This window comes from Thermococcus chitonophagus, from assembly GCF_002214605.1.
Classification (GTDB): Archaea; Methanobacteriota_B; Thermococci; order Thermococcales; family Thermococcaceae; genus Pyrococcus; species Pyrococcus chitonophagus.
The window spans coordinates 1,837,826-1,944,667 of record NZ_CP015193.1; the positions used below are offsets into that span (position 1 = coordinate 1,837,826).

The following is a 106,842-nucleotide window of genomic DNA, read 5'->3' on the forward strand; positions in this document are numbered from 1 at the left end:
CTGGATCATCAAACAAGTCAACTGGGCCGATAAGCTTTCCTTCTGGGCTTATCTGCCATCCTAAAGCTACCGCCCTTGGTGGTCCGTCGAACCTAGTTGGCGTTGCATACTTGAGCGGGACTGGCATTAGAGGCCCGTTGTGCGAACCCCTCATCCACCCGCTGACCAAGTGCGGGAAGGCAAATGGCTCGAGAACCTCTCCAAGAGCTGGAAGGCCGCTCTGAGCCCTAACTATTGCAACTGGGTCGTCCTTACCAACGTATTCTCCAGCCACTTCGTAGAGCTTTTCAGTTGAGACCACCGCAACGGGCTCATCCTCTGGTATTGGGTGACCCTTCTTTGGATAGACCCTCTTAATTACGTACCTGCCCTTCGCACCTATTAGCGCGAGGATATCATACATCTCCTCGGGTGAGCTCATAATAACCTTCTTATGGTCGTAGATGTCCCAGATCTCAAACCTGAACCCCATGTGCATCTTTGGATCGATTACTAGACCGGCGGTGTTGAAGGGATCAGCGAACATCCTAAATATAGGCAAGTTGAAAGCTCCAGGCTCGGTCTTGTCAAGGTGGAACGTAACTATGGGCTCGCTCTTCCTTAGCGTAATCTCCATCTCAGCAACACTTGGGCCTAATCCCCTAACATTCCCGCTGAATGCATCTTTTAAGAGATCCTGGCCTGCACCGTATAACCCTAATTCTTTAGCGACTTCGGTGGCCTTCTTAAATGCCTCCCATGCAAGGCCGTGGATCTCTGAACTGTCAACGCCCTTCTTGTGTGTCATTATCAACTGTAAATCATCTCCAGCGTACGTGACGTAGAAGTCTATTATAGTTCCTTCCTTCTGGGCCTCGCTTAGAACTTCCTTTGCCCTCTCTATCAGGGCAGGGTGAACTCTCGAGTGTCCAGGCCAGCCGCCAACGTCAGCCTTAATCACGCTTATAGTGATCTTCTCTCCCACTGCCATCGTCACCACCTCCGGTGAACAAATCCGCTTAACACTAGAATTACCTATTCTTAAAAAATTTTGCCTTTGTTAACCTTCACCACCGAAAATGACAAGTATTCACCCCAAGTTAAGCTTTATGTTTGTAAATATTTTGTTCTTTAATAGTCATTAAATTTCACGTAATTCCGGGGGAAAGTTAAAATTAGGAACCCCAAATATTTTACGGTGGTAAAAATGCTGGTTGGGATGGCCATAATGCCCCACGGAAATGAGGCAGTTTATCCGCCAGATGAGGAAACAAGGAAACTCCACGAAAACCTGAAAAAAATTGGGAGAGAGCTGAGGAATGCAGAAACCTACGTATTGATAACCCCACATAACGTAAGGATAAGTTGGGCTCTCGGAGTTATAATGGCCGAACACCTAATCCCGTGGTTGCCGTTCAACGATGTTGACGTGCCTGTAGATGATGAGTATGAGACCGACAGAGAACTAGCCCAGGAAATATTCCTGGGGGCTAGAGCCGAGTTTCCAGTCGTTGATATAAACTTCGCGACTTACAGTGGAAGGTACTCAAGGTTTCCGCTGACATGGGGGGAAATAATTCCCCTTTATTTCCTCGAGAAGAATCCACTCGTCCTAATAACCCCAGCAAAGCTCGAAAGAGATAAGCTCATAGAGTTTGGAAGATTCTTAGCAAATCTTCTCGAGAAGGCAGGTAAGAAAGTTGCGGTTATCGTGAGCGCAGACCATGGCCATGCCCACAGTGAAAAAGGCCCCTACGGCTACGCAAAAGAGTCAAAAGAGTACGACAGGAGAATAGTTGAGATGCTAAAATCCGGAAATCTCGAAGGCCTCCTGGAGTTCACCGACGATTTCATAACCAAAGCAAAGCCAGATAGCTACTGGTCCCTTCTCATGGCCCTTGGGATTTTAAGGGAGATACCTATGAAGCCCGATCTCGTGTCTTACGCTTGTCCAACATACTACGGGATGGCCTCAGCGTTATTCAGAAGGTAGGGATCTTTTCCTCCTCCGGGAACTTCCATCTTTCCGTTATCCTTCTAACTCTCTTCAGAATTTCCCTGTTTTTAGTTTCCTCAAGCCTTGTTAAGAATTCTATTAGATCGTCATAGATTCCCTTCTCAATCCTGAAGGGCACTCTATCCTTACCCCCAACGGCATAAGCGAACTTAAACGGATCAATTGGATGAGTAACAGGATCCCTCCAGCTTGGCTTAACATCATATATTAGCTCAGCAACTAAGGCTAAAGCCCTCAAAGTCCCTGGGCCAAGACCCCTAATTAAGAGGAAGCTCTCGTAATCTTCAACTGCAAGTTCCCTAGCGAATTCCAAAGCTTTAACGTTGAGTTCAATCTTCCCAAGGCTTTCATATCTTTTAATGACCCCTGCAACATCAACATCCCTGGGCTTGTAGAACACCATGTAGCCCTTTTTCATGGCCTTAATTGTCTCGACTTCCCTCGCAACCTTTTTCCCTTCCTGGGCTATCTCGATTATTGTCTTCTGTATTTCCTTGGAGTCTATATCTACGGTGTTCAGGGCGAAGTCCCTCTTAACTCCAGCCACTCCTTTATGGGGGTTTAGCAACTCTTCAGCGTTGAACCAGTGGTACCTCCTCGCCAACTTCTCCTCGGGATTCATCCCCTGCTGTACAACAGCCCAGTTTCCCTCTTCATCGAGAAAGAAGGTGTGATGATAAAGCTGGTAACCAGTTTGAAGAGCGACGGAATCTACCTTAGCGACCAGCCTAGACATCTTAACGTACTCCTCCCAGGGAAGATCGAACTTCTCCGCTATAACTTTCAGCTCATCAGGCGTCTTCCTGCTAGCCTTTCCCTTTCCCCCAGCAACCTTTATTCCTAGATCAAGCTCGTTCAGTGCCTCTTTGACTATCCCGGTGGTTACGGTCGTTGATCCTGAAGAGTCCCAGTCCATTCCGATGAGGTTATTGAAGGCCTGGAACCAAACGGGATCGGCGAACCTCTCAAGGGCACCCTTCGTCCCGTATTCATCAACCAATATCTTGAGAACAATCCTAGCTAACCTCTCCATCCTCGAAGCGAGCCAAGGGGGAACGTGGCCGGTGTGGAGTGGAAGCTCGGCTATGCCAGATCTCATCACAAAACGTTAAATCTTGAATCTTAAATTCATTTCGGGATTAAAAATGGCCAGAAGGGAGAAGATAATTGAGCTACTCTTGGAGAGGGACTACAGCGTTAGCGAGCTTGCGAGAATTCTAGGACTTAGGGGAAAGGGATCAAAGAAGGCGATCATTGAAGACCTAAAGGTCATAGCAAAGATAGCGAAGAGGGAAGGCATGATCCTCCTGATAAAGCCCGCCCAATGCAGGAAGTGCGGCTTTACATTCAAGCCAGAAATAAACATCCCCTCAAGGTGTCCAAGGTGCAAGAGCGAGTGGATAGAAGAGCCGAGGTTCAAGCTCGAGAGGAGGTGAGCCTCTCGCTTATTACCTTGAGGAGAGGAGCCAAAGCCTTTCCTATGGCCTCCTTCTTCTTTGAAAAGTCTAGAACGTCCTCACTCAAGTTTGCCTTTATTATCTCAACAGCCTCCCTCTCCGTTATTAAGCCCTTAAGCCACGCCTCCGCAATTAAGGCTTCGGCATAATCCCCCTTCGCATGCTTGTCCATTCTCCTCAGCCCCTTTGAAAGCCCTGCTAAGTCTAAAGCAATAGCTAAGGACGCGTTAGGAACCCTGTCACCAGTTGGCTTCCCCAGGAACTCCGTTAGGGCAAGAGAATAAAGGAAGTTGATAAGAGAATCTCCAAACTTCGCCAATCCCTTGTCCATTTCACTCCCCACGGAAGGCCTTCAGATAGATCTCTTTGATTTCATCTACCGTTGGCTCCACTGGGTTGAAGTTCACTAATGGATCTTCATACGCCTTTTTAGCCATCTCATCGAGCTTCTCCATGAACTCCTTTTCATCGACGATCTCGGAGAGCTTGGGAACTCCAAGCTTCTCGTTGAGCTCAATAACCTTGAAGTAAAGCTCCTCAACGTCCTTGAAGCCGAGTTCCTTCGCGAGGGAATCGTACCTTCCCGGAGCCCTCTTTATGTTGTACTCCATAACGTAAGGTAATAGGATAGCGTTAACTAACCCGTGAGGCCCTATCCATGCCGCCTTGTGGCTCATTGCATGAACTAGGCCAAGCCTTCCATTGAGAAAAGCTATACCCGCCATGGTCGCGGCGTAGTGGATCTTTTCTCTGGCCTCCCTATCCCCACTGACGCTCCTCTCCAAGTACTCAAAGACCGTCTTTGCGGCCTTAATCGCGTAGGCATCACTGAAGGGGGTTGCGACCTTTGAAACGTACGCCTCGATTGCGTGAACCAGGACATCCAATCCAGAGTTTCTGGCAACTTCCCGGGGCATCTTCTCCGGCAACCTCGGATCAAGAATTGCATAGTCTGGACAGAGCTCAGGGCTCACGAGGGTATACTTTGTATCGCCCTTCTTTATGACGCTCGCGGCTGAAACTTCGCTTCCAGCCCCGCTCGTTGACGGGATAGCTATGAGCTTAGTCTTAAGCTTTGGAATTGGGTTTACCTTTTGAAACCTGCTGAATATAGCCACATCGTCGAAGTTAAGGTCCGGAACATCATAGAAAACTTTAACGGCCTTCGCAACGTCTATAACGCTTCCACCACCGATTGCAATAAACGTTTCAGGCCCAAACTCTTTAACCTTTGGAAGTATCTCTTCCACAGCCTCTAGGGTTGGTTCAGCTGGAACGCCTATTATGGTCTCGTAAACTGCCCCGGCTTCTTCAAGGTACTTGGTAACTTCCCCCAGGAAGCCAAGCTTATCCATTGACCTTGATGAGAACACGAGAACCCTTTCGTTTTCATTCACAATCTTTTCAACGTTCTTCAGTGAGCCCTCTCCAAGAAAGAGGGTAGTTTTAAGGAAGAATCTCATGCTTACTCACCTTCAAAGCTGTCCTTTATAAAGTCCTGGGCCTCCTCGCTGAACTTGTCCATGGGAACTTCCTTTCCAAACTTATCGTAAACCTTCTTCTCGACGAAATTTATCTCGAGTACCTCATACTTCTCTTCACTCCACTCCTTCACATCCTCACCATGGTTTTTCATGTGCCTGGCAAGGCTGTCTATATCTACGTACTTTCCACAGTGCTTGCACTTGTAGAAGGGCCAGAATACGTAGTCCCTCCCGTTAACTAAGCCCTGCTTTAAGTGTTCTATCAGCCTTCCGCCAAGGTAGTCATATATATCCTCCTGCTCCAGCCCCCCATCCTTCTCAATAACCTTAAAGCCGGCCCAGACTATGTGATCTGCTATATCCTGAACCGTGGGTCTTAAGAACTTCAGGGACATTATGAAGGCTCCGTTGTTGACGTAGAAGGTTCCCTTCCCAGGGATCACTATAACATCTAGAACTCCGGGCTCCTTTTCCTGGGCTAGCTTGTCAGCTTCCTCCTTGCTACCCGCTATCCTCACCTGTAGTTTCATCCCGCTCTTCTTGTGAATTCCGATTATGGTGTTATCGTCAATGTGCCAGTGGAACTCGTCAATTGTTCGTATCTTTGCGTAAACTTTTTTCATTTTTTCATCTAAGCTCTCAAACTTCATGCTCACCCACCAGAAAAAGCTGGAATTAAAAATTAATAAAGCTTCGCGGAAAAGCTTTTAAACCGAGCCAGGAGGCTCTACTTTTCCCTTGTTAGAACCATAAGGATCATTGCTAAGGCGTTCATGGCCGCGGCATATAGGAAAGCATATGTTAGGGAGTAAGTCTGCCAAAGTATCCCAGCTATTACAGAAGCAGGGAGCACGAAGATCCCGAAGACCGTATGGTATGCCCCTATAACAGTGCCCTTCTCGAACTCCTTTGCTAGATCTGCCATATAGGCTCTTGGAATCGTATCCTCTATCGCGATGTATATCCCATAGAGCACGAAGGCTAGGGCAAGCTCTAGGGCATTCCTTGCGAATGCAAAGGCTATCGAAGCTAAAGCTGCTATTCCAAAGCCAATAGTTATGAGCTTCCTCTTCCCTATCCTGTCCGAGTATGCCCCCAGGGGATATGCCGAGAGGGCATAGATGAGATTGAAGAGAGCGTAGAAGCCCAAGCCCTGCATAACCGTTAGTCCAAGCTCCTCAGCCTTCCAGAGGGTAAAAGCATAGCTGTACCTTCCCAAGGCACCTATTGCAATTATGAGAAGGAAAAGCTGAAGGCTTCTTGATCTTAATGCTGATATTCCCTTAATCTTCTTCTTAACCTCCCCGCCCTTATCGACGACGAAGAGGAGGACTATGAGAACACCTACCAGTCCTGGGATCGCTGAGATTATGAAGATCCTCTTGTAAGCAACGACCTTCGGAAGTTGGGAAAATATTGCTAGGAGCCCTATAGCAGCTAAGGGGCCGGCAACGGCCCCCAGGGTGTCCATCATCCTGTGGAAGCCAAAAGCCTTTCCCGTTTTACCCTTCTCGCTTGATTCGGCAATTAAAGCATCCCTGGGGGCCGTCCTTATTCCCTTGCCGATCCTGTCCACTATCCTAAGGGCAACGAACTCCCACCAGCTACTTATGAACGCCAGAGAACCCTTAGCTACAGCTGAGAGCATGTAGCCCAGTGCAACGAAGGCCTTTCTCTTCCTGAACCTATCGCTGAAGTATCCAAACAGAACCTTGAACAGTGAGCTTAAGCTCTCTATAAGACCCATTATTGAACCGCTGAGAGCCTTTCCTATGCCCAGGATATCGGTGAGGTAAGTAGGAACTATGGGCATTATCATCTCGCTACTCATATCGTTGAGGAAGCTGACAATTCCTAGGAGGAAGACGTTCCAGCTTACCCCGAATATCTTCCTCTTCTTCATTCACATCCCTCCAGAAGTTCTTTGCAGAGCTCTCTAACTCTTTCACGACCCTCTTGGAGAGCCTTCACGCCCTTTTCCGTTATCTCGTATACGCGTATCCTCCTCCCCTCTCTAACCTCCCATCTGCTCCTTAGCAGTCCCTCTTTCTCCATTGAGTGAAGTAAGGGATAGATAGTCCCCGGGCTGACTCTGTAGCCGTGTCTCTCCAGCTCTTTCATTATAAAAACTCCCGTAATCCCCCCTTTTTCCGCGTGGTGGAGTATGTGCAGGATTAGAAAGTCTCGGTACTTCATATCGAATCCCGATATCGAAACTCGATATTGCCTTAAAAACGTTTCTTTATTAAGGTACCAAAACCTGAGTATGAATGGGGATGGACATGAAGATAAGGCTCGAGCACGGTGCCGGTGGAGAGCTAATGGAGGAACTGATTAGGGATGTGATACTGAAGAACATAAGGCTGAACTCCGCTGGTGGAATAGGACTTGAAGCTCTTGATGACGGAGCTACAATACCCCTAGGGGACAAGCATTTAGTGTTTACAATAGATGGACACACCGTTAAACCCCTCTTCTTCCCTGGGGGAGACATAGGTAGATTAGCTGTAAGTGGAACGGTCAACGACCTAGCCGTTATGGGGGCCAGACCATTAGCCTTAGCGAGCTCCCTGATAATTGGGGAAGGATTCGACGGAGCTGATTTAGAGAGAATTCTGAAGTCAATGAATGACACCGCGGAGGAGGTTCCCGTTCCAATAGTTACCGGAGATACTAAGGTCGTTGAAGATGAAATTGGAATATTCGTGATTACGGCCGGAATTGGAATTGCAGAGAGGCCGATAAGCGATGCTGGAGCCAGGGTTGGCGATGCCGTTCTGGTTAGCGGAACGATAGGAGATCACGGAATAGCCCTGATGAGCCACAGGGAGGGCATCTCATTCGAGACCGAGCTTAAGAGTGATGTCGCACCGATATGGGATGTAGTGGAAACGGTGGCAAAGACAATAGGCTGGGAGAACATCCACGCAATGAAAGACCCGACAAGGGGAGGGCTCAGCAACGCCCTAAACGAGATGGCGAGAAAGGCCAGCGTTGGAATTCTAGTCAGGGAGAGCGACATACCGATAAGGCCAGAAGTAAAAGCTGCAAGTGAGATGCTCGGGATAAGCCCCTACGAGGTCGCCAATGAAGGAAAGGTCGTAATGATCGTTGCCAAAGAGTACGCCGAGGACGCCCTCGAGGCCATGAGGAAGACCGAGAAAGGCAGAAATGCGGCAATCATAGGGGAGGTAATAAAAGACTATCCCGGGAAAGTCATCCTTGAAACCGGCATTGGAGGAAAGAGGTTCATGGAGCCTCCAATTGGCGATCCCGTTCCGAGAGTTTGCTGATTTCCCTGATCCTTTTATCTATCTTTACCATCTCCCTCCACTGCCTTCCGGGCCAGTAGACCTGACCGCAGTTTAGGCAGATGTAAAACTCATTGTAGATCTCGTAGACCTTCTTAGGAACTTTGTCCCTTATCTCCTCCTTATTGACCCTAACTATTGGGCCATTGCACTTTGGGCACCTTGCATTTTCGGGAAATAGTTCGTTGAACTGTATTCCCTCCCCCATCAGTTGCCTAACTTGATCCTCGAAGGAGTTGGACTCTATTAAAATAACCCCCACCCCAAGCTTCTTGGCTCTCTCAGCAAGGCCAGAGTCCCGCGTAAGTATTATCCTACCCTCTTTTTTAGCGACTTCAAGGATTTTGTCATCCTCTTTAATCCCGTACAGTGTATCGTAACCGTAGAGCCTCAGCCACCGAGCGAGCCTGCCAAGCATCATATCGGCTATGAACTTCATGCAGCATCACGTTTAGTCTTTAAAAACCTTCCAGACCAACAGGGGAAACACTAAGGTTGCATCGGCCCATATCTCCACGTAATCGGCCTTAGCTTTTATCTTTCCCCAGCTAACACCTTCGCTCGGCGGTGCACCGCTTAGAGAGCCATCCCATGGGACGGCAGTAGTTATATATATTGCATAGTCTGTTCCACCCCTGAAGAGGTTCGCGTTTATTATCGCGTGCTTCGGGAGGGAGCCCCCTAAGATTATCGACGCTGTCTCCTTGGCTGTAACGGCAAGGTTGTTCAGCTTTACGATGTCGTTGGCTATATCTATTACCAACTCCCTATCACCGCGCTCCTCCTTGAAGAAGTAGAGCATGTCCCCTATAGATCCATCAGTAATCGCCGGGCAGAATATTGGGACGTTCCTCTTGTAGGCCCAGTAAATTACGCTCTTCTCCTTCTCTTTACCTAGCTTTTCATCCATGTATCTTCCGAGCTCGTAGATGAACTCGCTGGCCGTTAAAGGTCTCCCAGCTTCGCGCTCTATCTCGAGAATGCGCTCAAAGAATGAGATCATGTACTTCTCGAACTCTATATAACGGTCGTTGGGAACGAAAATGTTACCAATCCTGTTTATGCCCTTCTCCCTCAACAGGGAATCGTCAACGTGCCAGTCACCAAGGATAAAGGGCTTAAGGGCCTTTATGAAGTCTTCCTCAATCCCTCCAGCCGTGGTTACGATAACGTCAACCTTGCCCTCTTTAACGAGCCACGCAATTATCTCGCGTAGGCCAGATGATATTATGTTCGACGTGTAGCCCAGGAAAACCCTAACCTCCTCTCCTCTGGCGCGCTTCTCCTCGACTCTCCTCCATATCTCTATCGCCTTCCCAAGGTGAGTTGCTTGAAAGCCTATCCTCTCGTAGTAGTCGAGGACTTCCTCCAAGCTATGGATATCGTCAAGCCAAGGACCCTCGATTGGAGTTCCCTCTATTTCCTCGCTCTTCTTCAGGACTATCTCTTTGGGCTTGGGCATAGGGGTTGGTATTCCCGGGCGTATTTAATAATTACCTTTAAAATTTGTTTTGGTATTTAGCTAGGGAGAGAGGATGAGCGAAATCTTAGTATCTATTCCCCAAGACTTGGCCAGAATCCTTAAGGTTAATGAAAGGGAGCTCCCAAAACTTGTGAAGGTATACCTAGCGATTAAACTCTACCGTGAGGGAATAGTTAGCCTTGGAAAAGCAGCCGAAATAGCTGGAGTTAGCAAATGGGAAATGATGGAGATTCTAGCTTCAAAAGGTATACCTCTTCAGTATAGTGAAGAGGATCTAAGGGAAGATGTGAAAACCTTGGAGAGATTACTATGAGGGTAGTCTCTAATTCAGGGCCCCTAATAGCCCTAGCTAAGATTGGAAAGTTAAAAGTTCTAAAGGAACTTTTTGGTGAGATAATAATTCCGAGAGCTGTCTGGTATGAAGTCGTTGAAAAAGGGAAAGGAAAACCGGGATCCATGGAAGTTGAAAATGCAAAGTGGATTAAGGTCGTTGATGTAAAAGATAAAATTGGCGTTGAAATTCTCAAAAAAGAAGTTGAGATTGGCGAAGCTGAAGCAATAATTTTGGCTAAGGAAATTAACGCTGATCTGCTTATCCTCGACGAGAAAATTCCAAGGATCATTGCAAAATCCCTTGGATTGAATGTAGCTGGGACTCTTGCAATTCTTTTCATTGCAAAGAAGATAGACATACTTATAAACATGCCGAGAACAAAAGGTGTCTACTTCAGCGATAAAGTCCTCAAAGAAGTAAAGAGGATGTACCAAGTTTAAGCCTTGACCATAACGGCCCAAAACCTCTTAGCGTTCTCCCTGAGCTTCCTTTCGTAGTCAGAGTACACCCTTACTTCCCCAAAGACTTCCCCTCCCAGAAGTTTAATCTCCCTGGGAGTGTATATGTTGAGCTCATCGCTGACGAAGAACGCCCTAACTTCACCGTTCGGCCTTAAAATCTGCACGAGCCTCTTGAACCTTACCTTCTGCACTCCAGGCAAAACCTCTCTCCAGTCCGTGATTATAAGCCTCTCTTCTCCATGAACCTCGTCCCACACGAAGGGACCTAGATTCCTCACCACGAACCACTGGGGAAAATCAGCTATGAACACTCCGCCCGGCCTTAGAGCTTCGTGAACTTTTCTAAACAGTATCATTAGCTTCTCCTCGTTAAAATAGGTGATGCTCGAGAAGAGCATCGTTACAGCATCGAACTCTTCCCTGAAGTTAATCTCAAGGGCATTTCCTTGAATGAACTTAACCTTGTCGGTTTTCCTGCGGGCAACTTCAAGCATCTCCTCGTGGAGGTCAATGCCGACAACGTTGTAACCCCTATTTGCAAGCTCAACTGTTGGTATTCCCGTCCCGCAGGCCAAATCTAAAACATCTCGAACTTCCCTCTTAGCGTCTTCCCTGAAGACCTCTTCAAGGAAGGCAACTTCCCTCGATATCTCCTGGGCTCTCCTCCTGTATATTGAGTCGTAATACTTGGCCAAAACCGTATAAAGCTCGTGCATGTGCATGAATAAAACTTCATCTTTAAATATCTTTGGCCTTAAAATCTGCCCGAAACATTTTGCACTCCCGTAAAAAGAGGCAGTTGGTTATACAAAAATGTTTATATATGTGTAATTCAATTATGTATTCAGGTGTCGTATTATGGAAGTTGTTAGTTTTAGGATCCCAAAGGAGCTTAAGAGGAGCATGAAGGAAGTTGACATTAACTGGAGCGAGGAGATTAGGAAGTTTATTGAGGCTAAGGTCAGGGAGTACAAAAGGAGGAAAGCATTGGAAGAAATTGATGCAATGCTCTCAAACCTTCCAAAAGCCGAAAAAGGAACTGCAAAAAATTACGTGAGGGAGGACCGTGATAGTAATTGATGCATCTTCCCTTGCCAAGTACATACTAAGGGAGGGAAACTGGGAGAAAGTTAGAGAATACCTCCTAGATGAACCCTATTCCCTAACATTAGCCTTAGCCGAAGTCTCAAATGCCATTTGGAAGCATCACACACTATACAAGAGGATTTCCAGAAAAGAAGTTGAGATAATGTTTACCGCGTTGAAAAAGCTCAGAGAGGACGTGGTGATTTTTGAACCGTTCGAGAATTATCTTGGCATGGCAATGGTCATGTCAATGAGCGAGAGGATTCCTATTTATGATGCTCTCTATTTAGCCCAGGCGAAGAGATATGGAGTTCTCCTTTTAACAAGTGATGAAAAGCAATGGGAGGTTGCGCTCAAACTTGGGGTTAAAGCTAGGTACATTGAATAACATCTTTCAAAACCTTAATGAGGATATCGTTCTCCTCAGGCCTCCTAACGGAGAACCTTACGAATTCTGGAAGGCCGAAGCTACTGCAGTCCCTAACCAAGATGCCCCTAGGCTTAACCCTCTCGACGAATTCTTTAGCGTTTCCAACCCTCATTATAAAGAAGTTAGCATCGCTTCTAACTCCCAGTTCCCTCTCCAACCGAGATTTCTCCTTCCATATTAGAGGCATTGTCCTCTTCAGGTGCTCAAACCCATCCTCCAACAGGAACTCAAGGAAGGCAACTCCCGTGGAGCCTATGCTCCAAGGCATCCTGACGCTCCTGAAGTACTCCGGGAAGCCGATGACGTAGCCCACCCTAATCCCAGGTAGCCCGTAGCTCTTTGTGAACGTCCTTAACTTTACTATGTTCTCTCCCTGGGGACTTTCGGGCTTTTTAACGAAGTCTATGAAGGCTTCATCTAGGATTAACAGAGAATTTGTATCTTCAACGGCATCAATTAAAGGCTTCAGCTCCCTAACCCTGTAAAATTTCCCATCCGGATTATTGGGGTTGCAGAAGAATACTATTGAACCTTGAGTCACAAGCTTGGCAAGCTCCCCAGGATCGTTTGGCCCCTTCACTATTCTCGCTCCAAATATCCTCGAGACCCTCTCGTACTCTTCATAGGTGTGCCTCGGAATCACAACTGTTTTACCTTTAAGGACTGGGCCCAGGAGGTACAGAGCTTCGGTTATCCCGGCCGTTACCGTTACCTCTTCCCCAGCGAGATCACTAAGCTTCCCTTCAAGCTCGTCCCAGTAAGGATACCTCCCGCTTATCTCCTTGGCCCTCTCGAACATCTCCTCCACCCACTCCGGAGGATAGGGATTCACAGAGGCCGAGAAGTCTATCAGGCCTTCCTCCCTCGCCCCGCCGTGCTTGGCCCTGAAGTTTACCGGCTCGAGCATGCTATCCCTCCTTAAATATCCTCTCAATCATCGGGTCAAAAATGTAGTACCTACCTCCCCTCTTTTCAACATAGCCAGACTTTACGAGGTTCTCTAAGAGCTTTGAAAAGTTTGAATCGTTTATATAGCCGAGCTTAAGCGTTACATAATCCTTTATATCCCTCCACCGGGAGTACCCAAGGGCTATCGCCTTGAGTATAACCTTATAGCGAGGGCTGTATGAGAAAAGCCTCGAAAGTTCGCTCTCGACTATCGCCTTAGCCTCCCTGAAGACTTCTTCCAAAGCCTTACCGTGATCTAGCCCTCTCGCCACCCTTAGGTAGCCATAGAGGGTCAGCCAGCCAACAACCCCATCAAATGTGTTAACTGCATCTTCAAGCTCTCCCTCCTTAATTCTCATGCCAGCCTCCCTGAATCCACTCTTCAAGAATTCAAGGCTTAAATCCCGGGAGAACCTGCTTAAAACCACGTCATGATGGTACCTACCGAAGAGGGGAGCTCTCGGATCCTCAAACCTAAGGAAGTCAAAGAGCATTCCAACCTCAGAGCCAGTCAAGATAAAGGTCAGATTCTCGAGGTTGTCAACCGCGTAAGCCAAAATACCATCGTAGCGGGTTGCTCCCCCAAATCTTAAGTACTGAGCCTCGTCAAACGCTATAATGAATCTTCCATACTCATTTAGGGCCTCAAGCAACTCGACTATTGAGAAATCCTTCGCAATCTCAACTCTAACGCCAGAAACTGAGAGGCCTTTAACGTTCCTCTTTAATTCCTCTAGGAGCCTCTTCCTGCCACTGAGCGATGAAAGTAGCATCCTGCCAATCACGTACCTGTTCACGGAGGAGAACTCGGAGTAGGTTTTTCTAACGTCGACCTTTATTGATGGATACTCAATTTCATTAAGCGTGACGTTCAGCAGTGAGCTCTTGCCAAGTCTCCTGGGGCCCAGGATTAAAATAAGCCTTTCTCCCATATCAACGGCCTTTATAACATCTTCCAGCTCATTTTCTCTGTCAAATAGCTCTTCCCTTTTTGTTTTTGGGTACGGGAAAAACAACAACTTGCACCCCTCAAAGTTACTTGTACCCCTGCAAGTTAATATAGGTTTCGATAAACCTAGGCTTCATACTCTAGCTCCTGTAGATCCTTTGATGGAACTTTCCCGAGTATTCCTTAGAGATATATCTTGTGGTAGTTTTGACGACTTGTCGGCCCAAACAGGAAATTTAAGGGGAAAGGGTCAAGAGAAATCTCACTAATTTCTTTGGGTATCCATTTAATTTCACTCTCCTTCCACTTTCGGTAGTCTTCATCATCCTTGAACCTTCCCCTCCACCATGGATTGAAGTGTTCAATCATGTTGGTAATTGCACTACCAATATTTTAAATTGGTAGTCCAACTACCAACTCCTTTAAAAGCAGAACAAGGAGTAACCACTCAGTCACAGCTATCCAGTAAAACCTCAGGGCCCTCTTCACGTCTTCAAGCTGAGGCTCCCTTCCAGGGAACCTGTAATAGCTAGGCTTTTCAAGCCACACCCCAAGAACAGCCGACATCACGGCTATCGGTTTATCCGAGTTTATCTTGTACTTGGCGAGCTTGTAGTGCCTTACAACCTTCCTGGGGCCAAAAGGAAGAAAGAGCAAAACCGTAATCCTCGCGGGGATGAAGTTTAGGGCATCGTCAAGTCTCGCAGAGAATTTACCGAAGTACTCGTACTTCTCGTTCCTGTAACCAATCATTGCATCGAGAGTATTCACCGCCCTGTAGATTAAGGCCCCAGGAAGGCCAAACAGGAGGTAGTAGAATAGGGGAGCAACTACAGAATCGTTCAAGTTCTCGGCGAGGCTTTCGATCGAGGCCGAGATTAAGTGAGGCCTGTCAAGGGACTTAACATCCCTACTCACGATCATGGACACTGCCTTTCTCATCTCCTTTACATCCTTGGTAATCGTCCTTGCCACGTGCTCATAGAGACTTCTTATGGCGAATGAGGACTTAAGGAGGTAAACCGCTAGGAAGTAGTTCAGGGGGTATGGGAGATACTTGGGAAGGAGCGAGAGAGCAAAGGCAAAAGCGATAACGGCTAACGCAACCAAAAATCCGGCAAAGAAGTCAAAGATAGGCCTTCTGCGCTTCCATCTTTTGTCAAGTGAACTAATTAAGTGACCAAACCACACAACCGGGTGAAGCTTGGCGGGAGGCTCACCTAGGAGCAGATCCCAGAGTAGCGCGAAGATTAAAATATCCATGATGGAGAATATATCCCACAGGTTATAAATTAAGGTGATAGTTATGAACGAGTTAGAGAAGCGCATAAAGGAGGCAATGGAGTTTGAGAGGATAATAAAGAAGATCAAAATAAACGAAGAAGAAGCTGAAGCCCTTAAGAGGGAGATAGCGAAGGCTGTAGCAAGATACTACGGAGTGATCCAAGATGAAGGAGAGAATCCTCAAGAGACTTGAAGAGAAAGGAATAACCCTACAGGCGATCATAGACACTGCCCTAGAGCTCTACATAGGAGAAGAAAAAGATAACATCAAGGAAAAGCTACACTCCCTACTCCTCGGGTACCTTGAAGATATAAACGTTCAAGCCCTCCTGCTTTCCGCAATCCTCCTTGAGGAGAACTTTGAAGTTGAGGGAGATCCCGTTAATCTCATTGCTGACGAACTAATAGGGATAAATATAGCCGAGTACATTGGGGGAAAGTTCGCCCTCTTCAACTTCTTCTACTACGACACAAGAAAACCGGGGATATTAAAGGAGCTCCCACCGTTTCTCGACGATGCGATAGGAGGTTTAATAGCTGGATGTATGACTAAGCTCTTCGAAGATAAAGCTGATAAAAATTGAACGTCACAACAAAGATTGGGTGAACAATATGGAGATACCAAAGGACATTAAAGGACTGCTGGGACCCAAGCCTGAAAAAGAAATAATGTTGCTTGCCGCAATTGAACTATATAGGGAAAGAAAGCTTAGTCTAGGAAAAGCTGCTGAATTTGCTGGTCTCACTGTTAGGGAATTCCTATATGAATTAAGAAAGAGAAAGATTCCAATTAACTACCCTGAAGAAGAGGCAGAAAAAGACGTAAAAACTGTTGAGGGTCTTGTATGATCGTTGTTTCTAATACAAGCGCGCTTATTAGACTATCAAATATAAGACATCTTGACATTTTGCAGAAACTCTTCGAGGAGATAATAATACTGCCCGCTGTAGCCGAAGAATTCGGAGAAAAACTCTCAAGCTGGGTTATTGTAAGACCAGTTTCAGACGAAAAATTCGTGAAAGTACTCTCTTACTCACTTGGAAAAGGAGAAGCAGAAGCCATTGCACTAGCCCTCGAGTTGAATGCTGATATTATCATCCTTGATGACTTAAAGGCCAGGAAGTTTGCAGAGGATCTTGGCCTCAATATCATTGGAACTGCAGGTGTAATATTACCCGCAAAAAAGAGAGGAATTATTAAACAGGTATTTCCTGTTCTAAAGGAACTGAGAGAGAAAGGATTCTGGATCTCCGACGCAATAATCAGACACATTACGAAGTCCGCTGGAGAAGAGGTAGAGTGACTATGAGAAACCTGACTCCATTCCTAACGAGGATTCCGATTAAAGGTGATTTTGAAAAGGCTAGGGAAGAGGTTTGGGCCTTTCCGCTCGTTGCAGTTATAACCTCCCTTCTGCCGACTCTAATCCTGTACTTCAAACTGCCGAGAGGAAATTTGCTTGGAGTTTTGGCCCTCTACTTCACCATTGGCTTACTTCACCTTGACGGCCTTGCGGATTGGGCCGACGGAATAATGGTCAAGGGGGATAGAGAGGGGAAGATAAAGGCGATGAAAGACGTAAATACTGGGATAGCCGGAATTTTTGCCGTAGTAGTTGTTTTGTTAGTTCAAGTGTACTCGCTTGAAGGGGCTCCATTCTACTCGATGTACCTAGGAGAGCTGAACTCAAAGTACGCGATGCTGCTAGCTTTGGCAACCAAAAAGCCCTTAGGAAGAGGACTAGGGGCGTACTTCATGGAGGGTATGAATAGAAAGAACATGGTAATTGGAACGGCCCTATACGTCCTCCTCATGATCCCCGTTTTAGCGTTATATCCCAAGGCCATAGTTTCACTCCTAGGCTTGGCTATAGGAGCCTACACCATACACATCTCCCTTAAGAACTTTGGAGGGCTTAACGGAGACTGCATAGGAGCAGTTGCCGAAATAACTCGGGCGGGAACCCTCCTGATTATAGGTACGTTTTAGCAGAAAGAGATATATCCTTCCCAAATCCACTCCAATCGATGAAAGTTAAAGAATACATAAAAGGAATTGCCCTGCTAATGCTTGCCGCGATAATAGTGGTCTTATTCTTAGTGGGTATCCTAGTCCTAATGGCCGGTATCCTTGTCCTATTAGCTTTGGTTCTGGTTTACATTAAATACAAGATGTGGAGGCTGAAAAGGAGACCACCAAAGATCCTTGAAGGGCCAGAGGACTACTATTAAAGTTCCTCAAGTATCCGCTCCATGTCAAAGTTCTTCTCAACGATTCGAGCGAACCTCTCAATTTCCTCCTCTATGCTCCACTCCCCAATTGATATCGGCTCTAAGCCTTTCTCCCTCCTTAGAAAGTTCAGGAAACGCTCTGTGAAGGTGAAGTTGTGGAATATTCCATGAAGGTAAGTTCCAAACGCCCTCTCGCCAACGGCACCTTCGGGCTCTAAAGCCTTTGCCCCGTTGACAGATGTTATTAAGGAGAAAGGTCTCTCAGAGGTGCTCCTACCAAACCTTATCTCGTAGCCCTCCACGTTCATGCCCTTAGCAGGCCCCCACAGGACTTCAGCCTTAAGGTGGTTCGTCCTCTTTACCTTCGAGAATACTGTTTCTGCGGGCAAAAGACCAATGCCCATAATAACTCCGCGCTTGGATTCAACGTTGTCAATTATCTTCTCCCCAAGCATTTGAAAGCCACCGCAGATTCCAACTACGAAGGAGCCCTCGCGGTGGGCCTCTATTATGGCATCCTCAAAACCCTCCTCCCTCAACCAGAGCAGATCCTCAACGGTGTTCTTACTCCCCGGGATTATTATCAGGTCACCCTTAATTTCCTCAGGCCTAGTTACGTAGTCAACTCCATTGGCCCAATGCAGGGGTTCAAAATCTGTGAAGTTGCTCATGTGAGGGAGCCTGATTATCTGAATGTGGAGCTCGCCCTTAACCTTCGGGAACTCAGCGAGAGAGTCCTCCTCGGGAAGGCGGTGCTCCACGTAGGGGATAACTCCCAGGGTTGGTTTCCCGTAGCGTTTCTCCAAATATTCAAAGCCCGGCTCGAGGAGTGAGGGATCTCCTCGGAACTTGTTGAAGACGAACCCTATTATCGCCTCCCTCTCCTCCGGTTTTAGGAGCTCCATTGTGCCAACTATTGACGCAAAACTGCCTCCCCGATCTATGTCCGTAACGAGGATTCCCTTTGCCTTGGCGTGGAGCATGACTCTAGTGTTCGCTATGTCATAGTCCTTGAGGTTTATCTCAACTGGACTGCCTGCCCCTTCAATTATCACGAGATCGTGCTTCTCCTTAAGCTCATCTAGAACGGCCATGGCCTTCCTGAAGAGTTCTTCCTTCTTTGAGAGCATATACTCGCGAGCGGAAACGCTCCCAATTGGCTTTCCCATGAAAACCACCTGACTCCTCATGTTCCCCTCTGGTTTGAGGAGAATGGGATTGAACTTTACGGAAGGCTTCTTTCTGCAGGCAATCGCCTGCAAATACTGGGCCCTGCTTATCTCCCCTCCCTCTATTGTTGGCGCGGAGTTGAGGCTCATGTTTTGGCTCTTGAAGGGGACAACGTCATAACCCATATTCGAGAAAATCCTGCATAGGGCAGTAGCCAAGAGAGATTTTCCAGCTCCAGATGAAGTCCCCAGGATCATTAAAGCCCTTCCCATCTGTATTCCCATAAGGTAATGCGGGTAAGGAATATAAATTCTTGGATAATTTCTCCAACGGTGGTGGTATGAAGAGCCTCTTCGTTCTAGTCCTGGGGAACACTGAGATAAGCCTAATTCCTGGGATAAGCGTTGCAGGAGCAACTCCCGAGCTGACAAAGCTTACTCCTCCGGCAGATGCTGAGTATCTCTTCTATGAAAAGCCCAGGATTATAGATGCGATACCAGTAACCCCCGAGGGGCATCCGACCCCAGCTATAATAACCAAGGCAGCAAGGGAACTTGCCAAGTTTCCAATTCTAGTGGTTAGGGGAGGAACTTACCTGCCCCCGATGCTCCCCCACGTTCACATCAGCGACAAGATTGGGAGGGACTTCAGGGAGGAGCCTGCACTCCCAGAAGTTGAGGAAATAATTGAGAGGGCCAAGTTACTTGGAGAAGAGCTGAACAAGACGAACATAGAGGAGCTGGTAATAGGGGAGTCAACTCCGGGAGGAACAACAACAGCTCAGGCCGTTCTATGGGCTCTAGGTTACGAAGCAAGAACATCTTCAGCTTCACCATCAAATCCCCAGGAACTTAAGAGGAAGGTAATAGAAGAGGGATTCAAGAGGGCAGGCGTGGAAAAAGGGAGCCTGAAAGATGACCCAATAGAGGCTATAAGGCAGTTCGGAGATCCAATGATGGCCACGGTTGTTGGATTATCGCTAGGATTCAGGAAAAACGTGGTGCTCGCCGGAGGAACCCAGATGCTGGCCGTCGCTGCCGTGTTAAAAGCCTTGGAGGAGAGTATGGACAGGTTCATGATTGCCACAACCAAGTGGATAGTTCAGGATAAAAGCGCAACCTTTGTTGAGACTGCAAGGGAGATAGGGATAATAACTTACTCGGCCGACTTAGACTTCTCGAATAGCAAGTTTAAAGGGTTACAGGATTACGAGAGGGGCTACGTGAAGGAAGGTGTTGGAGCAGGAGGAGCAACTTGGTTAGCGGTAAAGGCAGGATTTTCGCCTGAGGACGTCTCAAGAAAGGTTGAAGAACTGTACGAGAGGCTTATGAAAATGAAGGGTTAGAGTTCGCTCCACTTCTTTATGCTTTCCTCCAAAGCTTTCCTCACTGCTTTTCCAATGTTTATCCCAAGCCTAGTTGCAGTTCCGGCCCACTCAATGTCCCCTTCAAACGCGAAAACCCCGATTCCATCGCTCGTCGTCCCAGTGGCCTTATAGCCCATCGTCAAGAGGGTGTAGGTTTTTGCCTCTGTAGCTGTCATCACCGCGTTCACGAGGGCCCCAACTGTTAGTCCTTCCTCTATTACCACGGCAATATTTATGGTTCCTGGGCTCCAAGGAGGAGGTTCCTCACCAGCTATTGCCGGATTAGTTATTCCGGCCGTAATGTAAGCTGTAACACTCCCCCTCTTCGCCACCGCGAGTACCTTTTCCACGTCAGCCGCTGTCATGAAGCCAACGAAGTTCTTGAGGTTGTGCTCCTCTTCGAACTTTCTGCAGTCCTCCTTGTAGTTTCCGGAGTAGTTCTTGTGAACCATCATGAAGAAGAAGCCGTTAGCCTTGGTTAGCCCTCCCCTGTAGGGGGCGTTGCTTAGGGCTATCATTGGCTCCTTAAAGGATTTTATGAAGTGGCTGAACTTCATTAAAATTACCCCTTTATAAGATAGATCTCAAACCCCATATCCCTCAAGACAGTGAAGTCTTCGTCCATTGTTATTAACGCCAAATTATTGGCGATTGCTATGGATGCTATAAACAGATCTCGGAAGGATAAAGGCGTTCCCCTTTCCCGTAACTTTCTATGTATATAGGAAGCTACTTCGGCACATTTGCCATCAAAAGGAAGCTCAGGAAGTAATTCTAACCACATTAGTTCGTCCTTTCTGGGGAACCCTATAAGAACTTCAAATTTTGTTATAGAAGTTATGTAAAAAGTATTGTCAATAGACGATATTTTCTCGAAAATATCACTTCCTTGACCTTTTCTACCAAGCTCGAGTATTATGTTCGTATCAAGGACTGCCCCCATTTCTCAAACTCCTCCTCAATCTCTTTAAGTCTCTTCTTTGTTTCCTCATACTCCTCTTCACTGAAGATACCGCAAATATGCTTCAAAACATCTATATTTCCCTTCCTCTCTCTGAGAAGATCTCTAAGCAATTCACTAAATGATCTATTCCCCTTTATCCTAACCAGCTCTTCATACACATCATCAGATATTGTTATAGTTTTCACCACTTTACTGCACCCAGTACACTGAACACATGCATCATATTTAAACATTACCCAGCATTAATCATGAAATTCTTTTCTAAGCCTCTCTCCTCCAACCAACACAAGGTCCTGAGGGATTTTTCCGGTGAGAGCCTTATAATATCCCTTCGCATAGTTCAAAGCTCTCTCAATGACCTTCTCTCCTTTCGGGATAATGCTCAACGTACTTTCGGGCCCACTCTACCATAACATTTACGAAGCTTTCGTTCATTATCAACACTATGCAAAAAATATAAAAATCAGAGGTACCTCTCCCTAACCCACCTAATGAAGTACTCCGCATCCATCTCTTCCCCGATGGCCTTCTTAAGTAGCTCCTTCGGCGGATAAATTGAGCCCCACCTGTGTATTTTCTCCTTGAGCCAAGTCTTTATCGGCTCGAAATCTCCCTCAGCAATTTTTGTCTCAACGTCCAGATCCTTTTTCATATGGTAGTAGAGCTGTGCCGCAAGTATTGTCCCTATGCTGTAAGTGGGGAAGTAGCCTATGCTACCGTGGGCCCAGTGTATGTCCTGAAGTATTCCCTCCACGTACGTCTTTGGCCTTATCCCGAGCAACCTCTCCATCTCCTCGTTCCAGAGCTCAGGGAGATCCTTGGCCTTGACCCCCTCGTTGAGCATAATTCTCTCGAGCTTGAACCTCAGGATTATGTGGAAGTTGTAGGTGACGACGTCAGCTTCAGTCCTTATGAAGTCGGGCCTCACCATGTTGAAGTACAGGTAAACATCCTCAGGGGTGTACTTATCCATGAAGGGCAGGTTCTCCTTGAGTACTGGGTAAAGTAGCTCGACAAACTCCCTTGAGCGGCCAATTATGTTCTCCCAGAACCTGCTCTGGCTCTCGTGTATTCCTAAACTAACTCCTCCCGCGATGGGAGTGAACATGAACCTCTCGTCCTGCTGAAGCTCGTAGAGGGCATGTCCAAACTCGTGAATCGTGCTGAGGACAGTCCTCCTGAAGTCAAAGCCTTCGTACCTCGTGGTGATTCTTACATCCTTAATTCCAAACTCTGTGGTGAACGGGTGGGCTGAAACATCTATTCTAGCCCTCACGCCGAGCGGGAAGCCGAACTTCTTGAGAATCCAGAGGTTAACCTTTTCCATCCACTCCCTCTCGTACTTCTCCTTCTCTAAGGGATGCTCCCTAGGGACTTTACCTTCCTCAAGGATTCTATCAAGGAGGGGCTTGAGCTCCTTCTCGAGCTTATCAAACATCCTGATTATATCCCTCGTCCTGAGGCCTTCCTCGTATAAGTCAAGCAGGGCATCATATGGCTCCTCCTCATAGCCCAGGTAGTCAGCGGCCCTCTTTGCTAAGTCAATTATCTTGTCGAGCCAAGGCTCAAACTTGGAGAAGTCATCCTTGGCCTTGGCCTCCTCCCAGGCCTTTGTGGCCTGAGCGGTAACTTCGCTTACCTCCCTCAAGAACTCGGGTGGAAATGCCTTAATTATTCTAATTGATCTGTCGAGAACCCTGACAACTCCCCTCTCGTACTCGTTGAGCTCCTGATCCTTTGCCTTTTCCACCAACTCGAGGAAGTCCGGCCTTAGTAGGAGCTCCTGGGAGAGAACTGATAGCTCGCCCTGGGCTACAGATCTCTCCATGATGCCCTCTTTGGGCATGTTTACTTCAAGATCCCAGCCGAGAACGCTCTGCGCATGACCTATAGCCCAAATTCTTCTGTATCTAGCCAAAATCTCCTTAATTATCTCGTTCTGGAAGATACTTTCCATGATTACCACCGCTGAATTCTGAAAACCTAATTTTTATATCTCTTTCGATGGACATCTGAACGAGAGGTCATTCTCTTAAGTATCGGAAGAGGAAGTATAGCCAAGAGCATGAAACCGACCCCGCAAACTTTCCCCTTGGCAGTTGATGTTCCCAGAGTGGAATAATTGGAAGACGAATAGGAGCTCACGGGAGAAAATGTTGTCGTAGTGTTCTTCCCAATGGCTGTGCCTGTGGTCGTTTTCTCAATATAAGGAGAATTGGCTTTACAGATCGTTACGTTAACTATTTTGACCTCACTCGGAAACCAGAAGCCCTTTATAGCATTCGTGATATTGACGTAGAAGAGAGTAATGTTTCTCGTCCAATTACCTTTCCTCAGCGTGAAATAGACTGGAAATTGAGTCCAGTTGACCACCAAGGGGCGCTGATGGGAGAATATCAAGCGGCAGTACTTTGAATTTTCAACAGTGCGGTTTGGAACGATAAAGAAGTCCGCAGAAGGTGGAATCTTCATAGCCGTTTCGTTAGAAATCCGAACCCAAGTGCCGTTAATGAAAACCTGCTTAGCCTGAAACTGTCTTGGAATTTCAATCTTCCAGTAGTTAATGGTATATTTCATCCCCCTCGGAAACCCAGAGAGGTAGATATTGGCCCGCTCAATGCAGAAGTTCCTTGTGTCGAGCTTGAAAACATGGTTCAAGTTTACACCCTCCTGAGAGTCCGCGGAGTAAGCGAAAACGCTCACGTTAACGTACCAAGAACCGTTCACGTAGTCTACTGCATTGAAGTGAACCCAACTCACGTTCCTCGGCGCGTAGGGTGGAAGGGCCGAGAGCAATGCTGGGGTAAAGTTGAGGAGGTAGAGCTGAGAACCATCAAAGAGCAGGAGGTAGTTGTAACTGTCGTAAACCTCGGCCCAGCAATTGTCCATACCACAGGTTATGCCATAATTGTCAACCTCAGCATTAATTAGGGCAGTTGTTCCGTTTGAAAAGACCGAATACCTTACCTCGTAGAGAAAGCCTCCTTTGTCCACATAATATGTTGCAGAGACGGGAACGGCGAGGAAGAGGAGGACGATTAGAATTACTAGCCGGGACATTTTTATCACCTCTTCGGTTTTTCAATAGCGCGGGCTGAACCGAAACTGGCGACGGGAGTAGGTGATGGGCCCGCAAACCAATGAACCCCCTGAAGGGCAGGGTAATGACACCCAAGAGGAACCCCCGCCCCTCAGGGCGAGGAGGTCAGACTCCTGACCAGATTTTCCTTTTTATTTTCCTTTTTCAGGAGGAAGTAAACAGGAAAGACACTTGAGTTAACGATCTCAGTCGGGCCGGGAGACCATCTCAATGCTTCCTTGCTCATCGTTACCCAGGTGTCACTGACATTGGCTTGGCCCCATTTTTCAGAACTCTTCGATTGAAGTACTATTTTCCAGCCATCAATACTGTCTTTGAGTTCTCCTGTAGGGAGTTGGGGCCAGCTTATGTTCACAGGTTCGATACAGAATTTGCCCGGATTGAAGCGGTAAACGCCAGTAATCTCTGCCAGTGGAGGATAAAACGTGATGTTGATATACCAGCTTCCGTTTATGAAGCGCGCATCATGGAGCTGTAAGTCCAGAAGTGAGTAATAGTTGGGGTAGAGCGCTATGACCGCTGGTGTGAAGTTGAGAAGGTAAAGCTGGGAGCCGTCAAAGTAGAGGAGGAAACTACTGCCACCAAGAACTTCTCCAGTCGTGGCATTGTGGCAGTCTATTCCCGAGAGGGGCGGACAGTATGGCACGTACGTTAAAATATCAAGAGGGATAAGAGCGTCACTCCCGTTGGACATTACGGCGTACCTAGTCTCAAGAATTTCTCCCTGAGCGGAGGCTAGTGATGAGAGCATGAGAAGTGCAAGTATGAGAGGAAAAAGATAACCCACCAGTTTGGACATTTTTAATCACCCCTTTAGATGTTTCCCAAAACAATAAACTCGCCCTCTTCTGTACTCGGGCTTCAACTTTTGTATCATGATGTTACACGGTCCAAAAATATATGGTGCGAACTTTGTCAATAGATACTGCCATCACAGGTTACTGTTGAGATATTATAAAAGTTTATTGTATTAAAATTGCAATATTATGTTTAAATGTGCAGGGTAAAATCGATTACTCAATATCTAGTTCTTCTCATATATTGAGCAACTGTAAGGTCGTGAATCCAACAAGAGCAGGAGATAGCTAAAAATAGTTTAGGCCCTCTTCTTTAACACAGCAACAAGCACTATAAGCAGGATAAGGAACGCTCCAACCACCCAAGAATTCCAACCCCTACAACTGGAAAATTCCACAGTTCTATCCACAACGATATCTGGCATTAATTCTGAGTTTCGGTACGTTATCCTGTAAAGCGGGAAAGCTTTCAATTCTTTTCCGTCATAGAAAAATATCGACACGGGAGGCAGTTCATCGATCCTCGCTATCTTCACCCTAGATAAGTTTTCAATATCAGGGAGCACGACATAAGGGTAGCCCCAGTCCTTACTGCCCATGTAGGAAGCTGGATATATCAAAATGCCATTCTTAAGAAATACGGCCCTAAGATCCTCAACGCCGAGAATTGTGTAGTTGAGGAGTTTGTATAAAGGAATTGCATACATCCTTGAGCCGTTAGAAAATACTACGTTGCCGTCCCTAATCTCCCCAGGAACCCCTTGGATTGGCTTAAAAACTTTAGAACGATTTCCCAAGGGAAGTACACACTTCTTATTAATGTCCAATAGGTAGTAGTTAGCGTTATGCCCAATTTTAGGAGGATTCTCGCCATAGAGGTAGACGAGCTCTGAACCGTTAAAGCTTATTAGGGAATCGGTATTTGAAAGCTGTGGTAGGTAGAGGATAGAATTTCCGTCAAAGTAAAAGGTGTAGTAAGTGAAGTTAATTGGGTCTAGAGAACAATTTGAGATGTTTCTCTTGAGGCCGGGGCACTGTCCATATGCCCCTATAGCCCAAGCAACCACGATAAATGCACTGCTGTTATCCGCGGGATAAACATTTATTGATGTTATAAAGCCATCTCCCATGCTAGCCAAGGAAAAAGCTGGATAGATAATCAAAAGAATACAAGAAAAGCAGAGTATGAGTTTATTAAACATATGGCTCACCAAACTTAACGTTACAATAATTTTGCAGTTTATCAATGACTTCAAGGGCAACGCTGAAGTAGTAGGCTCTATGCTGGAATTTTCTTCCAATAACATCCTTTTGGACACTTACATAATCTCCTGCGTACTTAGTTGCCAGTGTTGGATCTGATACTCTACAGTTTTCCCAGCAAACTCCTATATTACATCTCATATTTTCAGGGCAATCCTGGTCACTATTACAGTCTATTCCCAAAACTGTCCTATCAGCCTCCATTTCGATATATAGGTCATTTTCATATAACCATTTGGGAATAGTTTTAAACTGATCATGGGAGTATGGAACTTGATAATAATTTGGTTGTGGGAAGATATAATCAAAGTACTCTTTTATACTATCCTCATTTTCTCCCAAACTTGAATTATTATCCAAATAATCAACACTACGTCCCCTAAGTGCTGGTATCCAGATAAATTCAAGGCCATGGTCTTTAATATACTCTGACATTTCTTTAATTAACTCAGCGCTAACTTTCTTTCCTTTATCATATCCATAAGTTGTCTGGATTACACTTTCAAGACTCCAATAAAAGCCCACAAAATTTTGAAGATGGAGAGTATCTAAAAAGCCATCAATCCATTTTTGCCAATAAGAATTTTGAAATCTACCTTCTGAGTCATCTCTTGGAATTTTGCTATGATACCTATAAAAGGGTATAGGAGCATAAAATTTACTGTCACCAATTTCTTTTTTAAGAATTTTGCAAGTTGCCGGCCATCCTCGTATCCATCCTTTGTAAAGTTACATTGTTTTCCTTCCCCATCTAGGGCAATAAGACAGTCAAAGCCCCTTTCCTTAAAATCTTCTGTGATTGCTTTTTTATCTCCAAGTTTCATTCTTGATTCATACGTTGTTCCGTTCCATCTAAACCACCATAAACTAAAAGTTGTCATTTTCTATTCACCTATAATTATTACCTGATAATTAATTATTACATGATAATTGAGCATATAAATGTTTTTCCATCTTATTTCAAACATAGATATTAAATTAGGGATAATAGAAAGTAGGATATTATATCCTACAGTCCTATCTCGCCCGCACCTCGATTTTCCTGCCAAGAACCAGCTCGACAGCCTTAACTGCTGCTCCACCTGTCCCAACTGCAATCCTAACTTGATCCCTGGGGACGTAAACTATTATCTTCTCTCCATCGAACTCTAAGTCGATTATATCAACCCTTAGCATCTCCCTTAACCTTTTGTACATCTCCTCCATTCCAACCACCTAATACTCTGGGATCCTTATTGGGGCCTGAAGCTCCTTCTCCGAGGACTCCAAGTTGGTTGCAAGCATTCTAATCCTCTCAACACCCTTGATCTCCTTTATGTATTCGGCCACGCTCTTGGGGACTAGATCCTCCCAGGGCTCTCCCTCAATCATCCTCCTCCTGATTTCGGTTGCTGAGAGTATGTCCTTTCTAAACATTGGCTGCACTATAACCTTGTATCCCCTCTCCCTGAAGAGCTCGGCAACTAGTGAATTTCCCGTGAAAACAACCTCAAACTTTGGAACCATCGCTTCAACATACGGAACCCATATGGAGTTGAAATTTATATCAGGTAGGGGTACGAGGTAGTACCTCTTCTTGAAGCCGGCCTCATCTAGGGCCCTGATCAACATCTCCATCCTCTCTCCCGTCGTAAAGGGATTTTTGATGGTGTGGCTTGCTTGAGCACTCCCGATTCCAATTATCACTTCATCCACTTGAGAGAAAACGAATTCCAGAGCCTTTATGTGGCCATTGTGGACGGGTTGAAATCTACCAACGAATAAACCCCTCATTTTCTCACCTCCATAGCCTAACCCTAACCTTATCCCCAACCTTTAAGTTCAGAACCTCAGCAGCCGATCCCTGATTCACTGCTATCTCCAGGTAATCATGGCTCCCAGGGAGTGCCAAAAGCTCACCCTTCTCTACTTGACCATAGGTGTCTAAGTAGGGAATCTTCAATCCAAAGTCGAGGAGCTCGACTTCTCTAGGCCTCTCATAATTTTCAAGGTTGAGTATTACATTACCAAAGTCATCCACGTATATTACGGTAAGCGTGTACACGTCACCCTTAACCTCCGGCTCTATGTTTAACCTTACGAGACTATCAGGGGAAGTTTCCTCCGCAAATTCCTCTGGTTTAATGCCCTTCTCAATTAAAGCGGCCGCTGGGCCAAATACGTCTCTACCATGAAATGTTGAGCTAATCTTCCACCCGGTAAACTTCCTGATCTTTTCAAGATCAATTTCCCAAGCCCTCCTCGGCCTTATGTGCTTCATTGGAAGTGTTGCCAAGCCGTTGTCAGGAACTACTAACCATTGTTCTCCTTCTATCACTATAGCCCTCCTCTCGGTTCCGACCCCAGGATCTATAACCCCAACATGAATGGTTCCTGGGGGAGCGTACTTTACAACCTGCTCCATTACGAATGAGCCCTCAAGTATCGAGTGTCTAGTTACGGCATGGGTAACATCGACGATCTTTGCATCTGGATTTATTCTCAGCATGGCAACCTTCATCTCCCCAACGTAAGGACTACTAAGCCCGAAGTCCGTTGTCACCGTTATCATGTCAAACACCCTTGCTACCTTTAAACTTCACAAACTTTATTAAATGTCACTCCAAAAATCATGTGGTGAAGTTATGAAATATTTAAAGCTTATTGTGGTAATCCTGATATCACTCTCATTTGGATGCCTCATAAAGCCTCCCGCCGAGGTTAAGTTTGAGCTAGATACAAATGTTATAGAGCCAGGGGGCATTTTCCATATCATAGTCACGATAAATAATACGGGAAAAGTCGGAATAGTGGGGGCAGACTTGCAGATTGAAGGGGATGATTTTGTAATAGTTCAGTCCCCAAAGTTCCCTTCACCCCTGAAGGTAGGGGAGTCAACTACACTCATATGGACCCTCAGAGGTCCTATGATCCCAGGAACGTACACCTTAAGAGCCTACTTGGATATAATAGATGAGCTTCACAGAACCTGGAAGGGCAACATATACGAAGTCACGATAAAGGTTGTCAAAGGAGGAGAAAACTCCGAAATTAACATCAGCTTACCTGGTCAAAATGTAACATACGGTGGCAAGGTAGTTGAGATGCCTCTGATTATTAAGAACAACCTTGAAGCCGAAGTTAGGATCACAGATATTGAGGTAAATTCCGGAGATTTAAAGGTTTTAAAGTTGCCAAAAACGCCAATTATTGTTCCTCCTTCCTCAACTGTTAAAGGGGTCATATCCTTAGAAACACCTCCAAAATTTGAGAAAACAAAGATATTCATAATATTAGAGTACAGCTCCAAGTATGGACGTGGGAAGAAAGTGCTGGAGAAAGATGTAACCGTACTTTGGCAACCATGGATGCTTTCAGAAGAAGAAATAATAGTTGCTTACGGAAACATCAGTAAGTGGATATTCATGAACTCCGTTGTCGATGAGTATTGGGAAAGGTTCTACGGATCAAACTCAACAATTAACAGGAGAGAGCTGAGAAACGATGTAGTGCCTTTAATAAATGGATCTAAATCTGACATAGAAGCCGCTAAAGCAATATTTAACTACATCGTTACTCACTTCACGTTTGAAGAGAGGGGCATAACAACCCTCAATCCTCAAATTATTCGGAGTTCAGCCACTATATCCCCCATCGAAGCAGACATCCTGGCGGTTGCCTACTTCAGATCAATAAACATCCCAGCTAGGCTTCTTGCAGTGTACAATGGTGTTGATTGTACCAAATACCCCTTCGTCGAGGTGTACCTCTCCGGAAGGTGGTATGTCATAGATTTCAAGCACCTATTCTTTGGCACTAGAGAGGATTACATTTCAAGTAGATGGTATCCTGCAGTGTATCAGGAAATTGGCATATTTGGAAATGAACTTGTTGCCCTGAAGCCTGATGGAAAAGAGCACAGCCACGAAGACTTAACAAGTGTGTATGTCTCGAACACAGAAAAAACCCTTATGGTCGCCCTTTACAATAAAGTCGACCCTGAGACGTATAAAAAAATAAAGAACGTGCTAGCTCTACTAGATTCAAAGAACGAAAAGATATTTGCACTCTTTCTATTTAACTCCGGGGATCCAAGAGAAGTTGAAGATTTACTAAGTAAGGTAAATGCTCAGAAACTTAGCGGAACAATAAAGGCATTTTATGAGTTCTACTACGACATAAAATGGGAGGAAGACTTTAGAGTCTACTGGGAGAAGCTACTTATGACGTATAGGTGATACCCATGATAGTCGTGCTGAGGCTCGGCCACAGACCTGAAAGAGACAAGAGGATAACTACCCACGTCGCGTTAACGGCCAGGGCCTTCGGAGCTGATGGAGTAGTTATAATAAGTGAAGAAGAGGACGAGAAGGTAAAGGAAAGCGTGGAGGATGTAGTCAGAAGATGGGGGGGTCCGTTTTTCATTGAATTTGACAGAAGCTGGAAAAAGAGGATTAAGGAGTTCAAAGGGGTTAAAGTTCACCTGACAATGTACGGGTTGCATATAGATGACGTCATTGAGGAGCTTAAAGACAAGCTAAGGGAAGGGCAAGACTTTATGGTCATAGTAGGAGCAGAGAAAGTCCCCAGGGAAGTTTACGAGCTGGCAGACTACAACGTAGCCATAGGAAATCAGCCCCACAGTGAAGTTGCAGCTTTAGCTGTCTTCCTCGATAGGCTTCTAGAGGGTCAGGGACTCAGAAAGGAATTTAAAAACGCAAAGCTGAAGATAATTCCACAGGCGAGGGGCAAGAAGGTCGTGGAGGTTAAGGGGAATGCTGAGCAGACTAAGACCGATGGCGAAGAAGTACCTAGAGGGGATAGCAAGCCCCCTGGCTAAGGCTGGGATAACACCAAACCAGCTAACGGTTATTGGACTTTTAATAACCCTGCTTTCTGCTTATGAATTCTATCTCGGCAATCAAATTCTCGCAGGCTTAATATTGATCTTTGGATCATTTGTTGATGCCCTCGACGGTTCCCTAGCAAGACTCACAGGTAAGGTTACAAAGTTCGGAGGTTTCCTAGACTCAACTCTCGACAGGATAAGCGATGCGGCAGTTTTATTTGGAATAGCCCTTGGGGGATTAGTTGACTGGAGAGTAGCTTTTCTAGCTCTTATTGGATCGTACATGGTTAGCTATACTAGATGCAGAGCAGAACTTGCCGGCTCTGGAACACTAGCCGTGGGAATAGCCGAGAGGGGAGAGCGATTAATAATACTAATGGTGACGGCCCTAATAAATAGGGTTTGGATTGGGGTGTACATGGTTGCAGTACTCGCATGGATAACGTTTATACAGAGGGTGATTGAAGCAAAGAAAAGGCTGGAATGATGAAATTTGCTACCCCTGAAAGGTGATGAGCCCTGCCGTTACTGACCGCCGAGCTCCTCCACTATCTTTAAAACCTCCCTTAGGTCAGAAATCACGAACTCGCACTCCTTCCAAAGCTCCCTCTTTTCCCCGGTCCTATCCACTAGAACTGAAAGCATGTCCAGTTGTCTAGCTCCCCCACAGTCCTTAACTGGGTTGTCTCCAACGTATATAGCCTCCTCTCCCTTGACTCCAGCCTTCTTCAAAGCAACTTCAAAGACCCTGGGATGGGGTTTAAAAAATCCTGCTTCCTCACTCGTCGTTATTGAATCGAACAGATCAAGAATGCCTAAGGCCTCGAGATGAGCTTTGAGGTAGTCATTGTCGGAGTCAGTAATTAGGCCGACATGATAACCCCCACTCTTCAATTCTTTAAGAACCTCAACAACCTCGGGATAAAGCTTACCGTAGGTTTGGTGCATCCTTAAGTGTATCTCCCAAAAGTCCTCAGGAAACTTTATTCCAAACTCCTGGGAAAGTCTCTCCATGATTTCCTCCTCTATGACCCTTATCGGCTTGAAGGGCTTCCCTGCATAGCTTGAGAAGGCTTCTCTCGTTAACTTTTCATACTTCTCTAGGAGTTCCTTCGGATCCACATCGGTTCCCCTTGCAACTTCCTCCATTATCTTGAGGTGAGTTTCAGCTTCAGCTTCATTGCTGAGTAAAGTCCCCACAAAGTCAAAGAACACTGCCTTGATCATAGCACCACCAGAAATGATAAAGAAAAGGAAGTATTTAAATCAAATGCTCCAATCCACGCCAAGCATCTGACTATAAGCATCGAGAACTTTCTTAAGGTACTCCCTTGCTGTTCCTATCTTGTCCTTCTCGAATTTCTCAGCCCACTTCTCGTTACCGAACTCCTTGCTACCCGCGGCCACGAGGTCGATAACCCTCATACTGTCCCAGAAGACTGGGGTGTAACCTGCTTTTCTGGCATAGTCTATTAGTCTCCTGAGCTGCTTCTTGGCATGCTCCTCCATATCAACGTTAACTCCATAAGCTTCCATGAACAGAGCCTTAAGGACTGGCTTCAGCCACCTTCTGTGGAACCTACACCAACCAATGTTGTCATACCAGAATTCTCCAAGAGCTGAGGAGATTATCTTGCTTGCAAGCTCCTCTGGCTCAAGGAAGACGCCAAACTCATAGAACGTCCAGTACCTTCCCTGTATCGGTAGAGGGATGTAGTTTCCAATTGCCCAGTACATGGTTGGGTTGATTTCACCATCCTCCCCAAGAGGCGTGAAGACTGCGTAGTCCTTGAATGACTCTCCGTAGTTAAGCCTGTCTTTGAACTTCTCGTCAAGGATTGCACTTGCCTTCCTCTTACCGAGACCAATGATCTTTGCTATTTCGGTCTTCGCAAAGGCAACCGCATGGGCCAATTCAGCTACAAGCTTAGCGTTAAGCTCACTCGTCTCAATGGGGTTCTGAATCAAGGCATCTTTTGTAAACTCGGGCTTGGCGCTAATTCCGACTTCTTCAGGCTTGAGCAGTCCCCTATAGACGAGCTCAAGAACCCATGCTGCAGTTCCACCGAACTCTATCGCATCAAAGCCCATAGCATCGACAGCATGGACGCTTATGTCGCTGGCGTGTAGGGCAATGCTACCGCTAAGGGGACCATTGGCTTCATAGGGCTCATACTCAACGTGGTGGCCTTTCCTGTGCTTCTTACAGACAACGGGACAGGGCTCTCCACACATAGTCCAGTTCTTGGGCTTAATAGCTTCTTCATTGAAGGGTTCCCAGTAGTGCTTCATTATGAGCTCGTGGATTTTTATCCTGTCTTCCTTCGGTATGTAGGGCATCTGCCAGTTGAGGATGGGTACTAGATCACCCTCTGCTGGATAGTTTCCACCGAAGGTACCACCAGTATTAAGCTTAGGATTGAACCTGTACTTAACTGTCGCATTGGTTATAACTTCATTGTAGGGCTTCTTATGAACTCCCTCAACGATGCTCTTTGCGTTCTTGAAGTTGCCTATGTCTTCCTTTGGAAACTCCCTCTTCCTCTTCTTTCCACCGAAGATTATCGCGACAACGTTGTGTGCCCTTAAAAGGACGCTACCTGAACCTCCTCTCGCCGCCCAGTCCTCACTACCAACCATTCTCTTTCCATTTCTCAGTGCCTGGGAGAAAATTGCTCCATAGTTACTGTTCAGAGCGGCCGGGCCAACTACGGCAATCCTGAATTCCATTCCCTTGAACTGCTCGGCGAAGTTATCAAGGAGGTACTGAGTTAAAGCATAAACACCTTCCTCGCCCTTATAGTCCTTCCATATCTCCATGACCTTTTCAAGATCCATCTCATAGAAGTCAACGCTCAAGTTTTCGCCATCGTTCTTGAGTATTATAACCACGGGCTTATCTGCCTTACCGTGGATTTCAACGAAGTCAACACCAACGTACTGGAACTGATATGCCGCACCACCCATTGCTGATGGGAAGAGCGTTCCATATAGTGGAGATCTGAAGAAGAACATCAACCTGTGGGATCCTGGAAGGGCCGAACCTGCAAAAGGCCCCCTCCCCATTATTACAATGTTCCTTGGGTCATAAGGGTCTATCTCGTACGTCTTGAGTTCATTGTGAACGTGTATTCCGTAGTCGATTATACCGTAGACGTCTTCCTTCTCGAACTCCTGGAATTCTACTTCCTTCTTTCCCACATCGAGCTTCAGAACTGAGAACTTCATGAGGCCTCCCTCCGATTATACCACTCCCAGTGACGTGATTTTAATGGAAGTGTTTAAAAGTTTTTGTGCTCAACTTTGCCAAATAGCCATACATGTGCAGCGCAAAGTAAAAGAGGGCCAAGAACCAGAGCACTATCGGGAAAAGGAGAGCTTCAATGACTTTTCCGCCCTCAAATATAATCGGAAGGAGCATTGTAAAGACTTCAAACGCTATAAAAGCTAACAGGAATATAAATTCACCTTTTGTTAAGAAAATTATCGGAAGGAGAATATCGAGGAGTGCAATGAAGTCCCCGAGGAGCAACATAGTATAGTCCCTAAGCTCGAGGTGAGCGAGATCCCCTAGAAACCACCTCTTCCTCTGCTCCCACAGCTCTCTAAGAGTTATCGGCATTCTCGTGAAAAGCTTGGCCTTTGGAGCATAAACCACCTTCCCAAACTTCTTCAAAGCTTTTGTTGTCGCGTAGTCTTCGACTTGACTATCCACAATTCCGCCTATCTTGAGCAAAGCATCCCTCCTGTATGCGGATAGGGGCCCTGGGGCCAAGGTTAGATCATCAAGCTCCCTCGCCCTCCTGTACATCGCGATCCTTAGATGCTCTATGTCCTGAACTAACGTAAGGAATGACTCAACGACGACCCTTATCTGGCCGCCAACAGCTAAAACATCCTGAGAGTAGAACCTCTCAAGCAACCTCCTTACGGCATCCTTCGCCATGAAAGAGTCAGCATCAGTAGTAACTATCACATCCCCAGTAGCGAGCTTGATACCATGATTAAGGGCCCATGCCTTCCCCCCGTGCTCAACTCTGATTACCTTGACCCTGGGATCCCTAACTGACCTAGCTTTCTCGTACGTTCTATCTTCGCTTCCATCGTCAACAACTATGACCTCCTTAACGGGGTAGTCCTGGTCAAGAACGGCCCTTATAGCTCTCTCTATGTTTTCCTCCTCATTATAAGCCGGAATCACTACGGAGACTGTAGGATTCCACTCCACAGTTTTGTAACCTCTAAGCAAACCCAGGATATAGCGGAGGAAGAAGTAGCCATCCCATATAAAAACTATCAAAAGGAGGAGAAGCTCAATCCTCAACACTTACCCCCGCCATCTCGTATATCTTCCTCGCTATCTCCTCAGCCTTCTTCTCGTCCCTAAGCTCCTTGATTATTATCTTGCCACTTGGGTAAACGCTAACCTCGTAGCCCTCAAATTCCGCAACGAGCATTATCCCAGGGATTAAGGTCTTCACCTTGTAGCCTTTGGCTTTCATTTCGTTTGCGAGCTTTGAGACGTCAAGCTTTATCTCCTTCCAGAGGTACAGCTGAACCAGAACTCCCCCCATGCTCGTGCACGGCTTCGCCACCAGCATTTCCGGCAACCCCCATGGGAAGGCTATTCCTTACCTTCTCAATCAACTTCCTCTTCTTCTCGCTCTCCACGAGGGCTATCTCCAACACTTCATCAATCCTCTCAACCGGGATTATCTTAATCTTTGCCCTCTTGTCCGAACTTAGGAAGACATCCTTCTCGTTAGCCTTGGGTATTATTACCTCCTTTATTCCAGCTTCTATTGCTGCTTCAATCTTGGGAGTTACACCACCAACCGGCAGGACTTCGCCCCTTACGCTCAGAGAACCTGTCATTGCAACGTCCTGCCTCACAGGAATTTCCTCTAAAGCTGAGATTACCGCGGTGGCAACGCTTATGCTCGCCGAATCACCTTCAACGCCCTCGTAGGTTTGCAGGAACTGGACGTGGATGTCGTAACGGCTTATATCCTCACCCTTGTACCTCTTTATTATAGCGGAAACGTTCTGGACTGCCTCCCTAGCGATCTCGCCAAGCTTTCCTGTTACTATTATCTTACCCTCCTCCTTGCTCGCAGCTGGAGCGACTATTGCCTCTATCGGAAGAACGATACCGCTCATCTCCCCAATTACGGCCAGACCATTGACCCTACCTACCTCACCGCCCTCAACCCTGATTACTTGGTACTCCTTCTTCCTCTCTATGTACCAGTCCGCGAGCTGCTTCTCGAGAGGCTTAGCGAGCTTAAGAGCCTCAAGAACATCTTCCCTAGTCACGTACTTCTTGCCCTTCCTCACCGCTATGTCACCTGCGGCCCTAACAACACCACCAAGGTCTCTGAGCCTTAAGGTGAGGTGGCCCTTCCTTCCCGCTCTCTTTTGGGCCTCCCTGATTATCTCCTCCACAGCATCCCTAGTGAAGTGCGGAATCCTCCCGTCCTTCTTGACTTCCTGGGCGACGAACTGGACTAACTTCCTTCTGTTCTCGGGAGTGTCAGGCATTGTAGTCCTCATGTAAACTTCATAACCGTAACCCCTTATCCTTGAGCGCAGAGCCGGGTGCATCTTCTCTATTGTATCGAGGTTGCCCGCGGCAACCAAGATGAAGTCGCATGGCACTGGCTCAGTTCTAACCATTGCTCCACTTGAGAGCTCGCTTTGGCCGGTAATCGGGAACTTCTTCTCCTGCATAGCGGTGAGCAGGCTCTGTTGCATCTTCAGGCTCAAGGTCGCGATCTCATCTATGAAGAGGACTCCCTTGTGGGCCCTGTGGATCATTCCGGGCTCGACCCTCTCGTGGGCTGGGGTTCCCAATCCTCCTGAGTTCTTAACGAGCAAACCATTGGCCAAGAGGTTGCCGGTCTCTGTTGTTACGTTGTATGTTTCTGAGACCTGGACTTCAATATCGACATCCTTGAAGTTATCTCGGATTGATTTTATGTATTCAAGCCCCCGAACTAGTTTCTCCGCTTTTTCTTTGTTATACATTGGCAGTAATTCTTTCAGGAATACCTCCACATTCTTTGGTTTATGGCTAATTAATAGCCTTAAGAGGACATTACCCCTCTCTGTTTTCTTCTCAGATATAGAGTTTGCCTTTATGCCCAGAACCAACAATAACAGTTTTATCTCTTCAAGGAATTTTCTCCTGTTTTCAACTAAATTGGGAGTCGTTGCTATGCTAAAAGTGAGAGTCCCCTCAAGGTATCTCTTTTTGCCATAATTATAAACACTACCGTCTGAGTCGAATAATCCTCTCAAAAATTCCCTTATGGTATCTTTTGACACCATAACAAATGGAGGAACTTTTATCTCCTGGGTTGTTTTTTTACCTACAGGAAATCCTAATGCAACGAAGAACCTTATTATCCTCCTATCCGTCGTTCTAAAGATGTAACTGGTGCCTCTAGCAGAGTCATTTTTCCTTATTTCATAGGGAAACCCCCCAAATATATCAGCGAGATCCTCCTTAATCTTGTTTAATGTATCTACATTCGAAGAGATTATCGAGAAGGTATTCATTCTAATGTCAATACTACCATCGCCAAGAGCGTATCCGTAAAGCCGTGCTATTTTTGGTAACCTGGGGTCATTTGAATATAAGGGTATCAAATCAAGCTTCTTTAACTCTTCAAGCAATTGCACGCTCTTTGGCTTCATTCCTTGGTACCACCATCTTAGGGTGCTTTCTTTTATTTTCAAGATCTTAGCAGCTCTCTTATATCCGACCTTAGGGTTCCTTTCCCTGAATTCGAGCCATAGTTTGTACTGCCTGAACTTTGTAAGCTCCTCATTACCATAAGTTCTAACTATATCCTCCTCTGTTAGAACTGGGAACTCTGTATATATAAGGGGCTCTCCTGAATAATCTCTAGCCTCGATTAGTCCTTTTTCTGAATATACCTTATGTTCGGGGGTCAAGATGACTACTTTCCCATTGTACTCCACAGGGACAACATTAAATTCTCCAATTCTCTTATTTACTGCAAGTACCTTCGTTTCTTTGAGTTTTCCATTTTCATAGGTATAGACGTAATAGTTCTTATCCCTAATGTCAACTCCTATGTACTTAACTCCATTAATCTCCAGCTCCCTAACCCTGTCTTTGTATTTACTGATTATTGAGTCCACGAAGTCCCCAATCTTCATTAATCTTATACCTTGTTCCGATTTTATCAACACTATGTCACTTACCACGAACGATTGGAAAGGATCGTGACGCACGTCGCCAAGGAGAGCGCCCGCATGGGCTCCTGTAGCGTCGACAAAGGGCGCTTTCTTCCTTCCACAGTTGTCAACCAACAGCTTTGGAACTAGAGCTTGAGTCTTGAACCTCATGTTAGCTACAGCCATTAAAGCCACGAGAATCACAAAAACTCCAAGGAGGATTGTGTTTGGATCTCCCTTACTCATGAATATTGCCATTGCGACTACGAAGAACACGAAGAACAGCAGGTAAGATTTAATGCTCTCCTGCTCCTTTGCTTGGTAGTAAGGTGTGAAGGTTATCCGCCCTCTCGGGAAATGCGGTTAATCCCAACCTATAAGGAGCGGCACTCATCTGGGCTATATTCCTGTAGGCCTCTGAGGGAAGGTGGTGGCATTCGTCAAACACTATAAGGAAGAACTTATCCCCCAGGATTTCAGCGTTTATGTAGGCTGAGTCATAAGTTGTGACCGTTATAGGCTTCAGCTCCTTTTTCTTTCCCGAGAATTCTCCAACTTCACCGAAAATGCTGAGCCTCTCCTTCCACTGCTCCAGCAGAGCAAGGGTCGGGACGACTACTAGCGTAGATAGTGACAGCCTTCTTATGATCTCCATGGCAATTATTGTCTTCCCAGAGCCCGTCGGCAGAACTATTATTCCCTTCTTCTCCTTCATCCACTTCTCGACAGCTTCAACCTGGTAATCCCTAAGCTCAAACTCAACCTCATCGTACACGGGAGAAGGAATTGCATTCTCGAAGACGTGATCCTCGAATTCAATATTTTCCTGGGTTAGAAACTCGACTATGTCTCTATACCTGTAACCTAGAGCCCTGTAGCACTTACACCTAGGATCCCACTTGGCGTGAGGTACGTAGCCTTGTCCCTCTACCCTTATCGTTCCTTTGTCGTAGTAGAGCTTCATCCTCATAACCTTTAACTAGCCCAAATTAAACTTTTAGCATGCTTCCAAAGGATCTCCTAGATGCGAGAAGGAGAAGTGGTAGGATTTACCTAAATTTCGCAACCCAGGATCACCTAAAATTGGCCAAAGCAGTCATAGTTGCCTTTAAATCAAGCATTGGTCAAAGCTATGGGGAGCTGCAGGAGAAGTTGAGCCACATGGAGAGGGCCGAAAACTATAGGAAGGTCAGGGGATTTGCTAGGATTATAGAGAGGGAGTGCAGGTTCGAAAGGCCAACCTCCCTTGATCCCCCAAAAGTTAGGAAGTTGCTTTGGGAGAGGGGGTACGTTACAAGCGAGCTTGAGAGGGCTAAGGTTCTCCACGAGGTCGCTGAAAGCTTGGGGGTCAGTATTGAGGAAGTTGAAAGGGCTATGTTCGCTGATCTTGACGAGGAGAAGGTACTAGCGGAGGTTCCCGACATCTCGCCGGAAGAGCTCATAAGGAGATACAACCTCTCCTTACTGCAAACGCTGATGTTCAACGCCCTAAGGATGACCTTTAAGATCTCATCCAACTTTAAGGAGGTCTTTAGGGCCATAAAGAGGCTCGGATTAATGTACGAGATTTACGGAGAGAAGATAGAGGTTACCGGACCGGCCTCCCTCCTAAAGCTCACGAGAAAGTATGGCACCTCGCTCGCAAAGCTGATCCCAGGAATAGTGAAGGCCGAAGAATGGTGGATTTTTGCTGAAGTGCTCGAGGATAAGAGAATTTATAGGTTCGAGCTCTCAAGCGAGGATGAAGTTTTACTGCCCAAGATGGAAGTTGAGGTGGAGTATGACTCCTCACTCGAGAGGGAGTTCGCCGGAAAGATTAAGAGGATCCTGGGGGCCAACGTAATTTACGAGCCTGGGATACTTAAGGCTGGAGACTACATTTATATTCCAGACTTCTTGATCGAGAAGAATGGGAGGAAAGTGTACATCGAGATAGCCGGCTTCTGGACGAGGGAGTACATAAGGAGAAAGCTGAAGAAGCTCAAGGAGTTGGATGAGCCTTTGATAATAATAGCAAATGATGAGCTGTTGGCAGAGAAGCTCTCCAAGGTCGGTAAGGAAGTAATACTCATGAAGAAGGGCAAGATCCCCTATAAGGAGGTCATCATGAAGATAAAGGAATATCTCAAATCTTAGGCTCCATAATTCCCCTCTTCTTCAGCTCCTCATATGCCTTCCTGAGAACTTCCCTTATCTTGTACCTCTTGTTGAGCCCACCAAGCTTCATTGCCGCCTTTCTAAGGCTGCCCTCCTTTAAGAACAGCTTCAACAGGGCAATCTCCTCAAAGCTCAGGTTATCCAAGTGCTTTAATGCGAGCTCAGCTATTTCAATCGGATTGTTGCCCTCGTAGGGATAGTCTGCTGAGAGGATTGGCTTGTCAAGTACTTTAACCATCTCAAACTCCACTATCGTTGCCGGGGAGTTAGGCTTAACGAACTTGTAGTGCTGTCTTAAGGCCTCAATTAATTCCTCCCTATTCCTGAAGCCGTCCTTCCTTGCATCTTCATCCGTTAGTTCAGCTACTGTCTTTGTTTCAACCCTAGTAATCTTGGCCTTCCCTAGGACGTATCCTCCGGCGTGAACCAAAACTTCTTCTCCTGGCCTTAGGTTTATCTTCTTGCCCAGCCTTATCGTGGCCTTCTTTCTCCCCGAGAGTATGTCATCCTTGTACCTTCCGTCGAACTTCAGGTTCTTCACTTTTTACCCCTCCCCAGGATCCTGAACTTTATTGCGAGAACTCCATAGCGGTACTCCTTCCACTTGGGGTACATGTTATGGAACCTCTTTAGGGCCCTCTCGAAGCTCGGCTCGTCGGGGAAGATCTTATCTATGGGTTCCTCTCTGAGTACCTGCCTAAAGGTTTCATAGTGCTTGACCTCTAAGACCTCAGCCGGTATTAGGTCGTTGAATATGATTTTATCCCCCTTCTTCATTCCCTTAAGCTGAGGATAGGCAACTCTAACCTCTATTCTCTTCTTTCCGGACTTTACCATCTCCAAATATTCATCCCTAAGGTAGAGGCGGTAAACTCTCATCGCGCTAAACTTTGCAAATAAAGTTAAAAATGCTATGCCAGGCCTGAGACCTTCAGGATCAACCACCAGAGAATGTCACCAAAGAAGTAGCTCGTGAGAAAGCCCAAGAATAGTGCTGGAGCGAATGGCATGGCCTTTCTAACCAGAAACTCGTTCTCAAGTTTGCCTTCTTTAACTAAAGCACTTAATTTCTCAATCTGTTCCCTAGTTAGACCCTCAACGCTAAATCCAGCGATTTCCTCACCTTCTATGCTTTCATATTTGCCCTCTTTAAGTAGCCTCGAGAGCTTATCAAAGAAGTCCCGCCTGTCTCTAATGACTTCACCATTCACCTTAACTATCCTCTCCCCCAGCACGTCACCTTCCCGGAGCTCTTCAACCCTCTTTACGTCAACGAGGACCTCCTTTCTCAAGAGCTTAACCGAGGAAAAGAGCAACTTAAACCCGTACAATGTCAAAAACAACTTAGCTAGAGGGTAGACAAAGGATGTTCCAAGGGCATAGAACCCGTAACCCACCGCCAATGCCCCCAAAATATCACCAACTAACCTGAACTTCGCGAATATCGCCAAGAGCACGAAAGTGAGAACCCACCTTATGGCAGGGTAGAGAGATATGCCCATCTTAACCTGCAGGAATACAAAGAGGATTATCGAGAAGACTATCCACAGAGCCAGCTCGACCACTAACCTTGAACCCTCCTTAAATAGAAGGAGTAGGTTTCGGACTTTGCCTTTTATTACGAGGCCAAAAAGAGCGTACACAAACAGAAGGGGAAAGATAAGGAGGAGAGAATTGAAGAGTATTGTGAGAGCATTTAGGGGAAGCAGGGCCGCATAGGGTGCGGGATATTTGGCTGAAGGAGGAGCAAACGGAAGGAGAGCAGAAAATGCAGCTAGTATCACCACATCCCCACTCGCCCAACCACCGGTGTAATAGAGGAGCATGCCAAGAAGTGCTCCAACGAAGAGACCAATGATTGGAGAGAGAGCGTGCAACACATTGCCTTCTCTCAACCCAGCTATGATGTAGTAGAGGATCCCAACCTCCACTAGGGGAATGAAGGGTCCTTTGATTTCGTATTGACAGCCTCTCCTCTTGCACCACCACTTTGACAACACTGCAACGCTCGGAAAGAAGTGCTCCTCATAAATATAGCTTGTCCTTATGTCGGTATAAGAAGTGACAAGCCCAACTAACACCCCCAGGATTAAAGGAAGCATTAGTTCACCCCCGCTGATTAAAGGTTCTCGAGCAGCTTTCTCCTCATGACCCTAGCGTACTCATCAACCGAATTGCTCAGCGTTTTTATGCTGTCCATGACTACCCTTAACACTATCGCAACTAAGATCAGGGTAGCGGCGAGCATTAGGAGGTATTCTATTGCCGTTTGAGCCCTCTTCATAACTCCTCAAATTTTATTAGGCGAACTTGAATATAAGGATTTTGGAGGTTAAAATGAGACTCATAAAGCAGGGAGCCGAGGCTAAGATTTACCTTGCAGAGTTTTCCGAGCTCTATTTTGACTATCCGCTCAAGGTCATAGTGAAGGAGAGAGTTAAGAAGAGGTACAGAATCCAAGAAATAGATGTGAAGCTGAGGAAGGAGAGAACCATAAGAGAGGCAAGAATTCTCCACAGGGCAAAGGAGTTTGGTGTCAACGTTCCCTATGTTTTTGAAGTTGACACTAAGAATATGGTAATAGTGATGGAGTACATCGAAGGAGAGAGGTTAAAGGAGCTCTTGGAGAGAATTCCACTTAAAGAGAGGCTTGAAATATGCAGGGAAATTGGCAGGCAGATAGGAAGACTGCATGAAGCTGGAATAGTTCACGGTGACTTAACTACCTCGAACATGATAATGAGGGAAAGGAAGATATACCTCATAGACTTTGGTCTCGCAGAGTTCGATGATACGCTGGAGGCCCAAGGGGTCGATCTGCACCTCCTCAAGAGGGCTATGGAGAGTACTCACTACAGATGGTTCGAAGAGGGATTTAGGGCTGTCCTAGAGGGTTACGCTGAAGTTAGAGGGGAAAAGAAAAGAAAAGAGGTTGAGGAGAAGATAAAGGAGATAGAACTAAGGGGTAGGTACAGGGAAAGAAAGTGGCTAGACTAACTCTCTAACTTGTTCCTCATGCTCTTTGCTCAGCTTGAACTTGCTAACATGCTCCATGAGGACATTAACGAGCTTCTCGAACTCCTTAACGCTCTCTCTAACTTCGTTAAGTGCTGCGGTCTGCTCTTCAGCTGCAGCGCTGACCTGCTCAGCTGCAGCCGTGGTTTCTTCAGCGCTCGCGGCAAGGTTCTCAAGGAACCTCAAACCTTCCTCAATCTTCTCTCCCTCTTGGATGACCTTCTCCTTAAGCTCAGCGGCTTTGGCTTCCATCTCCTCCATCATGTCCGCTATCTGGGTTAGGTAGGCGACACTCTCCTTAATGACCTCTGTTGAAGTTCCAACTACCTCGGCACCCTGCTGGGTTACCTCAACGCTCTCTCCAATCTTGTCAACTATTTGCTTGATCAAGTCTCTAATGTCTTCAGCGGCCTTCTTGCTCTCCTCAGCGAGCTTTCTAATTTCATCGGCAACTACTGCGAATCCCTTTCCCGCCTCTCCAGCCCTAGCAGCCTCAATTGCCGCGTTTAATGCCAGAAGGTTGGTCTGCTCAGCTATGTTGCTTATGACGTTGGTTATGTTCTCTATGTTCTTACCCATCTCCGCGACTCCCCTTACCGTTTCTTCTATCTTGGCCATCATCGTCCTTATCTCCTCTATCTGGGTCACTGCTTCCCTGCCCTTTTCTCCACCTTCTTTAGCTAGGCCTGCCATCTCCCTCATCGAGGCCTCAAACTCCTCCATTGTTGTTACGGTCTCCTTACCGATTTCATCTATGTACCTCATCGTGTCTGTCATCTTGTTTATGTTCTCCTGCTCCCTCTGCGCCTCAATGCTAACCTGGTTTATTGCCTCAGCCACCTGGTTAATTGCATCTGCGATCTGCTCAATGTTCTCCCTGATAACCTTAGTGTGGTTCTTAACATCAATGGCCGCGTTCTTGATATCAAGGATTAATTTGCTTAGAGACGTCCTAAGCTTTTCTATAGCTTGCCTAACCCTTGCAAGTTCACCTGTTGCCGCTGTATCTTCAACACTTAGATCTCCCTGGGCTATCCTCTCAATTATTGCGACGACTTCGTCTATTCTCTTCTCTAATTGCTCTTTGAACTCTTCAAGATCTCCATAAACTACCTGCGTAGTTGATTCCCTTTTATTAAGGTATATTGCCACACCTGTTCCTATTATTCCCCCCACTGCAGCTCCTACTAGATTCCCAACTGCGGCAGGAACTATCGTTAATATGAAGGGGATTACGGGAGAAACAAGGGAGACTCTCACCACTTAACACCACCTCCTTGTCAAAATTTGTGCAAAAAATTATTAGTAAGTTTTGTGTAGGTACCTATGTATGCTCGTTCTTGGTTCCATTTCTGAACCTACCTAACACCCTTAGTAATATCTCCTTCTCTTCTCCCCTCCCTTTTTTCGCAAGCCTCTCAACTATAAGCTCCGGGGTGCTCCTTCCAATTACTCCAAACTTTGGTTGCCTATTGACTATCAGATTTAAGTTTTCATCAAGCCCACTAGCCTCTATTCCGTCAACCCTCGCAAAAGGAAGCTCTTTCTTGAGATCCTCTCCCAAATGGGAAACTATTATCACGTAGAAGCCCTTTTCATGGGCTATTCTAAGCATCTCAGCTAAGATTTTAACGGCAGCCCCTGGCTCGGTTATAGCTTCGAACTCATCTATTAATATCAACTTCCTCCCTTTACCTTTTAGTGATCTAACCAAGGCTTTAAGCGAATTTTCAAAGGCACCAGCTCCGTAAACTGCCCTTTTCCTCTTGAAAAAGAAGACTTCGTCCAAGGGCTCAATCCAAGCCTCTTTAGCTGGAACTGGAAAGCCCATGTGAGCAAGTATTACTACCTGCAGGGTGAGCTCAAGTAGGGATGTTTTACCACCGCTATTTGCACCAGTTAAAACCACGATATTTGCTTCCTGAATTCCATTAAATGGGTCTTTGGCTTTACCTATAAAATAGCTCACCGGCTGTGGGTTCTCTATGAACAGGTTCCTTCCCTCAACGAACCCTATTCCGCCTTCCTCTATCCTGGGGAAGACAAAACCCCGAGAGAACTCCTTTACGGCGAGGAAGAATTCGAGCTCGTAAGCCCTCTTAATTTCCTCTTTTAACTTTGGAAGAAGGGGCAGAATTTCCTCAACTATCTCCCTAGACTTGAGGTACAGCTCGATCTTCACTTCTCTTTCAAGCTCCCTCCTTATTCCCTCCACAATGTCAGGGCTAACCTCTATGGGATACTCCCTGGGGAAGACTTCAACGTAAACTCCCAACTTCTCGCTTATCCTCTCCTCAGCCTTCCTAATCTCATCAAGTATCTCATCATTTAGGCTTGAGAACTTCGAGAGTAAAAAATCCACATCTCCAGACTTCAAGGCCTTTAAAAATTCAACGAGATCCCTACCGCTCAGCGTTAGCTTGAACTTCTCGAGTTTTTCCTCTATGGCCTCATTTAATCTCCTCTCCTCCTCGGCTATAAACTCCTCGATCCTCTCAATGGCCTCCTTCTTTCTCATGACCTCTTCGAGTGGTTCTAAGGCCTCAAGTATCTTTCCAGCTACACCCCCAGGGAAAAGTTTTGCCAAAGCCTCAAGGACATCCCGGTTCTCCCACAGGGGCATTACGTAAAGTTCGGGAGCAACGTCATAGGGCTTTAACTCCACCTCAATGCCGTAGCCAATTGTGCTTAAGACAAAGTCGTAACCTTCAACTGGCTCCGTAGAGACCATGCAGAGGCCCAGCTTTTCGGCTTCCTCAACTTCCTCCTCGCTGACTATGAGAACCCTATCGTGCAGGTAGTCTCTCCTAAACCTTATCGACCTTATCTTCCCTATGTACTCTTTAACCTCCTCACTTACATTTTCCATTCCTTTCCTCAAATACTCCTGCCTTCGCAGGATTTCTTCTTTATTAGAGGTTGGAGCAAAATCATCGAGAAGCTTTTTCGCTTCTTCATGCTTGATTTTATCGAGGATTATTTTCCTTATCGCCTTGTAGATCTCCCTTGCATCTCCCCTGAGCTTCATTGCAAGTCCCTCGGCGGAACTATAATCCCGAGCTCTGTTATTATCCCCCTTATGAACCTCCAGGGAGTCACATCAAAGAGAACGTTTCTAACTTCAAACTCACCCCTCCTGAGCGGCCTCTCCAGCAATTCCACGTCTTCAGCTTTCTGACTTGGGTGGAACTTGTAAGTTTCGGCTGCGACGTAGAAGGGAACGCCATTTTCGTGGCAAGCTAGAGCCAAGAGATAAGTGCCGGCTTTGTTAACAACGTAGCCATCTTTGGTCACCATATCCGCTCCAACCAACGCGAGCGTAGCCCTCTTGCAGAACAGGCCTATCTGTGAGTCTGTTATTATCTCGAAATCTATACCCAGGGATTCTAACTCTTCAGCCAGCTTCAGTCCTTCATAATCAGGGGCGCTCTCGGTGAGGATAACCTTAAACTCCTTCCCGCGGATTTTTGCGAGCTTAAATATCTCAAGAACCGCTGAAGACAGCGAGTGGGTAATCACCACATCCCCAGGATCGATGAGCTGAGCCCCTATAGAGGCAAGCTCCCTCTTTGCCTCCTCTATCCTCCTGAGGAACTCCTCGGCCCTTGCAATTATCTTCTCCCTGTCATTGGTTACCGGAAAGAACCTGACGAGATTATGTAGGGAAGCCATGCTGGGGTTTACCCTCACGATCTCCTCCTTAAGCTCCCTGATTGCATCCTCCAAGAGGGACTCATCGATCTCCCTCGCGAGAACGAGAAAGGCTTCGGCACCTCTCTTTGCTAGCCAGCTCGCTCCCTTTATCCTCTCTTCCATCATCTCCTTGAGTATTGAGAGAACACTATCCGGAAGCATGGCTACCAGCCTTCCATGAACCTTATCCCCTTGCCCTCCATGAACTCCACGACTTCTTTAACTTTAGCCTCGTCCTCGGCGAATATTATTATCCCAATGAACTTGCCGAAACCCTTTGGGGAGGAGTGGATCTTAACCCTAAACCTCTCAATGGCCTCATTCAGTATGGGAGCAAGCTTGCTCTCATCTGTTATCTCTGCCAGAAACTTCTTCTGGATGAACTTCCTCTCTCCTATCCTGGGGAGGACTTCCCTCTCAAGCATAGCCTTCATTTCCCTGGGCATCCCGGGGAGGACGAAAATCTTAACCCCTTCATATTCTATGTACGCTCCAGGGGCAGCTCCTTCAGTGTTCTCTAGAGGAGTGGCACCCTCCGGGAGGTAGGCCATCTTCTTTCTCGCCTCGTTAAGCGTTGGATCGTCAATTAAGCCATTCCTGTGAAGTTCTTCATAAAACTGCTTTATCCTCTCCAAGCAATCCTCGCACAGTACAAGATCTCTACCCAAGGCCTTTGCAACGGCGAGCATGGTTACGTCATCATGGGTCGGCCCTAAACCTCCAGAGATTACGAGAACTGAAGGCTTCCTGTTAAGTATCTCCCTTATAACACTCATTATTTCCCCAACATCATCACCAACAGTAGTTATCCTCCTAACCCAGTAGCCCCTCTCGGTCAGCCTTTGAGCTATATAAGCGGAGTTGCTATCAATTGTATTTCCAGTTAAAAGCTCATCACCTATCGTGAGAACCTCAGCGATCATAGCACCACCATCCTATTTTAGGCAAGAGCTTTATAATCCTTTGAGGAACCTAAGCTTATGATATTCAAGGCCAAGTTTGGGGAGCCTAAGAAGGGATGGGTAGTTATAGTGCATGGCCTAGGAGAGCACAGCGGGAGGTACGCGAAGCTCGTTGAGATGCTAGTTGAGAGGGGCTTTGCGGTATATACATTCGACTGGCCTGGGCATGGAAAGAGTTCAGGGAAGAGAGGACACACAAGTGTTGAGGAGGCAATGGAGATAATTGACGAAATTATTGAGGAGATCGGGGAAAAGCCGTTTCTATTTGGGCACAGCTTAGGCGGGCTAACTGTCATAAGGTACGCAGAAACAAGGCCCGAGAAAGTGAGGGGAGTTATAGCTTCTTCACCGGCGTTGGCAAAGAGTCCAAATACCCCAGGATTCCTAGTTGCGTTGGCGAAGTTCTTAGGTGTGGTGGCCCCAGGAATTACGTTTTCTAATGGGATCAACCCGAGCTTACTCTCAAGGAACAAAGATGCAGTGAGGAGGTACATAGAAGATCCCTTAGTTCACGACAAGATAACGGCGAAGCTTGGAAGGAGCATATTCATAAACATGGAGCTTGCCCATAAGGAGGCCAAGAAAATCAAAGTGCCAATCCTACTCTTAGTAGGAACCCAAGACGTCATAACGCCCCCCGAAGGAGCCAGAAAATTGTTTGAGAAACTTAGAGTCGAAGACAAAGATATTAGAGAATTCAAGGGAGCTTACCATGAGATATTTGAGGATCCAGAGTGGGGAGAAGAATTCCATAGGGTGATAGTGGAGTGGCTGGAGAAGCGCAGTTGATCGATACATTCCAAACGTTCCTAGGGTACTGGGATGGGACGAAGGAAGGATAGTTAAGGTACATTACCAGGTATCCTGAACTATTTGAGAAGATAACATGGGACTATGAAAAGGTATAAAATCAATTGGAGAGAATACCTCGAAATTGTGACCAGAAAGATAGAGATCGAGAAGTTAAAGGCTGCCCACAATACCCTTATGTCTTCCCTAAAGGAAGTCCTACCCAAGGCACATGCAATGTTTGATCTGACCTCCTCCCCGCCCTGAAGGGCGAGGCTTTCAAAAGAAAAATGTAAACCAGCGATTCTCTTCGGACTCGAAGCAATAGCAAATCTCAATTGGACTGAAAGAATAAAAGGCCTAATAGCTCATGAATTCGGACACTTACTTCACTGGCTAATTAGGGGAGAGAACATAGAGGAAATAGAGGACGAGCAGATAATGTGGCTCTACACTGAAGGATTCGCCCAGAGGAGTGAAGATATCCTCACTGGCAGACCATGGCACTTAGAAGAGAGGGAGTGGTTTAAGTGGTGTGAAAGGAACGAAAAAATGATAAAATCAGGAGTTCTTAAGGAGAATTAAAAATGGAGAACCTTTAAATCCATTCTTTGGCTCATGGTACCAATTATTTGGGAAGCAATTTTGGGATACTATTTAGGATATAAATTTATCTTGTGGCTTGAACGCCAGTATGAGCTAATGGAAATAGCAAGACTAGAGAAAACACGATAAAAGAGAGGATCATGGAATTTTTAACCTAGCTAAGCTAAATTATTTATACTGCCCACGGAAAACTTAAAGAGGTGGTTATAGTGGAAGAGAGAAGACATCTAAAATGTCCCCTCTGCGGGGGAACTAGCTTCAGGGTCGAGGAAGGAAAGCTCGACAGCAAGTGGGGATTTACAGCCCATAAAGTAAAGATAGTTATCTGCGAAAACTGCGGCTACGTGATGCTATTCTACAAAGGAAGGACTATATGGGACTTCGACTGAGGTGTTTTCTATGTTTTTTAACAGGGAAAAGGAGCTAGAAGAGCTTGAGAGGTTAACTAGGAATGAACCCAACTTGATAACCTTCGTCTATGGTCCAATAAACTCTGGGAAAACATCCCTAATGCTAAAATTCACGAAGAGGGTAAAAAGAGAGCATGTTCCCTTTTACATAAACCTCAGAAGATCCCCAGTTGCAAGCTACGATGACTTCCTTGAAATTTTATTCTCCATAGACTTTGAGGATAGGGTGAACGTTAGCGAGATAACATCATTAGCTGTCTCAATGGCGGGGGAGCTGTTCGGAATACCCATTCCGAGAGATATTCTTGAAAAGATAAGGAAGGAAAAGAGGCCGAAGAATGCATTTGAGTACGTTGCTAGGGTTCTTGAGGGTGTAAAAAGAAAAGGAAAGATGCCAATTTTGATTCTCGACGAACTGCAGGTGATAAAAGATCTAAAGGTCAACGGGCCTCTGATATATGAGCTCTTCAACTTCTTCATTCACCTGACTAAAGAAGTTCATCTTGCTCACGTTTTCGTAGTAACAAGCGACAGCCTCTTTATCGAAAAGGTTTACAATGAGACGATGCTCCAGGGGAGATCAAGGTACTTCTTAGTTGATGACTTCGATAAGAAAACGACGATAGAGTTTCTCACTATGAACGGCTTCACAAAAGAAGAAGGTGAGCTCGTCTGGAGTTACATCGGAGGAAAACCTGCCTTGCTCGTCGAAGCGGTAAACAACAGGGAAAAGTTGAAAGAATGGTTAGAGACAATACTGAGGCTCTCAACGTACAGAGTTAAGGCCCTATTAAAGGAGAAAGAGGAATACAGAGAAGTCCTAGAAAAGTTCATAGAGGAGGAAGAGATGCCCTTCGAAGGTTACATTGAAGAGGAAATTAGAGAGCTAATTCAGGCAAATATCCTATTCTTGGATCCATTAAAAGGGGTAATAAGGCCCCAGGGAAGGCTCGAACTTTTGGCGATAAGGGAGGCTCTCAGATAGTGTCTCTCCTGTCTATTATGTGCTCAAGCTCCGGGCCGGTCTTTATCAACCCAACTGGAACACCAACTTTCTCCTCTATCTCCTCGATGAACTCTTTAGCCTTCCTTGGGAGCTTGTCGTAGTCCGTAACACCAAATGCCTCCTTATCGTACTTGTCGAGCATTGTAACAGCAAGCATCGTTGCCCCGTTGACCCTCGCGGAGTAGCGGGCCATCTCAAAGTCAAACCAGCCCACCCTCCTCCTTCTTCCAGTAACGGTTCCGTACTCAACCAAGCCAAGCCTATCAGCTTCCTCCATGGGCATCTCCGTTGGGAAGGGGCCGGCACCAACCCTAGTAGGGAAGCTCTTGAACACTACTATAACCTCATCAACCCTCGTCGGCCCTATTCCTACATCCGCAGCTATCGAAGAGGCAGAAACATCCTTGGAGGTCACGTACGGATAGGTTCCGTAGTATAGGCTCAGGCCAAATCCCTGGGTTCCCTCCACTAAAACCAAAGCACCCTCATCAAGAGCATCATTCACCTCAGCAGCAACATCCGTTAAGTAGGGCTCGAGCTCTTTGATGTCCTTTGCCTGTTTAGCCTTCCTCATAACCCTATCGGCATTTGCGGGGCCGCAACCCGAGCCCGTGGTTCCTATCTTCCCGTGGAGGTATCCATTGCTCCTGTCGAGTTCCTTGTGCTTCGGCTCGATTATTGCACAGCGGTAGTCAATGCCAACCCTCTCCTTGACGTTGAAGTCCTTGAGATGCTCAAGCTCATGGAAGAAAACCTCAGGATCTACCAAAACTCCGGCACCAACCAAAAGCCTTGCCTTCCTCTGCATAAACCCTGTGGGAAGTTGCCTTACAGCGTATTTCTTTCCGTTTATAAAAACGCTGTGTCCAGCGTTCGTTCCAACACCGCCCCTCGCTATGATTTCAGGCTCGTCATGCAGGGCGAGGTAGGCTATTATTGAACCCTTACCCTCATCTCCCCATTGACCACCAACAACTATCATGCTTGGCATGGTTCTTACCCAACCCTAAGTCAATAACACCCTTAAAACGGTTGCGGATTTGACACTAACATTTAAATCTTGGGAGTGCGAGGAGTGGATATGCACTATAGGAGAGTTGAAATCTTAATGAAGAGAGCGGAAGTATTTTGGAGTGCAAGGAGAATATATGATGAAGCAGGAATATTATGATATCGTTGCTTTTAACTTTGAACAAGCAGTTCAGCTGAAGCTGAAGGCGATTCTACTTGAGTTCACAGGTGATGTCATCAAAACGCACTCCATTAGAACATTGCTTGATGCCCTTGGAGAAGTCTTAGGCAGAAGAGAGGAGGTCAGAAAGTTCATAAGGGAGCATAGGAATGACATAAAGGTGTTAGAAGATGCCTACGTTGAAACTAGGTACGAAGCAGTCATATATAGGGACTATGATGCGGAGGCAATAATGAAATCCGCAAAGTTAATACTTGACTTCGTTGAAGAACTGGTGAGGAAAATGGAGAACATTCAGAGGTGGCTAATAAGGAAGATGGGAAAGAGGTATCAGATGATAAAGAATTACCACAAGTTTCTTCCCCAGATAAAGGAGGCATGTATGGATATCTTTGGCGAGTGTGAAATTTACGTCTTTGGGAGTGTCGTCGAGGGAAAGTTTACAGCTGAGAGCGACGTTGACATTCTGATTGTTGTGGAGAGTGTTCCAGAGAGTTTAATGGAGAGAGCCAAGCTTAAGGTGGAAATAGAAGAGAGAGCAGGATTGCCGGAGGTCATCCCTTCGAATTCCACATAGTGGACAAAGAAGAATTTGAGTGGTATAAAGATGTCCTGAAGGTTAAGCTTAAGCCTGTGTGATCTGCAGATGAAAAAGGATGAAGAGAAAGAAGAGAGCCAAGCAAGTACGGGGGCATCTACAAGAGGAGAAAGATTTAGGAGCCTCAGTGAGCTGAGTCAATTAAACCCGCACAATTCTATAGCCAGCCGCCTTTCTCAACCTGTTCATAACGGCCAACCCCAGCCCCTTCTCCTCTACCCCTTCAGCCAAAACAACATCAACCCCAGCCCTGTCCATATGCCTTAAGGCCTTGAAAAGGTTCCTAGCTACGTCTTCAACGGTGTTCCCCAGGAAGAAGAACTCGTCAGCATTATACCTCCCAGAACCAATAACTCCAACCCTCTTACCTTTCCTCTTAAACTCCGCTATTAGCTCCCTTATCTTCTCTTCGACTTTCTCTCTGGGCCCTTCAATCACTATTACCTCGGCATTGGGAGCGTAGTGCCGGTACTTCATTCCTGGGGCCTTTGCTAAGTCCACTTTCTTTCCGTAAACGGCTGGGTGAATCCTTACCTCACCAATGACCTTCTCAATTTCCTCCAGCGGTAAACCTCCAGGCCTGAGAAGCACGGGAGGCCATTCGGTTAAATCTATGACTGTCGACTCAACACCAATCCTCGTTTCGCCACCATCTATTATACACTCTATCTTCCCGTAAAAGTCATCTACAACATGCTCAGCGGAAGTGGGACTTGGCTTACCGCTTATGTTTGCTGAAGGAGCAGCTATCGGCCTTTCGCTCAGCTCTATGAGCTTTAAGGCTATTTCATGGGCAGGCATCCTTATGGCCACGGTATCGAGGCCACCAGTCGTTACTTTTGGAACTACCTCCCTCCTAGGAAGGACAATCGTTAAGGGGCCCGGCCAGAACTTCTTTGCCAGCATCTCAGCTTCTTCGGGAACCTCTCTAGCTAGCTCATGCACCTGGGAGAAGTCCGCTATATGGACTATCAGGGGATTATCGGCAGGCCTTCCCTTGGCCTCGAATATCCTCTTCACTGCCCTCTCATTTAGGGCATCAGCGCCTAGCCCATAGACTGTCTCGGTGGGAAATGCTACAAGCTTCCCCTCCCTTATTAGTCTTGCAGCTACCTTGAGCTTCCTCTCGTCGATTTTATCCTTCATGTTTATGATGATCGTCATCTCACCACCTCCTCGTAAACCTTCTCGACTTCTCTACACGCCCTCTCAAGTGAATAAAAGGTAGAAATCCTCTTTCCAATCGTGCCCCTTTTAACTCCCTCCTTCCCCTCAAGTAGCTTACTTAAAAACTCAACTGCCTCCTCTAGGGTACTAAAGAGGTAACCGTTTTTACCGTGCCTTATCAACTCCCTTATCCCACCAACAGCTCTCCCCAAGACGGGAATGCCAAAGGAGTTTGCCTCGAGAATTACAAGGCCGAAGCCTTCCCTTCTTGAGGGGAGAACTAAGATCTTTGCCCTGCTCAAAACTTCCTCAGCCCTGACATACCCCAGGAACCTCACATTCTCTGGGGCCTTGATCCTGGATCCCTCACCGGCAATTATGAACTCTTCATTGGGGAAGTGCTCTGCGAGCCTTATGAAGTCATTTACACCTTTATACTTAGCAATCCTACCTAGGAACACGATCGCCTTTCCCTCGGATCTTCCGCTGAGGGTCGTCCAGTTGGGAACAACCTTAACTTCCCTCGCACCTAGAGCTAGGGCCTTCTTAGCCAAGTAGTGGCTAACGGCTATCACTCTATCGGCCTTGATCAGGGACTCCTTGACGAAGTACCTGCCCAACGGAAGCTTGGACATGAACTCAAGATCGCTTCCATGAGCTGTAATCACCACCGGCCTGACGCCAGAGAGGATAGCGGAGTAGCTTGTGGTTCCCACGTAGTGTGCATGAATTACGTCGTAGGCATTCTTTTCGTGTAGCCTCCTTATAACCTTCGAGGCCAGCAAAACAAAGGATACCCCCCTAAGCCCAAAGACGTTGGGGACTTTGACCGAGTAGACTTCTTCCTCACTAACGTTAACCGTCCCATATGTTAGAACGTGAACCTCATGCCTCTCCCTAAGGCACTCAACTAATTCCTTGACGTGCCTCGCAACACCTCCCCTGTGGGGGGGATAGTGGCCCACCATCAGGATTTTCACTCCAGGCACCTCAGCTTGTCCTTGATCTCAACGGGTAGTTCCTCATAAATGTCTTGGAGAGCCCTAATTAACCTGCATAATTCCTCAGCTGAAAGAACGGTAGTTTTGGGGCCGAGCTCAACTATCAAAGCCTCAAACTCCTCCGGTGATACCTCCTCAAGCTCGTCTAGATGCTCTGATTTCCTAGGAATCAAGTTTATCTCCCCTACCTGAAGGCCCCTGCTTATGTCAACCTCCCTCTCCTCGACCTCACTCGGACAGTCAAGCCTCTCGACGAATATCCTTATATCGAGGACGGGGGTTCCGTCATAAGCATCGACCCAGGAAATGTAAAGCCTATTCCCCTCAATCCTCTCTATTCTAACCGTGTATAGTGCAAAGGGATTTGGCCTCAATGGGGAGCGAGTGGCAAAGACCCCGGTTAGGGGGTTCTTCGGGTTACCGTACGGATGAACCTTCAATATCTTCCTCTTCTCTGGATTGTCGCTTTCGTGAAGCCACGCCACTACCTTTATCCAGTCCCCCTCCCTTAATCCATCCACCGCCTCCAAGAACTCGGGGAGTATCTCGATGAACACTTCACTTTCCTTTCTAATGTACCCTATTGGATAGACTGTGAACAAGCTACCACCTCCCAACTATGAAGCCCTTGTTTAACTTTTTCGAGAAACAGATGATCTTTTCAACCTCAACGAAGGGGCCTGACCTGGGTCCAAGCTCGTAAACCTCAACATCATCAGAGAGCGAATAGGAGAGAGCTCCTTCAAGGATCCTGGGAAGGGAGTCTATGATCTTAACGTAGCCGTCCCTACATTGAAGTGGCCCCTTTAAGTAGCCCAGGAAAAGCTCCCACTTCATGAGCTCTCCAGCTATCCTCCAAGGAGCCCCTGTCTTCTCAAGGATTCTCCTAGCCGAGGATACAAGATAGGGGAAAAGCCTGTCCTGAGGGCTTATGTCGGCACCTAAATTGAAGAGGGGATCTCTAAAATTCTCATACTTTGGAGATTTAGTTGCTAAAAAGAGGTAAGGCTTAACTATCCTGTTGCTCCAGATGAGTATTTCCCTTGGCCGGCCAAATCTTCTATCAAGGGAAAAACCCCTCGTAGGGTTAAGATTCTTGAGCAGGTTCAACTGCAGAAGACCCGCTCCCAGGAAGAGATTCCTATCCCTTAAAAACTCCAAAACACTCAAAAACTCCTCATAGGCCTTCTCAACTTTTTCATCTTCCTCATTGGAGAAGAAGATTAGGGATGCATCGGCCAAGCTCTTTATAACGTTGGACTGAAGCAGAAGGAGAGAGTACTCACTAACATCCCCTTCCCTTATCTCCCTAAATGTATCGATTGCCTGCTTTAAGAAGTGCTTTCCGAGATCCATCAAATGTTAATAAGAAAAGGGGGATAAGAACTTTCCTCAGATGAAGAAGTACCTCTCAAGCTCCCACTCGGTGACCCTCTTGGTGTCCTTCGGAAGGTGCTTGCTCTCAAGGTAATCCAAGTACTCCTCCCATTCTGCCTTCTTGTACTCGATGAAGTTCCTGTAAGCTCCTCCTAGGGCCTCCTTGACAACCTTGTCCTTCTCAAGCTCCCCAAGGGCCTCTCCTAGGCTGCTTGGCAAGGTGTCAATTCCAAGCTGGGCCCTCTTCTCGTCGCTCATCTCGTAAACGTTCTCCTCAACATAGGCGAATGGATCAATCTTGTTCTTGATTCCGTCAAGTCCCGCCTTCAGGATTGCTGCAAATGCAAAGTAGGGGTTGGCACTTGGGTCTGGGCACCTGTACTCAATCCTTGCTCCGTTGCCCCAGAATGCCGGAACCCTAATGAGGGCACTCCTGTTCCTGTAGCCCCAGCTTATGTACACTGGGGCCTCATAACCTGGGACGAGCCTCTTGTAGCTGTTCACGGTTGGGTTCGTGATGGCGGTTAGTGCTTTGGCGTGCTTCAGTATTCCGCCGATGAAGTGGAGGGCAGTTTCACTTAATCCCTCCTCTCCCTTGAATGCATTCTCTCCATCCTTCCAGAGGCTTATGTGGAGATGCATTCCATTGCCAGGCATTCCGTAGATCGGCTTTGGCATGAACGTGGCGTATAGCCCGTGCATTTCCGCAACAGCCTTAACAACGTACTTGAAGCTTATGATGTTGTCTGCAGTCTTCAAGGCTTCATCGTACTTGAAGTCGATCTCGTGTTGGGCTTTTCCAACCTCATGGTGGAGTACTTCCGGAGTAAGACCGAAGGCTGGCATGTACTCGGCTATCTCCCTCTTTATCTCCTTCGCCTTGTCTAGGGTTAAGATGTCAAAGTACCCTCCAACGTCCGGAATTTCAAGTTCCCATGTACCGTTCTTCTTGAAGAGGTAGAACTCGGGCTCAGGGCCTATGTATGCCTTAAAGCCCTCCTTGGCAAGCTCATCTAAGACGTTCTTGAGGACGCCCCTAGGATCTGCAGGGTAGGGCTTGTCGTCCTTGTAGATGTAACCGTATACCCTAGCGACGTTGTCCCATGGAACCTCAACGTAGGTGTTTGGGTCTGCCTTGAATATTAGATCGCTGTCCTCAATACCCTGGAACCCTGGGATTGAAGACCCATCGAAGGATATTCCGGTTTCTACTGCCTCTTCAAGCCTGCTAATTGGCACTTCCATCCCCTTAGGCACTCCGTTTATGTCGACAAATATCAACTGTACAAACTTGGGCTTCCTCTCAAACTTGTTCATGGCAGCACTAACGTTCATTTATTTCACCTCCCCTCTGAATATCTATCTAATTTTCACCTGCACTCAGTGAACGTTTATCCAATATAAGGTTTTAGTCGTGAACATTAAACAATAGACAAAATGTGCACGTTGAGATTGCACTATACAAGAAGATGTTCAAAATAGGCTGTTTAATGTCCAAATATTGACGAGTATATGATGAAAATTCCAGCGAGAAAAAGGGAGATGTAGGCAAGTAAACTTAGCTTGTAAATTCGAGAATTCCAGAAATGCTCCCGAACTATAAGGCCAACTATCATGAGCATTAGACCATATAAAGTTGAAAATATACCCACGGCCAGCTTAAGATTAACCCTCATGAGTAGGAGGATTCCAAAGACAGCCCCCGCAAATATCGTCACATGAGGAATCGTGAATGCATAATACCTCAATAGAGTTTTATCCATAGGCTACCACTCCACTATGAATGCATGAACAGTCGTTGTGGGGAGTTTCCTCCTTATCCTTGGGAGATAATACCTAGGAAGTCTCAGCACTGTTCCTTCCTCATACCCCTCTTCCATCCCAAGTACCCTCTTTATTACTCTAACCTCAACTCTTCCCCTAACTATAAAGCTCCCCCTGTCAACTGTACTTATCTCAAGCACTATTGGTAGCTTAAGCTTTTCAGCATCTTCCTCATCTAGAATCGACCTTAGAAACATGAGCTCGTCCCGCTTAAAGTAGTGATAGCTACCGTCTCTCAGCTGTATCCTAGGATCGTCCATTGAAATAAGCCTCAAAAGACTTTCTCTTCTCCTGGGTAAGTGGGAGTTAATTCTCGCTATCTCGAACTCAATTATCTTCTCAACTCTCTCCATGTTTCACTTCCTCCCCAGTGGAGATTTTCTCTTTGGCTTTTTCCTTTTTCTCCTCTTTCTCTTTGGATCATTGAACCAGCTGTATCCAGCCACAGCACCTATTACAACGACTATAACCAACACTACTATGATGCTCTTCTTAGAAGACGATGCCACAGCTGCCATGGAAGTCGAAGTTGTTGTATTGGCATATGTCACTAGGGTCTCCGAGGTAGTCGTTTTTTCAGAGGAAGTGGAGCTAACCGAACTCGAAGTTGTCGGTTGAAGTATTGACCCAATACCCTTGACTTCAACCTCCCTTCCTAGAACATCTAAGATAATAAAGTACCTGAAGTTCCCTCTCTTCGAAAGGTTTACCTGGAAATTGAACTCACCGGGAGGTAGCATAAGCGTTTCAACTCCCTTAACAACTGATCCATCGCTCCAAATTATACGATACTCGAGAGTTCCAGATAATGAAATTGTATTCGGGTTCGTAATAACTACGGTTAGTACTTTACCATTTGCTGAGGCATTGAGAGTAGGAAACCCTACAACGAGGTAGCTTCCAGAGGACTCCCCTACCTTCAGCCCTTTGTATAAAACGCTAACAGTGATATCATGCCTTCCGGGTTTTTCAGTGGGAAGTCTAAGCTTTAGAATGTTAGATCCAGGGGCCACATCATATGTCGTTGAATTTGAGAAGGAGAAATCTGGGGCATAAACTCTCAACTGCACTTCAACCGTAGAATATCTGTCCGAAGAAACTACTAAGTATGCAAAATTTTCCTCCCCTTGAAGGACATTGGTACTTTCTATCGACATATTAACGAGGGAAATACCAATCTCAACCCAGTACTGCTTAGAATACTCATACACCCCCCTCTCATATGATATTTCGTATTTTAACTCATAGACACCGGGAGGCAGGGGATCTGGAATTTTTATCTCGAATCTAATAACATTGTCCCCAGGTTCTATTTTTTGCGTAGCGACTCTCGAGACCACTACTTTGCCAGTCTGAGACAGCAACTGAGCCTTAGCGGTGACATTTATTGGGACGCTTGCCAGATTTCTAACATGAGAGTACACAACAATTGTGTCACCTGTTAAAGCGACTTTTGAATTTGGCTTCTCTTTTATGAAAGACATTGCTTCATAAAATACCAGAGGCCTACTCTTTACTTCCACGGGAACATACGCAGAGATAAGATAGAGTTGCCCAGTCTCAGTAAATCCCCACATGAACAGGTACAGTGTGTAATCTCCGGGTTCAACATTCTTGTCTACGTAGAGGGAGTATCTAATCGGCTTCTTTTCATCGGGAGACCAGAATCTTATTATCATATCTTGAAACTCTATGTCAAATCCTTCAACTTCATTTCCAGCGCTGTCAAAAAACTTAACCTGCTTTATTGAAACATATGAAAACTTTACCTTAAGACTATTAACTAGGTAAAACTCCCCCGAAGTAGTGGAGCCAGTAAGCCCTATAACTTCTCCTTCACACTTAAATTGGCCAAATTGTGCACTTACGAAAGGCATTAAAATAAGAATGATAAGTATGAGCAGAGCCCTCCTCATCACTTCCCCTCCAGATTCATATCTCAGAGATTTAGGCTAAAATAGTTTATGGACAAGAGGCGAGGAGAATGAAGTATGACGTGCTGATAATCGGAGGGGGTCCTGCAGGTAATTACCTCGCAGGGTTACTAGCAGGAAAAATGGATGTTGCAGTAATAGAGAGAAAAGGTTCATTCGGAGGAAAGGCATGTACGGGAATAATTGGAGCGGAAATGTACGAAGCTCTGGGATTACCCGAGAAGGCCGTGTTGAACGCATTTAATGGTGCATTTTTTATTTCCAAAAAAACAGTATTTGAAATAAAAAGGCGAACACCTCAAGCCTATTTGGTTGATAGAAAGACCTTGGAGAGAGAACTTGCAAAGAAAGCTATGAGAAAGGGCGCTGAATATTATCTGGCAACTAATTTTCTAGGGTTCAGGGATGGAAAGGCCATAGTTCAGCATCTTGATTCAAAGTTTGCAATTCGGGCAGACTTCTATGTGGGGGCAGATGGCATAAATAGCACTGTCGCAAGGGAAATTAACGCCAAAACAGAAGGAGAAGTCCTAAGAGGGTGGGAACTAGAAGTGTTAGGCAACTTCAGGAGAGATAAGGTCGAAGTTTGGGTCAACAAGGAAATAAACCCAGAGTTTTTCCTCTGGGTAGCTCCGATAAACGAGGAAGAAGCTAGAGTTGGAACGTTCGGCCCAATAGATTCATTAGCTAAATTCCTCAAACTCAGGAGACTAGAGGGAGGGAAAATACTTGAATTTAAAACAGGTGCTGTAATTTTAGGATGGCGGAAACCCTGGGTTAAGGAAAACGTTGCCCTTTTGGGAGATGCAGCTCTCCAGATAAAACCCACAACAGCTGGAGGGATAGTTTTTGGAGCGTATTGTGCTAGGGTTCTTGCACGGGAGATATTAAAGGGGGATATCTCAAAATACGAAAAAGAATGCTCGTGGGTCAGAAACCAGATCAGCTTTGGGTTAAGAGTCAGGAAACTGTTTGAGAAAATGTCCCAAGAGAGTATAGAGGAAGTTTTTGAAATTCTTGGAAGTGAAGAAGCAAGGGAAATCATAGAAAAAAGTGCTAGTTTTGATGATCATGTTCAGACGATAAAAGCCATTTTAAAAAGCCCAAAGCTTTTAGCCAAGCTCATTAGGATAAGCCCAATGATACTAAGAATGCTACTATAGATGGATTCCAGACTATGAATGTGCACGTGAGAGAACATGCTCTTCTTTATCTGATAAGGATTACATAAGCCTTCTTAAAGTGCTTCTCAAGCAGAATGATCAAGCTTGGAAGAGAATATTCAGAATGGCTAAAGACCTAGGATTCCAGAGGTGATTCCCATGGTAGTCAATATATACTCAATAGTGGCACACAAATTGGTGGGTCAAAGTGGGCAAAGTGGCCACTCCAGAAAGGGGCTCTCACAAAAGATGTTTTGGCAAAAAGAGGCGAAAGAAACGCTTACATATCACCCTCGATGAGGAGGTGGTCGGTGCCATGGAGAGTTTTGCTCTAAACAAGTCCAAATTCATAAACCAAACGTTGAGGTGGATTTTCTTTGGAGAAGATCCTCCAGAAGTTGTTATTGAGAGAATTCTGGTGCCCCGGCCGGGATTTGAACCCGGGGCGCGGGCTCGAAAGGCCCGCATGTTTGACCGGGCTACACCACCGGGGCAGCCCATTAGCATCTCCCCTAAAACCGATTTAAAAAGTTTTCGAATAAAAATAGATCAAAGGGTAAAGGAGAACTCCCCAACGAAGGCGGAACTTGAAATAGTATCTCCAATTCCAACGGTTGACTTTGGCTTGGCAACTATCTTAGTGGGTATGAAAGCCAGCTGGTAGCCTTCAACCTCCGCTATTCCGTCCTTCATACCGTACTCTTTCACGAGAGCCTCCTCAACCTGCTGCGCCTTTTCGTTTACCGGAACGCTTAAGGCATCCCTTATCTCCTCTAGGCTTGTAATGTTGCCCTTCATCGCCTTTGCCGCAGCAGCCAATGCGGCAAACAACAGCGCATCCCTAACATATTCTCCTCTGTACTCTGTTAGTGCGAGGTAGTAGCCATAGGTGTGGAAGTGTATCCTCTTAACCCCTGTCTCCTTGGCGAGTTTTAACATAGCCTCAGTTACAGCTATTGGGTCTACTGGATCGTGAGCTAGCAACTTCTCAGCTAACTCTTTCTCCCCCATTACCTCCATTATGGAGGAGAGTTCAACTTCATTCAAGCCAACGCTGTAGAACTTGCCTAAGATCTTTATGATTTCCTTTCTAACCAGCTCATCGGGTGTAAATGCGAACTCCAAATGGGCTGGGATGTCCTTCTCGTTAAGAACATCGAGATGAGCCTTTATTGTTTCCATAGGCTCACTATAGGTTTCCTTTGTCAGAGCCTGCAGTCCGCTGATTATTGCAAGCTGAACACTCTCTACTATTTCCCCAAAGCTCTCCTTAAACTCATCCCTTATGAAGAGTGTCGTGTTGTAGTCATCCGCAGCCCCAATGAACCTGTTCTCCCTTGGGGCTTCAAACTCAAATACCTTAAAGCCCCTGGGGAACTCATAGATAAAGTGAATACAACTCTCCTCATCTCCCTGGAATTCCTTAGGATGAACGAGCTTAACCTTGCCATCTTCAACTTTGGGGACGTATATTGGCCCATCGAGGAAGAGGCTCGCCTGTAACCTTGAAATCTGGGGGACATGAGCTATAACAGGCACGCCGTAAACTCCACCTAAGAGGTTGGCCATTATCCCTACCTGACCTCCCATCCTGAGCTCATTCCAGCCCCATCTCTTCATATAGAATCTGACAGGACAACTTTCAACAAATAGCTCCGCAGCTTTGCCCCTCCTAATGCTCCAGAGAATTGAACCGAGAAGCTGCGGGATTGAAGTGATTTTTTCTGGAAGCTCTTCGGAGTACTTTAATACTTCCTCCTTACCGACTTTCTCTATTCTCTCTTCGAGATCCTTAGAGTCTAGGTATTTTATGGCATCTATGTTTGTGTTATAGCCTAGGAGAACTCCTTTAACCTTTGGAACTGATTTTATTGCCTTCTCGATTGCATCCTTATATAAGCTCTCCCACCCTGTCATGGTGTATCACCCTGAGGGATAAGACAGTAAAAAATTTAAATCTTTGCTCGGTGTCAGGGGCCGATTAGCTCATCACAGCTCAGCTACCTACCCTTTCTTCATCCACCAAGACCGAATATTTCCCTAAGCTTTATCGATATCCATCCTATCTTAGGAATTACGAGAAGAGCTTTAGCCTCTATCGCCTGCTGGGGCACACAATCCAAAACTCCTGCGGGTGTTGGATATAAGTCTGGAATGGGATTATTATCCCCCCATGTTACGAAACACAACTCCTCCCTACCATTAACTACTATCTCCTTAATCTCCCTGACCCTATGGATTATTGGATATTTTGCTAGGGGGCTTTTATACACGACAACATCACCAATCTTAACATCTTCAGGCTTTACTCCCTCAAGAACGACAACATCCCCCCTATAGAAAACAGGTTCCATAGATCCACTAACCACAACTACCAAAGGCATGTTAGTATGAAGAACGAGCCTAAGGCCAGAGTAAAGCCCAAGGGCCACAAGGATTATTAGAGCCGTGGATATAACTTCCTTAACTGCCCCCTCCATTTTAAAGCCTCCATCAGCGTTCTAATTTTTGCAGGGATTATACCTATAGCAGTACATGTTTCAAGACTGACTCCTTTTCCGTCAGTTATGTCAAGGTGATACCTTGACATCTTAAGTATTTCCTTTGGTAAACCATGTCTTCCCAACCCTATTATCAAGAAGAAGCTTTTTCCACGGAGTGCATCCTCTGCAACTTTCAGAGCACTTATACTCTTTTCAGAGGAAGGAGAAGAGGTTGTAGCAATGGAGATCCCAAATTGAGGTGGAAAGCCCCTCCTGGGAAATTCTAAGATGTGAAATTTATTTGATTTAGAAAGCTCCAGTAAATACCTACCGCCCTCTCCTATGGTCGTAGTAGAAGCTACATTCTCCGCTATTATTTTCGGATCATCTTCATTGAAGGGAAATCCAATCAGTGCCAAATGAAAATTAAAAGCATAAGCGACAGGAGCAGCTCTAGCTATTGCCCTTATATGAGCTTCATGAAGCTTTTTTGTATCATAAGTGTTGTAAAGACCAATCGTCAGCATCACCCATTAGTTCACAAATAGAACTTAAAGCTTACCGAAGGAGAAGTATTTAATAACTAGAACTGCCAAATGAAAAGCATGGACATTAAGGAAATTGTAAATATGATAGAGAAGGGACTTATTGAAGAGGCATTACAATACCTCGATGTGCTTGAAGACATTGAAAAAGTCATTGTCCTAGCTAAAGCAAGCATGGTAACTGGAAACTTTGAGCTTATTGATGATGCTCTTTATATTCTGGAGAAGTCTATCAAAAAACCTGATGACAAGATAATTGGATATTCTGAAATAGCGATGGCTCTGGCCAAAATGGGAGATTATGAAAGCTCAACTGAGTATTTTAATAAAGCCATCGAGCTTTTAAATAAACTTGATCAGTATAGCGCCGCAGTATCTGCAATGCTCATTGGTAATCGACTAGCAAAAGCGGGTTTTTATGATTCCGCATTTGAAACATTTGAATATTCATTCGACCAGATAATAGACCTGGATATTGAAGTTTCGAGGAAAACAGACCTCATATTGAGCTTAGCAGATATAATAGAAAAAACTGGTGACGAATTGCCTTCAGATATTGCACTCAAATTTTATGAGAGGGCTTATGACATATTCGATAAGCTGAAGGTAGGTCAAAGAGCAGGTGTTCTAGAGAAGAAGATAAGGCTCGCAAAGATATTTTCATTAACTAGGGATCCAGAGATAAGGAAGCTAAGCTATGAAGGAAGATTCAAACAGGCAATTTACAAAGCCCATGAGAGGTTTAGCAGAGATAAGAGGGGTATTGTCCTTTTGGAAATGACACTTTGGGCAAAAGAAAATAACATGCCAATAAAGCATGAACTACTCGAAATGGCGCTTAAAGAGCTTGAAAATTCAAATACTGAGGACAAGGATATGAAAAGAGCAGTTGAGATTCTTACTGAACTAGACGAATTCCAGAAAGCGATTGAATTCGCAGAAAAGATAAGAGATCCAAAGGTAAGAGATGAGGCCCTTGCAAAAATAGCTGAAAAACTAGCTGAACTAGGAGAAGTCAAGGCAGTTAGGGAGATAATAATACCAAGAATAGAAAGCGAAGAGGTTAAGAGGAGGCTGTTTTCAAAGCTTTAAACATGGAGGAGAAGACAAGAGCTTCACTAATCCTCCTTAGTCTCTCGGTAATCTGGGGTTCAACGTTTCCTATAATGAAGGTAGCTGTCGCTAGCTTCCCTCCACTTACTTTCATAGCCCTAAGATTTTGGACAGCTTCAGTAATAATGTTCATTTCCCTAAGAAAGAAGTTGAAAAGACATCAAGTAATTCCTGGGTTAATTTTGGGGATAACCCTATTCCTAGGGCATGGTTTTCAGATCGTTGGACTAAAGTACACTACAGCTTCAAACTCGGCCTTTATAACTTCCCTCTACGTCGTTTTTACCCCTTTTGTCGCTTATTTAATCCTAAGGAAGGGAATAAAGGCCGAAGATTCCATTGCTCTATCTTTAGCCATCATTGGCCTTTACCTAATTTCCAACGCGAGGCTGTCCTTAAACTATGGGGATCTCCTTACAATGATAGCGGCATTAAGCTTCGCCTTCCAGATAGTTCTCGTGGAGTATTTCAGCAGGTATGGAATAGGAATAGCCTTTTGGCAGGTCTTTTGGAATGCCATGCTTTCGACGTCCTACGCTCTAATTGTTGAAGGCTTACAAATGCCAAAGGAGAGCGTTCTCCTTGCAATCCTTTACACCGGAATATTCGCCACGGCATTAGCGTTCTTCGCTCAGGTTAAGTACCAGCCCAAGGTTGAACCCTATAGAGCGGCAATACTCTACTCTGCCGAACCTGTATTCGGGCATTTATTCTCCCTTATAACCCTGGGAGAGGTTCTTTCAATAAAAGGCTACTTAGGGGCACTCCTGATAATGTCGGCAATATGGATAGAATTGTACAAAGAAAAGCTTAATAGGGATTGATGCAATTAGGTTTTGGTGATACCGTTATGAGTGGCATCGAATGGAATGAGAAGACCTTTACAAAGTTCGCATATTTAGGCGACCCCAGAACCAAAGGCAATCTAGCGGCCTACGTACTAACAAAGGCGAACCTTGAAAGCAACAAGTACGAGAGTACGATAGTAATTGAAGACCTAGAAACTGGAAAGAGAAAGTACATAGAGAACGCCTCAATGCCCAGGATCTCCCCAGATGGAAAGAGAATAGCGTTCATGAGAGCCAACGAGGAGAAAAAGAAAAGCGAAATCTGGGTTGCCGACATAGAGACCCTTACCGCAAAGAAAGTCCTCGAGGCTAAGAACGTAAAGTCAGTAGAGTGGAACGAAGATTCAAGGAGGCTCCTAGTTGTAGGGTTCAAGAGGAGGGACGATGAAGACTTCGTATTTGAGGATGACGTTCCGGTGTGGTTTGACAGGCTAGGCTTCTTTGATGGGGAGAAGACAACGTTCTGGATCTTAGATACCGAAGCAGAGGAGATAATAGAAGAGTTCGAAAAGCCCAGGTTCTCATTAGGAATATGGCATGGAAATTCGATAGTTGTCAACGTTCCGCACAGGAAGGGAATTCCACAGTACTTCAAGTTCTGGGACATATACATCTGGAAGGATGGAGAAGAGGAGAAGATATTTGAGAAGGTTTCGTTCCAAGCTGTAGACTCCGACGGCAAGAGAATTCTCCTCTACGGAAAGCCAGAGAAGAAGTACATGAGCGAGCACGACAAGCTTTACATCTACGAAGACGGCAAGGTTACCGGAATAATGGAGGAGATCGACAGGGAAGCAGGGCAGGCAAAGATTAAGGATGGAAAAGTCTACTTTACGCTGTACGAGGAGGGTAGCGTTAACCTTTACGTCTGGGATGGTGAGATTAAGGAGATAGCAAAAGGAAAGCACTGGATAATGGGGTTTGATGTTGATAAGGTAGTTGTCTATCTAAAGGAAACAGCTACAAGGCTAAGGGAGCTCTACGTCTGGGACGGAGAAGAGAGACAGCTAACGGACTACAACGGGCTGATATTCAAGAAGCTCAAAACGTACGAGCCAAAGCACTTCCGCTTTAAGTCGCTCGACCTTGAGATAGATGGATGGTACATAAAGCCGGAGATCAAGGAGGGAGAGAAGGCCCCAGTAATAGTCTTCGTCCATGGTGGACCTAAGGGGATGTACGGTTATTACTTCAAGTACGAGATGCAGTTAATGGCCAGCAAGGGCTACTACATAGTCTTCGTCAACCCGAGAGGAAGCAACGGTTACAGCGAAGACTTTGCACTGAGAGTTCTAACTAGAACTGGCCTAGAGGACTTCCAGGATATAATGAACGGGATAGAAGAGTTCTTCAAGCTTGAGCCCCAAGCCGATAGGGAGAGGGTTGGTATTACTGGAATAAGCTACGGAGGATTCATGACCAACTGGGCCCTAACCCAATCCGAGCTGTTCAAGGCGGGAATAAGCGAGAACGGCATAAGCTACTGGCTGACCAGCTATGCCTTCTCCGATATAGGCCTCTGGTTCGACAAAGAGGTTATAGGAGAAAACCCACTGGAGAACGAGAACTTTAGGAAGTTAAGCCCATTGTTCTACGCAAAGAATGTCAAAGCTCCAATACTGCTCATACACTCCCTCGAGGACTACCGCTGTCCGCTTGATCAGTCGGTGATGTTCTACCACGTGCTCAAGGACTTAGGGAAGGAAGCTTACATTGCGATATTCAAGCGCGGTCCGCACGGCCACAGCATCACAGGAAGTCCGAAGCACAGGATGAAGAGGTACAAACTATTCATTGAGTTCTTCGAGAGGAAGCTCAAGAAGTACGAGGAAGGCTTCGACGTGGAGAAGATAATGAAGGAGTAGCTCAGAGCGCGCTACATTCATCATTTTTTCAGACAGGGATGGAGCTCATCATCGCTTTAGATTATTTTGTTTCAAGAAACTCTTCAGGCCTTAAGATTTTTATTCTATGCCCATATATTTGAACTTCCTTGTTTTCATCCCTTAAATCAAGGAGGTCATTATCCAAGGTCACTATGTATTCAGCTTTGGCTTCATAAGCTATTTCTAAAAACTTGTTATCCTTCGGATCCCTACATAGAAGAACTTGCTCTTTTGGATTCACTAAGATAACAGAGCTATTCACAAAAAGATACGTCAAAATTGCGATTTCCGCATTACCTCCAAGGAGCTTCAGAATCTTATTACTGAAGAGGACGTCATACAATTCTTTCATTGCCTCGTTCGAAGAATACGCCTCAAATTTTCCAGCAAACATGTGTTTCAAGATCTTCGCCGGCGCCACTTTGGGATTCCCCAATACCGCCGAGACTATAACGCTTGTATCGACGACAACTCTCTTTCTTTTCATTTCCGGACTTCCTCCAGAATTTTAAGAACTTCTTTCTCAGAAAGTTTTGGACTTGCTTCCTCTAGTAACTCAAAGTACTTCTCAACTAATTCAGGAGTCATCTTAATCCTTACATTTGAAAGATACTCTTTCAGCGTTTCCTGAAGGGCATAGTTAACAAAGTCACTCTTGTCTTTAAAGAAGCCAAGCTCTACCAATATCTCAATAGCCTTGACGACATTTTCCGGAACTCTAACACTCATGTGTACAGTTTTTCTTGCCGATTTTTTCTTCTTAATTAAAGTCTTCATCTCCCCATCACTGTAGCACATGTGTCACACAAGTTTATATGGCTTTCGACAAAAGAATTATCAGAAGAATCCAGGCTTCCTAATCTTGATGACCTCCCTGTTCACCAAGGTTGGAGGAACTTCTCCCCTCTTGAATGCTATCAAATTCCTCGCAACCAACTCAGCCATCCCCTCTCTAGCCCCAAAGGTTGCACTTCCTATATGTGGAGTTAGAACCACGTTCTCAAGGCTGAAGAGCTCCTCATTGTAGTACGGCTCCTCCTCGTAGACGTCAAGTCCAGCCCCAGCTATCCACCCCTCCTTCAGGGCCTTTATCAATGCCCTAGTATCAACGACCTTGCCCCTAGCTACGTTCACCAGTATTGCCGTAGGCTTCATCAGCTTAAGCCTCTCCTCGTTTATCATGTACATGGTTTCCTTCGTTAAGGGAACTGCCAAGACAACAAAATCGCTCTCCCTCAAGAGTTCTTCCAAGGGTTTAAACTCTGCATTCAGTTCTTTCTCCACTTCAGGCTTCCTTGTCCTTGAGTAGTAGAGGATTCTCATTCCGAATCCTTTAGCCCTTCTCGCCACGGCCTGCCCTATCCTCCCAAAGCCTACTATTCCTATCGTTTTACCATAAACGTCGTAACCCAGGAACCATTTTGGATGCCATGCAATTCCTTTCCTCTTCCACTCTCCCGTCCTAACGAACTTATCTCCCTTGACTAAGTGCCTTGCCGTTGCCAACAGTAAAGCGAACGCTAGATCGGCCGTTGCATCGGTAAGGACATCTGGCGTGTTCGTTACATAAATTCCCCTCTTTGTGGCCTCCTCAACGTCGATGTTATCGTAGCCAACTGCGTAATTAGCGACTATCCTAAGCCTCGGGGCATTCTCGAACACTTCCCTGTCAATTTTCTCGCTTAACATCGTAACTAACGCGTCAACGTCTTTAACCCTCTCCAAGAGCACCTTCCTGGATATCTCCCTTTCTTCCTCCCATACCTCAACTTCGAACTCTTTCTCAAGCAACTTTATTCCATTCTCTGGAATCTCCCTCGTAATGAAGACCTTCGGCCTCATCCTCACCACCAAAACATTTTATTCCTGGAGGGCAAATAAATCATGATGATAGAAGATTTGTTAAAGGTAAAAGAGGCTATTGAGAGTAGAGATATTGATAAAGCACTGTACTTATCTGAAAAAATAAAGGATCAATATTGGCGTTCCTACGCCCTAAAGTGGATCTCCCAGGAGTTAGTCAAGAGCGATCCTAAAAAGGCGAGAGAGATAGCTAGTTCAATCCCAATTACCTCACTTAGGAGCGAAACCCTCCTCTATTTATCCTATGAGCTTTCGAAGATGGAGAAGTTTAAAGATGCCGTTGAGAGCGCCAAGTTAATTCCAGATTCTTACACAAAGAAGAAAGCCTTAAAGAGGATAAGCTCCGCTATAGCCGATGCTCTTAAGAGCAGGAATATTGTTGAGATAAAACTGAGCGATTTAGGATTAGATGAGGCAGACATTGAGTTACTCAAGCCCCTTCCAGAGGGAGTCAAGTATGAAAATGGAAAATTCCTAGTAGATGCAGAGATAATTAAAACTCCAGAAGAGTTTTTCAATGAAGTCGTCGAAGTGGGAGGAGAAAACGGGAACGTAAAAAGTCCAGAAATGGAAGAGTTGCCAAAGGAGAATCTTGCTCCTGAACACATTTCTGAACCTTTCAAATCTTCACTTTTAGAGTACATAGCTCTTGAGTACTTAGACAGGGGAGAAGTTGATAAAGCCGTTGAGATTTTGGAGAGGATAAAGGTAGGAGGGCCACTACCTAGGCTACTCTTTTTCCTGGGGAAGAACCATGATGTTACAAAGGTAGTTAGACCTATAGATAAGGTTCTTCTGGCTTATAGGCTACTACTCCTGCTCCCAGAAGAAGACTCTTTCCCAATGCTTAATCTCATATTTGAGGACTTAAAGTATAGAAACCCAGGAAAATTCATAAGATTACTAAAGTTTTTCTCCTTTGAACTTTTAGAAGAAGGAAAGAGGCTTAACAATTCAAAATTGATAGAAAAGTCAAGAAAGCTATTTAAGGAAGCTCAGCGCCAGAGCTCAAGCTTTTCTATGAACCTCTTGGCGTAGCGGATGTCCCTCTCAAGTTCAGCTTTCTGGAGGAGCTGCCTCTCAATTGCCCTTATGGCATCGTGCACAGCTTGAATGGCACCCCAGGTTTCTCCCTTAGCCACAAAAACTCCCCTGTCGGTAACTACCCTCATCCTTGCCTGATATAGGTGGACTCCCCTGAACTTCTCGTTGAACCTCCTTATGTAGAGGTAGATTATTCCCTCGTTGCCTAAGAGGTCAGAGTAACCGTCGACGAACCTCTTTATGTCGTTGATTATCCTCTCTCTTGTGAACTCGCTCAGGGCTGAAGCGTCACCACCTAGCTGTAAGTAGAATCTAGCCTCCTTCTCGACCATCCTTGATATTGGTAACAGGAGATCCTTAACCGTGAGCACTCCAACGACCTTGTTGTTCTCATCCACCACAATTAGACCGTCTATGTTGTTGTCCTTCATCGTTGCTACAGCCTCTCTAACGGTGGCATCTGGCAGTATAGTTATGACACCCTTTATCATTGCCTCCCTAAGCTTCATGCTAAAGGGAGGTATCTTTTCTCCGACTAGCTCTCCTGCCTGGGCCCTAAATCTTGGCTTGATGAACCTTATTATTAGGTCGTGGAGCGTTACGAGGCCCTCAAGCTTTCCTTCCTCATCAACCACTGGGATCCTTGAGATGCCATGATCTCTCATTGTAGCTAGGGCCTTTGCAACGGTGTCATCTGGGCTCAAGGTTATAACGTCCTTAGTCATGAACTCCTCTACCTTCCTCTTACCGAACTCTTCAGCGACGACCCTCTCGAGAAGGGCCATATCGCTTATTACACCCATTATCTCCGCCTTGCTTTCACCAACGGGAAGGGATCTTAAATCAGTCTCAAGCATGAGCTTAGCTGCGTGGCTTAGATCATCGTTAGGCTTAACAACGGGGGCCGGCTTATACACGTCCCTAACCTTTGCCTTAGTTGGATCCCACTTGAGGTGAGATCTTATAATCAAATCCTGGGTTAGGACGCCTTTGTACACGTTACCATCGAACACAAGAATTAGATCCGGATCCTCCTTCTCGATAATTCCAATCGCCTCAGAAAGAGGCGCGTTTATATCTATCTTGGCATACTTGTCGGTCATAACTTCCTGTACTTGTATTCCGACCATTCCTGGTCACCTCCTGACAATTATTATTTTGGTTTCTGCTCAATTTAAACCTATTGACTTCAAAGGGGTTTTAGTAAGAAAAGGTTAATAAAACTTTCGCTAGACGAGCTCCTTCCCAGTAGTTGTCATTACAAGTTTGCCGTGCTTAACTCCCTTTAGGCTTAGAAGCCTATCGGCAATCCTCTTTATTTTCTTGGCCTCTCCCTTAACAACCACTACCTCTAAGCAGTTGTGCTCATCCATGTGAACATGAAGACTTGCCACGATTTCGTCTAGATACTCGTGTTGCAGGTCAAGTAACTCTTTTACAACATCGGCCTCATCGTGGTTATAAACCATTGTTATCGTTCCTGCAACTTCCTCATTTCCAACTTCCCACTCATACCTTACTATAAAGTCTCTTATTAGATCCCTTATCGCCTCGCTCCTGTTGGCGTAGCCTTTCTCCTCGATTATCCGGTCGAACTTTTCTAAGAGCTCCTCAGGTATGGAGACTCCAAATCTAACCAAGTTCATGCAACCACCATGATAAGTTTCGATAAAGGTTAAATATTTATGCGCATTAAGGTGCCTATTACATCCTCGCTCTAATGGATAAGCAAAACAGAGGACATTTCGATGTAACCCTCAAATGAGAGCCACTCAACATGGGGAAAGAAATTAGACGCTGTAACCATTCCGACGTTATAGAATACTAAGATTTTTAGACGATTGGTGCGGGGGCGGGGATTTGAACCCCGGAACCCCTACGGGAGGGGATCTTGAGTCCCCCGCCTTTGACCAGGCTCGGCAACCCCCGCTCCATCATAGAGGGCTCACTCGGGCCTTATAAATTTTAACCATCCATAAGGATACACTCAGAAGAGCAGAAATTATATGGTAGCCCCGCGGGGATTCGAACCCCGGTCGCGGGATCCAGAGTCCCGCATGCTTGGCCGCTACACCACGGGGCTACAGCCATTTTTCTCTCGATAAGCAGGGCTTTTAAACTTTACGGTCCTATCTAGAAAGATAAAAACTGAAAGTGACTCCAAAAGGTTAATATAAGACCAAAGGGAACTTAAATGAAAGGTGAAACATTATGACATTTCCAATATTGTTCGTTTATGCCCAATCCTCTAGAACTATTCTAGGTAATGAAAGAAGAATATGGGTAATTGAATGTCTAAAACAGAATCATGGAAAAGCCGAAATTGGAAAGATAGTTGATTATATTGCAGAGTTAGAAGGGAACAACACGAGAAGACATAGAAAGAGTATATATGTGAGCCTAGTTCAAACTCACCTGCCAAAAATGGAAAGAGAGGGCATAATTAAAGTTGAGAGAGGGAACGTTGAACTCCTAAAGATCCCACAAGAGGTAGAAAGATACATGAAAACAAGAGATACACTAAATTTCTGGCCAATTATTTATGTAGTGTTCTCAGGTGCAGCCCTCATCGCTTCCCTCATTAGAAAGAGCAATGACGGCGTTATAATAGCACTTCTCCTTCTTGCTCTTGCAGTTCTTCACTGGATTAAGGCTTCGGGGCAATAGTTAACATCTTTTTCCTACGGTAACCATTGATTACTTCTTGGTTAATTTAAAACTACCTATATACTTGTTCAGGACTACAATCAGATTGGACCCATATACGGGTCCAAGAGTATTTGGAGATGGAAAAGGTGAATAAATTTGGACTTGCCATATTTGGTCTAGTGGCCGTTTTCGGCCTTGTTCTTGGGGCTGGGGCCACATTTAGCGACTACAATGCCAGCAGAAGCGTACACTGGGACATAGTAACAGATGACACGGAGCTCATTGACTTAACTCCCATACAGCCCTATTCATATATCAATCAAACTACGGGAAAACTCGTCATAGATTTCTCAACGAACAATCCAAATTACCCAGGATACGGGGACGGCATAAGCCCTGCATCAGAGTACAACTTTGATGAAGTTTTTGGAGTAAGCAACCACCTTTGGGAAGACATGGACATCGTAGTAGAAATAAAGTCAACAAACAGCCACATAGAACTATACGGGGCAGATGGTGATGTCTATTCAGCATATGATGGTGTAAAAGCATCAGCTAGCGATTCAGCAAGAGACTGGGTCTGTTTTGTAGTTCCTAACAATGCCACAGTTAAGATAGGAATTGACTTGTCAGCAAATGGTGACAGTCCAGGTGATACTTGGACCGGAGATATTGAGATTAAAGCATACAGGCTTGGCACTGAGCCTGCTTACTTGGCAGGCAAGTGCGGGCAGCCATGAAGGAGGTATGAGAAATGAATAAATTATTTGGGTTTGCCCTGTTCTTTGCAGGGCTAATGTTAGCCGTTGGCGCTGGAGCCAACTTCAGGTATTTCGAAGCAAGTAGAGATGTAAATGTCGCTATCGTAGCAGATGACAACGAGCTTATTGACTTGACTCCACTTCAGCCTTATGTATATCTGAACAATGGAAAAATGACAATTGAAATCTCATCAAACAACCCACATTACCCAGGATATGGAAGTGGCCTCAGCCCAGACAGCACGTACGTATTTGAGGAAATGTTTGAGATTAGCAACGAACTATGGGAAAATGCAGATCAAGACTATCCAATTTGTGTAGAAGTGAAGGCCAGTGATGGAGTACAGGTATTTGCAGGATCATTTGATAACCCAACAGCTGGGCCTGCTGGAAACATTAGTGTTACTGTATATCATGGAAGTCCCGTAAAAATAGGGATGATATTCAACAACTATGGAAAGAACCTTGGCAGTGAGCAATTCCAGTTGGATATTAACACCGAAGCAGGTGAATGTACTAGGTGAGGAGCCTTTGCTCCTCTTTTTAACTCTTGGTGGTTCAAGCTATGAGGGCCTCCGATATTTTAATTCTAGCAATAATCCTTGGGCTAATAGTTCCCTCGACAATTGGATTCCTAGTTGGGAGGCCCGTCTTTGTTTCATATGTATACTCTGAAAGCATGTATCCAACTCTAAAGAAATGGGACGTGTTTTTCATAAATCCATTTTCAAAAGGAGACATTGGGGATATAATAGTTTTCAACCTTTCTGGCAGATGGACCGTTCACAGAGTCTATGCCATAACTGAGAAAGGATATATAACAAAAGGAGATAATAACGTCGCAACCGACCAACAAGACGGCAAAAACGCTCCTATACCAAAAAATCAGATAATTGGAAAGGTTATAACTATTGGAGGGAGACCATTAAAGATACCTGGGCTGGGGAAGTACATTACGTCCTCAGCGACCATGGTTATAGTTGGTGCATTGGGTATACTATCGATTATATCCGATACAGGTATGAAGAGAAAGAAAAGAAAGAGAATAGTAGTAACAACAGAGCAGATTTACCTAGGGCTTGCTGGGCTCCTTACAATTACAATGATCTTCATAGGTTCAATGAGCTGGGGAGAAGTAGAGATTACATACGCCTCAACACTCGCAGGAGGACAGAGGGAGGGATGGTATCTACCAGGAAGCACAATTGAAAAGAACTTAACAATAAAGAACCCTTCAATGATTCCAATGGTCGTAATAGCTAGTGGAAAGATCATTAACACTACAACGCTTATGTTAAAAGGGCGTGAAGAAGCAACGATACCAGTAAAGATTCTTGTACCAAAAGAAACTAGGATATATACAGATAAGGTCAGCATATCCTCATACTATCCAATTCTCCCAATTTCGGTAATAGATAACCTTTACAGGATAAATCCTCGTCTGCCTCTAATAATTGAGGGTATGCTAGTATTCCTCCTCCTGCTCGCAATAGAACCACTCCTCGGGGATCCCGAGGTAGTATTTACAAGGAGATTTTGAGAATGATAAGAAAGATATTTGGTTTAGTCCTAATAGTGCTCGCCTTAACTCTCCCAACTTTTTCCACATTTAGCTACTATAGGGCCCAAAGGAAGGTAACGATTGAGATTGGAAATGACCCAATGATAAAAGTTGATTGCCTAGGAAATGGGAGTATAAAAGTAACAAACAACATGGATACAATCGTTCATTTACAGGTTACTTGCAAACACTGTAAAACAGAAATTGAAACACTATATCCTGGAGAAAACATTACAATTGAGCACTGCCACAAGTATCTTGTGGTTGCAAGCTGGGAGAATGGGGGGGCAACAATTAGGGGACACTGTTGCTGTTGTCCCCATAATAAAAGGAGATGCAGAAATTGATTAAGAAAGAACATGCCCTAGGGGCACTATTCCTGACTTTCCTCCTGCTGAGTGTGGCGGCGTATATGAAGGAGGAGAGCTATAAAGAGACAAAATTGGTGGAACAGATAGTCCAAAAAGGTGAGCTATCTCACTCAGCATACCTTACTAATGATACAGTCTATGGCAGGATAGCCAGCTTAGAATACTACCCAACAAGGATACTTGACACGATATATGCTAACTACACCTATTCCATAGACCCAAGCGAAGCCGGATCATATTACATTACCGGAATGTCCTCGTACTACGTAACAAAAGGAAAAACTAAGATTTACCTATTAAATGAGACAATATTCACAGTTAAAGGGAGATTTTCAAATGGTACATTTACCCAGGGCTTCAAAGTGAATTTGACCGAAATTAGAAACAGAAAGAGCGAGCTTGCAAAGGCGCTAGAACTTCCTAGGATATCCACCGAGGTAAAGATAATTGCAAGAATTAGAACAAAAGAGGGAGAATTTAAGCAGGAAATGCCAATTATCGAAGATACAAGTGGCCTCACGTATATAGGAGAGACGGAGCTTGAGAAAAAGAAGAACATAGTCAACACGGAGACCATTCAAAATTCGTTCCTCGGCATGAAAGTTTCAACATCACGGATTGTATTTCCATTGCTCGCATTGGCCTCAGCAGTTGCGCTTCTAATTGTGTGGAAACCGAAACCAAAAAGGAGAATTAATGCAATTGACGGGACCCCTACTGGCATAACATCTAGGGTTTTCATTGCTAATGAAGGGAGTTTAAAGAAAATTGCAAAAATTATTGGGAGTCCTATAATCCATTATACTATAGACGGAGTAGATATCTATGGCGTAATTGATGGGAATGTCATCTATGAATGGTGGGCTATGAAGACCGATGGGCCTGAATCCAAGCAATAAGGATGATTATTCCAGCTCCTATTAGTATCCCTAAGCCTAGACTTAATAAGCTAAACCTTGAGGTCGCTGTAAGGGTTTCAGTTACTATGCTGGTCTTTGAGATCGGCACAGTTTTTGTTATTTGAACTGTTTTAGTTGTTGTAATTTTCTTTGTAACAATGGAACTTGATATTGTCACAGTTCTTGTTTTGACTACCGTCTTAGTAACGGTGGACACCTGGCCACTAGACGTCAGCACTGTTACATTAAAGTTCGCCCTTCCAAGGACTTTTCCATATGCTATTAATTCACCTTTTAGAACATAAGTTCCTGGAGTCACGGCAACGAGCTTCACTACAGATGTTCCCGGCCCAACAGGTACAACAACATTACCACCAAGAACATGACCATTCGACAATAGACCCATACCATTAGGAAGGCTCAACGATAGATTTCCAAAGAATCCCTGAGGTGCTTTTATACTAACCTTAACATCAAAGGGAGACCCAGCTGGAACTTCACGTGGAGCCGTTATCGCAAAATTAACTGCAAGAGGTTTAACATTCAGCTTCGGCACATTTGATGAGAACTCCATGAATTTAAGTCCTCCACAGGCAAGGGGATACGGAATCGGAGCAACACCCTTTACTTTCCCCAAAGCCAGACTGCCCGAAGTGAGAGGAACCACAGTAAACTCAAACACTTTCTCCTTTCCAGGATCAAGAGATGGGATGTACCTCACGGCCTCATTGAGAACCCTAAATCCAGCCCCAGGAATAAACTCAACTATTCCTCCATATATTGGCCTATTCCCCACATTTCGGACGATCACTTGAACTTTAGTTGGTACCAATGCAGTAGAGCTAGATGGAGGTATCACAGTTATGTTCAGAAGTGCCAGATACCCAGGCTTTTCTTTCGGGTTGTAGAATGTAATGAAAGTTCCCTTTTCACCATCTTGATCTTCACTGACCTCTACAAGCCCAACACTTAGGCCATCGTAGATTATCGGGCTTATCCATACCTTACTAGCGTTCAAAACTCCAGACTCGAGCTCATCATAGCAGGAGTTTAAAATAGAGACATACGCCATGTCATCGGCTATTCCGTTTACTCGGAATATGTACGGGGAAATTACGTAGTCATGCCCCTCATAGACCGTAAACTCACGTGAAGGATCGTAGCTCACGCTGATTCCAAGGGCTCTGAGGTAGACCTCTATAAATATCCTGGGGTCACACATGTTGTTGACCATTATGCACCTGAACCCGATGTACTTCACTATGAAATCTCCAACTATAGCTGTATCTCCCTCCTCTATCCTGTAACTCTTCCCAGCATAGCCAACAGTAATAACGCTGTTCGTTTGATTATTCACTAACGTCATGTTTATGCTTTCTATCTCCAGCTTCATGTTTTCGTACGTTATATTATCCCCGATCTTTACTTCCCCCTTGAAAACCAACGGCCTTGGAATTATTGTTACAGTGTAATTTGCAAACGTGAAGGTAGAGGTCTTGAAGACCTTGCTCTCTCCACCATATGAGGCAACAACCTCAAATCCAGTAGGCGTAACATCGCTCACTTTTATTGTTAAGTTGCCCACCCTTACTTCTTGACCAACAAAAACAGGAGGAAACGAACCATTGACAAAAAGCTTTACTGGATCGCCTAAAAATACCCTGTAGATGGAAATATTTGCCATAGGGAGATTATAAATCGACCTTGGTATTAGTGAGTAGTACATAACTGAATTGTTAACCTCTTCAGCGACATAAATACTCCTCCCAGGATCAACGTCCAAGAAAGCCAGCGTTACGTTCCCATATGTAACCCTTTCCCCGATATCTATCCAACCAACAAATGAAGACGCCAAAGCCTGAGGAAGGAACATTAGCATTAGTAATATCACAATTGTCTTCTTCATCTCTCATCCCCCCAGTAGGTATAAGATTATCTCTCCCCCACCCAAGTGCATGAACTTAGCCATGAGCGTTTGTCCAACGTACATTCCCGCAGCAAAGACCCATAGAAGGATTACAAAGTAGTAAAGAGATCCAAGTATGTGCCCACCATCAGCAACCTTTATTGCCATAGCAGAAAGCAGTGAGTGAGCTATCATCATAACCAGCATTGAAATAGTGAGGAGCTGCATACCGCTTGGAGGAATAACGTGGATTATGTCACCGATGTACTCCGTAGGTATCTGCAACCTGCTGAAAAGGTCATTGATCGAGACGGCAACCTGGAATGAGGCAGCTAAAGAGAATGCAAACGCACCGGTAAGTCCAAGGATTATACCTATAAAATTCGACACACTTTGCTGCCTCTTCCTCCTCAGTCTCACCAGCCTCTCAAAGTTCCTACTTATAACCTTACCAACGTAATCTGGTTCAGCACCCAATCTTAGGCTCTCCCTAAATATCTCTGAGAATATTCCAATTAACCAACTGCCAGTCTCAGCAATGAAGAAGTCCCAAGCCCTCTGACTGTCTACTCTTACAGCTAATCTTCTGTAGAGGGCCCTTATATCCTCAGTTAGAGTTCCAAAGTCGTGAGCACTAAGGTACTTGAGTACGAGAAGTAGGGATGCACCACTTGCAGCAAGGGAAGATGCCAAGCTCCTTATGAAAGCCGGAAAGTTCTCATCTTTCCTGAATATCGATGCCTCCTCTTTCCTAATAACGTTCCCCACGTACATGAGAGGAGTTAACGTTAAGGCTATGACGAACGGGGTAGGAAGAGCGAACCTTGGCCTGATTACAACTAGGTATACAAGCAAAACTACCGGGATCAGGGCAACTGACATTATCAGGGCTTTCTTTATCCTCTCCTGTCTGGGTGTTTTTACCTTCATCTCAGCCCAAATTGGATCTTCGGGCATCCTGTATTTTATAACCAACAGGGTGCCAATCTCCGCGGCTAAAATCAAGAAGATAAGGTAAAGAGCCAATCTACCGATGTTCTGGCCGGTAATTAGGGGCCCTATAATTATGAACGCCGCTGCAAACACCACCGAGATTATAATTGATTCGTATATCTCCTTGAATATATCGAGATCATAGAGGGCACCTTCATAGAACGTCTGGAAGTCGTCCATAACGGTCTGTTGCTCTTGGAATAGGTAATCCTTCAGCTCAACACCACTATCCAAAGAGTACGCGAGTCTATCAAGGAAATCAGCAAAAACCCTGCTTGGAGTTCTTCTGGCTAGAAATCTAAAAGCTTCAGGCATCGAACGGTGGAGCTTGTCAACGATAATGTACACTTTTTTAAGCTCACTCGCTATTGCCCCAAGCTTTGGATCGCTCGCGAGAACCCTGAGCAGGTCACTCCTCCCAATTTCACTCGTTGAGAGTACCGCGAAATAAGTTATGAAGAACGGCAACTTTGAGTTTATGCTTATCCTCTTGGAATCAGCCATTAGATATGGATAAGCAACAACGTAGAGAGCTAGAATAATAGGAATTAAGTACATAAATAGCCTCAAACCAGTAGGGAGAGCCACAAGCCTGTTGAAGATGCTTATGGCAATAAAGATAACTGCAGAGCCAGCTAGCCCAGGTAACAATATCTTCCTAAGGTACTCCTTTGGATCAACGTCTGCCTTGACGAATATGCTGATCTTCTCCCCTGCCATGAAATTCACCTCAGTCAGAGCCTGAAGCTCAGACCCTCGATACCCCTCTGGTAGAAGGCCTTGATCTCCCTATAAACGTCCCAGTAGTTGAATATCTTCAACTCGACCATCCTCTGTATTATCCTAGCCCTAAGGAAGAGCTCATCGTAAATATCCTTGGGATCTTCGTAACCAGCTATCTCAGCTATCTTCCTCTCAAGGATGTACGAGTTGTTCATACCTCTGAAGATGTGTTTGTCACTCACAGGATCCCACTCGAAGACGTTCCTAGTTGCGACCCCACCGAGCTCCTCATAGTACCCCTCGATCTCAACAACCGTTAGAACCCTTCTCAGGAATTTACCCCTAACGTAAACGGCCTGCTGGAATATGGCTATGTTGAGATTGTCTATGAACGTTATCGGAACGTTAATTGGAGAACCCGTGAAACGCTGTATCATCTTCTTAACGTCACCGGCGTGGAAAGTACTCATCACTGGGTGACCCGTCTGCATAGCCTGGAATGCAATAGCACCCTCGGCACCTCTGATCTCACCGACTATGATGTAGTTGGGCCTTGATCTTAATGCTGCCTTAAGCAGATCGAACAACGTTACTCTACTCTCTTCAGGACCTCTCTCCCTCGTCACAAGCCTCTGCCATGTGGGATGAGGAACCTGAACTTCGGGGGTATCCTCAGCGGTGAACACTTTTGATCCGGGCTTTATGAATGGTATTATAGCATTGAGGGTTGTAGTTTTACCTGAAGCTGTCTCACCGCACACGAATATACTCATACCATACTCTATGGCTAGCCAGAGATACGCTGCAATCTCGGCACTCATGGTTCCCCAGGCAACCAGCTGGGTAATGCTCAGTGGGGTTGCGGCGAATTTTCTTATAGTAGCACTCGGACCCTTCAATGATATGTCGGGAGAGTAGATTATGTTTATACGCGATCCATCGGGAAGGGAACCATCAACTATTGGGTTCCTGTCACTTACTGGCCTTCCAATTCTCTCAGAAAGGTTCTTAAAGTAATCAGCTAGTTCAACGTTGTCCTTCCACCTTATGTTCGTTGGTAGGTGCTCGAATATCTTGTGAACTAGAGAAACGTAGTGGGCGCCTATTATGTGGATATCCTCGATGTATGGATCTCTTGCCAAAGGTTCAAGAGGGCCTATCCCAATGATGTCCCTCTTGATCAGGTAACGGAACTTCTCCATCTCCTCCTTGGTTATCGTGATCCCTTTCCTGCCTTTAACAAGAGAAAGAACAGCCTCCTCAAAAAGGGAGTCAAGAAATCTCTCAAACTCTTCCTGCTCCTCTGGAATATCTCTATTTGGGGCCAACTCAAGGATTCTATCTTTTATCATTCTGTACTTCTCTTCTTCCTCCCTCGTTTCTATCCTGGGCTCGATAACTATGTACTGCTTCTCGGTCTGGGGGTCACCATAGATGTGAATGAAGATTGGATCACCTACAGGATAGATTATATTTGGGTAGGGAATTTCCTTCATATCCCTACTTAGTTGAACGTGAAACTCCGGAACTTTACCATACTTCTTTCTAAACTGCTCAACGTACTTCTTTAGGTGAGGATTTCTCCTCATTGCATCCTCCAGTGTCTGGGAAACAGCCTCAGCCATCCTCACCACCCCCTCTCGCTTCACACTACAGCTGCAATCTCAACTACAAGTCCTACCTTAGGCTCAACCCTGAAGGGTATAATCTTCTGAAATACACCCTTTGCATTGTTGTACTTCACAATCGTTGCCGAATTCTTTAGGTCGCCACCGAAAACTCTAACGTTAAGGCGCATAAGCAACGTTGATGCCTCTTCGAGGAGAAATAACACATCCCTGGGGAGCTCCTCTGGGTTAGCGGTGAGTATGATAACCTTACCTAAACTTGAGAGCCTCTTTATGTACATGAGGAAGTTTCTAACACTCCTAACCTCCTGCTCTCTCGAAAGGACGGATGAAAAGGAGTCAATCACAACGATATCCTGTTCCCACAATCTAGGTTCACCCAATAATCTGCTTAAGAACTTCCTCTCCTCACTAACTCCACTAAGTAGAGGGTAAAGTGATACAAATACAAGCTTTTTTCTTATGAGGAAAGGGATTACATCATAGCTAATCGACATCATCTGCTTGACATATTCAACAGTTGTATATTGAGAGGAGATATAGCTTGCGGTATAACCGTTCATAAGGAACCCGTATAATAGTCTCTGGGAAAGTATGGACTTCCCTGTTCCCCTGTCACCTTCAATGAGCATTATTGTGCCAGCAGGAATGCCACCGCCAAGCCTCCTGTGAAGTTCATCGCCTTTTAAGTCAATCCTAAGGAGCTCCTCGACCAAGATGATCACCCCCAGGTTACTGATTTTAACTCTTAATCCTGAACACCAGAACTCTTCTCTTGCCGTTCTCGAGAACAATCTGAATTCTGTGGGGTACTGTTGTGTCCAATGCTGTGCCAAGTGTCACTGTAATAACTCCAACTTGGAACGGCTGAAGGCTCGTTATGGGATTGCCAGCTGTATCTGTGAATGTTAGATTTGAGGAAGGTACAAGATCTCCATCGATGAAAACCTGAACTGAATCAGGACTAAATGGGAAAGCTATCTTTCCAATGTTTTTGACATAAAACGTGTAATTATAAGGTCCAGTACCCGTGACGACAACAGCGTTTGGATCATTTATTATTGCAAATTCTATTTTGAGATCCTCTGCCACCATTGCTCCTCTTACTTTCATGCTGTTCGCTAGATCGTTTGTTACATAGGCAAGAGCTCCGGCAACACTGCCGGCTATTATGACAGCAACTATGAACATTATCAGTTCACTTGCTGGTCCGCCTGCAGCCATTCAGTTCACCTCCACTGGACACTGAGTTGAGCTTGAGTTTACGATATAGCTGGAACCATTGTAATAGTACGTGATGATCAGGAGACATCCATTATCAAAAGCTAAAGTGGCGTAATTTAAGCTCCCACTTGTATCTGCACCATTCGGTATTGTAACGGCGTAATCGTTTCCAGGAATTAGATATCCCAAATCAACTGAAGCAACATATGCCCCATTATATATGACATCCACATCTCCCGGAATTGTCTGACCTAGGAATTGAAATTTAACATCAACATCAGTAGCTGAGATATTGTAAACCGAAACTTCGCCAATCTTAAAATTTAGTTGGGAAAGCTTGAGGGAATACCAAAACTCCCTAGCCGCTTGAACCTCGTTGTAACTATTGTCCCACGCTGTATATAGTGTTCCTACTGCTATCAAAAAAGAGATGAAGATTATCGCTGCACTCGCTGAAACACTGAACCCCAATAGTAATCCCTCCGATCAGACACCGTAGAACTCATCCAAGGTCTTCTCTAGCATCTTGACTTCCCTTTCCAGCTTATCAAGGACATCCCTCGTGATCCTCAGACCCCTAAGCCTCTCAATGAACAATAGGCTTATTAGGTGATCCTGAACGGTAAGCTTCTCAGCAGGCTTCCACTCTGGATCCCTGTGGTGTGGCCTTGTTCCTCTTGCAAACCTCAGCAGTTGATTGAGGACTTTTTCGCTTATCCAGCCGATCTCATAGTAGAACTCCAGAACTTTCTCGAGGTTCTGCATGCCTACCCTGTCGATGAGGAATCCAAGCCATTTTAGTGCAATCATGATCGAAACTACGTCTTCCGGTATTTCTTCAAGCCTTGCCTTCTTGGGTTCTTCCTCGAAGAGGATGCTCGCGATGTCCTCTGGGATCTTCATTTTCTCAGCCATTCCAACACCACCCTCCTCAATCTTTTCTTCTTCAGGATGAGCGGAAACTTCAATCTCAGGTTTTTCCTCAACTTCAACTTCTTCTTCAGGCTTAACTTCCTCAACAACTTCTTCTTGTGGGATTTCTTCAATCTCAACTTCTTCCTCTTTAACTTCCTCTTCCTCAGGCTTAACTTCTTCAACAACTACCTCCTCAACCTTCTCTTCAGGCTTAACCTCCTCAACTTCAGGTTGCTCAGCCTCAGCTTCGAGTTCCTCAACCTTACCGGCAAGCTCTTCAATTTCCTCAGGCTTGACTTCTTCTCCCTTTTCGATCTTTTCTTCAAGCTCCTCAACTTTTGCTTTTGCTTCCTCAATTTTCTCGCCAGCTATCTTGGCCTCAAGCTTCTCGAGTTTCTCATGTAGTTCCTCAATTTTCTCAGTTATCTCCTTTGGAACTTTCTCCTCCTTTGGCTTCTCTTCAAGGAGCTCCTCAATCTTCTCTATCTTCTCACTGACCTCAGCAGCTTTCTCGGCAACAGCCTCAGCCTTCTTCTCATGAACGGCAAACTTCTTCTCTTCCAAGGCCTCAACAAGCCTCGCGAGTTGAGCACTCAGATCACTAAGCTTCTTACCAAGCTCATCAACCCTCTTGCTTATCTGCTCGTACTTTGCAGCCTGGCTTCCATAAGCATCAAGAACTCTCTTGACGATCTCGTCCAGTTGCTGTGGGGTTAATGAATCTTTCTTTGCCATGAGCTTTTCTCTGAGCTCCTCTATGACAACACTAGGAACCTTGCCCTTAAGTTCTGAAAGCTTTGCATTAATCTCTGCATCAGTGACATAGCCAACCTCCATTGATCACACCTCCGCAAGCACCTCGTAGAGGATCGAGTCTATATCAACACCATAACCCGCGAGCACTTTTATGTCATTCTTGACCTTGGCAAGCTCCATCTTGAGTTCGTCGATCTGCTTCTTTAACTCCTGTATCTCACTGCTTAGCGATGACTCCTGACTTAACTGTTCCTTGAAAGGATTGATTTCTTGAGATACTACTTCATAGAGCATCATGATGTCCTTTATTGTCTTATCAAGTCTCTCAATTTCCTCCCTTAGCTCCTGAATCTGCTTCTTAATGTTGTCAATACTTATCTTAACCCTCGGAAGATCGTTCTCTATCTCATTGAGTCTCTCCATAATCTGGCTGATCTGTTCATCCTGTTCCCTGTTCTCTACCCTCTCCTCAAGCTCCTCGACAGTTACTTCCTCAAAGGTTTCTTCAGCTGGTGCTTCCTTCTTTTTCTTTTTGAATAAAGATGAAAGGAACTCAAGAGCCATGGGCCTCACCCCTCACTGCAACTCGAGTATGTTCTCTGTGTAGGTGCTTGGAGTGGTGAAGTCTATTACACCTCCAGCACCATTCTCTGGAATTACCTTTCCTATGACTTTAGTTGCAGGCGGGAATCCAAAGCCATTGCTTGGCTTACCATCGTTGTCAAATGGTGTCAACCATAGCAACAGCGCAGCCTTGTCGCCCCAGCTCAAGCTTGGATGCCTAGCGTCAGCAAGTGAACCATCCCCATCCTGAACAACTGCAATTCCAAAGACCATGAGGCCCTTTTCTGCAATTGCATAATACAGGTTCTCCCACACGTCTGCCACAGAGGTAACGTTGGTCCAGTTGGTTATAGGAGTATTTCCATAGGGAACCAAGCTAGAGTTGTAAGCGAATATGTTCGGAATGTCTCCCGTGTAGTGAATGTACTCAGGCTCAAGCCCCGCACTTTTGTCTGCTGCACTTCCCTCATAATATCTGTAGACCGCCATCTGCTTGCCATTACTAAGGACAATCCTCACATGTGCTAAATCAATACCTCCACTCCCTGCGTTTGGCGCAACATAGATGACAAGCCTAGTGATATTGCTTATTCCTGGGGGGCTACCATTCACATATCCACTAATTCCCAGGACCCTTATTCCACTAGCTACCTCCTGGGTTGTTTGTCTACCTGTTGCCATTGCCTTTTGTTGGAGATAACCACTTGTAGCTATCAAAACACCCGCAGCTACTGCTGCTACTAGGACCATGGCGATGAAGACGATGAGCGTGCCGATACCAATTGCACCCTTCCTCATATCACATCACCTCACTGCAACTCTAACACATTTGTACTAAACGTTGGAGGTGTTGTAAAGTCGATAACACCTGCGGCCCCTGCATCTGGAATCACTTTTCCAATGATCTTCGTTGAAGGTCCTATCCCACGCCTGCCATCATACGTGAATATGTCAGTCTTCAGCAATAATGCAACCGTGTCTCCCCATTCTAGAGTTGGGTGATTATCTTCAATCCTAGCCCCGATGTCATTAATGACAGCTATTGCAAATGTTCCATTGGTTAGCTTGGTATTGTTCCAGACGTCTTGCACTATGTCAGACCCATTAAAGAGATCCAGGATTTTCTTCGTGTATAGGATTCCACTGTAGTTATATACCACGAGCTTAACGCCATCACTGAGGACTATCTTTACATTGCTTAGATCGATGCCCGAGCTCCCAGCATTTGGTGTAACAAAGATTGCCATCTTTACTATCGTTCCATTGCTCGGTGGTGTTGTGTTTACATATCCATATATGTTGACAATTTTTATTCCACTGGCAACCTCTTGAGTGGTCTGCCTACCAGCTGCCTGAGCTTTCTGTTGCAGGTAACCTGCTGTGCCTATGATTACTCCTGCAGCTACTGCTGCTACTAGGACCATGGCGATGAAGACGATGAGCGTGCCGATGCCTATTGCACCCTTCCTCACCCTATCACCTCCTGGAAAATTGCTATAAAAAATAAAGGATTGCTAAAGGTTGATAAGGGAAAAGGAGAGATCACTGAAGGCTAATGATTTCAGTGGTGTATGTGCTTGGGGTTGTGAAGTCTATGACACCAGGAGCACCAAACTCTGGAATGACCTTACCAGTTATGTGGGTCCTAACTGGGATACCGTTAGTGCCTCCATATAGTGCCTGGGTAACATTGACTAACAGTGCCGCAATGTCTCCCTTGTTCAAAGTGCTCCCACCGTTAAGGGCGGACTTATCGTAGTCCTGGATTATCAAAGCTACATAATGAGTTGCATTTACATTAGTCCAGTAGCTTGAGGCAAAGATGTCAGTAGTACTAGTGCCGTCGACAGTTCCTGCGAACTTTAGGTAAACTTGGCTCTCATCATTGGCAATGAGTATCTTGGTGTTCTTAAGATCAATCCCAGCACTTCCAGCGTTTGGTGTTACGTAGATGGCTATTCCGGTAATGTATTGCTTGTTGGGGTCCGTGATACCCACTACCCTCATGACTTGGATTCCGCTTGCTACCTGCTCGGTGCTCTCCCTACCAGTGCTTGAAGCCTTCTGCTGGAGGAAGCCGCTGGTGTTAATGAGCACTGCAGCAGCCACTGCAGCAACAAGCACCATAGCAATGAACACTATCAAGGTACCAATACCCACTGCCGCCTTCCTCATTCTTTTTCACCTCCTAAAATCTCCTAATCATCTAGAGCTTCACTGTAGGTTCACTATTGCTGTTGTGTATGTGCTTGGGGTTGTGAAGTCTATGACACCAGGAGCACCAAACTCTGGAACGACTTCTCCAGTTATGTGGGTCCTAACTGGGATCGCTGAGCACTGCAGCAGCCACTGCAGCAACAAGCACCATAGCAATGAACACTATCAAGGTACCAATACCCACTGCACCCTTTCTTGCCACTACCACGCACCCCCTTGGAGTTTTTTCAATAATCTCTAAAAATAGCTGGATATAAAGCGATTTTTTGCGTGTGGAAGTGCTTGTAAAAATTGAAGTACATATGTAGGTGCTTATGTAGGTGCACAACAAAAAAGAGACGGCTCAAAGCTTTTTCACAAGGAGAATAGATTTCCCATGATCCTCGAAGCTAACGTCAAAGCCTTCTCCTAATAAGTATTCTTTAATCTCAGCTTTGCTAGGATAGCCAACGAAGGAATCATTTAGGCCTTCAAAGAACTCTAGGGCCTCAACATTCCTAAATTCGTCTTTAAAGGCATCGACGATGATCAACTTTCCTCCAGAATTCAAGCTCTCCATGACCTTCTTCAAAACTTCTCTCCTGTTTGTGAGATATTCCAGGGTAAATGTCATTATAGCCACATCATATGATGTTCTTGGCTTTATCAAACCAATATCCATTTCTTTCAGCTCTACTGGAAGGTTCATCTTCTCAGCCCTTGATCTGGCTATCTCGAGCAGTGCTGGAGAGTAGTCAACGCCCAGGTACTTCCCATCCTCACCCACAAACCTTCCAAAGTATGCAGGAGATACTGAACCACATCCAAGATCTAGAACGTAGCTTCCCTCTCTTAGACCCGTTAGTCTTATCACTAGCTCCCTATATGCAGCATTAAACGATGAGGAAAGCCTCATATCCCAAAAGTCAGCATCCTTGTCGAAATCCATGAGAACGTACGGGTGATCAGGAGAAATTAGAGCAAAGTCGACCATCTTGTATATTTCTTCAAATATTGGAATCCAGTCCGGGAGCAATAGCATGTACTCATCCTTGGGGAACCTTAATTCATATGAGAAGCCATTCAGTATTAAATTCGTTGGAGTTTCCTCAATTATGCCAAGAGCCTTTAGGTGCTCTATCAACTTCTTTAGAAGGGGCTTGTTTGGAACCCTTATCTGAGATAGCAATTCAGAGTAGCTGGGCCTACTGGCAACTATCTTGAATATTCCATACTTTATGCCAAGCTGAGCCAGGTTAAGAACACTTAAGCTGATCATGTGGTTTATGTTTGTATCAATGACCTTGATAAGCTCTTCAGTCCTTCCCATGATATCACCTCACATGAACTTCCTGTAATAAGCTTGGTAGTCCTTGAGCATCTCAACAACCTTCTTTCCATACTCCGTTAGTCGGTAGTACTTGAAGCCATTATTAACGATCTCTTCAACAAGGCCCAAGTACACTAAGGAGCTTTCCCCGTTGTACCGATTCCCCAACCCCACAAGGGCACCTCTAACGTTGGATGGATCAGAACCAACAACTCTTGCTATCTCACTTAAGTACGTGGCAGAAGGATAAATCTCATACAAATACTGCAATATCCTTCTCCTGAGTTCGCTCCTGTGCAAAGACCTGAGAACATGGGGATCTATCACTGGCGGCACTGGGCATCACCGTGATTTATTGTTGGGTCATCTCTACCAATATACCATAACGACTGCAAAACTAATAAAGGTTTCGCAGGTATATTGAAAAATCTACAATTGAAAAATTTATTAGCAAGTTGTAGGATAATTGCTAGATATCCCAGGAAGTCTTAAATAGAACATTGGTGTATCTTCAATGGGAGATAACATGTTCGGGGGAAGAAAGGAGGAAAGAGCCAACTGGGCGTTTTTTCAGGAGCACTATCCCGAAGTTGTGGAAGGCCTAAAGGAATTGAGAGAATGGGAAAGTGTAAAGAGTGCATTGGCTGATTCAGAGAGGCTTGGAGACTATTCAATTTTAGCACTAGCAGCTTTAGTAGCTATGAAGAGGGAACTAAGTCAGGATATTGATGAAATTAGGGAAAAAGTGTACTCACTGTTTTCAAAGCTGGATGGTCTTAGGACAGATACAGATAATAACTTCAAGAAGATAGAAAAAGAGATAGAGGCCCTCAAAGAGGCTATAGACGAACTCGACAGGAGAACATTAGTTGTCTCAAATCTAGAAAGGGTTCTCCCAAGGATAACTGAGATAGAAGAAAGAATGATGTCGTATCCCCTAGAGGTGGCAGAGAGCATTGAAAAGAGAGTAAGAGAGAGAGTTGAAAGAAGGATTGAAGATATCGTGATGGAAAAGCTAAATGAGAAAGTAAAGGAGCTTGAGATGAAGGCAAATTCAACAACCCCAGAGGTCATCAAGGAGATAATTTCAAAATACGACTCCCTCATAAAGGAGAACATTGAGCTACGGAAAAAGCTCGAAGTTAGAGAGAAGGCTATCAAGGACTTAAGGGAGAAGCTTGCCAAGCTTCAGGAGGGAGTGAAAGAAGTTGAAGCAATAGAGAGAAAAGTAGAAGAGTATGGAAAGCTCGCTGAAGAGCTCAAGGAGATAAAGATAAGGTTGGCGAAGATTACGGGAAGTTATGATGTCAAGGAGGCACTTAGAATCATAGAGAGGAACTACATTCCAAAGTCAAAGGTTGAGGAGCTTGCAAAAACCGTGAAAGCTTTAATGAAGGAAAATGAGGACCTCAAAAAGGAGAATGAAAGGCTTAAAAAGGAACTTGAAAGGATAACTCAGGCAGTAAAAATGCTTGTAGAAGAGGGAATTATTGAGGCTGAGACCTCTCAAGAAGAGTAAGCCTTGAAAGTCCCTCCCTTACAGCCCTCATTACGAGCTCACTCGGATCCTCGAACTCCTCCAGTCTCCGGATTATAACCTTTCTGAGCTTGTCATTTAGGGTTGCTAAGTGCACTAAAGCCTCAACGGCACTTGCTCTAACAATTTCATCCCTATCATGAAGCAAACTTATTATCCTGGGGAGAAAGGGGCTAACAAATCGGAAGTTATTCTCCCCCATAGCCTCTATGAAGTTTAACGCTGCAAGTTTATCTTCCCTTCTCTTGGAGGTCAGCATTTCAGCAAAATCTCTAGCTATAACACCCATAAGCTCGGGATTAGCCCGTGCAATTTCTTCTAAAGCATAGCTAACGTTTATCTTGGTCTTAGCATCTCCTATCCTATAGTTGGCAAACAGAACGGGAATCATCGACCTTATCAACTCCGGCCGATCCTTGGCTATCTGACCAAACGCCCTTGCTATTTCTTGAGTTAATGGTATAGCCTCACTTTTCTTTATCATTGCAAACAACTTCTTGATTAGAGGCTCATATAGGTCCTGCTTGCTTTTTGCAATGACTAGGATTATGGAGAGGGCATTCTTCGCTACCGTCCAGAGGTCATCATCTAACAGTTCTATGAGCTTTTTTAGAACATCTTCCTCGTACTTTGCAAGTATAAGTATTTTATCAAGGTTCTCGCTATTGGCCAGGGACTCCCTTATGTCAAGCTCTTCCTCCACCGCCTTACACCCCTACCTCTAAACTCGAATTTCCAGGGATAAATATTTGGTGGTTAGAAAAGTTGTGGTGCGGTGGCCGGGATTTGAACCCGGGTCTCCACCTTGGCAGGGTGGCGTCCTAGGCCAGGCTAGACTACCACCGCACAAACCGTTATTTACTCACCATTAGTCAATTTATAAGAGTTTCGTTGGTGGAGAGCTTCCATGTGATTTTATAACACACAACACCAAGCTTTAACATCTAAAAATATCCTTTTTTAGTTCTGTTTTATCAAAATCTCTGTCGTTGAATTATGCTTTCACACCCTGTTCTAATAACCACGGATAGATGCAGGAGGTCTTCCAAATCTAGTTCTTATTACCTCCTTTTTTAGAAATTAATCTATGTTATCGGGATACTCCTCGACCTTTAAGCGTCTTTATTGTGAACCTCAAGCTCCACATACGATCCCTCAGTTGTCCCTATTTTCCCGCATCTCTTTCGGAATTTACACCAAAAGGAACTTCCAAAGTGGGATCACGTCCACCACAAAGGAGCCAACCTTTATTTCATCCTCTTCATCCAAGGTTACCACTTTCAAATTCCCGCACTTTAAAGCCTTTCCGGCCTTGACCAAAGCTGAAATCTCCCTCTCGTAACTCTCCTCCAAATTTAAGGTCACCTGAATCAACTCTCTAACTTTTCCAGCCTTTGTGACGACGAAGTCAACTTCCCCTCCTCCATTATAATAATACAGGTTCATCAAGGGATCGTAGTAGTGCTTCCTCCTCAGGAGCTCCATAAAAACAACGTTTTCCATGTCCCTAGCAACGTCCTTTTTCGTGAAGAGGGAAAAACCAGTATCAATAAGATACACTTTCTTTGGGGCCCTTTGGGATTCCTTTTCAGAGTAAGCAAATTTTGGAAGAAAGAAAAAGAATAACGAATCCTCAAGGGCTTTCATGTATTCAAGGACGGTGACCTTTGAAGCACTAACTTCGGACTTTACGAAGCGGTAAATGGAGGAGTATGATGCATACTTCGCATAGCTTGAGAGCAACAGTTTTATGATCATCTCAACCAGGGCAACGTTCTTTATCCCATGCCTCTCCACGACGTCCTTGGTAATCATTACGGAGATGTATTCCTCAAGTATCCTGACCTTATCCTCCATCAGAACGACCTCAGGGAACCCTCCGAACTTTAAATATTCCTCAAGGAGAGCCTTTATCTTGTGAACTTTTCTACCGTAGAAATCGCGCGGTTTAATTTCAATTCCCTTAAACCTGAGGAACTCCCTGAATGAGAGCGGGAAGAGGGTGTAAATGATTCCCCTCCCCCTAAATTGCGTGGCTATTTCCTTGGAGAACAACCTTGAGGAAGAGCCAGTTAAAGCAACCTTAAATCCCTCCTCCAATAGATACCTTACTCCAACCTCCCAATTGGTCACGTTCTGCACTTCATCAAGGAGGAAAACAATGTTCTCACCAATGTTCTCTGGATAAAGGTCAAAGTACGCATCGACTATCTTGGGAAAGTCCTTAGCGGATGTCCCAAAGAGCAGGGGATTTTCAAAGTTTAAGTAGACATGCCTTTCCTTCTCGTCAGTTATCATTGAGTAGAGGAGGTACGTTTTCCCAGAGCGCCTCGGTCCTACTATTATAGTGGCTTTCCCCTCGGTTAAGCTTGGCTTGAGTTCACGTTCAATTACCTTGGGTAGTTTTCTCTCATGAAATAATCGGATGTACCTCTTGACGTCTTCTGTATTCATGGTTCAATATTCCGAACCATTCCTTTATAAATATTGGTCTAGTTAACTGAACCAACTAAAGCGCAGACACGAAGAGTTGCCAGGGATAGAAAGCAATTCTGTCCCCGATCTCATACTTCCTTCCCACTACTATTCCCCTCTCAGCCCCAACCCTTTCCATAGTCATCTTCACTTGACATTTCTCCTCCTTCCCGAGCCCAACTTCAACGACTATCTTCTCGTTCCCCAGCTCGAGCACGAAGTCAGCAACTCCTTTGCTTGGCTCATAACTTAGCCTGCCGTTCCTCTTCCTCGCAATGAGGTAGAGGTAGAAGGCAACGACATCCCCGAGGAGGGATGCGAAGACTTGCTCCTATTTATACCCACCTTGTAGATGTAGAGCAGGGCGGACTTTATGGGAACCGTTAGGAACTTAACTTGGGCTTTTGCGGGTGACCTTGGAAATTGAACCATGAACTGGATCTTCTGAACAATGCCTGCTTTCTCGAGGGCATCGACGAGCTTTATAACCGCCCTTTAGCCAAGCCTAAGGTCTTTGCTTTACATATTCAGTTACATCATCTAAAACAGCTAATGGCACTTCTTTAGCTCGAGAATTTGAGGCATGAGCTCCGGGAGAGAGTTGCCCGTTTTAAGCCGATGATACTCCCTGAAGGTCATAGGTCATCGGAAAGAGCTTTCTATGGAAGGCCCTTCCAGCTAAGTCGAAACTCCCCTTCAGCTTTATTGCGGAAGAGCCCATTGCAATTAAGAGGAATCTCTTTTCATCATGAAGTATCTTAAGCTTCAGATCCCATTTTTTCCTCGTACTGGACTTCATCAAGCAATATTATCGCCCTTTCAGGCTTTACGATCCTTTTATACGTCTCTAAAACTCTAAAAGATTTAAACCAAGGGCTTGAAGCCGATCCAAAGACAGGTAAAGGATATGATTTTGAGACATCTTTGAGGTTACATAGAAGTAGAGCTGGGCCAGAAAAGTAGTTTTACCGACACCTCCAACACCAAGAAGCAATATGGTGTCGGATCTCCCTCTCTCGATGGTACCACTCAACCCTGGATATTACTCAACGATGCAGATCCCTCTTTTCGAGTTTGTTGTAAGGTTGGAGGAGGGACTGTTAAGTCAACAGGTATTCCCCTATAGTCATCCAGATGAACCACAAACCCACCTGTTTGGTCATTAGAATGACCAGCTTAGAGGAATTCAACTTGCAACCCCTAACCCTCAAAGAAAAGTTGTGGTGCGGTGGCCGGGATTTGAACCCGGGTCTCCACCTTGGCAGGGTGGCGTCCTAGGCCAGGCTAGACTACCACCGCACAAACCGTTATTTACTCACCATTAGTCAATTTATAAGAGTTTCGTCACTTTAAATATTCTCTGGAAGTAAATCTATCCCAAGTTTTTTGGCTCTTTTTCTCAATTTTCTATCATAGGTGGCTAAAGTTCCGAATTCCTCAGCCACCCTTAATATCATTGAATCATTATAATGCCTCAAGCTAAGACCTCCCAATTTTTCAAATGTGGGCAATAAATGCTTCCTATCATCAACTAATTTCACCCTGGGATCAAGAAGAATCCGAGAAAGAACATCTTTAGCAACTTTCGATGAAATTCCAAATTCAGCTAAGTTCCATATGAACTCATATACTACAACAACAGGAATTATTAGCTCATCAAGGCTCTCTAGAATTTTCCTAGCTTCCCTGTATCTTTCAGACCTTTTGTTTATTGAGTATATAAGGACGTTCGTGTCAATAACAGCTAAACTTCCCATTTTGAGGCCTCCGAGAGAGCTTTCCTTATGTTCTCTTCGATATCTTCTGGAGAGAAATCTCTACCGAGGTCTATACTTGGCCATTCCTTGTCTATCCTCTTAATGACTATCTCATCTCCTCTCAATTCAACTTTGAGGTATTCCCCCATCTTAATCCCCAAAGCTTTTCGAATCTCAGCTGGTATTGTAATTTGATAGTTTCTCGTGACCTTTGTTATTGGCATAGGTGATCACCATAGTATAGTAAGTATGTTGACAATTTAAGTGTTGTTCCAGAAATAAAGTTAAAAATTCATTGTAACTATGAAAAGTTGGATGGTGTTATAATTCATTGGGAGGGGTTAATGAACAGAAATACAAAAGTAATTATTGGGGTGGGCGTGGTTATCGTTGTTCTGTTGCTGTTCCTGCCAATAGTTTCCGTGACGTACACCACTACGGTGCCCCGGCAGAGAAAGTTCTTAAACCCTACGAAGTCACTGAGCAGAAGAGCAGGCTTCTTCTGCATGATAAGCCAACGGTAAAGGCAGGCACTACATTTACTACAGGGTCTACATTGACGTTTCCGACAAGAAGAACAACGTTGTAAAAGGCTATGTTGAAGAGACCGCCAGGTACGATATAAACTTTTACGTCTTTGACCAGAAGGGATTTATGGCGTGGAAAAGCGGAAATCCAGCGACTCCATATGTGGAGGCAAAGAGAGTGAAGTACTACGAATTCAGCTTCGTTCCTGATCATACGGACTACTATTTCGTCCTCGACAACGGCTATTCATGGTTCACGAACAAAGTTCCAGAGATAGAGGTAACGTGGTACTATAAGGTCACGATAACAAAGTATAGGGAGGTTACTGAAACGAGGTACGTGAAAGTCAACAAAACAGAGAGAGTAAGCATGATAGAGCTAATCCTGGGAGGCTAAAGCCATACTGTATCTTCTTCCCCGCGGTAGTTCATCTTAACCACGAGCAGCTTGAAGGGCTCATCGCTTTCATTGATTACCCAATGAACCGTTCCTGGGGCTACTAAGTAGATATCCCCAGGCTTTGCCTCGAATTCTTTCTCCCCTATTCCCAGCCTCGCGGTTCCAGAAATTATGTAGAAGAGCTCGTACTGAAACTTGTGATAGTGCTTTCCCACCTCGGCCTTAGGCTTTATCTCAACTATCTGAGCATAATTACCCTCTGGGAGTTTACCCTCAAACAATGGAACCTTAACGTAGCTTCCCCTATCAATTCTTTTCTCAAGCTCGGCCCTCATTTTTAACCACCAGCTTATTTTTCACGAAGTTAATTATCATTTCCGCGAGATATTGCCCTTTCAGCATCGTACTCATCAAAAGTCTCATGAGGAACCCTTTAAGGAGCTCATTTAGATACCTAGTGGGGATATAGTATTTATCTAGAACACCTGCCTTAAATATTTTCTTAAACTCCTCGTCGTATTTAATAGGCCCTTGCACAGATCAGAGACAGAATGCCCGAATACAACTTCTTCCCCCCATATGATATAAGTAAGATTTCAACGCTTTCTCAGCGACTTGTTAGGCTAAGAAACAGGCCAGATTGTACTTTTTCATTAAACACAAAACTTTACATCTTCAAGATTCCTCCCACCTGCCTTAACTACCTCATGGCTTCCTCCTTGGGACTTCTTCTTATAAATGACGACATCCTCCCTTAGGGCTTTCTTAATGATAAGGAGTATCTTCATAGCTTTAAACTCATCTGGAGTGTAAACGAATATATCAGCCGCAACTCCAGCGATTTCATAGTACTCATCCAACCTATCAAGGAACTTCTTATCGGTTTTCCTTGACTATTATCAAGTCAAGATCGCTTGTTTCTCTAACTTCTTCTCTTGCAAGGGAGCCAAAGAGCATGACTAACCTAACGGATTCATACTTCTGAACCCCCTTAGGATCCTATTAAAGGCCCCCTAATCATTCCTTTAAAAACGCCTCCACGAGGTTTCTTGTCTCGTTCAATGCCTCCAATGGAATTCCCTTAGGCAAACCACCTATCTCACCCTTCACATCCTTGAGGACTCCCTGTCCTGCTCCCAGGAACATTCCCTCACTCACTATCCCGAAGAAGCTCCTCGGGGGTAGTAACGCAACTGCGACCCTATTCCCTTCCTTCACGGTTAGATCGTTAGTAACGACGGTCACGGCCCTCTCCCCGATGTTCACGTTGGTAACGAGTAGCTTATCTGCATTAGGATGCTTTCCTACACTCATCACTTCGCCAACAACTATATCAACAGCAATTACGGGATCGTTGATTTTTCCAAGCTTTAACCTCCTGTCCAGCCCCAGGATCGTGTTGAGGAAGAACTTTATCTTCGCAACCTGCTCCTCGACCTTTTCCCTCTCGTCCTTACCGGCCTGGCTTATGAACTTGTGATGCCAGTCTTCTCCACCTAGGGCTTCAATTATTCCCTGGGCCTTCTCCTTGAGAGCCTTCATCTGGGGGGTGTCAACCAACTCCTGGGGATCGAGGTAGCTATACCTCATGGCCTGTATCTCAGGGATCATTTCTTTAGCGAGCTTAACCGCCTTCTTCTTGTCCCACTGTCCCCTGAACTTTGCCCCCTCTATAGTTCTCAAGAATAGCTCAACGGCCTTCTCAGCAACTAGCAACCTGTAATCCTTACTGGTGTCCCACATGATGCTCCCCTTCCCTACTTCCCTGGCTACTCTTAAAAACCTATATAAACACGTGAAGCCAACTACATATTTAGGTGTCTTCAATGGGAGCGGAAAACGGTGAAAGGATCTGGATACTGGTAACACTCGATAAATGTAGTGGTTGCAGACTTTGTGAGATAGCTTGTTCAATAGAGCATGAAGGTATGATATGGCCAGAAGCTTCACGAATAAGGATAAAGGATATATGAAATCTTAACCAGGAGTAAACATTCCACACACGTGCGTTCAATGCCCTGATTATCCCTGCGTTAACGCATGTAATTTCGGTGCCCTAAAAGTGGATGAAGTTTATCTCTTCATAAATGATGATAAGGTAGAAATTAGAGAGGCATCAAGATATTGGGGAATGGGCGGGATCGAGCTATACAAAACGCTAGTAAAAGAAGTTCATGAGGAGTTAAAGAAGAAATCTAAGCTTTGTGGTGTACCAAAGGAACCGGCCGTTATGTATATTGGAAAAGGAGGAGAGAACAGAGTTAGATTCGCTTCCATAATGAGTAAATGGGTACACGCTGCTGGATACGGAGGATTTGGAGCGGTTATGGGAAGCAAAAATCTAAAGGCAATTGTTGTAAAGGGAAACTGGCCATTACCAAAAGTCTACGATAGTGGAAAACTCAAATCTATGCTTAGGGAGATACAAAGGGAGCTCCTAACCCTAACGACTTTTAGGCAGTGGGGGACTGGAGCAGGAGGTTACAGTGTTGGTAGGGACAGATCGAGTCAGCCAATAAGGAACTGGCAAGAAGAGTACCATGAGGATGAAAGGATAAGCGTTGTGAATTTTGAACTCAAAGCATGGATAAAGAAGTATTGGGCAGATTATGGTTGCCCAGTAAACTGTATGAAGATATCGTACCTTAGGTACGGCGAGTACAAAGGAGCGATAACGGATGCCCCCGATTATGAATTAATGGCTTACATGGGGACTAACCTTGGAATTTTTGAGCCAGAAAAGATAGTTTACTTATCGTAACTTAGTAGATGAACTTGGCCTTGACGGTATAAATGCTGGAAATGTCTTAGGATTCGTTGCAGAACTTTACCAACGTGGAATCTTGACTGACAAAGATTTGGGAGTTAAGGTGGAATGGGGAGATGAAAAGGCATTTGCAAAACTCTTAAAGCTGATAGTTGAAAGAAAGGGCATTGGAAATGTCTTAGCTGAAGGTACCTACCGCGCAGCCCTTAAGATTTCCAAGGAAAAGGGAATCGACGTTACGAAGTATGCAGTTCAAGTCAAGGGGATTGGAGTAGGAGCTCACGGAATTAGGAGCAACTAGATTACACCAAGGACATAAGCTATGCCGTATCGGTTCAGGGTGGAGATCACACATCAACTGCAAGTTTACCACCGAAAAGCTACGAAGGAGAATTAATAAACGCATTCTATGACTCAGCGGTAATTTGTATGTTCACAACAAAACCAGGATTTGAAAAGATCCTTGAGTTTGGAAATGCAGTTACAGGATTGGACATTACTCCAGAGAAGTGGATTAACGAGATAGGACTAAGGATAATCCACCTCCAAAGGATACTCTTGCTGTTGGGAGGGCCAGATGTATATTGGGATCCAAGGAAAGATGATGAGAATCCATCGAGGTTCTATGAGCCCCTGCCCACTGGGCCCATGAAAGGTAGTGCGCCAAACAGAGAAGACGTTAAGAGGAAAGTCCTTGAGTACTATAGGCAAATCGGCTATGACGAATACGGAATTCCCAGGGAAGATATCTTAGAAAGACTAGGGCTAGAGGAAGCGAAACGAGAGGTCAAGAGAATAAGGAAGAGGCTTGGAGTATAGGACTACCCCTAGAAGTTCGAGCTTCCAAATCACAAAAAAGGTAACTATGGTACAGGAGGAACGACGAATATGAGAGTAACGGTAATATTATACGGAAACCATGCCCTAAAATACGGCCCCAAGATAGAGATCAAAGTTAGAGAAGGAGAAAGGGTAGGCGAAGTGCTTCGAGAACTCAAGATAGCACCAGAAGACTACCATCTATTAATAAATGAAAGAAAGGTCGATGAGAATTACCAGCTAAAAGATGGTGACACCGTTAAAGTTCTTCCGATAGTATATGGGGGAAATAGCATAACAGATCTCACAGCTTCCTTTCTTTAACTCTCTTATCCCACTCCTCAAGCATTTTATCCAAAGCCAACAGCTGATTCAGCCTTATCCTTACCTTCTTGTTCTCCCAGTCTATCGAGCCCTTAAAGTCGTTCAGCAGATCAAAGACCTTCTCGGCCTCATCCTTGGGCAGGAACTTACCGTAGAACTCCTCACCGCAGTGAGGGCATTTAAATGTAAAGTCCTCCAAAGCCTTTATGAAGTCATCCTTGCTCTTAAGGAGTTCGCTAAAGTTATCGAGGGTTAGCATTTGATCAATGATATCCCTCCAGTCAAGGGGCGCACCGCAAACCGGACACTTCGCCATGACCTCACCCTGAGGAATTTCGCGGAGAACGTTAAAAACGTTATTTGACATAGGAAATTTTAGGGTGGTGGAATGCACTACAAAGAGGTCGAAGTGCTGTTGAATAAATCCGCTGAGTTCATTGAACTTGCAGAAGTTGCACTGGCTAGGAAAAAATATGATAGCGCGGTGTTCCTAGCTGAACAGGGACTTCAGCTGTACCTTAAGGCCCTTATAGTGAAGTACGCAAATATTAAACCTAAGACGCATTCATTGAGGGAACTACTTGGATTTCTCGCCGAGGCAATAGAAGCCCAGGATAAGATAAGCGAGTTCATAAAGGAAAGCAGGAAAATTTTAAGGGAGCTAGAATCAGCATACATTCTCGCGAGGTACGAGCCCAAGGTTTATGAGAAAGACGAGGCAGAAGAGTTAGTGAAATTCGCAAAGGACGTCATTAAATTTGTGGGGGTTCTTGCAGATGAATTCGAGAGAAGAATTAGTGAAGAATATGATAAGAAAGGGGAGAGAGAGGTACATCATGATTAAAAACTATCGGAAGTATCTTCCCGCAATAGAGAGGGCATGCAGGGAGATTTTTGGAGAGTGTGAAATGTACATTTTCGGGAGCGTCCTAATGGGAAAATTTACAGCGGGAAGTGACGTTGATGTTCTGATAAAGGTCAAAGAACTTCCAGATGAAACCGATATCAGGGAGAAAATTGAAGAGCTCGCGGAACTCCCCGACGATCATCCTTTTGAGTTCCACGTAGTTGATGAGGAAGGATTTAAGTACTACAGGGACGTCCTAAAGGCAAGACTGGTTAAGATAAACTCTTCAAAAACTTCTCAATCTCCTTAACAAGGAACTTCATTGCCTCACCTAAGTTCTTCTTGCCATTAGCTCCAGCAGCCCCAGCGTGGCCTCCGCCGGAACCCTCAATTATCGGCCCAACCTTCTCCATAATTTTGCCGAGGTGAAGTCCCCTCTTAACGAGGTAATCCTTGGCCCTCGCCGAGATTCTAACCCCACCTTTATCGCTACCGACTATAGCAACGTCAGCCCCCAACTGGAGGAAGACCTTACAGGCTAGAGCCTCGTACGCAGAAACTTTTGACGTCACAACGACGAACTTTCCCACTTTGTGAATCTCCATCCTCTGGCAGGCCTTAAGAATGGCCATTCTCTTCGCCTGCTCCGTATTTTCATCGCTAACTGGAGCGACAAGCTGAGAGATTTCAGGTATTGAGAAGTCGTAGAGATTTAGTATCTCGTACACAGTCTTGAAGGTCTTAGCGTTTGCATACCTGAAGTTCGATGTATCCGAGATTATTCCGGCAAGGAGAACTTTTGCGGAATCCTCATCCCTGTACTTGAATTTTTTGAAAAGCTCCCAGACTATCTCAGCTGTAGAAGTTCTCATAGGGTCAATGACCGCTATGTCCGCGGGTATCGGATTTTCCTTCTCGACGTGATGATCAATGATAACTATTGTGGATGATGCAGGAATTTCAATTGGCTCGAGCTGCTCAAGGGATGAGGTATCAAAGATGAACACAATCCTTTCATCTATCTTGGGGTTCTTCTCTATTGGAACCCTTGAAAGTGCTATCAATCGCCTTGAATAACTAGCCACGCTCTGGGCGACACCAATCCTAACTCGAGTAAACCCCAAGGAGAGGAGAAAGTTTGAGAACGCTATCGCGGAACCCAAAGAATCAGGATCGGCGTTGTGATGACATAAAAGTATTATTTCCTCATCCCTCTCTAGGTTCTTCAGTAAATTTTTCAGCTTCCTCTCCCCTTTCATCTGATTTCCTCCTTAGATACCTCTCAACTGCCTCATAGGCCTTATCTATGGCCTCTTCAATTAAGGAATCAACGTCAACCTTGACAAATATTGGAACTTCGATAAAAACCTCTATCTCTAAGTCAAGGGTCTCACCATGGTTTATCCTTGCGGTAACCTCCATATCCCTAACTTCGCTCTTCGCGAGATGATCAAATATATAGTCAATTATAACCTCCTGGGCTATGCTACCCACTTCAATCAACTCTTCTTCACTTAACTTCGGAAGGCCTATGTGAACGACCTTCTTCATCAATACCACCAAAAATAAAGAAATCAGCCGGCAGTTGGCGGCCTTAAGGCTGCCTGGATCTTCTGGGTTAACTCCTTAACCTTCTCGTTGATCTTCTGCTCTTGCCTGTTGAGAGCGTTAAGCCTGACCTCAAGGGTTTCAACTTTCTCTTTGAGCTCTTGGAGGGCTTTATCTTTTGTAGTCTTAACTATTAGAGTTCCAACGGTCTTGTAGATGACTGCATCATCTGGCAACTTCTCTATCTCTTCCAAAGCCTTCTTTGCCTCTGTAAGGTCAGCCTGAACTTTCTGCTTCTGCTGGATTACAAGCTGAAGTTGCTGCTGATAGCTCTCAAGCTGACCGAGCATGGCCTGAACCTGGGGAGGAATGTTCTGCATTTTAACATCCCCCAGCCTATGTTAAGATTGCAACTTAAGAACCTTACCGAATTCAATGTTTATCGTCTCTGGGGACCTCCAGATGTAGGCCCCCTCACCCTTATCTATAAATGCTCTTAAACCAGCAGGAACGCCTTGGCTCTCGTATATTGCCGATTGAACGTCAGGATCGTTGTAAAGTAGTAAAGTGGGCCCAGGAATCGAGAGAACTTGATCCAATGGATACCTTGTCCCTAATATGGCAACCCTTCTCCTTGCAGGCCTCGTTAGGAGGGGCAACCCAGCATTGCCGGCCCCAGTGAAAGTTAGAACGGCAACGTCGTAAAGGCCGTAAACAACCCTCCTCTTATCTTCCATTGCCGCAGCCAGAATAAGAAAGGCCATTCCAGTTAGCGTCACGCTGTTCAACCCGCTGAGATCTATAAGCCCACTCTCAGGGATCCTAACTGGATCTCCGGAGAAGAGCATCTCGTCGAGGTCAGTATAGCCCTCCAAGATTACCTCGCTGTAGTTCTTCTTGGCCCTGACTGCATCCGCTATGGAATTAACCTTTCCGGTTACGAAGTCAGCGTAGAGCTTATCGGTCGAAGCAGAATCAAGCTCATAAATCGTCTGGACTATTGTAACGGCCGAGTATGGATCTTTTATTATGCCCATCCTCGCCATCTTCAAGGGATCCAATCCAGCGGGATTTCCCTCTTCTATTCTAAGGACACTCTCGAAGAGTCCAGTTGGGAAGTGGCCAGAGGTGTCAAAGACAACTATAGAGTAACCCTTCTCCTTGTACTGGGCTAAGAGGTATTCCATGACCTCCACGGGATCATCATCTATCCCTATCACCTTCAATGTTCTTCCATGGTAGATTGGGTCGTAGTACACAACACTATCATTTTCCAAGATCTTCACGGCAAGCTTAGAAACCTTCATGACGGTCCACCTAAAAAGTGTAATAAAAGAAAAATATACGGCTTTCGCTCAGAAGAGATCCTCGAGTTTAACATCGATCTTGTCCGGGATGAATGGAAGAACGTGCCTAGTTGTCTTAGGAGAGAACACTTCACCCTTCTTCACGAGCTCCATGACTTCCTCCTTCGTTGGGGCCTTCCTAATGAAGATGTAGTCTATCTCTCCCTTCTCCATGTCCGCCTTGGCATCTTCCTTAAGGCCGTAGTAGACAAGCTCTATCTCCCCGGCCTGATCCATCTCATCCAAAACCTTGCTTACCTTCTTCTGCTCCTCAAGCTTCCCTGGGATCGCATAGCTCTTCTCACCGACGAGGGCAAATGCTATCTCTCCTTTCTCAGCCTTTTCTTCAGCCTCAGGATCCTCAATCACCTCTAGACCCTCGGCCTTAAGCCTCTCTATTACCTTGTTAACGTCTCCCTTAAATGCAGGATACCATGTGTAGACTTTAACCCCTTCATCAAAGTAGTCCAGAATTACAGAGGGAGCCCTCTTTGCGCCGAGCTTCTGTAGACCAGCCCAGCGGTGGTGACCGTCAACTATCAAGTACTCATCAGTTCCTGGGATCTTAGCTAGAAGCATCGGCTTCCAGAATATGCCACTACCGGTAACGCTCTCTATGAAGTCCTCAAGCTCCCTCTGGACGAGCTGCTCGTGCGGCTTCATTTTGTCAAGCTCAATAAACACGTATTCAACTTTCTTAACTGGAATGTCATACTTAGGAACCTTCTCGACACCCATGACAACCACCACTATTTCAAATCTATAAAATGTATTAAAGCTTTGGGGAACATTAATTGTCATTTCGCGTACATCAGCTTAAGCCTGTAAGAGTGCCTCAGACACTCCTCACCCATCATCTTTAGGATATCCCTAACGCTACCGTTAGCCTGGGCCGAGAGCTCCAAGTATATTCTAGCTAACAGCTCCTCCGCAATTATGGCTTCCCTTATAAGCTCTTCAAGCGACGAAGGCCCATCCCTTATCTCGGGAAATACTAGCTCTCCCTTTAAGTTGAGATCAACTGTCGATAGGGTTTTCTGATGCCTAAGGCTTTCCTAGGCCAAGAGCTGGAAAATATCTATCAGGGGAGGATCTTCTTGATTTGCAAACATCTCTCCAAGCTTGTACAAATTGTAGAGCTTCCTCTCTATTGCCATCAGCTCGTCCCTCATTCTACCACCTTCAGATAATCAATTAATCTTGCGACGCTGTCTAAGACCAAATCTGGCCTTATGTTGAGCTTTTCAATATCGTTCAGGGTGTGAACTCCGGTTAGAACCATTATCGCCTTCATTCCAAACTTTTTAGCGAAAGCTATATCAGTATCAAGCCTGTCCCCAACCATCCAGATCTCCTCTACACCGAGCTTCTCCTTGACTATCTCGTACATGGGCTCATTAGGCTTGCCAATTATCAGAGGTTCTACCTCCGTGGAAGCCTTTAAAGCGGCAATTATTGAGCCTGCCCCAGGATAGATACCCTCCTCCCCTGGGAACGTTGTGTCGGGGTTCGTCCCTATGAACTTAGCCCCATTCCTTATCGCCAGGGTCGCGTACTTGAGCTTCTCATAGGTTAGCCTGGGATCGAGGCCAACGACCACGTACTTAACTTCCCTCCATCCACCCTTTCTGGCATCTTCTACCGTAACGAGACCCCAGCCAAGCTTATCCATCTCCTTAACTAAGCCCTCACCGCCAACGACGAATACCTTCCCTGGGTTAAAGTGCCTCTCCATGTAAAGCCTAGTGGCCAAGCCAGATGTAACAATTCTATCCGCGGGAACCTCTATCCCCATCTTAGCCAACTTTTCCCTGTACATTTCCGGTGTTTTCGTTGAATTGTTGGTTAAGAAGAGGAAAGGCACGTTATTTTCCTTCAAGAACTCCACTACTTCCTTGGCCCCAGGTATCGGCTTATTGCCCCTGTACAAAACCCCATCCATATCAAAGATTACCCCTATCATCCTCAACTCCCAAAGCCTCTCCTTGAGCCTACTTTTAAACATGAGCATTGCGAAATACTTTTAAGTTACCCTCCGCTAAGGTGAACAGGCATTCTAATTAAGGAGGGATCAAAATGGCGAGGAACAAGCCACTCGCGAAGAAGCTCAGGCTCGCAAAGGCCCTTAAGCAGAATAGGAGAGTCCCGGTTTGGGTTATAGTTAAAACCAACAGGAGAGTTCTCACCCATCCGAAGAGGAGATACTGGAGGAGAACAAAGCTGAAGGAGTGAGGTGAGGAAAATGCCCATCGAGGCTGGTCAAGAGGTTATATTCACCGTCCCGATTAGGAAGATCAAGAAGATAGTGCCAAGGTGGAAGAGGGCACCGAGGGCAGTGAAGTTCGTTAGGGAGTTCGTGGCAAGGCACGCAAAGGCCCAGGAAGTTATCATCGATCCGAAGGTTAACGAGAAGATATGGGAGAGGGGAATTGAGAAGCCACCAAGCAAGCTCAGGGTCAAAGTTAAGGTTGAGGAGGAAGAGAGGGAAGAGGGCAAGGTTAGGATAGCCTACGTAACCCTTGCCTGATTTCCCCTCTTTAATTTGGAGGGGAAGGGATGCACATAGAGAGACTCGATTTCGAAAACTCTCCATATTTAGGCGTATTTGGGGTAGCAACTGATAGGGTAGTGTTGGTTAGGGAAGGTCTTCAGGAAAAGAAGTTAGAGGTTATTAGGGAAGTTCTGAAAGTTCCCGTTATTGAAGCTAGCATTATGAAGTCCAGAATTATTGGGATCCTCGCGGCCGGCAACTCAAATGCGATAATTGTTCCTTGGTACATCTGGGATACCGAGCTCGAAGAGATAAAGGGAAAGTTTAAGGAATATGGAATTGATACTGAGATAGTTCCCTTCGAGACCAAATACACCGCCCTCGGAAACCTAATCTTGGCTAATGATAAGGCAGCCCTTGTCAGCACTAAGTTCTCGAGGGAAGAGGCAAAGAAGATAGGGGATATTCTGGGGGTTGAGGTTGAAAGGGGAGTTATTGCTGGTCTGCATGCGGTTGGAAGCGCCGGAGTTGTAACGAATAAGGGAGGATTAGTTCACCCCGAAGCAAGCGATGAAGAGTTGAAGTGGCTGAGCGAACTCTTCAAGGTTGATGTGTACGTTGGAACCGCAAACATGGGTGTTCCCTACGTCGGCTCATGCATGCTTGCCAATTCAAATGGCGTAGTTGTTGGTCACCTCACGAC

General features: G+C 45.3%; 131 protein-coding genes, 5 tRNA genes and 4 pseudogenes (2 of these 140 only partly in view). 45 read left to right on the forward strand and 95 right to left on the reverse strand.

What is annotated here, in order from left to right:
* A protein-coding gene (gene fbp / locus A3L04_RS10125; protein WP_068577764.1) for a fructose-1,6-bisphosphate aldolase/phosphatase crosses the window boundary here: on the reverse strand, positions 1-970 show its 5' portion. It extends 158 nt beyond the left edge of the window; the window shows 970 of its 1,128 coding nt (coding positions 1-970); it begins with the start codon at positions 968-970; its stop codon lies off the left edge, out of view.
* Between the two features lie 216 nt (positions 971-1,186).
* Between fbp and A3L04_RS10130 the strand changes: the two genes are divergently transcribed.
* Entirely contained in the window at positions 1,187-1,972 is a 786-nt protein-coding gene (locus A3L04_RS10130; protein ID WP_068577766.1) for a DODA-type extradiol aromatic ring-opening family dioxygenase, read from the forward strand.
* On the opposite strand, the gene A3L04_RS10135 is transcribed toward A3L04_RS10130, so the two are convergent.
* Positions 1,962-3,098 carry a DUF763 domain-containing protein gene (locus A3L04_RS10135; protein WP_394326718.1) on the reverse strand — a complete coding sequence of 379 codons (1,137 nt, stop codon included), beginning with the start codon at positions 3,096-3,098 and terminating at the stop codon, positions 1,962-1,964. The genes A3L04_RS10130 and A3L04_RS10135 overlap by 11 nt on opposite strands.
* A 43-nt stretch (positions 3,099-3,141) precedes the next feature.
* Between A3L04_RS10135 and A3L04_RS10140 the strand changes: the two genes are divergently transcribed.
* Positions 3,142-3,432 (forward strand): transcriptional regulator, encoded by a 291-nt coding sequence (locus A3L04_RS10140; RefSeq protein ID WP_068577768.1) that lies wholly within the window; start codon positions 3,142-3,144, stop codon positions 3,430-3,432.
* Here the strand turns inward: A3L04_RS10140 and A3L04_RS10145 are convergent.
* From A3L04_RS10145 to A3L04_RS10165, 5 genes are all read right to left on the reverse strand, one after another.
* Positions 3,413-3,784, reverse strand: a complete 372-nt coding sequence (locus A3L04_RS10145; protein WP_068577770.1) for a ribonuclease III family protein — start codon at positions 3,782-3,784, stop codon at positions 3,413-3,415. The two genes, A3L04_RS10140 and A3L04_RS10145, sit on opposite strands and share 20 nt — an antisense overlap.
* A gap of 1 nt (position 3,785) precedes the next feature.
* Entirely contained in the window at positions 3,786-4,916 is a 1,131-nt protein-coding gene (locus A3L04_RS10150) for an iron-containing alcohol dehydrogenase (protein WP_068577775.1), read from the reverse strand.
* A gap of 2 nt (positions 4,917-4,918) precedes the next feature.
* The gene (locus A3L04_RS10155; protein WP_068577777.1) at positions 4,919-5,587 is read right to left on the reverse strand and encodes a TBP-interacting protein; all 669 of its coding nucleotides are present in this window, start codon (positions 5,585-5,587) and stop codon (positions 4,919-4,921) included.
* 77 nt (positions 5,588-5,664) lie between these two features.
* Entirely contained in the window at positions 5,665-6,840 is a 1,176-nt protein-coding gene (locus A3L04_RS10160) for an MFS transporter (protein ID WP_068577779.1), read from the reverse strand.
* Positions 6,837-7,133, reverse strand: a complete 297-nt coding sequence (locus tag A3L04_RS10165; protein ID WP_068577780.1) for a PadR family transcriptional regulator — start codon at positions 7,131-7,133, stop codon at positions 6,837-6,839. The genes A3L04_RS10160 and A3L04_RS10165 overlap by 4 nt, the downstream gene beginning before the upstream one ends.
* A gap of 86 nt (positions 7,134-7,219) precedes the next feature.
* Between A3L04_RS10165 and hypE the strand changes: the two genes are divergently transcribed.
* Positions 7,220-8,230 (forward strand): hydrogenase expression/formation protein HypE, encoded by a 1,011-nt coding sequence (gene hypE, locus A3L04_RS10170; RefSeq protein ID WP_068577781.1) that lies wholly within the window; start codon positions 7,220-7,222, stop codon positions 8,228-8,230.
* On the opposite strand, the gene A3L04_RS10175 is transcribed toward hypE, so the two are convergent.
* Both A3L04_RS10175 and A3L04_RS10180 read right to left on the reverse strand, forming a co-directional pair.
* Entirely contained in the window at positions 8,187-8,687 is a 501-nt protein-coding gene (locus A3L04_RS10175; protein ID WP_068577782.1) for a DUF5615 family PIN-like protein, read from the reverse strand. The genes hypE and A3L04_RS10175 overlap by 44 nt on opposite strands.
* A 12-nt stretch (positions 8,688-8,699) precedes the next feature.
* Entirely contained in the window at positions 8,700-9,710 is a 1,011-nt protein-coding gene (locus A3L04_RS10180) for a deoxyhypusine synthase (RefSeq protein WP_068577783.1), read from the reverse strand.
* 73 nt (positions 9,711-9,783) lie between these two features.
* Here A3L04_RS10180 and A3L04_RS10185 point away from each other — a divergent pair, with 73 nt between their 5' ends.
* Complete coding sequence (locus A3L04_RS10185) at positions 9,784-10,044, forward strand: UPF0175 family protein (RefSeq protein ID WP_068577784.1); 261 nt, start codon at positions 9,784-9,786, stop codon at positions 10,042-10,044.
* The gene (locus A3L04_RS10190) at positions 10,041-10,505 is read left to right on the forward strand and encodes a nucleotide-binding protein (RefSeq protein WP_068577786.1); all 465 of its coding nucleotides are present in this window, start codon (positions 10,041-10,043) and stop codon (positions 10,503-10,505) included. Before A3L04_RS10185 ends, A3L04_RS10190 begins: the two co-directional genes overlap by 4 nt.
* Here A3L04_RS10190 and A3L04_RS10195 read toward each other — a convergent pair.
* A complete protein-coding gene (locus tag A3L04_RS10195) occupies positions 10,502-11,242 on the reverse strand; it encodes a class I SAM-dependent methyltransferase (protein WP_068579561.1) in 741 nt (246 codons plus the stop codon). The genes A3L04_RS10190 and A3L04_RS10195 overlap by 4 nt on opposite strands.
* Before the next feature lie 142 nt (positions 11,243-11,384).
* On the opposite strand from A3L04_RS10195, the gene vapB reads away from it, so the two are divergent.
* Both vapB and A3L04_RS10205 read left to right on the forward strand, forming a co-directional pair.
* Positions 11,385-11,606, forward strand: a complete 222-nt coding sequence (gene vapB, locus A3L04_RS10200) for a type II toxin-antitoxin system VapB family antitoxin (RefSeq protein ID WP_068577788.1) — start codon at positions 11,385-11,387, stop codon at positions 11,604-11,606.
* On the forward strand, positions 11,593-12,000 hold the full coding sequence (locus tag A3L04_RS10205) for a type II toxin-antitoxin system VapC family toxin (RefSeq protein ID WP_068577790.1): 408 nt from the start codon (positions 11,593-11,595) through the stop codon (positions 11,998-12,000). Before vapB ends, A3L04_RS10205 begins: the two co-directional genes overlap by 14 nt.
* Here the strand turns inward: A3L04_RS10205 and A3L04_RS10210 are convergent.
* The 4 genes from A3L04_RS10210 to cbiB all read right to left on the reverse strand — a co-directional run bounded on the left by A3L04_RS10210 (position 11,984) and on the right by cbiB (position 15,202).
* A complete protein-coding gene (locus A3L04_RS10210; RefSeq protein WP_068577792.1) occupies positions 11,984-12,949 on the reverse strand; it encodes an aminotransferase class I/II-fold pyridoxal phosphate-dependent enzyme in 966 nt (321 codons plus the stop codon). The genes A3L04_RS10205 and A3L04_RS10210 overlap by 17 nt on opposite strands.
* Position 12,950: 1 nt before the next feature.
* Positions 12,951-14,006: an AAA family ATPase gene (locus A3L04_RS10215; RefSeq protein ID WP_331711175.1), complete on the reverse strand. Its 1,056-nt coding sequence runs from the start codon at positions 14,004-14,006 to the stop codon at positions 12,951-12,953.
* Positions 14,007-14,122: 116 nt separating this feature from the next.
* Positions 14,123-14,308, reverse strand: coding sequence for an ATP-binding protein (locus A3L04_RS10220; RefSeq protein ID WP_068577796.1), 186 nt, complete (start codon positions 14,306-14,308; stop codon positions 14,123-14,125).
* A gap of 24 nt (positions 14,309-14,332) precedes the next feature.
* Positions 14,333-15,202 (reverse strand): adenosylcobinamide-phosphate synthase CbiB, encoded by an 870-nt coding sequence (gene cbiB / locus A3L04_RS10225; RefSeq protein WP_068577798.1) that lies wholly within the window; start codon positions 15,200-15,202, stop codon positions 14,333-14,335.
* A 43-nt stretch (positions 15,203-15,245) separates the two neighbouring features.
* Between cbiB and A3L04_RS11055 the strand changes: the two genes are divergently transcribed.
* The 6 genes from A3L04_RS11055 to A3L04_RS10250 are packed head-to-tail and all read left to right on the forward strand — an operon-like array spanning position 15,246 to position 17,455.
* Positions 15,246-15,416: a hypothetical protein gene (locus A3L04_RS11055; protein ID WP_157092426.1), complete on the forward strand. Its 171-nt coding sequence runs from the start codon at positions 15,246-15,248 to the stop codon at positions 15,414-15,416.
* The gene (cobZ, locus tag A3L04_RS10230) at positions 15,388-15,807 is read left to right on the forward strand and encodes an alpha-ribazole phosphatase CobZ (protein WP_068577802.1); all 420 of its coding nucleotides are present in this window, start codon (positions 15,388-15,390) and stop codon (positions 15,805-15,807) included. The genes A3L04_RS11055 and cobZ overlap by 29 nt, the downstream gene beginning before the upstream one ends.
* Positions 15,808-15,835: 28 nt before the next feature.
* Positions 15,836-16,072 carry a UPF0175 family protein gene (locus A3L04_RS10235; RefSeq protein ID WP_068577804.1) on the forward strand — a complete coding sequence of 79 codons (237 nt, stop codon included), beginning with the start codon at positions 15,836-15,838 and terminating at the stop codon, positions 16,070-16,072.
* Positions 16,069-16,527 carry a DUF3368 domain-containing protein gene (locus A3L04_RS10240; protein ID WP_068577806.1) on the forward strand — a complete coding sequence of 153 codons (459 nt, stop codon included), beginning with the start codon at positions 16,069-16,071 and terminating at the stop codon, positions 16,525-16,527. The genes A3L04_RS10235 and A3L04_RS10240 overlap by 4 nt, the downstream gene beginning before the upstream one ends.
* A gap of 2 nt (positions 16,528-16,529) precedes the next feature.
* Positions 16,530-17,213, forward strand: coding sequence for an adenosylcobinamide-GDP ribazoletransferase (cobS, locus tag A3L04_RS10245; protein ID WP_068577808.1), 684 nt, complete (start codon positions 16,530-16,532; stop codon positions 17,211-17,213).
* 38 nt (positions 17,214-17,251) lie between these two features.
* Positions 17,252-17,455: a hypothetical protein gene (locus A3L04_RS10250; protein ID WP_068577809.1), complete on the forward strand. Its 204-nt coding sequence runs from the start codon at positions 17,252-17,254 to the stop codon at positions 17,453-17,455.
* Here A3L04_RS10250 and A3L04_RS10255 read toward each other — a convergent pair.
* Positions 17,452-18,897 (reverse strand): cobyric acid synthase, encoded by a 1,446-nt coding sequence (locus A3L04_RS10255; RefSeq protein WP_068577810.1) that lies wholly within the window; start codon positions 18,895-18,897, stop codon positions 17,452-17,454. The genes A3L04_RS10250 and A3L04_RS10255 overlap by 4 nt on opposite strands.
* Before the next feature lie 68 nt (positions 18,898-18,965).
* On the opposite strand from A3L04_RS10255, the gene cobT reads away from it, so the two are divergent.
* Positions 18,966-19,970 carry a nicotinate mononucleotide-dependent phosphoribosyltransferase CobT gene (cobT, locus tag A3L04_RS10260; protein WP_068577812.1) on the forward strand — a complete coding sequence of 335 codons (1,005 nt, stop codon included), beginning with the start codon at positions 18,966-18,968 and terminating at the stop codon, positions 19,968-19,970.
* On the opposite strand, the gene A3L04_RS10265 is transcribed toward cobT, so the two are convergent.
* The 12 genes from A3L04_RS10265 to A3L04_RS10315 form a co-directional block, all read right to left on the reverse strand.
* Positions 19,967-20,548: an adenosylcobinamide amidohydrolase gene (locus A3L04_RS10265; protein ID WP_068577813.1), complete on the reverse strand. Its 582-nt coding sequence runs from the start codon at positions 20,546-20,548 to the stop codon at positions 19,967-19,969. The two genes, cobT and A3L04_RS10265, sit on opposite strands and share 4 nt — an antisense overlap.
* Positions 20,549-20,553: 5 nt before the next feature.
* On the reverse strand, positions 20,554-20,934 hold the full coding sequence (locus A3L04_RS10270; protein WP_068577815.1) for a type II toxin-antitoxin system VapC family toxin: 381 nt from the start codon (positions 20,932-20,934) through the stop codon (positions 20,554-20,556).
* Positions 20,907-21,143: an antitoxin VapB family protein gene (locus A3L04_RS10275; protein ID WP_068577817.1), complete on the reverse strand. Its 237-nt coding sequence runs from the start codon at positions 21,141-21,143 to the stop codon at positions 20,907-20,909. The genes A3L04_RS10270 and A3L04_RS10275 overlap by 28 nt, the downstream gene beginning before the upstream one ends.
* Positions 21,144-21,418: 275 nt before the next feature.
* On the reverse strand, positions 21,419-22,912 hold the full coding sequence (locus A3L04_RS10280; protein ID WP_068577819.1) for a carboxypeptidase M32: 1,494 nt from the start codon (positions 22,910-22,912) through the stop codon (positions 21,419-21,421).
* Between the two features lie 26 nt (positions 22,913-22,938).
* Positions 22,939-24,015 carry a hypothetical protein gene (locus tag A3L04_RS10285; RefSeq protein WP_068577822.1) on the reverse strand — a complete coding sequence of 359 codons (1,077 nt, stop codon included), beginning with the start codon at positions 24,013-24,015 and terminating at the stop codon, positions 22,939-22,941.
* A gap of 131 nt (positions 24,016-24,146) precedes the next feature.
* Positions 24,147-24,854 (reverse strand): hypothetical protein, encoded by a 708-nt coding sequence (locus tag A3L04_RS10290; protein ID WP_068577823.1) that lies wholly within the window; start codon positions 24,852-24,854, stop codon positions 24,147-24,149.
* A gap of 297 nt (positions 24,855-25,151) precedes the next feature.
* A complete protein-coding gene (locus tag A3L04_RS10295; protein WP_157092427.1) occupies positions 25,152-25,982 on the reverse strand; it encodes a hypothetical protein in 831 nt (276 codons plus the stop codon).
* A gap of 64 nt (positions 25,983-26,046) precedes the next feature.
* Positions 26,047-26,640, reverse strand: a complete 594-nt coding sequence (locus A3L04_RS10300) for a DUF4855 domain-containing protein (protein ID WP_068577827.1) — start codon at positions 26,638-26,640, stop codon at positions 26,047-26,049.
* Positions 26,641-26,663: 23 nt separating this feature from the next.
* Positions 26,664-26,996 (reverse strand): hypothetical protein, encoded by a 333-nt coding sequence (locus A3L04_RS11060; protein ID WP_157895700.1) that lies wholly within the window; start codon positions 26,994-26,996, stop codon positions 26,664-26,666.
* A 136-nt stretch (positions 26,997-27,132) separates the two neighbouring features.
* Positions 27,133-27,321, reverse strand: a complete 189-nt coding sequence (locus A3L04_RS10305) for a KH domain-containing protein (protein WP_068577831.1) — start codon at positions 27,319-27,321, stop codon at positions 27,133-27,135.
* A gap of 9 nt (positions 27,322-27,330) precedes the next feature.
* Positions 27,331-27,888 carry a nicotinamide-nucleotide adenylyltransferase gene (locus A3L04_RS10310; protein WP_068577833.1) on the reverse strand — a complete coding sequence of 186 codons (558 nt, stop codon included), beginning with the start codon at positions 27,886-27,888 and terminating at the stop codon, positions 27,331-27,333.
* A gap of 4 nt (positions 27,889-27,892) precedes the next feature.
* A complete protein-coding gene (locus tag A3L04_RS10315; protein WP_068577835.1) occupies positions 27,893-28,666 on the reverse strand; it encodes an SAM hydrolase/SAM-dependent halogenase family protein in 774 nt (257 codons plus the stop codon).
* Positions 28,667-28,739: 73 nt separating this feature from the next.
* Here A3L04_RS10315 and A3L04_RS10320 point away from each other — a divergent pair, with 73 nt between their 5' ends.
* The 3 genes from A3L04_RS10320 to pgsA are packed head-to-tail and all read left to right on the forward strand — an operon-like array spanning position 28,740 to position 31,430.
* Entirely contained in the window at positions 28,740-30,332 is a 1,593-nt protein-coding gene (locus A3L04_RS10320) for a transglutaminase domain-containing protein (protein WP_068577836.1), read from the forward strand.
* A gap of 5 nt (positions 30,333-30,337) precedes the next feature.
* On the forward strand, positions 30,338-30,934 hold the full coding sequence (locus tag A3L04_RS10325) for a tRNA (cytidine(56)-2'-O)-methyltransferase (RefSeq protein WP_068577838.1): 597 nt from the start codon (positions 30,338-30,340) through the stop codon (positions 30,932-30,934).
* Complete coding sequence (gene pgsA, locus A3L04_RS10330; protein ID WP_068577840.1) at positions 30,870-31,430, forward strand: archaetidylinositol phosphate synthase; 561 nt, start codon at positions 30,870-30,872, stop codon at positions 31,428-31,430. The genes A3L04_RS10325 and pgsA overlap by 65 nt, the downstream gene beginning before the upstream one ends.
* A gap of 38 nt (positions 31,431-31,468) precedes the next feature.
* Here the strand turns inward: pgsA and A3L04_RS10335 are convergent, their stop codons facing one another.
* The 6 genes from A3L04_RS10335 to A3L04_RS10360 are packed head-to-tail and all read right to left on the reverse strand — an operon-like array spanning position 31,469 to position 39,113.
* On the reverse strand, positions 31,469-32,170 hold the full coding sequence (locus tag A3L04_RS10335) for a TIGR02253 family HAD-type hydrolase (RefSeq protein WP_068577842.1): 702 nt from the start codon (positions 32,168-32,170) through the stop codon (positions 31,469-31,471).
* Between the two features lie 39 nt (positions 32,171-32,209).
* Positions 32,210-34,171: a glyceraldehyde-3-phosphate:ferredoxin oxidoreductase gene (gene gor / locus A3L04_RS10340; protein ID WP_068577844.1), complete on the reverse strand. Its 1,962-nt coding sequence runs from the start codon at positions 34,169-34,171 to the stop codon at positions 32,210-32,212.
* Positions 34,172-34,211: 40 nt separating this feature from the next.
* Positions 34,212-35,267, reverse strand: coding sequence for a glycosyltransferase (locus A3L04_RS10345; protein ID WP_068577845.1), 1,056 nt, complete (start codon positions 35,265-35,267; stop codon positions 34,212-34,214).
* On the reverse strand, positions 35,257-35,544 hold the full coding sequence (locus A3L04_RS10350) for a hypothetical protein (RefSeq protein WP_068577846.1): 288 nt from the start codon (positions 35,542-35,544) through the stop codon (positions 35,257-35,259). Before A3L04_RS10350 ends, A3L04_RS10345 begins: the two co-directional genes overlap by 11 nt.
* The gene (gene lonB, locus A3L04_RS10355) at positions 35,468-38,425 is read right to left on the reverse strand and encodes an ATP-dependent protease LonB (protein ID WP_239233764.1); all 2,958 of its coding nucleotides are present in this window, start codon (positions 38,423-38,425) and stop codon (positions 35,468-35,470) included. Before lonB ends, A3L04_RS10350 begins: the two co-directional genes overlap by 77 nt.
* A 19-nt stretch (positions 38,426-38,444) precedes the next feature.
* Entirely contained in the window at positions 38,445-39,113 is a 669-nt protein-coding gene (locus tag A3L04_RS10360; RefSeq protein WP_239233766.1) for a DEAD/DEAH box helicase family protein, read from the reverse strand.
* A gap of 38 nt (positions 39,114-39,151) precedes the next feature.
* On the opposite strand from A3L04_RS10360, the gene A3L04_RS10365 reads away from it, so the two are divergent.
* Positions 39,152-40,285: a DUF790 family protein gene (locus A3L04_RS10365; protein ID WP_068577854.1), complete on the forward strand. Its 1,134-nt coding sequence runs from the start codon at positions 39,152-39,154 to the stop codon at positions 40,283-40,285.
* Here the strand turns inward: A3L04_RS10365 and A3L04_RS10370 are convergent.
* The 4 genes from A3L04_RS10370 to A3L04_RS10385 are packed head-to-tail and all read right to left on the reverse strand — an operon-like array spanning position 40,275 to position 42,590.
* On the reverse strand, positions 40,275-40,847 hold the full coding sequence (locus A3L04_RS10370) for an ASCH domain-containing protein (RefSeq protein WP_068577856.1): 573 nt from the start codon (positions 40,845-40,847) through the stop codon (positions 40,275-40,277). The two genes, A3L04_RS10365 and A3L04_RS10370, sit on opposite strands and share 11 nt — an antisense overlap.
* Complete coding sequence (locus tag A3L04_RS10375; protein ID WP_068579564.1) at positions 40,844-41,185, reverse strand: ASCH domain-containing protein; 342 nt, start codon at positions 41,183-41,185, stop codon at positions 40,844-40,846. Before A3L04_RS10375 ends, A3L04_RS10370 begins: the two co-directional genes overlap by 4 nt.
* A 32-nt stretch (positions 41,186-41,217) precedes the next feature.
* Positions 41,218-42,408, reverse strand: coding sequence for an A24 family peptidase C-terminal domain-containing protein (locus A3L04_RS10380; protein WP_068577859.1), 1,191 nt, complete (start codon positions 42,406-42,408; stop codon positions 41,218-41,220).
* 17 nt (positions 42,409-42,425) lie between these two features.
* Positions 42,426-42,590 (reverse strand): class III signal peptide-containing protein, encoded by a 165-nt coding sequence (locus A3L04_RS10385; protein ID WP_084448880.1) that lies wholly within the window; start codon positions 42,588-42,590, stop codon positions 42,426-42,428.
* Between the two features lie 41 nt (positions 42,591-42,631).
* Here A3L04_RS10385 and A3L04_RS10390 point away from each other — a divergent pair, with 41 nt between their 5' ends.
* Entirely contained in the window at positions 42,632-43,303 is a 672-nt protein-coding gene (locus A3L04_RS10390) for a Kae1-associated kinase Bud32 (protein ID WP_084448920.1), read from the forward strand.
* On the opposite strand, the gene A3L04_RS10395 is transcribed toward A3L04_RS10390, so the two are convergent.
* The 4 genes from A3L04_RS10395 to A3L04_RS10410 all read right to left on the reverse strand — a co-directional run bounded on the left by A3L04_RS10395 (position 43,295) and on the right by A3L04_RS10410 (position 47,937).
* Positions 43,295-44,584 carry a methyl-accepting chemotaxis protein gene (locus A3L04_RS10395; RefSeq protein WP_068577862.1) on the reverse strand — a complete coding sequence of 430 codons (1,290 nt, stop codon included), beginning with the start codon at positions 44,582-44,584 and terminating at the stop codon, positions 43,295-43,297. The genes A3L04_RS10390 and A3L04_RS10395 overlap by 9 nt on opposite strands.
* Before the next feature lie 61 nt (positions 44,585-44,645).
* Complete coding sequence (locus A3L04_RS10400) at positions 44,646-46,349, reverse strand: P-loop NTPase family protein (RefSeq protein WP_068577865.1); 1,704 nt, start codon at positions 46,347-46,349, stop codon at positions 44,646-44,648.
* Positions 46,346-47,176, reverse strand: coding sequence for a translation initiation factor eIF-2B alpha/beta/delta subunit family protein (locus A3L04_RS10405; RefSeq protein ID WP_068577866.1), 831 nt, complete (start codon positions 47,174-47,176; stop codon positions 46,346-46,348). Before A3L04_RS10405 ends, A3L04_RS10400 begins: the two co-directional genes overlap by 4 nt.
* 2 nt (positions 47,177-47,178) lie before the next feature.
* Complete coding sequence (locus A3L04_RS10410; protein WP_068577868.1) at positions 47,179-47,937, reverse strand: molybdopterin-binding protein; 759 nt, start codon at positions 47,935-47,937, stop codon at positions 47,179-47,181.
* A gap of 57 nt (positions 47,938-47,994) precedes the next feature.
* Between A3L04_RS10410 and A3L04_RS10415 the strand changes: the two genes are divergently transcribed.
* The 4 genes from A3L04_RS10415 to A3L04_RS10430 all read left to right on the forward strand — a co-directional run bounded on the left by A3L04_RS10415 (position 47,995) and on the right by A3L04_RS10430 (position 50,766).
* Positions 47,995-48,765, forward strand: a complete 771-nt coding sequence (locus A3L04_RS10415) for an alpha/beta hydrolase (protein ID WP_068577870.1) — start codon at positions 47,995-47,997, stop codon at positions 48,763-48,765.
* 441 nt (positions 48,766-49,206) lie between these two features.
* Complete coding sequence (locus A3L04_RS11340) at positions 49,207-49,350, forward strand: hypothetical protein (RefSeq protein WP_231963760.1); 144 nt, start codon at positions 49,207-49,209, stop codon at positions 49,348-49,350.
* Between the two features lie 230 nt (positions 49,351-49,580).
* Positions 49,581-49,760: a zinc ribbon domain-containing protein gene (locus A3L04_RS10425; protein ID WP_068320540.1), complete on the forward strand. Its 180-nt coding sequence runs from the start codon at positions 49,581-49,583 to the stop codon at positions 49,758-49,760.
* 10 nt (positions 49,761-49,770) lie between these two features.
* The gene (locus A3L04_RS10430) at positions 49,771-50,766 is read left to right on the forward strand and encodes an ATP-binding protein (protein WP_068577873.1); all 996 of its coding nucleotides are present in this window, start codon (positions 49,771-49,773) and stop codon (positions 50,764-50,766) included.
* Here A3L04_RS10430 and A3L04_RS10435 read toward each other — a convergent pair.
* The gene (locus A3L04_RS10435) at positions 50,759-51,778 is read right to left on the reverse strand and encodes an adenylosuccinate synthetase (protein WP_068577875.1); all 1,020 of its coding nucleotides are present in this window, start codon (positions 51,776-51,778) and stop codon (positions 50,759-50,761) included. The two genes, A3L04_RS10430 and A3L04_RS10435, sit on opposite strands and share 8 nt — an antisense overlap.
* Before the next feature lie 157 nt (positions 51,779-51,935).
* Between A3L04_RS10435 and A3L04_RS11430 the strand changes: the two genes are divergently transcribed.
* Positions 51,936-52,556, forward strand: coding sequence for a HEPN domain-containing protein (locus A3L04_RS11430; protein ID WP_331711176.1), 621 nt, complete (start codon positions 51,936-51,938; stop codon positions 52,554-52,556).
* A 162-nt stretch (positions 52,557-52,718) separates the two neighbouring features.
* On the opposite strand, the gene A3L04_RS10450 is transcribed toward A3L04_RS11430, so the two are convergent.
* From A3L04_RS10450 to A3L04_RS10485, 8 genes are all read right to left on the reverse strand, one after another.
* Positions 52,719-53,741: an L-threonylcarbamoyladenylate synthase gene (locus tag A3L04_RS10450; protein WP_068577876.1), complete on the reverse strand. Its 1,023-nt coding sequence runs from the start codon at positions 53,739-53,741 to the stop codon at positions 52,719-52,721.
* Positions 53,738-54,724, reverse strand: a complete 987-nt coding sequence (locus A3L04_RS10455; protein WP_068577877.1) for a glycosyltransferase family 4 protein — start codon at positions 54,722-54,724, stop codon at positions 53,738-53,740. The genes A3L04_RS10450 and A3L04_RS10455 overlap by 4 nt, the downstream gene beginning before the upstream one ends.
* The gene (gene tsaA, locus A3L04_RS10460; RefSeq protein WP_068577878.1) at positions 54,721-55,347 is read right to left on the reverse strand and encodes a tRNA (N6-threonylcarbamoyladenosine(37)-N6)-methyltransferase TrmO; all 627 of its coding nucleotides are present in this window, start codon (positions 55,345-55,347) and stop codon (positions 54,721-54,723) included. Before tsaA ends, A3L04_RS10455 begins: the two co-directional genes overlap by 4 nt.
* Position 55,348: 1 nt before the next feature.
* The gene (locus tag A3L04_RS10465; protein WP_068577879.1) at positions 55,349-56,101 is read right to left on the reverse strand and encodes a hypothetical protein; all 753 of its coding nucleotides are present in this window, start codon (positions 56,099-56,101) and stop codon (positions 55,349-55,351) included.
* 36 nt (positions 56,102-56,137) lie between these two features.
* Entirely contained in the window at positions 56,138-57,457 is a 1,320-nt protein-coding gene (gene glnA, locus A3L04_RS10470) for a type I glutamate--ammonia ligase (RefSeq protein ID WP_068577882.1), read from the reverse strand.
* 152 nt (positions 57,458-57,609) lie between these two features.
* Positions 57,610-57,885, reverse strand: a complete 276-nt coding sequence (locus A3L04_RS10475) for a hypothetical protein (RefSeq protein WP_068577883.1) — start codon at positions 57,883-57,885, stop codon at positions 57,610-57,612.
* Positions 57,886-57,888: 3 nt separating this feature from the next.
* On the reverse strand, positions 57,889-58,299 hold the full coding sequence (locus tag A3L04_RS10480; RefSeq protein ID WP_068577888.1) for a DUF61 family protein: 411 nt from the start codon (positions 58,297-58,299) through the stop codon (positions 57,889-57,891).
* Positions 58,300-58,302: 3 nt separating this feature from the next.
* A complete protein-coding gene (locus A3L04_RS10485; RefSeq protein WP_068577889.1) occupies positions 58,303-59,862 on the reverse strand; it encodes a COG1361 family protein in 1,560 nt (519 codons plus the stop codon).
* A 68-nt stretch (positions 59,863-59,930) separates the two neighbouring features.
* Here A3L04_RS10485 and A3L04_RS10490 point away from each other — a divergent pair, with 68 nt between their 5' ends.
* On the forward strand, positions 59,931-61,043 hold the full coding sequence (locus tag A3L04_RS10490) for a geranylgeranyl reductase family protein (RefSeq protein ID WP_068577890.1): 1,113 nt from the start codon (positions 59,931-59,933) through the stop codon (positions 61,041-61,043).
* A 416-nt stretch (positions 61,044-61,459) separates the two neighbouring features.
* Here A3L04_RS10490 and A3L04_RS10495 read toward each other — a convergent pair.
* The 4 genes from A3L04_RS10495 to A3L04_RS10510 form a co-directional block, all read right to left on the reverse strand.
* Positions 61,460-61,537: transfer RNA gene (locus A3L04_RS10495), tRNA-Glu, on the reverse strand.
* Positions 61,538-61,592: 55 nt separating this feature from the next.
* A complete protein-coding gene (locus A3L04_RS10500) occupies positions 61,593-62,960 on the reverse strand; it encodes an ADP-specific glucokinase (RefSeq protein WP_068577891.1) in 1,368 nt (455 codons plus the stop codon).
* 98 nt (positions 62,961-63,058) lie between these two features.
* Positions 63,059-63,523, reverse strand: a complete 465-nt coding sequence (locus tag A3L04_RS10505; RefSeq protein ID WP_068577893.1) for a signal peptidase I — start codon at positions 63,521-63,523, stop codon at positions 63,059-63,061.
* Complete coding sequence (locus tag A3L04_RS10510; protein ID WP_068577895.1) at positions 63,484-64,053, reverse strand: DUF531 family protein; 570 nt, start codon at positions 64,051-64,053, stop codon at positions 63,484-63,486. Before A3L04_RS10510 ends, A3L04_RS10505 begins: the two co-directional genes overlap by 40 nt.
* A 78-nt stretch (positions 64,054-64,131) precedes the next feature.
* On the opposite strand from A3L04_RS10510, the gene A3L04_RS10515 reads away from it, so the two are divergent.
* The 3 genes from A3L04_RS10515 to A3L04_RS10525 are packed head-to-tail and all read left to right on the forward strand — an operon-like array spanning position 64,132 to position 67,897.
* Positions 64,132-65,163, forward strand: a complete 1,032-nt coding sequence (locus A3L04_RS10515) for a tetratricopeptide repeat protein (RefSeq protein WP_084448881.1) — start codon at positions 64,132-64,134, stop codon at positions 65,161-65,163.
* A 2-nt stretch (positions 65,164-65,165) separates the two neighbouring features.
* Positions 65,166-66,008: a DMT family transporter gene (locus A3L04_RS10520; RefSeq protein WP_068577899.1), complete on the forward strand. Its 843-nt coding sequence runs from the start codon at positions 65,166-65,168 to the stop codon at positions 66,006-66,008.
* 26 nt (positions 66,009-66,034) lie between these two features.
* Positions 66,035-67,897 (forward strand): S9 family peptidase, encoded by a 1,863-nt coding sequence (locus tag A3L04_RS10525; protein WP_068577901.1) that lies wholly within the window; start codon positions 66,035-66,037, stop codon positions 67,895-67,897.
* Between the two features lie 61 nt (positions 67,898-67,958).
* On the opposite strand, the gene A3L04_RS10530 is transcribed toward A3L04_RS10525, so the two are convergent.
* From A3L04_RS10530 to gyaR, 3 genes are read right to left on the reverse strand one after another with little or no spacing between them, the layout of a single operon-like run.
* A complete protein-coding gene (locus tag A3L04_RS10530) occupies positions 67,959-68,405 on the reverse strand; it encodes a putative toxin-antitoxin system toxin component, PIN family (RefSeq protein WP_068577904.1) in 447 nt (148 codons plus the stop codon).
* The gene (locus A3L04_RS10535; RefSeq protein WP_068577905.1) at positions 68,402-68,695 is read right to left on the reverse strand and encodes a ribbon-helix-helix domain-containing protein; all 294 of its coding nucleotides are present in this window, start codon (positions 68,693-68,695) and stop codon (positions 68,402-68,404) included. The genes A3L04_RS10530 and A3L04_RS10535 overlap by 4 nt, the downstream gene beginning before the upstream one ends.
* A 60-nt stretch (positions 68,696-68,755) precedes the next feature.
* Complete coding sequence (gene gyaR, locus A3L04_RS10540; RefSeq protein ID WP_068577908.1) at positions 68,756-69,760, reverse strand: glyoxylate reductase; 1,005 nt, start codon at positions 69,758-69,760, stop codon at positions 68,756-68,758.
* A gap of 45 nt (positions 69,761-69,805) precedes the next feature.
* Between gyaR and A3L04_RS10545 the strand changes: the two genes are divergently transcribed.
* Positions 69,806-70,819: a hypothetical protein gene (locus tag A3L04_RS10545; RefSeq protein WP_068579567.1), complete on the forward strand. Its 1,014-nt coding sequence runs from the start codon at positions 69,806-69,808 to the stop codon at positions 70,817-70,819.
* Here A3L04_RS10545 and A3L04_RS10550 read toward each other — a convergent pair.
* From A3L04_RS10550 to A3L04_RS10565, 4 genes are all read right to left on the reverse strand, one after another.
* The gene (locus tag A3L04_RS10550; protein WP_068577910.1) at positions 70,777-71,955 is read right to left on the reverse strand and encodes a CBS domain-containing protein; all 1,179 of its coding nucleotides are present in this window, start codon (positions 71,953-71,955) and stop codon (positions 70,777-70,779) included. The two genes, A3L04_RS10545 and A3L04_RS10550, sit on opposite strands and share 43 nt — an antisense overlap.
* 99 nt (positions 71,956-72,054) lie before the next feature.
* On the reverse strand, positions 72,055-72,471 hold the full coding sequence (gene nikR, locus A3L04_RS10555; RefSeq protein ID WP_068577912.1) for a nickel-responsive transcriptional regulator NikR: 417 nt from the start codon (positions 72,469-72,471) through the stop codon (positions 72,055-72,057).
* Positions 72,472-72,667: 196 nt separating this feature from the next.
* Positions 72,668-72,755: transfer RNA gene (locus A3L04_RS10560), tRNA-Leu, on the reverse strand.
* A 77-nt stretch (positions 72,756-72,832) separates the two neighbouring features.
* Positions 72,833-72,908, reverse strand: a tRNA-Gln gene (locus tag A3L04_RS10565).
* Positions 72,909-73,036: 128 nt separating this feature from the next.
* On the opposite strand from A3L04_RS10565, the gene A3L04_RS10570 reads away from it, so the two are divergent.
* From A3L04_RS10570 to A3L04_RS10595, 6 genes are all read left to right on the forward strand, one after another.
* Positions 73,037-73,492 carry a DUF7344 domain-containing protein gene (locus tag A3L04_RS10570; protein ID WP_068577914.1) on the forward strand — a complete coding sequence of 152 codons (456 nt, stop codon included), beginning with the start codon at positions 73,037-73,039 and terminating at the stop codon, positions 73,490-73,492.
* Positions 73,493-73,611: 119 nt separating this feature from the next.
* Positions 73,612-74,214: a DUF1102 domain-containing protein gene (locus A3L04_RS10575; RefSeq protein ID WP_068577916.1), complete on the forward strand. Its 603-nt coding sequence runs from the start codon at positions 73,612-73,614 to the stop codon at positions 74,212-74,214.
* A gap of 14 nt (positions 74,215-74,228) precedes the next feature.
* Positions 74,229-74,759 (forward strand): DUF1102 domain-containing protein, encoded by a 531-nt coding sequence (locus A3L04_RS10580; RefSeq protein ID WP_088859132.1) that lies wholly within the window; start codon positions 74,229-74,231, stop codon positions 74,757-74,759.
* A 41-nt stretch (positions 74,760-74,800) separates the two neighbouring features.
* Positions 74,801-75,775, forward strand: coding sequence for a signal peptidase I (locus tag A3L04_RS10585; RefSeq protein WP_068577919.1), 975 nt, complete (start codon positions 74,801-74,803; stop codon positions 75,773-75,775).
* A gap of 2 nt (positions 75,776-75,777) precedes the next feature.
* Positions 75,778-76,143: a hypothetical protein gene (locus A3L04_RS10590; RefSeq protein WP_068577921.1), complete on the forward strand. Its 366-nt coding sequence runs from the start codon at positions 75,778-75,780 to the stop codon at positions 76,141-76,143.
* Positions 76,131-77,066, forward strand: coding sequence for a hypothetical protein (locus A3L04_RS10595; protein ID WP_068577923.1), 936 nt, complete (start codon positions 76,131-76,133; stop codon positions 77,064-77,066). The genes A3L04_RS10590 and A3L04_RS10595 overlap by 13 nt, the downstream gene beginning before the upstream one ends.
* Here A3L04_RS10595 and A3L04_RS10600 read toward each other — a convergent pair.
* From A3L04_RS10600 to A3L04_RS10665, 15 genes and pseudogenes are all read right to left on the reverse strand, one after another.
* Positions 77,032-78,972, reverse strand: a complete 1,941-nt coding sequence (locus A3L04_RS10600; protein ID WP_068577926.1) for a hypothetical protein — start codon at positions 78,970-78,972, stop codon at positions 77,032-77,034. The genes A3L04_RS10595 and A3L04_RS10600 overlap by 35 nt on opposite strands.
* A 3-nt stretch (positions 78,973-78,975) precedes the next feature.
* Entirely contained in the window at positions 78,976-80,685 is a 1,710-nt protein-coding gene (flaJ, locus tag A3L04_RS10605) for an archaellar assembly protein FlaJ (RefSeq protein WP_068577928.1), read from the reverse strand.
* 14 nt (positions 80,686-80,699) lie between these two features.
* Positions 80,700-82,313: a type II/IV secretion system ATPase subunit gene (locus A3L04_RS10610; protein ID WP_068577930.1), complete on the reverse strand. Its 1,614-nt coding sequence runs from the start codon at positions 82,311-82,313 to the stop codon at positions 80,700-80,702.
* A 20-nt stretch (positions 82,314-82,333) separates the two neighbouring features.
* The gene (locus A3L04_RS10615) at positions 82,334-83,032 is read right to left on the reverse strand and encodes an ATPase domain-containing protein (RefSeq protein ID WP_068577932.1); all 699 of its coding nucleotides are present in this window, start codon (positions 83,030-83,032) and stop codon (positions 82,334-82,336) included.
* A 25-nt stretch (positions 83,033-83,057) separates the two neighbouring features.
* Positions 83,058-83,540, reverse strand: a complete 483-nt coding sequence (locus A3L04_RS10620) for a flagellar protein G (RefSeq protein ID WP_068577934.1) — start codon at positions 83,538-83,540, stop codon at positions 83,058-83,060.
* Positions 83,541-84,011: a flagellar protein gene (locus A3L04_RS10625; RefSeq protein ID WP_068577936.1), complete on the reverse strand. Its 471-nt coding sequence runs from the start codon at positions 84,009-84,011 to the stop codon at positions 83,541-83,543.
* 15 nt (positions 84,012-84,026) lie between these two features.
* A complete protein-coding gene (locus A3L04_RS10630) occupies positions 84,027-85,292 on the reverse strand; it encodes a FlaD/FlaE family flagellar protein (RefSeq protein ID WP_068577938.1) in 1,266 nt (421 codons plus the stop codon).
* 3 nt (positions 85,293-85,295) lie between these two features.
* On the reverse strand, positions 85,296-85,775 hold the full coding sequence (locus tag A3L04_RS10635) for a flagella accessory protein C (protein ID WP_068577939.1): 480 nt from the start codon (positions 85,773-85,775) through the stop codon (positions 85,296-85,298).
* A gap of 12 nt (positions 85,776-85,787) precedes the next feature.
* A complete protein-coding gene (locus A3L04_RS10640) occupies positions 85,788-86,573 on the reverse strand; it encodes a flagellin (protein ID WP_068577942.1) in 786 nt (261 codons plus the stop codon).
* An 11-nt stretch (positions 86,574-86,584) separates the two neighbouring features.
* On the reverse strand, positions 86,585-87,247 hold the full coding sequence (locus tag A3L04_RS10645) for a flagellin (protein ID WP_068577944.1): 663 nt from the start codon (positions 87,245-87,247) through the stop codon (positions 86,585-86,587).
* Positions 87,248-87,317: 70 nt separating this feature from the next.
* Positions 87,318-87,950 carry a flagellin gene (locus tag A3L04_RS10650; RefSeq protein ID WP_068577946.1) on the reverse strand — a complete coding sequence of 211 codons (633 nt, stop codon included), beginning with the start codon at positions 87,948-87,950 and terminating at the stop codon, positions 87,318-87,320.
* 39 nt (positions 87,951-87,989) lie between these two features.
* On the reverse strand, positions 87,990-88,133 hold the full coding sequence (locus A3L04_RS11065) for a hypothetical protein (protein ID WP_157895701.1): 144 nt from the start codon (positions 88,131-88,133) through the stop codon (positions 87,990-87,992).
* Positions 88,108-88,200 (reverse strand): annotated as a pseudogene (locus A3L04_RS11070) (archaellin/type IV pilin N-terminal domain-containing protein); the annotation flags it as partial. The gene A3L04_RS11065 and the pseudogene A3L04_RS11070, both read right to left, overlap by 26 nt.
* Before the next feature lie 135 nt (positions 88,201-88,335).
* Positions 88,336-89,301 carry a class I SAM-dependent methyltransferase gene (locus A3L04_RS10660; RefSeq protein WP_068577948.1) on the reverse strand — a complete coding sequence of 322 codons (966 nt, stop codon included), beginning with the start codon at positions 89,299-89,301 and terminating at the stop codon, positions 88,336-88,338.
* A 9-nt stretch (positions 89,302-89,310) separates the two neighbouring features.
* Entirely contained in the window at positions 89,311-89,637 is a 327-nt protein-coding gene (locus tag A3L04_RS10665; protein WP_014733717.1) for a helix-turn-helix domain-containing protein, read from the reverse strand.
* A 178-nt stretch (positions 89,638-89,815) separates the two neighbouring features.
* Between A3L04_RS10665 and A3L04_RS10670 the strand changes: the two genes are divergently transcribed.
* A complete protein-coding gene (locus A3L04_RS10670; protein ID WP_331711177.1) occupies positions 89,816-90,820 on the forward strand; it encodes a hypothetical protein in 1,005 nt (334 codons plus the stop codon).
* Here the strand turns inward: A3L04_RS10670 and A3L04_RS10675 are convergent.
* The 8 genes from A3L04_RS10675 to A3L04_RS10705 form a co-directional block, all read right to left on the reverse strand.
* A complete protein-coding gene (locus tag A3L04_RS10675; RefSeq protein ID WP_068577952.1) occupies positions 90,789-91,541 on the reverse strand; it encodes a PH0542 domain-containing protein in 753 nt (250 codons plus the stop codon). The two genes, A3L04_RS10670 and A3L04_RS10675, sit on opposite strands and share 32 nt — an antisense overlap.
* Positions 91,542-91,606: 65 nt before the next feature.
* Positions 91,607-91,684: transfer RNA gene (locus A3L04_RS10680), tRNA-Gly, on the reverse strand.
* A 345-nt stretch (positions 91,685-92,029) separates the two neighbouring features.
* Positions 92,030-93,292, reverse strand: a complete 1,263-nt coding sequence (locus tag A3L04_RS10685; protein WP_068577954.1) for an ATP-binding protein — start codon at positions 93,290-93,292, stop codon at positions 92,030-92,032.
* Between the two features lie 55 nt (positions 93,293-93,347).
* Positions 93,348-93,530, reverse strand: coding sequence for a hypothetical protein (locus A3L04_RS11345; RefSeq protein WP_231963761.1), 183 nt, complete (start codon positions 93,528-93,530; stop codon positions 93,348-93,350).
* Positions 93,531-93,923: 393 nt separating this feature from the next.
* Positions 93,924-94,112 (reverse strand): P-loop NTPase family protein, encoded by a 189-nt coding sequence (locus A3L04_RS11350; protein WP_231963762.1) that lies wholly within the window; start codon positions 94,110-94,112, stop codon positions 93,924-93,926.
* Positions 94,113-94,534: 422 nt separating this feature from the next.
* Positions 94,535-94,612: transfer RNA gene (locus tag A3L04_RS10695), tRNA-Gly, on the reverse strand.
* 50 nt (positions 94,613-94,662) lie between these two features.
* Positions 94,663-95,070, reverse strand: coding sequence for a PIN domain-containing protein (locus tag A3L04_RS10700; RefSeq protein WP_068577956.1), 408 nt, complete (start codon positions 95,068-95,070; stop codon positions 94,663-94,665).
* Positions 95,058-95,294: an AbrB/MazE/SpoVT family DNA-binding domain-containing protein gene (locus A3L04_RS10705; RefSeq protein WP_068577958.1), complete on the reverse strand. Its 237-nt coding sequence runs from the start codon at positions 95,292-95,294 to the stop codon at positions 95,058-95,060. Before A3L04_RS10705 ends, A3L04_RS10700 begins: the two co-directional genes overlap by 13 nt.
* 430 nt (positions 95,295-95,724) lie before the next feature.
* On the opposite strand from A3L04_RS10705, the gene A3L04_RS10710 reads away from it, so the two are divergent.
* On the forward strand, positions 95,725-95,994 hold the full coding sequence (locus tag A3L04_RS10710) for a hypothetical protein (RefSeq protein ID WP_068577963.1): 270 nt from the start codon (positions 95,725-95,727) through the stop codon (positions 95,992-95,994).
* On the opposite strand, the gene A3L04_RS10715 is transcribed toward A3L04_RS10710, so the two are convergent.
* From A3L04_RS10715 to A3L04_RS10735, 4 genes and pseudogenes are all read right to left on the reverse strand, one after another.
* Positions 95,991-96,332, reverse strand: coding sequence for a cupin domain-containing protein (locus A3L04_RS10715; protein ID WP_068577965.1), 342 nt, complete (start codon positions 96,330-96,332; stop codon positions 95,991-95,993). The genes A3L04_RS10710 and A3L04_RS10715 overlap by 4 nt on opposite strands.
* Positions 96,333-96,650: 318 nt before the next feature.
* Positions 96,651-96,857: a hypothetical protein gene (locus A3L04_RS10725; protein ID WP_068577968.1), complete on the reverse strand. Its 207-nt coding sequence runs from the start codon at positions 96,855-96,857 to the stop codon at positions 96,651-96,653.
* Positions 96,858-96,873: 16 nt separating this feature from the next.
* Positions 96,874-96,972: pseudogene (locus A3L04_RS11470) on the reverse strand (nucleotidyltransferase domain-containing protein); the annotation flags it as partial.
* A gap of 42 nt (positions 96,973-97,014) precedes the next feature.
* On the reverse strand, positions 97,015-97,740 hold the full coding sequence (locus A3L04_RS10735; protein ID WP_068577970.1) for a tRNA-binding protein: 726 nt from the start codon (positions 97,738-97,740) through the stop codon (positions 97,015-97,017).
* A gap of 83 nt (positions 97,741-97,823) precedes the next feature.
* On the opposite strand from A3L04_RS10735, the pseudogene A3L04_RS11475 reads away from it, so the two are divergent.
* The 3 genes and pseudogenes from A3L04_RS11475 to A3L04_RS10745 form a co-directional block, all read left to right on the forward strand.
* Positions 97,824-98,068, forward strand: a pseudogene (locus tag A3L04_RS11475) (4Fe-4S dicluster domain-containing protein); the annotation flags it as partial.
* Positions 98,069-99,583 (forward strand): annotated as a pseudogene (locus A3L04_RS11150) (aldehyde ferredoxin oxidoreductase C-terminal domain-containing protein); the annotation flags it as partial.
* Between the two features lie 69 nt (positions 99,584-99,652).
* The gene (locus A3L04_RS10745; RefSeq protein WP_068577972.1) at positions 99,653-99,907 is read left to right on the forward strand and encodes a MoaD/ThiS family protein; all 255 of its coding nucleotides are present in this window, start codon (positions 99,653-99,655) and stop codon (positions 99,905-99,907) included.
* On the opposite strand, the gene A3L04_RS10750 is transcribed toward A3L04_RS10745, so the two are convergent.
* Entirely contained in the window at positions 99,888-100,223 is a 336-nt protein-coding gene (locus A3L04_RS10750) for a hypothetical protein (protein ID WP_068577975.1), read from the reverse strand. The two genes, A3L04_RS10745 and A3L04_RS10750, sit on opposite strands and share 20 nt — an antisense overlap.
* A gap of 72 nt (positions 100,224-100,295) precedes the next feature.
* Here A3L04_RS10750 and A3L04_RS10755 point away from each other — a divergent pair, with 72 nt between their 5' ends.
* Positions 100,296-100,751: a HEPN domain-containing protein gene (locus tag A3L04_RS10755; RefSeq protein ID WP_084448884.1), complete on the forward strand. Its 456-nt coding sequence runs from the start codon at positions 100,296-100,298 to the stop codon at positions 100,749-100,751.
* On the forward strand, positions 100,714-101,064 hold the full coding sequence (locus tag A3L04_RS10760; protein ID WP_331711179.1) for a nucleotidyltransferase domain-containing protein: 351 nt from the start codon (positions 100,714-100,716) through the stop codon (positions 101,062-101,064). The genes A3L04_RS10755 and A3L04_RS10760 overlap by 38 nt, the downstream gene beginning before the upstream one ends.
* Here A3L04_RS10760 and A3L04_RS10765 read toward each other — a convergent pair.
* The 6 genes from A3L04_RS10765 to A3L04_RS10790 form a co-directional block, all read right to left on the reverse strand.
* Positions 101,027-102,013 carry a DHH family phosphoesterase gene (locus A3L04_RS10765; RefSeq protein WP_068577978.1) on the reverse strand — a complete coding sequence of 329 codons (987 nt, stop codon included), beginning with the start codon at positions 102,011-102,013 and terminating at the stop codon, positions 101,027-101,029. The genes A3L04_RS10760 and A3L04_RS10765 overlap by 38 nt on opposite strands.
* The gene (locus A3L04_RS10770; protein ID WP_068577980.1) at positions 101,961-102,305 is read right to left on the reverse strand and encodes a DUF3194 domain-containing protein; all 345 of its coding nucleotides are present in this window, start codon (positions 102,303-102,305) and stop codon (positions 101,961-101,963) included. Before A3L04_RS10770 ends, A3L04_RS10765 begins: the two co-directional genes overlap by 53 nt.
* 23 nt (positions 102,306-102,328) lie before the next feature.
* Positions 102,329-102,682, reverse strand: coding sequence for a prefoldin subunit beta (locus A3L04_RS10775; protein WP_068577982.1), 354 nt, complete (start codon positions 102,680-102,682; stop codon positions 102,329-102,331).
* Positions 102,683-102,703: 21 nt separating this feature from the next.
* Positions 102,704-103,609, reverse strand: coding sequence for a hypothetical protein (locus A3L04_RS10780; protein WP_068577984.1), 906 nt, complete (start codon positions 103,607-103,609; stop codon positions 102,704-102,706).
* A gap of 48 nt (positions 103,610-103,657) precedes the next feature.
* Positions 103,658-104,386: an L-serine kinase SerK gene (gene serK, locus A3L04_RS10785; protein ID WP_068577986.1), complete on the reverse strand. Its 729-nt coding sequence runs from the start codon at positions 104,384-104,386 to the stop codon at positions 103,658-103,660.
* 430 nt (positions 104,387-104,816) lie between these two features.
* Complete coding sequence (locus A3L04_RS10790; protein WP_068579573.1) at positions 104,817-105,611, reverse strand: HAD-IIA family hydrolase; 795 nt, start codon at positions 105,609-105,611, stop codon at positions 104,817-104,819.
* A 113-nt stretch (positions 105,612-105,724) separates the two neighbouring features.
* On the opposite strand from A3L04_RS10790, the gene A3L04_RS10795 reads away from it, so the two are divergent.
* The 3 genes in view from A3L04_RS10795 to A3L04_RS10805 are tightly spaced (at most 29 nt apart) and all read left to right on the forward strand, a layout consistent with a single transcriptional unit that may run on beyond the window.
* Positions 105,725-105,880 carry a 50S ribosomal protein L39e gene (locus A3L04_RS10795; protein WP_011011493.1) on the forward strand — a complete coding sequence of 52 codons (156 nt, stop codon included), beginning with the start codon at positions 105,725-105,727 and terminating at the stop codon, positions 105,878-105,880.
* A 10-nt stretch (positions 105,881-105,890) separates the two neighbouring features.
* Entirely contained in the window at positions 105,891-106,175 is a 285-nt protein-coding gene (locus tag A3L04_RS10800) for a 50S ribosomal protein L31e (RefSeq protein ID WP_068320412.1), read from the forward strand.
* A 29-nt stretch (positions 106,176-106,204) separates the two neighbouring features.
* Positions 106,205-106,842, forward strand: partial view of a translation initiation factor IF-6 gene (locus A3L04_RS10805; RefSeq protein WP_068577988.1) — the 5' portion only. The gene runs 46 nt beyond the window's last position; the window shows 638 of its 684 coding nt (coding positions 1-638); its start codon is at positions 106,205-106,207; the stop codon falls past the right edge of the window.

What these genes read in the sequence shown, in the direction of transcription:
- A3L04_RS10130 (WP_068577766.1), top strand. Translation starts at nt 1,187, where the DNA reads ATGCTGGTTGGGATGGCCATAATGCCCCACGGAAATGAGGCAGTTTAT.
- A3L04_RS10140 (WP_068577768.1), top strand. Translation starts at nt 3,142, where the DNA reads ATGGCCAGAAGGGAGAAGATAATTGAGCTACTCTTGGAGAGGGACTAC.
- A3L04_RS10145 (WP_068577770.1), bottom strand. Translation starts at nt 3,784, where the DNA reads ATGGACAAGGGATTGGCGAAGTTTGGAGATTCTCTTATCAACTTCCTT.
- A3L04_RS10150 (WP_068577775.1), bottom strand. Translation starts at nt 4,916, where the DNA reads ATGAGATTCTTCCTTAAAACTACCCTCTTTCTTGGAGAGGGCTCACTG.
- A3L04_RS10155 (WP_068577777.1), bottom strand. Translation starts at nt 5,587, where the DNA reads ATGAAGTTTGAGAGCTTAGATGAAAAAATGAAAAAAGTTTACGCAAAG.
- A3L04_RS10160 (WP_068577779.1), bottom strand. Translation starts at nt 6,840, where the DNA reads ATGAAGAAGAGGAAGATATTCGGGGTAAGCTGGAACGTCTTCCTCCTA.
- A3L04_RS10165 (WP_068577780.1), bottom strand. Translation starts at nt 7,133, where the DNA reads ATGAAGTACCGAGACTTTCTAATCCTGCACATACTCCACCACGCGGAA.
- hypE (WP_068577781.1), top strand. Translation starts at nt 7,220, where the DNA reads ATGAAGATAAGGCTCGAGCACGGTGCCGGTGGAGAGCTAATGGAGGAA.
- A3L04_RS10175 (WP_068577782.1), bottom strand. Translation starts at nt 8,687, where the DNA reads ATGAAGTTCATAGCCGATATGATGCTTGGCAGGCTCGCTCGGTGGCTG.
- A3L04_RS10180 (WP_068577783.1), bottom strand. Translation starts at nt 9,710, where the DNA reads ATGCCCAAGCCCAAAGAGATAGTCCTGAAGAAGAGCGAGGAAATAGAG.
- A3L04_RS10185 (WP_068577784.1), top strand. Translation starts at nt 9,784, where the DNA reads ATGAGCGAAATCTTAGTATCTATTCCCCAAGACTTGGCCAGAATCCTT.
- A3L04_RS10190 (WP_068577786.1), top strand. Translation starts at nt 10,041, where the DNA reads ATGAGGGTAGTCTCTAATTCAGGGCCCCTAATAGCCCTAGCTAAGATT.
- A3L04_RS10195 (WP_068579561.1), bottom strand. Translation starts at nt 11,242, where the DNA reads ATGCACGAGCTTTATACGGTTTTGGCCAAGTATTACGACTCAATATAC.
- vapB (WP_068577788.1), top strand. Translation starts at nt 11,385, where the DNA reads ATGGAAGTTGTTAGTTTTAGGATCCCAAAGGAGCTTAAGAGGAGCATG.
- A3L04_RS10210 (WP_068577792.1), bottom strand. Translation starts at nt 12,949, where the DNA reads ATGCTCGAGCCGGTAAACTTCAGGGCCAAGCACGGCGGGGCGAGGGAG.
- A3L04_RS10220 (WP_068577796.1), bottom strand. Translation starts at nt 14,308, where the DNA reads ATGATTGAACACTTCAATCCATGGTGGAGGGGAAGGTTCAAGGATGAT.
- cbiB (WP_068577798.1), bottom strand. Translation starts at nt 15,202, where the DNA reads ATGGATATTTTAATCTTCGCGCTACTCTGGGATCTGCTCCTAGGTGAG.
- A3L04_RS11055 (WP_157092426.1), top strand. Translation starts at nt 15,246, where the DNA reads ATGAACGAGTTAGAGAAGCGCATAAAGGAGGCAATGGAGTTTGAGAGG.
- cobZ (WP_068577802.1), top strand. Translation starts at nt 15,388, where the DNA reads ATGAAGGAGAGAATCCTCAAGAGACTTGAAGAGAAAGGAATAACCCTA.
- A3L04_RS10235 (WP_068577804.1), top strand. Translation starts at nt 15,836, where the DNA reads ATGGAGATACCAAAGGACATTAAAGGACTGCTGGGACCCAAGCCTGAA.
- A3L04_RS10240 (WP_068577806.1), top strand. Translation starts at nt 16,069, where the DNA reads ATGATCGTTGTTTCTAATACAAGCGCGCTTATTAGACTATCAAATATA.
- cobS (WP_068577808.1), top strand. Translation starts at nt 16,530, where the DNA reads ATGAGAAACCTGACTCCATTCCTAACGAGGATTCCGATTAAAGGTGAT.
- A3L04_RS10250 (WP_068577809.1), top strand. Translation starts at nt 17,252, where the DNA reads ATGAAAGTTAAAGAATACATAAAAGGAATTGCCCTGCTAATGCTTGCC.
- A3L04_RS10255 (WP_068577810.1), bottom strand. Translation starts at nt 18,897, where the DNA reads ATGGGAAGGGCTTTAATGATCCTGGGGACTTCATCTGGAGCTGGAAAA.
- cobT (WP_068577812.1), top strand. Translation starts at nt 18,966, where the DNA reads ATGAAGAGCCTCTTCGTTCTAGTCCTGGGGAACACTGAGATAAGCCTA.
- A3L04_RS10265 (WP_068577813.1), bottom strand. Translation starts at nt 20,548, where the DNA reads ATGAAGTTCAGCCACTTCATAAAATCCTTTAAGGAGCCAATGATAGCC.
- A3L04_RS10270 (WP_068577815.1), bottom strand. Translation starts at nt 20,934, where the DNA reads ATGGGGGCAGTCCTTGATACGAACATAATACTCGAGCTTGGTAGAAAA.
- A3L04_RS10280 (WP_068577819.1), bottom strand. Translation starts at nt 22,912, where the DNA reads ATGGAAAGTATCTTCCAGAACGAGATAATTAAGGAGATTTTGGCTAGA.
- A3L04_RS10285 (WP_068577822.1), bottom strand. Translation starts at nt 24,015, where the DNA reads ATGTCCCGGCTAGTAATTCTAATCGTCCTCCTCTTCCTCGCCGTTCCC.
- A3L04_RS10290 (WP_068577823.1), bottom strand. Translation starts at nt 24,854, where the DNA reads ATGTCCAAACTGGTGGGTTATCTTTTTCCTCTCATACTTGCACTTCTC.
- A3L04_RS10295 (WP_157092427.1), bottom strand. Translation starts at nt 25,982, where the DNA reads ATGGGAGATGGCTTTATAACATCAATAAATGTTTATCCCGCGGATAAC.
- A3L04_RS11060 (WP_157895700.1), bottom strand. Translation starts at nt 26,996, where the DNA reads ATGACAACTTTTAGTTTATGGTGGTTTAGATGGAACGGAACAACGTAT.
- A3L04_RS10305 (WP_068577831.1), bottom strand. Translation starts at nt 27,321, where the DNA reads ATGGAGGAGATGTACAAAAGGTTAAGGGAGATGCTAAGGGTTGATATA.
- A3L04_RS10310 (WP_068577833.1), bottom strand. Translation starts at nt 27,888, where the DNA reads ATGAGGGGTTTATTCGTTGGTAGATTTCAACCCGTCCACAATGGCCAC.
- A3L04_RS10315 (WP_068577835.1), bottom strand. Translation starts at nt 28,666, where the DNA reads ATGATAACGGTGACAACGGACTTCGGGCTTAGTAGTCCTTACGTTGGG.
- A3L04_RS10320 (WP_068577836.1), top strand. Translation starts at nt 28,740, where the DNA reads ATGAAATATTTAAAGCTTATTGTGGTAATCCTGATATCACTCTCATTT.
- A3L04_RS10325 (WP_068577838.1), top strand. Translation starts at nt 30,338, where the DNA reads ATGATAGTCGTGCTGAGGCTCGGCCACAGACCTGAAAGAGACAAGAGG.
- pgsA (WP_068577840.1), top strand. Translation starts at nt 30,870, where the DNA reads ATGCTGAGCAGACTAAGACCGATGGCGAAGAAGTACCTAGAGGGGATA.
- A3L04_RS10335 (WP_068577842.1), bottom strand. Translation starts at nt 32,170, where the DNA reads ATGATCAAGGCAGTGTTCTTTGACTTTGTGGGGACTTTACTCAGCAAT.
- gor (WP_068577844.1), bottom strand. Translation starts at nt 34,171, where the DNA reads ATGAAGTTCTCAGTTCTGAAGCTCGATGTGGGAAAGAAGGAAGTAGAA.
- A3L04_RS10350 (WP_068577846.1), bottom strand. Translation starts at nt 35,544, where the DNA reads ATGCTGGTGGCGAAGCCGTGCACGAGCATGGGGGGAGTTCTGGTTCAG.
- A3L04_RS10360 (WP_239233766.1), bottom strand. Translation starts at nt 39,113, where the DNA reads ATGAAGCTCTACTACGACAAAGGAACGATAAGGGTAGAGGGACAAGGC.
- A3L04_RS10365 (WP_068577854.1), top strand. Translation starts at nt 39,152, where the DNA reads ATGCTTCCAAAGGATCTCCTAGATGCGAGAAGGAGAAGTGGTAGGATT.
- A3L04_RS10375 (WP_068579564.1), bottom strand. Translation starts at nt 41,185, where the DNA reads ATGAGAGTTTACCGCCTCTACCTTAGGGATGAATATTTGGAGATGGTA.
- A3L04_RS10380 (WP_068577859.1), bottom strand. Translation starts at nt 42,408, where the DNA reads ATGCTTCCTTTAATCCTGGGGGTGTTAGTTGGGCTTGTCACTTCTTAT.
- A3L04_RS10385 (WP_084448880.1), bottom strand. Translation starts at nt 42,590, where the DNA reads ATGAAGAGGGCTCAAACGGCAATAGAATACCTCCTAATGCTCGCCGCT.
- A3L04_RS10400 (WP_068577865.1), bottom strand. Translation starts at nt 46,349, where the DNA reads ATGAAGCTCAGGGGAGATGCAAGGGAGATCTACAAGGCGATAAGGAAA.
- A3L04_RS10405 (WP_068577866.1), bottom strand. Translation starts at nt 47,176, where the DNA reads ATGCTTCCGGATAGTGTTCTCTCAATACTCAAGGAGATGATGGAAGAG.
- A3L04_RS10410 (WP_068577868.1), bottom strand. Translation starts at nt 47,937, where the DNA reads ATGATCGCTGAGGTTCTCACGATAGGTGATGAGCTTTTAACTGGAAAT.
- A3L04_RS10415 (WP_068577870.1), top strand. Translation starts at nt 47,995, where the DNA reads ATGATATTCAAGGCCAAGTTTGGGGAGCCTAAGAAGGGATGGGTAGTT.
- A3L04_RS11340 (WP_231963760.1), top strand. Translation starts at nt 49,207, where the DNA reads ATGTGGCTCTACACTGAAGGATTCGCCCAGAGGAGTGAAGATATCCTC.
- A3L04_RS10430 (WP_068577873.1), top strand. Translation starts at nt 49,771, where the DNA reads ATGTTTTTTAACAGGGAAAAGGAGCTAGAAGAGCTTGAGAGGTTAACT.
- A3L04_RS10435 (WP_068577875.1), bottom strand. Translation starts at nt 51,778, where the DNA reads ATGCCAAGCATGATAGTTGTTGGTGGTCAATGGGGAGATGAGGGTAAG.
- A3L04_RS11430 (WP_331711176.1), top strand. Translation starts at nt 51,936, where the DNA reads ATGATGAAGCAGGAATATTATGATATCGTTGCTTTTAACTTTGAACAA.
- A3L04_RS10450 (WP_068577876.1), bottom strand. Translation starts at nt 53,741, where the DNA reads ATGACGATCATCATAAACATGAAGGATAAAATCGACGAGAGGAAGCTC.
- A3L04_RS10465 (WP_068577879.1), bottom strand. Translation starts at nt 56,101, where the DNA reads ATGGATCTCGGAAAGCACTTCTTAAAGCAGGCAATCGATACATTTAGG.
- glnA (WP_068577882.1), bottom strand. Translation starts at nt 57,457, where the DNA reads ATGAACGTTAGTGCTGCCATGAACAAGTTTGAGAGGAAGCCCAAGTTT.
- A3L04_RS10475 (WP_068577883.1), bottom strand. Translation starts at nt 57,885, where the DNA reads ATGGATAAAACTCTATTGAGGTATTATGCATTCACGATTCCTCATGTG.
- A3L04_RS10480 (WP_068577888.1), bottom strand. Translation starts at nt 58,299, where the DNA reads ATGGAGAGAGTTGAGAAGATAATTGAGTTCGAGATAGCGAGAATTAAC.
- A3L04_RS10485 (WP_068577889.1), bottom strand. Translation starts at nt 59,862, where the DNA reads ATGAGGAGGGCTCTGCTCATACTTATCATTCTTATTTTAATGCCTTTC.
- A3L04_RS10490 (WP_068577890.1), top strand. Translation starts at nt 59,931, where the DNA reads ATGAAGTATGACGTGCTGATAATCGGAGGGGGTCCTGCAGGTAATTAC.
- A3L04_RS10500 (WP_068577891.1), bottom strand. Translation starts at nt 62,960, where the DNA reads ATGACAGGGTGGGAGAGCTTATATAAGGATGCAATCGAGAAGGCAATA.
- A3L04_RS10505 (WP_068577893.1), bottom strand. Translation starts at nt 63,523, where the DNA reads ATGGAGGGGGCAGTTAAGGAAGTTATATCCACGGCTCTAATAATCCTT.
- A3L04_RS10510 (WP_068577895.1), bottom strand. Translation starts at nt 64,053, where the DNA reads ATGCTGACGATTGGTCTTTACAACACTTATGATACAAAAAAGCTTCAT.
- A3L04_RS10515 (WP_084448881.1), top strand. Translation starts at nt 64,132, where the DNA reads ATGGACATTAAGGAAATTGTAAATATGATAGAGAAGGGACTTATTGAA.
- A3L04_RS10520 (WP_068577899.1), top strand. Translation starts at nt 65,166, where the DNA reads ATGGAGGAGAAGACAAGAGCTTCACTAATCCTCCTTAGTCTCTCGGTA.
- A3L04_RS10525 (WP_068577901.1), top strand. Translation starts at nt 66,035, where the DNA reads ATGAGTGGCATCGAATGGAATGAGAAGACCTTTACAAAGTTCGCATAT.
- A3L04_RS10530 (WP_068577904.1), bottom strand. Translation starts at nt 68,405, where the DNA reads ATGAAAAGAAAGAGAGTTGTCGTCGATACAAGCGTTATAGTCTCGGCG.
- A3L04_RS10535 (WP_068577905.1), bottom strand. Translation starts at nt 68,695, where the DNA reads ATGAAGACTTTAATTAAGAAGAAAAAATCGGCAAGAAAAACTGTACAC.
- gyaR (WP_068577908.1), bottom strand. Translation starts at nt 69,760, where the DNA reads ATGAGGCCGAAGGTCTTCATTACGAGGGAGATTCCAGAGAATGGAATA.
- A3L04_RS10545 (WP_068579567.1), top strand. Translation starts at nt 69,806, where the DNA reads ATGATAGAAGATTTGTTAAAGGTAAAAGAGGCTATTGAGAGTAGAGAT.
- A3L04_RS10550 (WP_068577910.1), bottom strand. Translation starts at nt 71,955, where the DNA reads ATGGTCGGAATACAAGTACAGGAAGTTATGACCGACAAGTATGCCAAG.
- nikR (WP_068577912.1), bottom strand. Translation starts at nt 72,471, where the DNA reads ATGAACTTGGTTAGATTTGGAGTCTCCATACCTGAGGAGCTCTTAGAA.
- A3L04_RS10570 (WP_068577914.1), top strand. Translation starts at nt 73,037, where the DNA reads ATGACATTTCCAATATTGTTCGTTTATGCCCAATCCTCTAGAACTATT.
- A3L04_RS10575 (WP_068577916.1), top strand. Translation starts at nt 73,612, where the DNA reads ATGGAAAAGGTGAATAAATTTGGACTTGCCATATTTGGTCTAGTGGCC.
- A3L04_RS10580 (WP_088859132.1), top strand. Translation starts at nt 74,229, where the DNA reads ATGAATAAATTATTTGGGTTTGCCCTGTTCTTTGCAGGGCTAATGTTA.
- A3L04_RS10585 (WP_068577919.1), top strand. Translation starts at nt 74,801, where the DNA reads ATGAGGGCCTCCGATATTTTAATTCTAGCAATAATCCTTGGGCTAATA.
- A3L04_RS10590 (WP_068577921.1), top strand. Translation starts at nt 75,778, where the DNA reads ATGATAAGAAAGATATTTGGTTTAGTCCTAATAGTGCTCGCCTTAACT.
- A3L04_RS10595 (WP_068577923.1), top strand. Translation starts at nt 76,131, where the DNA reads ATGCAGAAATTGATTAAGAAAGAACATGCCCTAGGGGCACTATTCCTG.
- A3L04_RS10600 (WP_068577926.1), bottom strand. Translation starts at nt 78,972, where the DNA reads ATGAAGAAGACAATTGTGATATTACTAATGCTAATGTTCCTTCCTCAG.
- flaJ (WP_068577928.1), bottom strand. Translation starts at nt 80,685, where the DNA reads ATGGCAGGGGAGAAGATCAGCATATTCGTCAAGGCAGACGTTGATCCA.
- A3L04_RS10610 (WP_068577930.1), bottom strand. Translation starts at nt 82,313, where the DNA reads ATGGCTGAGGCTGTTTCCCAGACACTGGAGGATGCAATGAGGAGAAAT.
- A3L04_RS10620 (WP_068577934.1), bottom strand. Translation starts at nt 83,540, where the DNA reads ATGGCTGCAGGCGGACCAGCAAGTGAACTGATAATGTTCATAGTTGCT.
- A3L04_RS10630 (WP_068577938.1), bottom strand. Translation starts at nt 85,292, where the DNA reads ATGGAGGTTGGCTATGTCACTGATGCAGAGATTAATGCAAAGCTTTCA.
- A3L04_RS10635 (WP_068577939.1), bottom strand. Translation starts at nt 85,775, where the DNA reads ATGGCTCTTGAGTTCCTTTCATCTTTATTCAAAAAGAAAAAGAAGGAA.
- A3L04_RS10640 (WP_068577942.1), bottom strand. Translation starts at nt 86,573, where the DNA reads ATGAGGAAGGGTGCAATTGGTATCGGCACGCTCATCGTCTTCATCGCC.
- A3L04_RS10650 (WP_068577946.1), bottom strand. Translation starts at nt 87,950, where the DNA reads ATGAGGAAGGCGGCAGTGGGTATTGGTACCTTGATAGTGTTCATTGCT.
- A3L04_RS10660 (WP_068577948.1), bottom strand. Translation starts at nt 89,301, where the DNA reads ATGGGAAGGACTGAAGAGCTTATCAAGGTCATTGATACAAACATAAAC.
- A3L04_RS10670 (WP_331711177.1), top strand. Translation starts at nt 89,816, where the DNA reads ATGGGAGATAACATGTTCGGGGGAAGAAAGGAGGAAAGAGCCAACTGG.
- A3L04_RS10685 (WP_068577954.1), bottom strand. Translation starts at nt 93,292, where the DNA reads ATGAATACAGAAGACGTCAAGAGGTACATCCGATTATTTCATGAGAGA.
- A3L04_RS11350 (WP_231963762.1), bottom strand. Translation starts at nt 94,112, where the DNA reads ATGAAGTCCAGTACGAGGAAAAAATGGGATCTGAAGCTTAAGATACTT.
- A3L04_RS10700 (WP_068577956.1), bottom strand. Translation starts at nt 95,070, where the DNA reads ATGGGAAGTTTAGCTGTTATTGACACGAACGTCCTTATATACTCAATA.
- A3L04_RS10705 (WP_068577958.1), bottom strand. Translation starts at nt 95,294, where the DNA reads ATGCCAATAACAAAGGTCACGAGAAACTATCAAATTACAATACCAGCT.
- A3L04_RS10710 (WP_068577963.1), top strand. Translation starts at nt 95,725, where the DNA reads ATGGCGTGGAAAAGCGGAAATCCAGCGACTCCATATGTGGAGGCAAAG.
- A3L04_RS10715 (WP_068577965.1), bottom strand. Translation starts at nt 96,332, where the DNA reads ATGAGGGCCGAGCTTGAGAAAAGAATTGATAGGGGAAGCTACGTTAAG.
- A3L04_RS10735 (WP_068577970.1), bottom strand. Translation starts at nt 97,740, where the DNA reads ATGTGGGACACCAGTAAGGATTACAGGTTGCTAGTTGCTGAGAAGGCC.
- A3L04_RS10745 (WP_068577972.1), top strand. Translation starts at nt 99,653, where the DNA reads ATGAGAGTAACGGTAATATTATACGGAAACCATGCCCTAAAATACGGC.
- A3L04_RS10750 (WP_068577975.1), bottom strand. Translation starts at nt 100,223, where the DNA reads ATGGCGAAGTGTCCGGTTTGCGGTGCGCCCCTTGACTGGAGGGATATC.
- A3L04_RS10755 (WP_084448884.1), top strand. Translation starts at nt 100,296, where the DNA reads ATGCACTACAAAGAGGTCGAAGTGCTGTTGAATAAATCCGCTGAGTTC.
- A3L04_RS10760 (WP_331711179.1), top strand. Translation starts at nt 100,714, where the DNA reads ATGATAAGAAAGGGGAGAGAGAGGTACATCATGATTAAAAACTATCGG.
- A3L04_RS10765 (WP_068577978.1), bottom strand. Translation starts at nt 102,013, where the DNA reads ATGAAAGGGGAGAGGAAGCTGAAAAATTTACTGAAGAACCTAGAGAGG.
- A3L04_RS10770 (WP_068577980.1), bottom strand. Translation starts at nt 102,305, where the DNA reads ATGAAGAAGGTCGTTCACATAGGCCTTCCGAAGTTAAGTGAAGAAGAG.
- A3L04_RS10775 (WP_068577982.1), bottom strand. Translation starts at nt 102,682, where the DNA reads ATGCAGAACATTCCTCCCCAGGTTCAGGCCATGCTCGGTCAGCTTGAG.
- A3L04_RS10780 (WP_068577984.1), bottom strand. Translation starts at nt 103,609, where the DNA reads ATGAAGGTTTCTAAGCTTGCCGTGAAGATCTTGGAAAATGATAGTGTT.
- serK (WP_068577986.1), bottom strand. Translation starts at nt 104,386, where the DNA reads ATGGGTGTCGAGAAGGTTCCTAAGTATGACATTCCAGTTAAGAAAGTT.
- A3L04_RS10790 (WP_068579573.1), bottom strand. Translation starts at nt 105,611, where the DNA reads ATGATAGGGGTAATCTTTGATATGGATGGGGTTTTGTACAGGGGCAAT.
- A3L04_RS10795 (WP_011011493.1), top strand. Translation starts at nt 105,725, where the DNA reads ATGGCGAGGAACAAGCCACTCGCGAAGAAGCTCAGGCTCGCAAAGGCC.
- A3L04_RS10800 (WP_068320412.1), top strand. Translation starts at nt 105,891, where the DNA reads ATGCCCATCGAGGCTGGTCAAGAGGTTATATTCACCGTCCCGATTAGG.